We start from the raw sequence: 113878 nt of genomic DNA, 5'->3' as shown, positions 1-113878 counted from the left end.
GACGCCGCCAAGGACGAGGACGACCGGCGGAAGCAGGCGAAGGCGTGGGACGCCCGCAAGCGTGAACGCGAGGAGAACTTCTTCGTCGGCGCCGGACACGAGATCTCGACGTGGTTCGGCGGCGGTGACGACCCGAAGCCCCCGGAGCCGGAACCGGAGCCGCGGCTGCAGGCGGACGAGGTCAGCGTCAAGGGGCGCGAGATCCCCGCGGGTGGTGGGACCAGCGGCGGGACGTCGTCGGCCGTCCCCGAAGACCTCCGCTCCTTCGAGGCGAACACCCGCACGCTCGACTCCGACTTGTCGGGTGCCGTCTCCACGTTCCGCAACGCCCTGAGCGACTACGAGGCCGAGTGCAACCCCTGCTGGGGCACGCTGAACGCCCAGTCGCTGCTGACCGCCGTCAACGACTGGCTCACCGCGAACGGGCAGGACGCCGACTGGGCGGGCACCGTCGCCGCGCAGTTCGAAGCCGCCGGTGGTGGTGCCGGGCCCGCGACGCTGTCGGACGCGGCGATCGCGGCGGCCCTGTCCGCGGCGGGCATCGACGCCGGACGTGACGACTTCACCATCGGACCGTTCTCGGCGATGGGGACGCCCCCGACGAACGGGTTCGCCGACGATCCCGTCAACACCGCCACGGGCAACTTCCTGGAGCCCGAGACCGACCTGTCGTTCGCCGGGCAGGCGGCGTCGCTCCGGCTCACCCGGATGTACAACTCGCTCGACGGCCGTGCCGGGGTGTTCGGGCTCGGGTGGTCCTCGATCCTCGACACCCGGCTGGAGATCACCTACGACGCCGCGTCGGTCGTGCTCGACGACGGCCGGCAGGTCGACTTCCCGCGGCAGGGCGACGGCTGGGACCGCGCGGTCGGCGAAGACCTGTGGCTCCGGGCCGAGCGAGACTCCCTCGTCGTCCAGGACAACGCCGGCAGTCGCTGGGAGTTCACGCCGTCCGGACTGTGGTTGCGAAGCGGCCGTGGAGCCGGCACCACCGTGACCGTTCGGCATGACGAGCAGGACCGCATCACCCGCCTGTCGCACGTGTTCGGACGGTTCATCGACGTCGAGTACGCGGGCGACCGTGTGGCGTCGACGACCGCCTCGGACGGACGCCGCATGGACTACCACTACGACGGTGCTCGTCGACTCGTCCGTGCGACGGACGCCGTCGGCAGCCGTCGGTACCGCTGGAACGACGACGGGCTGATCGACCGCGTGACCGCTGCCACGGGTGTGGTCGAGTGCGAGAACACCTACGACTCCCGGGGCCGCGTCGTCGAGCAGCGCACCCCGTTCGGACGGCGCGTGCGGTTCGCGTACCTGCCGGGCCGCGTCACCTCGGTCTCCGACGTCGACGGCGACCACACCAACACGTGGATCGCCGACCGCAAGGGCCGCGTCGTCGGGATCATCGACACCGACGGGCAGCGTCAGTCAATGTCGTACGACCCGCACGGCAACCTCGTCTCGGTGACCGAGCGCGACGGCCAGGTGACCGTCCACGGGTACGACGACCGCGGGCGCCGCGTGCGGACCGTGACCCCCGAGGGTGCCGACCTGACCTTCGGGTACGACGAGCAGGACCGACTGACCACCGTGGTCACCGCGAACAGTGGGGTCGTCGAGTACTCGTACGCGGGCGACGACCGGAACCCCTCGATGATCGTCGACCCCGTCGGTGGTCGCACCGTACTGGAGTGGCGGGACGGCCTGTTGGTCCGGACCACCGATCCGACGGGCGTCGTCGTCGTCCTCCACCACGACGCCTCCGGCGAGGTCGTCGGCGTCGAGAACGCCGTGGGTGACACCGCACGGCTGATGCGCGACGCGGGAGGCCGGATCGTCGAGGCCGTCACGCCGCTCGGCCACCGCACGCGGTACCGGTACGACGGCGCCGGCCTGCTCACCGCGCGTGAGGACCCGGACGGCGGACTGTGGCGGTTCGAGCACGGCGACGGCGGTCGGGTCACGGCGACGATCGATCCGACCGGTGCCCGCACCGAGGTCGCCTACGGCCAGCACGGCGAGATCGTGTCCATCACGGATCCCCTCGGTCGCGTCGTGACGAAGGACTTCGACGCCTTCGGCAACGTCTCGTCGATGACCCTGCCCGACGGTGCCGAGTGGGCGTTCGTGCACGACGCGCTCTCCCGACTCGAAGCCGTGGTCGACCCGGCCGGCGGCACCTGGACACGCGAGCACGACATGGTCGGAGCCCTCGGCGCGACGGTCGACCCCACCGGTGTCCGCACCGAGGTGGGGCGCTCGCGCGCTGACGGCGTCTCCACGGTCCGCGACGCCTTCGACGCCGTGTCCGTGACGACCGACGAGTTCGGCCGTCCGACCCGGCTCGAGCACACGGACGCCTCCGCCGAACTCACGACGTACGACGCCTGCGGCCGCCCGGTCGAGCTCGTCGACGCGGACGGGGGCCTCACCAGGATCGAGCGTGACCTGGCTGGACGCGTCGTCGGTGTGGCCACTCCGGCAGGCCGCACCACCCGGTACGAGTACGACGCGTGCGGCCGCCCGGTCAGCGCGATCGACCCCGCCGGCGCACGCACCACGCTGACCTACGACGCCGATTCACGGGCCGTCGCGCGCACCCTGCCGACCGGCGAGGTCGCCCGGACCGAGTACGACCGCCAGGGTCGGGTCGTCCACGCCGACGTGCCCGGGGTCGGCACCGCCCGGTACCGGTACGACCGGGTCGGTCGCGTGGTCTCGGCGCGGGACACCCGCTTCGGCCAGCGGACCTTCCGCTACGACGCCGCCGGGCAACTCGTCGCCGCGGTGAACGGGCTCGGCGGCACCACCCGGTACGAGTACGACCAGCGTGGGCGCCTCGTCCGCACCGTCGATCCGCTGGGTGGGGTGACTCTCCGCACGTACACGCAGCTCGACAAGGTGGCCTCGTCCACCGATCAGCTCGGTCGCACGACGACGGCGACCTACGATGCGGCCGGGCGCCAGCGCACCCAGACGGACCCGGACGGGAGCGTCCTTCGGTGGGAGTACGACGCGGCCGGTCGTGAATCCGCGCAGTACGCCGGTGACCGTTTGATCGGCCGCATCGACCGCGATGCGCGTGCTCGCACGGTGACGATCACCGACGAGACCCGTCCCGACTCCCCCGCCACCCACGTCCTCGAGTTCAGCCGACTGGGCCAGCTCGTCCGCCGTGCCACCGGCTCGCGCGAGACCCGGTGGACCCACGATGCCGACGGACTCCGCACCTCGGTGCAGTCCCCTGACGGGTCCACGACCAGGTACGAGCACGACGCCACCGGGCGGGTCGTCCGCGTCGACCACTCGGCCTTCGGCGAGGTCCGGTACGAGCACGACGCGGCAGGGCGGCTCCTGCAGGCCCGCGGCGGCGATCAGCTGCAGACCTGGGAGTACGCGAACGGACACGTGGTCCGGCACACGCGCATCGACGCGGACGGCACGCACGCCAGCACGATCGAACGCGACGCCGACGGGCGCATCACCCGGGTCGACGGACCCGGCGGCAGCACCACCTACGAGCACGACGATGCCGCGCAGCTGGTGGCGTCCGTCCAGGAAGCCCGTCGCACCGACTGGGTCTACGACGTCGCTGGTCGTCTGGCCGAGGAACGGACGGACTCCGGGGCCCGACGGTTCCGGCACGACGCCGCCGGTCAGCTGATCGGCGTCGACGCCGTGGACGGGTCGCCCGAGGTGGAGTACGCCTACGACGGCGCTGGTCGTCGGGTGCAGGCGCTCCGAGCCGACGGCGTGACGACCACGTACGGCTGGACCCCGCAGGGTCACCTCACCGGGGTGGCGGAGACCACCGCGGCAGGCAGCACCACGACCGAACTGCACGTCGACGCCCTCGGTGAACTCGCCGATGTCGACGGCGTCCAGATCGACTGGGACACCGCCGCGTTCGCGCCGACGCTCCTCGCTGTCGGCGACACACCGGTCGTCCGTGCTCCCGGTGGTCTCACCGGCGTGGACGACGGGTGGGCCACCAGCGGTCGACGCACGATCAGAGCAGCCGACGACGCCGACCCGTGGCAGACGCTCGTCGACCTCGGCGGCTCCGGCCTGCCCGGCGGCATCGCACTCGGCGCCGACGGTTCGCTGCAGGTCGCCGGCCTGGAGTGGATGGGCGCCCGAGCCTACGACCCGTCGTCGCGCGGCTTCCTGTCCGTCGACCCGGTCACCGCGCCCGCGGGAGCAGCCTGGGCCGGCAACCCGTACTCGTTCGCCGGCAATGATCCGCTGCACGCCATCGACCCGCTCGGACTCGCGCCCGTCACCGACGCCGAGCTCGAGGCCTACGCGGCGGCGCAGCAGGGACCGCTCGCACGTGCCGCAGCCGCGACCGGTGACTGGTTCGCCGACAACTGGGAGTACGTCGCCGGTGGTGCCATGGTCGTCGCCGGAGGGGTGCTCGTCGCCACCGGCGTCGGCGGTCCGGTCGGCGCGATGCTCATCAGCGCCGGTGCCGACACCATCATCCAGAAGGCCACGACCGGCGAGGTGAACTGGGGCCAGGTCGCCGTCAGCGGGGCATTCGGTGCGGTCGGCGGTGGTGCCGGTGCCCTGATCGGCAAGCAACTGGTCAAGAACGCAGCAGAAGGGGCGGCGGAGAACGTCGCGAACTACGCGGTGAGTGGCCAGCCGGTGACCCCGGGTGGTCTGCTCCGGAACGCTGCCGAGGGTGCCGCGACGTCGGCGGCCACCGGCGGCACGATGTCGAAGGTGCACCTGCCGACGTCCGTAGCGAAGCTCGGGGACGAAACGCCTCAGGTGAGGGTGGTTCCCGACGGCCAGTGGTTCCCACGGCGCCCCCTCCCACGGGATGGTGTGGGCAACGACCTCCCTGACTCTGAGTTTCCCCATACCCAACTGGGGTGGCGCAAGAGCCGCAAGGAGCCCTACCCACAAGCGAGAGAGTTCGCCGATAATGGGGAGGTTGTGCGCACCATTGACTTCACCGACCATAATAAGCCTGATCTGCACACCAATCCACACCAACATAGGGCAGTACCTAATCCTACCGGCGGCACCGCCCAACGGGGCGATCCTGAGCCCCTACCGGAGCTCGAATGATTCTTTTTCAACGTCCAATTTATTCCGCACCCGTGGGGACAATAACGTTCCCGAATGTGTACAACGCGATCAATCCGCCACCTTTGCGTTGGTTACTGACCGACCTATGGATGACAGCGATACCCGGGTCGAGATTGAATGTCCTTGAGTTGGAGAGCAAGGTCACTCAAAGCGACGAACCGGGGCTGTGGGTGACGCATGGCCACATGCTGGAAATCGTTCGGTGGTGTGACCAGATGATCGACGGTGAGTTCCTGGGCCACCTAACGACCGGCAATCCAGAAGCCTTCGCCCCGGTCGTTCGCATCGATTTCTTCGATAGCACGACTGCGACCGTGGTCATCGACGAAACAATAATCAACCCGTCGAAGGAATTGGCAATTCTTCTGGGATCCGGTGTCGCACAATCGCACATGATGACGCGTGACACCCTGATCTGACTGCAGCCGAAGACGGTCGAAAGTTGTTTCAGCAGCTCGAATCCATCTTCGGCCCGTCGGTCTTGCGGACCGTGCTACCCAATCTTCTGGCCGTGAGTGAAGCACGAGTATGCGATGCAGCGAGAGCAGCTCCTGAACATCAATCCGTACGAGGGGACGATCATGGTCGCTGTCACCGCGATGCCCGGTGGCGCTCTGGCGACAGTCGAGGGCGCGGTCACGCTCGACTTCATCGGCGTCGACTTCCGGCTCGACCTGCGCTTCACCGACGGCGCAAGCGTGCAGCTCGAATCTGCGTTCACCGTCAGGGACCGATCCGGGGGCAGCGTGGTCGTCGATCCGGAGCGCAAGGACTCCCTGCTCCCCATTCTGCGGCTGTTCGGCACAGAAATCGATCGGCGATCGGTCGAGGGCGCCACGCTCACGCTCGTCTTCGCTGACGGAGAGACCCTCGTCGCCGGTCCGGACGGCGAGTTCGAGTCCTGGCACGGCTCTGGGTCGAAGGGGCACCCGGTTCGTGTCGATCCGCCAGAGGGCAGTACGAGCCCCGGTGCGGAAGAAGCCCTGAGGGTGCGGGTTCCGGGTCCACCCTTCGCGCTGGACATCGCCGGCGACACCGTCGACTTCATCGGCATCGACTCCGACGTGACGATCCGCTTCTCGAGCGGGGCGTCGCTCCGGTTCGAGACCGACTTCGCGCTGACCGGCTCTGACGGGGAGCACGCGTTCCTCGATCCCGGCGACAAACCGTCCCTGCTCGACCTCCTTGCCCTGCACAACAAGGTCGTCTCGGACGGTGCAGTCACGGGCGCGCGGATCTCCGTCCGGTTCGCCTCGGGTGAGTTGCTCGAGGGCTGGTCGAACCGACGAGGTCCGTCCTGGCACTACAGCGAACCGGGCCGCGCACGGGTGGACATCGACGCCCTGCCCGACGGTGACATGCAGTACCGATACAGCCCGTCGTCCGTGGGTGTCCGACGGTGACGCGCGCACCCTCGGACGTCTCGGTCACGCACCTCCGAGCGGTCACCAACGGAACGGCTGTGGACCTGCCAGACCGTGTCGTCGACGTCCTCGCCGCAGTGGGATCGGTCGCGCAAGTGCTCGTCTCCGACGTGTCCGCACGCTCGTTCGCAGCGGTCATCCGGCAGTCCTACTCGAAGCAGGAGCCGAACCTCGTACCGTTCATCGACCCACTCGAAGCCCTCGGAGACGAGCTCGTCCTGATCTGTCAGGTCGAGCACGGCGATGAACTCGTGACGGTCGTGTTGCGCGCGACGGACCGGACGCTCGTGGCTGCCACGGCGGTCGACCGCTCCGTCGGACTCGTCCACATCACCGTCCAGGAGCTGTGCAGGCGCCTGCGCGCATCAGACGCCCCGGGGGCGGAACTCGCGCTCGAGGTGGCATCGCAGTGTCCGGCCGAGGTCCGGGTCCGCATCTTCGAACAGGGAGCCCTTTCGACGGCACGGACCTTCCTGACGAAGTACACGATGGCCGCCGACAGTGGCTCGGACGTTCGCGGGCTCGACGAGTTCGCCCGTGTGCTCGCACCGCTCGGCGACGAGCAGCCGGGGCTCTCCACCGTGCAGGCTGACACCGCAGTCGCGATCATCGCGTTCACGCCGGGCAGGACCGACGTCCTCGCTGCCATGAGCGTGGGCGGCTTCTCGCCACAGGTCGAGACAACAGAGGAGACCGGATGACCACGAAGTTGCCGAAGGACCTCGAGATGGTCACGTACACGATCCCCGCTGATCACATCGTGCTGCCCGATCTGGTCCAGTTCTTCTCAGAGCTCGATTCACCCGGGCTCGTCTGGGTCCTCACGACGCTGTACGCCATCACGTCCCCTGCTCAACCAGGTCCACCTGCCGGCAGCGGTGAACAAGCTCGGCGACGAGCTCCCGACGCCCTTCGAAGGTCAGAAGATCTACCGTGTCTACGGCGAAGATGCTCAGGCGACCGGTGCCTCATGGTCGCCGTCCCACCCTGGTTCTGTTGCCAACTATCGCGACGTCGCGGGACTGCCGGCAGGGAAGACCGAGCCCGATCACAGCGTGAACTCGGGGCAGTTCCTGCTCGAAGCAACGTTGTACGACTCCCTCCCCAACGGCAGCGGCATCGATCCGGAGATCTGACATGCACGAAGTCTTCTTTCTCTCGTCCATGGACAGCAAGCGGTTCTCGTCTGTCTTCCGGTGCGAAGTGGAACGACCGATCGAGCTACCGAACGGTCACCATGCGCTGATGGTCAGCTGCGATCCCCCGCTGAACGGTCAGGAGCTCGGCCAACCGCTGGGCGTCGGGGAGCTGTTGCTCTGGAGTCGCTTCGAAGACGAAGACCTCTGGACCTTCCCCGCCTTCCCGCACTTCGTGCAGATCTGTCTCCCTGACGTCGATCTGCCTGTCCATTCCATGCCTCCGAGCATCGCATGGGGCGAGATCTACAAGACCGAGGCAGACGCGCACGCCCACGAGATGAGCGCTCGCCCGCGCTCCTCGACGAAGTGATCGATATGGGAACATAGATCCTTACATTGACCAATCCAAGTCGTTGGATCGATACGAAATCCGCCAAGAGGCCGCGGCGTGATCCTCAGCACAGATCTCGAGCCGTACCGGAGCAGGGTAGTTCTCGGGCCTGACGAGTTCGGTGAGTCGGAAGTCCTCATCCGCGGAGTCGTCCGTGGCGCAAAGGTGGAGAGGTACGAGAGTTGAGCGAAGTCATGACTGTCGAGGTGCTCGAAGGGATGATCGAGCGCTCGGGATTGAACGTTCCAGCAGATGCGCTGACCCTGTTGACAGAACTGCCACCTGAACAGGAATTGTTTGTAGACCAGTTCGAGGCAGCCGAATTCGAGAGAATGGTGCGGGACAATTACCTGGTTCGATCTCCGAACTTAGTTGAACTTCTAGCGCCACTGCATGATCTTGGCAATGGACCGATCCTGTTCTGCCAGGCCGAGGCGGGCGAGCGGATCGCGTCCTTCGTCGTAGACGCCGAACACCAAGTTCCGCTCGCAGCGACATACCTCGATCGCGCACCGACGCAAAAAACAATCTCCGTAGGAGCACTTCGTCATCTCTTGAAGGAATTGACAACCCCGGCCGCTTTGAAGGCGTCCGCGGCGCTTCTGCCTCAAGCCTGTGAAAAAGATCTCCGACTCAGCGTACAGGACGCCTCGAGCATCGCGCGGACACTTTGGACGAAGTACAACTTGGCCAGGGAGAAAGGTGTCGTAGTGATTGGGTTGGAAGAATTCACGACGAATCTCGCTCGCCTCGGTTCTACCGAGGTTCGCCTGTGTTTCGTGTGGCTTGAGGACTCCCTCGTGACTGTCGCACTCGAAAAGGAAAGGGACCAGGTGATGGGCGCGCTGTTCGTCACCAACTTCATCGGGAAACCAGGCGAACGTTGAGAACCAGTCTGGTCGCGGCCGATGACGACACCGCGTATCACCCGCGACGGCGGATCCAGTTGTGCGCATCGATTCTGTCGACAGCACCACGGTGATAGTCGTCTTCGACGAGGCAGTAGTCAACCCGACGATGAGATTGGACGACTTCCTGGGGCGGTGTTCCGCAACCTTGACGAATCGATGTACGCTTTCCGGAGCGGTAAGTACGTCGTTTGGCCAAAAGAAACGGAGATGACATGCGCCTGTCCGTTGTGAGAGAAACCGTCAATTTCATCGGGATCGACCACATGGTCACGTTGCGCTTCTCCAACGGTGCGAGCACGGCTTTCGAATCCACATTCACGGTGGGTGAGCCGAGCGGAGCCATTTCCCAAGTTGCCCCGGACGGCGACAAGTCTTCGCTCGTTCCAGCTTTGCGTCTGCACACCCAGACGGTAATCGAGGCCCGGATCGACGAAAGCTCTCTGGAGCTGACCTTCTCCAGCGGAGTCGTGCTGAGAGCCGATCCTGACGCGCAGTACGAGTCTTGGCACTACACCGGCCCGGAGAGACCGCCGGTGCGGGTGATCGCTCTCGGGGGCGGAGATCTGTTCACCTCGATCCCAGACGACGAAGATGACCGGGCTGAACAACGCTGAGGACTGACGATGACCAGAACACAGCCAGACCTCTCGATCGCACACCTTCGAGCGGTCACCTGCAGGACGACCATCGAACCACCCGGCGGTATCGTCTCGATGATCGCCGCGATTCCGGCCGACGCTGAGGTGCGCTGCGACGCTGTCCCCTCGGACTTCACCGGTGCAGTCCGACGGCACTCCACGAAGAAGGAAGACCCTCTCCGACCGTTCATCGGTCCACTCGACGCCTTCGCGGACGCGCTCGGTGACTACGCACCCTCGTCTCGCTCGGTCAGACCCCGATCGTCAGCGGGATCAATGAAACGCCTCACGAGAAGGCTGCGGATCATCGTCATGCCGAGCGAGGGGCCCGCGATCTGGCTCACCAACACCTGATGACCGGCCGACGAGAGGCCGCTCAGCGGTTCTGGTTCTTCCGGAGGGGCCCCTCACACGAGGGGCCGCTGCCTGGCTTCCGGGACGTGTTCGAATCGTTGAACCTCACGCCCCTGCACTGGCTCGTCACGGAGCTCGACATGGTCATGCAACCGAGCTCGACTGTCGACGTGCACGAGTGGGACCGGCGACTCATGGCAGCGTCGGGACCCGGGCTGTGGTTCTCGCACGACGAGATGCTGACGCTCGTCCAGGAGAACCACCAGATGATCGACTGCGAGTTCTTCGGCGTTCCGGTCGCCGCCGGACCCGATCCGGCGCAGGCAGTGCTCCGCATCGACTTCTTCGACAGCACTGAAGTCACCGTGTGCATCGACGGATCAGTCATCGAGATCTCGAACGCGATCGAGCGGGCTCTCGGACCCGCGGTGGCTTCGCACGTGGTCGGCAGTCGGGAGGGCGACACCACGGCACACCACATCGCGGCGATCCTGCGGACGTGCTTTGACGCGTCGCAGGACCCCAGGGCCGCCTTGCTGCGCGACCAGGTCGAGGCAGTGCGGACCGTCGACGAGTCGGTCCCGCGGATCTTCGACATCGTGCTCGCCGCGGCACCTCGGTCCGACTACGCCGACGGTCCTCTCCGATGGGCCGTGTACTACTGCTCCGACGAGGCCCCCCTCGCGGGCGAGGTACTCATCTGGATGCTCGAGGGTCGCATCAACTTCGTCGAGTTCCCGTGGTTCACCACCGACATGCCGGCCGAGCTGCCTCGACCGGACCAGCTCATCCTCACATCCACCGACGAAGACAGAGTCCGCGATGTTCGGTAGACGGAGCAAGCCCGATCGGTCGACGCAGCAGTTTCACCAGGCCGACAGCGGCGCACAACTGTTCGCGCAGCTCCTGACCGAGACGCGCGCTGACCCCGAAACGTTGTTCACAATCGAAGTCGTCGACCACGGATGGCCGGGTCGGGACCTCGACGAGCGCGCACGCCAGCTCCGGCGCACCAGGGTGCCACGGACACCACTCGCGGCACCGGATCCAAGGGGACCCAGCACCCCCTCCGGGACAGCCAGTGTGTTTTACCCATGTAGCCGTGCGCCGTTCGCGGCCGCCGCTGGCGACGTCTTCCTCATATCGGACGGAGCGGGCGGTGTTTTGCTCGGGCACGTGATATCGGAACATTTCGATGCCGTCTACGTCGCCGTCTTCCAACGTCCCGAAGAAGTACCGCCGCCGGCGGATCCGCTCGTGGTGCTCGCGACGCAGCCCGTCATCGCCGGACTGACCCTGCCGGCGCGGTTCCAGCCAGGCATGTGGGAGGTCGTCGGCACCACGACGCCCGACTCTGACCGGCTCCTCCCCGCGTACTCCTGGGGCACCGCCACCGACGTCGAACACGTCACGGATTTCTCCGGCAAGAGGTCGCGGCCGGCGAGCGAGGTCGAGGCAGAGACCGTCCCCCATCGGATGGTCGTATCCCCGTTCTTCGTCGACATCGCCGTCCGTGCGGTGGTGGGCCTGGTCGACTGGCACCCGGACTTCGAACACCTGCGATACCGGGCTACGCCACGGTCAGTCGATCTCTTCCCACGGACCTGACGTGCGGGCGTGCGGCGCAAGCATCGCCGTCCTCCCAGCCTTCTTCCCACACCGTGCCGAGTGCCGGCCCATGTCCTTTTACCGTTCTGCGCGCTCGGCGGACCAGGGGCCACCGAAGTGGCGACGACGTGAGCAGATGACGGACGGGAGGCGCGGTGCCAGCTGACACCGCGCCTCCCGTCCGCCCTTCGGTCGCGTCTACCGCGCGCTGGCCGCCCCGCGCCGCTGGACGACCTCGGTGAGCCACGCGAGGATCCGGGCGTCGAACCAGTCGGCGTCGTGGTTCCAGAGCTTGGTGTGCCGGGCCGTGGTCTGGATCTCGAGGCGCACCAGGTCGGGCCGTGCGCGGGCCAGGTCGTGCGAGGCCGAGGACGGCACGAACCCGTCGTCGTCGCTGTGCAGCAGCAGGATCGGCACCGTGAGCTCGTCGGAGCGCGTGACCATGTCGAGCTCGCGCAGGTCCACAGGGGCCTGGAGCCCGGCGAGCCGGTGCAGCACCGGCGTGCGGAGCAGGCGCTGCGCGACCTTGCGGACCGGACGCGGCAGACGCAGGAGCTGGCTCTGCGACTTCAGCACCGCGTGCCAGTCGACCACCGGGGACTCCAGAACCACCCCGTCGACCAGGCCGGCGAAGCGCGAGCGGAGCAGGGTCTGCAACACGACGGCGCCACCCATCGACCAGCCCATCAGCACGACGCTCTGGGCGTCCTGCGCGGCGAGCCAGCGGAGGACGGAGTCGACGTCCTCCCACTCGGTGCTGCCGAGGCCGTAGCGGCCGTCGACGCTCGGCGGGGCGACGCCGTCGTTCCGCCACGAGGCGAGCACCACCGAGTACCCGGCGGCGCGGAAGACGGGGACGGCGCGGATCGTCTCGGCACGCGTGACGCCACGGCCGTGCACCAGGACGGCCCACGGCGCTGCCGGGTCGTCGGCGCGGACGACCCAGGCGGGGGCGGGGCCGTTCGGGGTGGGGATGTCGACGTCCTCGACGGGCACGTCGAGTTCGCCGGGGGTCAGGTAGAACCAGCCGCCCCAGCGACCGCGACGTGCGGCGGTCGGGTCGCCGGCGTCGATCGCGATGATGCGGCGCGTGACGGTGGTGTCGGTCGTGCCGAGGACCTCGCCGACGCGCATGTGGCCGGTGCCGCCGCCGAACCAGAGCGAGTAGCGGCCCTGCAGCTCGGTGTCGGCCGTGCGCTCGATCGTGACGGTCTTCCGGACGGGGTCGACGGCGTGGATCGGGACGCGCTCGTTGCGCTTGCGGTCGGGGGTGACCACGGCGCGGGCGACGGCGGCGACGAAGCCACCGATGACGGCCGTCCCCACCGCGGCAGCTGCCAGACCGGCGCCGAGTGCGATGAACCCGGCCGATCGAGCGGTCTCCTGGACGACGTCCTCGGCGGGTCGCGCGGATCGGGACATGGCCCGGAGCCTAGTCTGCATGTGTGTCCGAAACCCGAGAGCCCGACGCCTTCGCGCGGCTCCGCGCGTTCGTGTCCGGCGGCAGCGGCCGTGCCGAGACCACCGTCACCGAGATCCCCTCGCCGACCCGGATCGCACCGTTCTCGATCGCCCTGGCGGCGGACGTGTCCGGCACCGCGCACGGGGTCGAGTCGGACCTGGGCACCGGCCGGTTCATCGCCCTGTACGACCCGGAAGAACCCGAGGGCTGGGGCGGCGCGTTCCGTGTCGTCTCGTTCGCCCAGGCACCGCTCGAGCCGGAGATCGGCGTCGACGAGTTCGTCGCCGACGTGACCTGGAGCTGGCTCGTCGACGCGCTCGAGTCGCACGGTGCGACGTACGACCACGCCTCGGGCACGGCCACCAAGATCATCTCGCGCGGGTACGGCGACCTCGCCGCACAGGGCGACGGCGCCCAACTGGAACTCCGCGCGTCGTGGACACCACGCGGCGACGACCTCACCGCACACGTCCGGGCCTGGCAGGACATCGTCGCCATGCTCGCCGGTCTGCCGCCCGCATCGGACGGCGTGACCCTGCTGGCCCCGAGGAGGCTCGCCAAGTGACCGACCCCGCTCCCCAGGACGCCGCTGGATCGACCGGCCCGGCTGCGTCCGCAGCCAGGGCTGCCGGCTCGACTGCTCCCGCTGCCAGCCCTGCCTTCGAGGCATCGCACGACGCCGTCAAGGTCATCGACACGCGCGAGGACTACCTCGAGGCGGTCGCCGCCATCGCCGCCGGCCACGGCCCCGTCGCGGTCGACGCCGAGCGCGCCAGCGGCTACCGCTACTCGCAGCGCGCCTACCTGATCCAGGTGTTCCGCCGCGGTGCCGGTGCGTTCCTGTTCGACCCGATCCCGATCGGCGACTTCTCGGAGCTGCAGGCCGCCATCGTCGACGAGGAGTGGCTGTTCCACGCCGCCTCGCAGGACCTGCCGTGCCTGCAGGAGGTCGGCCTCGTCCCGACGCGCATCTTCGACACCGAACTCGGCGCCCGCATCGCCGGGTTCCCCCGTGTCGGCCTCGGCGCCGTCGTCGAGCAGCTGCTCGGCATCACCCTGGCGAAGGCGCACTCGGCCGCCGACTGGTCGACCCGTCCCCTGCCGCAGTCGTGGCTCGTCTACGCGTCGCTCGACGTCGAGCTGCTGCCCGACCTCCGCGACGCCCTCGCCGAGAAGCTCGACGAGGCGGGCAAGACCCGGATCGCCCAGGAGGAGTTCGACGCGGTCCTGCACCGCGCCCCGAAGCCCGCCCGTGCCGAGCCCTGGCGTCGGCTGTCCGGCATGCACGCGCTCCGTGGTGCTCGAGCACTGGCGATCGCCCGGTCGCTCTGGCTCGCCCGCGACGAGTACGCCCGACAGGCGGACATCGCCCCCGGACGCACGATCCCCGACTCGGCGATCGTCGCCGCCGCGGCAGCCGCACCCGAGTCCCGCGCCGAACTCGGTGCGCTGAAGACCTTCACGGGCCGCGCCAGCCGTTCCGAGCTCGACCGCTGGTGGGCCGCCGTCGAGGAAGGCCGCACCACCGAGGACCTCCCCCGACTCCGCGGTGCCGGCGAGGCCACCCTGCCCCCGCCCCGCGCCTGGGCGGACCGCAACCCGGCCGCCGACCGCCGGTACAAGGCCGCGCGCGCCGCGGTCACGAAGCGTGCCGAGGAGCTCGACATCCCGCTCGAGAACCTGCTCACGCCGGAGACGCTCCGGCTCGTGTCGTGGGCCCCGCCGTCGCCTGTGTCGACCGAGCTGGTCGGCGCCGCCCTCGCCGAGCACGACGCCCGCCCGTGGCAGGTCGAGGAACTCGCGTCGATCATCGCGTCGGCCTTTGTGGCTGCTGCACAGCGGCCCGCGGCGACGGACGACGACGAGTCGTAGGAACTGCCCAACCGGCATGCGGCCGCCCAGGCTGGGGGCATAGCGTCGGGAGGGTCGCCGGGCGAGGCCCGGCCAGGCCGGAGCGACCTGCGTTCCGGCCCGATCGATGAGGATCTGGGAGGCCCGGATTGCCAAAGGCATCAGACGTCGTGTTCGTGGACGGCGTTCGCACACCGTTCGGACGAGCCGGCGAGAAGGGGGTGTTCTGGAAGACCCGGTCCGACGACCTCGCGGTGCACGCGATGCGCGGACTGCTCGACCGGAACGCCTTCGACACCGCAGCCGTGGACGACGTCGCCGTCGCGGCGACCACGCAGCAGGGTGACCAGGGGCTGACGCTCGGCCGAACGGTCGGCATGCTCGCGGGTCTGCCGAAGTCGGTGCCCGGCTACGCCATCGACCGCATGTGCGCCGGTGCCATGACGAGCGTCACGACGCTCGCGGGTGCCATCGCCTTCGGCGCCGCCGACATCGCGATCGCCGGTGGTGTCGAGCACATGGGCCGGCACCCGATGGGCTTCAACGCCGACCCGAACCCGCGCTTCGTCGCGGAGCGCATGGTCTCGAGCGACGCCCTCGTCATGGGCGCCACCGCCGAGCGCCTGCACGACCGCTTCCCCGCGATCACGAAGGACCGCACGGACGCCTACGCCGTCCAGTCCCAGCAGCGCTACGCCGCCGCCTGGGCGAACGGCAAGCTCCAGCCGGACGTGATCCCGGTCGAGGTCAACAAGGGCGACGGCTGGGACGTCGTCAGCACCGACGAGCCGCCGCGGCCGGGGACGACCCTGGAGGCGCTGGCCGCGTTGAAGACGCCGTTCCGGCCCCACGGACGGGTCACCGCCGGCAACGCCGCCGGTCTGAACGACGGCGCCACCATGAGCCTGCTCGCGTCCGAGGACGGCGCGAAGCAGCACGGACTGTCGACGAAGATGCGCATGGTCTCGTTCGCCTTCGCCGGCGTCGAGCCCGAGGTCATGGGCGTCGGCCCGGTCCCCGCGACCGACAAGGCCCTGTCGAAGGCCGGCCTGTCGATCGACGACATCGGCCTGTTCGAGATCAACGAGGCGTTCGCCGTCCAGGTGCTCGCGTTCCTCGACAACTACGGCATCGCCCAGGACTCCCCGAACGTGAACGCCTGGGGCGGCGCGATCGCCGTGGGCCACCCGCTCGCGTCGAGTGGTGTCCGGCTGATGAACCAGCTCGCCGCACAGTTCGCCGAGCGACCGGACGTCAAGTACGGCATCACCACGATGTGCATCGGGCTCGGCCAGGGCGGCACCGTCATCTGGGAGAACCCGAACCACAGCAAGTCGGCCGAGCGTTCGGCTCGGAAGGGGGCGTGACCATGACCATCGTCGACAACGACCGACTGGCCGAACTCAGCGAGGACGAGGTCGTCACGCACTCGTTCGTCAAGCACGTCACGATGCCCTCGGGTGGCACGCTGGCGCTCATCACGCTCGACAACGGCAAGGACTACAAGCGGCCGAACACCCTCGGGCCCCGCACGCTCCGTGAACTCGCCGGCGTGCTCGACACCCTGAAGACCGAGGCCGCCGCCGGCACGATCCAGGGCGTCGCCATCACCGGCAAGGAGTACTGCTTCGCCGCCGGGGCCGACCTGTCCCAGGCAGCGGCGGTCCCGTCGCGCGAGGCCGCCCACGACCTGGCCGCCCTCGGGCACGCCACGCTCAGGAAGTTCGCTGACCTCGGGGTGCCGTCGTTCGCGTTCGTGAACACCCTGGCGCTCGGCGGTGGGCTCGAGATCGCCCTGCACTGCACCTACCGGGCGTTCTCGTCGGCGGCGCAGGGCATCGGCCTGCCCGAGGTGTTCCTCGGCATCATCCCCGGCTGGGGCGGCGCGACGCTGCTCCCCCGCCTGATCGGGCCGGAGCGCGCACTCCGCGTCATCGTGGAGAACCCGCTCAAGAACAACCGTCTGATGGACGGCCCGGCCGCGGTCGAGATCGGCATCGGTGACGTGCTCGTCCCGTCCGTCACGTTCCTGCCCTCGGCCGTGGCGTGGGCGGACGGCGTCATCAGCGGAACGACCAAGGTGGTTCGGAAGAACGAGCCGGGCATGCTCGAGAAGGCCGCATGGGGCACCGTCGTCAAGGTCGCCCGCGGACAGGTCGCGTCGAAGATCGGCACCGTGCCGAAGTCGCCGTTCCGGGCGCTCGACCTCGTCGCCGCCGCCAAGTCGGGTTCGCTCGACGAACGCTTCGCCGACGAGGACGAGGCCCTCGCCGACCTCATCTCGGGCGACCAGTTCGCCGCGTCGATGTACGCCTTCGACCTCGTGCAGAAGCGTGCGAAGAAGCCCGTCGGCGCTCCCGAGGGCGTCGACGCGAAGAAGATCACGAAGGTCGGCGTCCTCGGCGCCGGGCTGATGGCGTCGCAGTTCGCGCTGCTGTTCGCCCGACGCCTGGGCGTCCCCGTCGTCATCACCGACGTCGACCAGTCCCGTGTGGACGCCGGCGTCGAGCGGATCCGCGGCGAGGTCGCGAAGCTGCTCGACAAGGGCCGGATCTCCCCCGACGACGCGAACCGCACCACCGCACTCGTCAGCGGGTCGGTGTCCTACGACGCCTTCGCCGACGCCGACTGGGTGATCGAGGCCGTCTTCGAGGAGATGACCGTCAAGCAGGAGGTCCTCCGGAAGATCGAGCAGGTCATCGCACCGGACGCCATCCTCGCCACGAACACGTCGTCGCTCTCCGTCGACGAGATGGCGTCGGTCCTGACGAACCCCGAGCGACTCGTCGGCTTCCACTTCTTCAACCCGGTCGCGGTCATGCCGCTGCTCGAGGTGGTTCGCGCTGCGAAGACCTCGGACGAGGCCCTCGTCACCGCCCTCGCCGTCGCGAAGACCCTGAAGAAGACCGCGATCATCACCGCGGACCAGCCGGGCTTCGTCGTCAACCGGGTGCTCGCACGGGTCCTCGGTGAGGCGATGCGCGGCGTGGAAGAGGGCACCTCGTTCGACACCGTCGCCCAGGGTGCCGCACCACTCGGCCTGCCGATGTCACCGTTCGAGCTGCTCGAGCTCGTCGGGCTGCCGGTCGGCGCGCACGTGCTCGACTCGCACCACGCGGCCTGGCCCGAGCGCTTCTACCCCGGCGACGGCCTGAAGAAGATCGCCGAGCACGGGACGATCCTGACCCGCGACAAGAAGGGCAACGCGACCGGGTACGACCCCGCCGCCGTGAAGCTCATCGCGCCGTCCAAGAAGGACGCGAAGCCGGTCGACGCCGCCGAGATGCAGCGCCGGTTCGAGGACGCCCTGGCCGACGAGCTGCACCGCATGCTCGAGGACCGGGTGGTCGAGCACGTCGAGGAGATCGACCTCGGGCTCATCCTCGGTGCGGGTTACCCGTTCCAGGCCGGTGGGATCAGCCCGTACCTCGACCGCTCCGGCGCGTCCGAGCGAGTCTTCGGCGGCACGTTCCACAAGCCGCGGATCGTCGGCCCCGCTTCCCGCTAGAGCCCAGTACGCAAAACACCGGTGTTCGCGCACCGAACACCCGCAAAACGCGGCGTGGAGCGCGAACACCGGTGTTTTGCTGAACGGACCGAACCGGTGCTGAACGGACCGAACCGCGCGGTCAGCGGTCGGACGCCGCGGACTCGCGGGACCGCGCGGGCTTCGCCTGCGGCAGCTTCGTCCCCACGACCTGGTCGATGACGTCGCGGGCGATGGCCTGCGCCGTCAGCCCCGCGTCGGTGAGGATCTGCGACCGGGTCGCGTGGTCGATGAACGCATCGGGCAGCCCGAGCTCGTTCACCCCGGTGTCGACCCCGGCAGCGCGCAGGTCCTGCCGCAGCCGGGTCCCGACGCCGCCGACCCGCACGCCGTCCTCGATGGTGATCACGAGCCGGTGCGTCCGTGACAGCTCGATCAGCGACACCGGGATCGGCACCACCCAGCGCGGGTCGACGACGGTGACGCCGATGCCCTGCGCCTCGAGCAGCGCCGCGGCCTCGAGTGCCACCGGCACCATCGACCCGACGGCGACGAAGAGCACGTCCTCGACGTCGTCCGCGGCAGCGTGCAGGACGTCCACACCATCGTCGAGACGACGGATCGCGGGGATGTCCGGTCCGACCTGCCCCTTCGACCACCGCAGCACGGTGGGGGCGTCGTCGACGGCGATCGCCTCGCGGAACTCCTCGCGCAGGGTCGGAGCATCGCGGGGCGCGGCGATCCGGATACCCGGCACGACCTGCAGCAGCGCGAGGTCCCACATGCCGTGGTGCGAGGGGCCGTCCGGGCCGGTGATCCCGGCACGGTCGAGCACGAACGTCACACCGGCCCTGTGCAGGGCGACGTCCATCAGCACCTGGTCGAACGCGCGGTTCAGGAACGTCGCGTAGAGCGCCACGACCGGGTGAAGCCCGCCGTACGCGAGGCCCGCGGCGGTCGTCACGGCGTGCTGCTCGGCGATGCCGACGTCGTACACCCGGTCGGGGTGCTGCTCCTGGAACAGGTGGAGCCCCGTCGGCCGGAGCATGGCCGCCGTGATGGCGACGATCCGAGGATCCGAGGCGCCCGCTTCGGCCAGGGAGGAAGCGAACACCGAGGTCCACGACGGGCCCGATGCGGCGTCGAGCGACTCCCCGGTCTCCGGGTCGATGTGCCCGACGGCGTGGAACTGGTCGGCCTGGTCGCGCAGGGCGGGCTCGAAGCCGTGGCCCTTCTCCGTGATCGCGTGCACGATCACGGGAGCACCGTACTCCTTGGCCTGCCGGAGCGCTGCCTCCATCGCCTGCTGGTCGTGGCCGTTCACCGGGCCGATGTACTTGATGTCGAGGTTCGAGTACAGCGCCTCGTTGTTCGTCAACCGCGACAGGAAGCCGTGCAGGCCCCCGCGCATGCCTCGGTACACCGCACGACCCGGAGCGCCGAACCGGGCCGCCACGGCCTGCGTGCCCTCGTACAGGGCCCGGTACTCGCGGCGGGTGCGCACGGAGCTCAGGAACCGCGCCATGCCACCGATCGTCGGGGCGTACGAGCGGCCGTTGTCGTTGACGACGATGACCAGGCGCCGATCGTTGTCGTCGGAGATGTTGTTGAGCGCCTCCCACGTCATGCCGCCGGTGAGCGCACCGTCCCCCACCACCGCGACGACGGTGCGGTCGGTCTGCCCGGTCTGCCCGAACGCGCGGGAGATGCCGTCGGCCCACGACAGCGACGACGACGCGTGCGAGGACTCGACGATGTCGTGCTCGGACTCGCTCCGCTGCGGGTAGCCGGCGATGCCACCGCGTTCGCGCAGCTTCGAGAAGTCCTGGCGTCCGGTGACGAGCTTGTGCACGTACGACTGGTGCCCGGTGTCGAAGACGAACGGGTCGTTCGGCGAGTCGAACACGCGGTGCATCGCGAGCGTCAGCTCCACGACGCCCAGGTTCGGCCCGAGGTGCCCACCGGTCTTCGCGACCTCGGCGACCAGGAAGCGCCGGATCTCGGCGGCGAGGTCGGTCATCTGCGCGTCGGAGAGACGCTTCAGGTCGCGCGGCGACGTGATGCTGGCGAGCAGGCTCACGGGCGCTCCTTTCGTGGGTACCAAGCCATCACCCTATTCCCGCTACCAGGTGACGGACTGGAGGCCCGTGGCGGTGTCGCCACGGGCCTCCGGTCCGATCTGTGGTCGCGTCAGCGACCCGTGCGCACGACGCTCCTGTCGTTCAACGGGCTCAGACGAGCGAGCGGAGCACGTACTGCAGGATGCCGCCGTTGCGGTAGTAGTCGGCCTCGCCGGGGGTGTCGATGCGGACGACCGCGTCGAACTCGATCGGCTGCTTGCCGGCCGGCGAGTGCTCACTCGGCGTCGCGGTGACGTGCACCGTCTTCGGGGTGCGGCCCTCGTTCAGCTCGGTCAGCCCGGAGATCGACACGACCTCGGTGCCGTCGAGCCCGAGGGACTCGACCGTCTCGCCCGCCGGGAACTGCAGCGGGACGACGCCCATACCGATGAGGTTCGAGCGGTGGATCCGCTCGAAGCTCTCGGTGATGACCGCACGGACACCGAGCAGGTTCGTGCCCTTGGCCGCCCAGTCACGGGACGAGCCGGAGCCGTACTCCTTGCCACCGAAGATGACGAGCGGGATGCCCTGCTCCTGGTAGTGCTGCGAGGCGTCGTAGATGAACGACTGCGCACCGTCCGGCGTCGTGAAGTCACGGGTGTAGCCGCCCTCCACGCCGTCGAGCAGCTGGTTGCGCAGACGGATGTTCGCGAACGTGCCGCGGATCATGACCTCGTGGTTGCCGCGACGCGAGCCGTAGGAGTTGAAGTCCTTGCGGTCGACGCCGTGCTCGGCGAGGTACTGGCCGGCGGGGCTGTCGGCCTTGATCGAACCGGCCGGCGAGATGTGGTCGGTCGTGACCGAGTCGCCGAGCTTCGCGAGCACCCGGGCGCCGGAGATGTCCGACACCGCGTCGGGCTGCATCGTCATGCCCTCGAAGTACGGGGGCTTCCGGACGTAGGTCGACTCCTGGTCCCACTCGAAGGTGTCGCCGGTCGGGGTCGGCAGGTTCTTCCAGCGGTCGTCGCCCTCGAACACGGAGCCGTACTCGTGGGTGAACATCTCGGTGTCGATCGACTCGTCGATGACCTGCTGCACCTCGGCCGCGTCGGGCCAGATGTCGGTCAGGTAGACGTCGTTGCCGTCCTGGTCGGTGCCGAGGGCGTCCTTGTCGAAGTCGAAGTGCATCGACCCGGCGAGGGCGTAGGCGATGACCAGCGGCGGGGACGCCAGGTAGTTCATCTTGACGTCGGGGTTGATCCGGCCCTCGAAGTTGCGGTTGCCCGAGAGCACCGCGGTGACGGCGAGGTCGTTGTCCTGCACGGCCTGCGAGATCTCCTCGGGCAGCGGGCCCGAGTTGCCGATGCAGGTGGTGCAGCCGTAGCCGACCGTGTAGAAGCCGAGCTGCTCGAGGTAGGTGGTGAGACCGGCCTTCTCGTAGTAGTCGGTGACGACCTTCGACCCGGGTGCGAGGGTGGTCTTCACCCAGGGCTTCGCGGTGAGGCCCTTCTTCGCGGCGTTCCGGGCGAGGATGCCGGCGGCCATCATGACCGACGGGTTCGACGTGTTCGTGCACGAGGTGATCGCGGCGATCGCGACGGCACCGTGGTCGATGGTGAACGGGTCGGCCCCGTCCATCGCGACCTTCGTCGGCGCCGAGGCGGTCGACGGCGCGCTCGACACGTGCACGTGCTCGTGCAGCGCGGTGTCCTCGTTGGTCGAACCGGCGGCGATCGGGTCCGAGGCCGGGAACGTCTCCTCGACCGCGTCGTCGAGGTCGGTCTGCTCGGACGGCGTCGTGTAGTTGTTCAGGTCGAGCTCGAACTGGCTCTTCGCGTTCGTGAGCTCGATGCGGTCCTGCGGACGCTTCGGGCCCGAGATGGAGGGCACGACCGTGGAGAGGTCGAGCTCCATGTACTCGGAGTAGTTCGGCTCGACCGAGGCGTCGTGCCACAGCCCCTGGGCCTTGGAGTACGCCTCGACCAGGGCGATCTGCGCCTCGTCGCGACCGGTCAGGCGCAGGTAGTCCAGCGTGACGTCGTCGACCGGGAAGATCGCCGCCGTCGAACCGAACTCGGGCGACATGTTGCCGATGGTGGCGCGGTTGGCGAGCGGGACGGCGCCGACGCCCTCGCCGTAGAACTCGACGAACTTGCCGACGACGCCGTGCTTGCGGAGCTCCTGCGTGATGGTGAGCACCACGTCGGTCGCGGTCACGCCGGCCGGGATCTCACCGGAGAGCTTGAAGCCGACGACCTTCGGGATGAGCATCGACACGGGCTGGCCGAGCATCGCGGCCTCGGCCTCGATGCCGCCGACGCCCCAGCCGAGCACGCCGAGGCCGTTCACCATCGTGGTGTGCGAGTCGGTGCCGACCAGGGTGTCCGGGTACGCGTAGGTCTCGCCGTCGAAGTCACGCGTGTAGGTGACCTTCGCCAGGTACTCGATGTTCACCTGGTGGACGATGCCGGTGCCCGGCGGGACGACCTTGAAGTCCTCGAACGCGGTCTGGCCCCAGCGGAGGAACTGGTAACGCTCACCGTTCCGCTCGTACTCGAGGTCCGTGTTGCGCTGCAGGGCGTCCGTGCTGCCGAACAGGTCGGCGATGACGGAGTGGTCGATGACCATCTCGGCCGGGGACAGCGGGTTGATCTTGTTCGGGTCGCCGCCGATGTCCGCCATGGCCTCGCGCATGGTGGCGAGGTCGACGATGCACGGCACACCCGTGAAGTCCTGCATGACGACGCGCGCCGGCGAGAACTGGATCTCGGTGTCGGGCTCCGCGTCGGGCCGCCAGGAGCCGAGCGCCCGGATCTGTCCCTCGGTGACGTTCTTGCCGTCCTCGGTGCGGAGGAGGTTCTCGAGCAGCACCTTCAGGCTGTAGGGCAACTTCTCGTGCCCGGGAACCGAGTCGATCCGGTGGATCGCGTAGTCGACACCCCCAACCGACAGTGTGTCCTTCGAGCCGAAGCTATTGACTGCAGCCACCGTGCCGCCTCCCTACTGATCGGTTTGCCCTCATCCTCGCGGGCCGTGGACCGTCCCACCAGCAAGGCAAACCTAATCCCGAGAACGCGTGCGCGCCCTGCGAGAACTATCTTGATGTCGAGAGAACTCTACACCGGGGCGACGTCGTCGCGTCGGACGAACACGGTGCGGACCAGCAGCCACGTCACCCAGAGCACCGCCGCGTACAGCGGCACGCCGAGGATGAGCTTCAGCCCGGCGAGCAGTTCGACCTGCGCCGTCAGGTACAGCGGGACCTCCACCGCGAGCCGGACCGCGAACAGCCCGACCCAGATCCAGGTGGCGACCGTCAGCACGCGGCGCTTCACCGGGTCGGCGCGCCAGTCGACGTGCGAGCCGTCCTCGTTCGCCGGCAGCAGGAAGCCGACGACGAGCCCGATGAGCGGCCAGCGGATCGCCAGCGTGATCAGCAGCCCGACGAGCCAGACGGCGTTGATGACGATCCCGGGGATGAAGTTGCTCTCCGCACGGCCGGTGATGAGCGCGAGGCCGGCCGAGACCGCGACGCCGAGGATGCCCGCGAACGACATCGTCACCGACTGCCGCTGCAGCAGCCGGAGCACCACGAACACCAGGCCGACCGCCACCGGGATCACGACGCTCGGCACGAGCTCCTTCGTGATCGCGTAGACGACCAGGAACGCGAACCCGGGCAGCACCGACTCGGCGAGGCCGCGCACCCCGCCGACCGCGCCGAGCAGCGCCCGGCCGGACGGCGCCTCACCGGGCGCGACGCGGGCGATGCCGGCGTTCTGCACGGCGTCGCGGAACTGCGCGGAGAAGGACGGTGCCACCGACGGCTCGGCCGCCGGCGCCACCTTCGGCACCACCGACGGCTCGACTGCCCGTGCAGCGGGGTCGGAGCCAGCCGTCTCGGGTCGTGGGGTGTCGTCGTGGTCCGGCACCGTGCCTCCAGGCGGGGTTGGTCGTCAGTCGGTCAGATCGCGGTCTGCGTCGACTTGGGCATGTGCAGCGGGATGAGGTCGCGCGGCGGCATCGGAGTCGTGCCGCGCACGACGACGACGCTGCGGAACAGCTCCTCGATCTCGCTCGCGTCGTCGGGCTGCTCGGCGGCCTTGCCGGCGATCACGCCGCGCAGGAACCAGCGCGGGCCGTCGACGCCGACGAAGCGGGCCGGACGGGAGCCGGCGGTGCCCCCGTCGCCGTCCACGGCGACCGGGACGGACGCGCGGAGCTCGGGGCCGAACGGGCCGTCGACCTCGGTCACGACACCGCCCTGGCGCTCGATCTGCTCGGCGATCTGGGCGCGGATCTCGTGCCACAGGCCGGTGGACCGGGGCGCCGCGAACGGCTGGACCTGCAGCGTGGACTCGTCGTAGTCGAGCCCGACCGCGACGACGCGCTGCGAGCCCTCTTCGACCTCGAGACGCAGGTGCAGGCCCTCGCGCGGGAGCACCTTCACCCCACCCAGGTCGACGTAGGGGCGGACCAGGTTCGCCTCGGTCTCGTCGTGCGGGCCGTTCTCGGCCCGGTCCTCCGGAGCGGACTTGTCCGTCGGGGCGACCGCGTCGACCTCGTCGAGGTCCGCGTCGGCATCCGTCGCGATGTCGACCTCGGGGGACGTGTCCGCGACCTCGATGTCGTCGGTGACGGCGTCCGCCACCTCGACCTCGTCCCGCTTGCGTCGGCCGAACTTCATGCGCGCGTTCCTTCCTGAGCGTCTGCGGCGGCACCGGTCACGGCGTCGCTCCGGTCACCGTAGCCCGACGAGCCGAACCCGCCCTGTCCGCGGACGCTGTCCGGCAGGTCGTCGACCCGGGTGTAGGTCACCTGCGGCACCGGCATCACGATCAACTGGGCGATGCGGTCGCCGACGTGCACCTCGTACGGTTCCGTCTGGTCGGTGTTGAGCAGGGCGACCTTGATCTCCCCGCGGTAGCCGGAGTCGACGGTTCCGGGGCTGTTCACGATCGTGATGCCGTGCTTCGCAGCCATGCCGCTCCGCGGGACCACGAACGCGGCGTACCCATCGGGCAGCGCGATGCGCAGACCCGTGGCGGCCAGGTGTCGTGCCCCCGGCTGCAGCACGAAGGCCTCGGTGGAGACGAGATCGGCACCCGCGTCGCCGGGGTGGGCGTGGCCGGGAGCGTGCTCCCCGGTCCAGAGGACGTCGACTGGTTCGGTCACGTGACGAGGGTAGTGCAGCCGTGACCGTTCCGTGACCTCGCTCGCTCGTGATCGAATGGACCCGTGACCCTGTACCGCGAACGACTCTGGGCCCCGCCCGCCCTCTACCTGGCGACGGCGCTCGTCATCCCCGCCACCCTGCTCGTCTTCCTCCCCATCAGCGTCCTGGCCGGCGTCCTCGTGGCGATCGGGATGGAGCTCGGGGTCCTGGTCCTCCTGTGGGCACTCGCACCCACCATCGAGGTCACCGACACCGAGTTCCGCGCGGGCAAGGCACACCTCCCCCGCACGCTCGTCGGCACGACCGAGGCGTTCGAGGGCGCAGCGGCCACCGAGCAGCGCGGGCCGGCACTCGACGCCCGCGCGTGGACGCTCTTCCGCGGCTACGTGCGCGGGGTCGTCAAGGTCGAGGTGCGCGACGACGCGGACCCGACGCCCTACTGGCTGGTCAGCGTCCGGCACCCGGGCAAGGTCGTCGAGGCGCTGCGGTCCTGACGGACCGCAGTCCACGGCCTGGAGGCGCGGCTCGGCCCCGCCTCGCAGCGCACGACGAAGGCCCCGCATCCCTGGAGGATGCGGGGCCTTCGCTGATCGTTGCGTCGAGGACGACGCGGCTGTGTTCGCTAGAGCGACGCGCACTCCGCGCAGACCGGTCCGAGCTTCGACTCGTGGTCGAGCTGGGAGCGGTGCTTCACGAGGAAGCACTCGACGCAGGTGAACTCATCGACCTGCGGGGGCAGCACCACGACGTCGAGGTCGACGTCGCTGAGGTCCTGCCCGGCGAGTTCGAAACTGCCGGGGTTGTCGGAATCATCGTCGACGACCCCCGACATCTTGTCGGGAACGCGCTCCTTGAGGGCCTCGATCGACTCCGAGTCGGAGTTGTCGTCGGTCTTCCGGGGGGCGTCGTAATCGGTGGCCATGCCCATCCATTTCTCGTATCGAGAGGTCGTCGCCGGGTGATCGGCGGCGACAGTTTGCACCACGCCCCGCCAGAGCGCAAACCGAGTGCTGCGGCGGGTCGTGCTGGCTGTGCAACCCACGACCGGAACCGGACATTCCCGACACCCGTTGCCGGAGCGCCGCGTGCCCGGGATCGGCCGTGCGGATGTCCGCGGCACGCCCGTGCGCCTCCCCGGAAACCGCTCGTCGTCCCTGCATACTCACGGGGTACGACAGCAGGACCGTACGCGACGCTGGGAAGGCGGAACCATGCAAGACGTGAGAGTCATCGGAGTCGAGTCCGGCGCACTCCTCCTGGCGACCGACGGCGGCACCGAGTTCCGGTTGCCCGTCACGTCGTCGCTGGCAGGCCAGGTGCGCCAGGCGAACCCCGACGCCGGTCCGCAGAAGCGGGTCTCCCCCAAGGACGTCCAGGCACGCATCCGTGGCGGCGCCGACGCCGCCGACGTGGCCGCCGCGCTCGACGTCGACGTCGAGTACGTCCGCCGCTTCGAGGGCCCGGTCCTCGCCGAGCGTGCCTTCATCCTCGACGCCTCGCACCGCGTGCCGGTCACCCCGGTCGACGGCGAGTCCCCCGACACCTTCGGCCCCGCGATCACCGCGAAGCTCGAGGCCGGTGAGGCCACCGCGATCACCTGGGGCTCGTGGAAGCACCCGGAGAGCGGGTGGCAGGTCCGCGTCCGCTACACCGCGGGCGAGGTCGAGCACGACGCCCAGTGGCACTTCGACCCGAAGACCTCGACCCTCGCGCCGGACAACGGTGACGCCCACCGGCTGTCGCACACCGACGACGAGGGCATCGCCCCGCGCCTGCGCGCGGTCGAGTTCGAGCAGCAGGACGACGACGGCACCCGCTTCGACTCCGGCGCCTTCCGCGTCGACGAGCCGGAGCAGCCGGCCGCCGAGCCCGAGCCGTCCCAGCACGCCCCACTCCGCGCACCGCTGCCCCGTATCGGCCAGGCCGCCGTGGAAGAGCGCGCTCCCGGCAACGAGACCGCCGACCTGCTCGAGGCGCTCCGCCGTCGTCGCGGGGAGCGCGAAGCAGCGTCCTTCGGCGAACAGCGCGACGAGCCCGCCCGCGGGACCTCCATCAGCGTCGTCGACATCCCGCTGCAGGGCTTCGAGGACGGCGGCGCGCACGACACCGCACCGCAGTCCTCCGACGTCCGTCCCGCCTCGGCGCCGGAGTCCGAGAGCCGTGGCGAACGCAAGAAGCGCAACCGTCGCTCGATGCCGAGCTGGGACGAGATCGTCTTCGGCACCCGTCCGGACGACGACCCCGCCTGATCAGCACGTGCACCGACCGTCGGCGCCGACGTCCTAGTGGGCGAACGCGCCGGCGAGCCGGAGCGGCACGATCGTCTCCTCGTCGGTCATGGCACCGTGCTGGCCGATCATGCGCTTCGGCGTCTCGTCCTCGCGCAGGGCACGGTCGTCGTTGAACGCCCACGAGCCGCGCGCCACGACGAGCACGTCACCGATGCGCGGCACCACCTGGTCGGACACGTGCCCGAACCACCCGGCCTCGATCGCCTCGGCACGGCTGGCGACGTACACCTTCTTGCCGTAGCGGGCCCGGAACGCGCCGACGAGGGCGCGCACGTCGGTGCCCGGTGCGACGGTGAGCTGGCGGCAGCGCGGGTCACCCGCGACGCCGACCACGTCGGTGAGCAGCAGCGGGTCGATGGCGATGTTCGCGTGGTCCGGCACGTCGAGCACGCCGTGGTCCGCCGTCACCAGGACCCCCACGTCGTCGGCGCTGCGGGCGTCGAGGCGGGCGAGTTCGCCGTCGAGCAGCTCGAGGGCGGCCGTCCACCGGTCGGACTGCCAGCCGTACTTGTGCCCGATCGAGTCGAGCTCCGGCACGTACAGGTAGACGAGCGAGCGGCCGCTGGTGGTCTCGGCCAGTGCGGCGTCGACGCGCTGGGCAACGGTGTCCGCCGACACGTACCGGGCTCCGCCGAGCACGTTCGCGGTCATCCCGGACGAGCGGTAGCGGTCCGGCCCGACGACGACGGGGTCGAGTCCGAGCTCCGCGGCCCGGGTGAACAGGGTCCGGGTCAGGAACCAGTCCGCGGGCACCTCGGTGTCCCAGCCGCCCAGCAGGTTCATCACGGCACCGGTGTCCGGGTTCCAGCCGCTGTACCCGACGACGCCGTGGGTGCCGGGCGACCGGCCGGTGGTCAGGGTGCTCAGGGCGGCCGCGGTCGTCGTCGGGAACCCGCTCCGCAGCTTCTTCGCGGTGCCGGTGCCCTTCGCGCCGGTCAACCAGCGGGCGTGCCCGGCGCGCGCCGCCAGCGCGGCGGAACCGAGGCCGTCGACCAGCACGACGATCGCCGAGCGGGCGGGGCGGAGGGTGATCCGGGCCTCCAGGCCGTCGTTCCGCAACCACGCGTCGTCCGCAGCGCCGAGCGCCACGAGGCAACTCGGGAAGACGTCGGCGAGGTTCGCGACGGCGTCGGGGGCCGTCGGTACGCTTGTTCCCATCCCACGAGTCTTCCAGACGACTCCGGTTCTCCAGAAAGGTGCCATGGCACGCACGGACGTAGTCGGCCTGCCCGACGGTGAGCGCATCGAGGACGTCGACGTCTCCGAGGAGATGCAGGGCTCCTTCCTCGAGTACGCGTACTCCGTCATCTACTCGCGGGCGCTGCCCGACGCCCGCGACGGCCTGAAGCCGGTGCAGCGTCGCATCCTGTACCAGATGGCCGAGATGGGGCTGCGACCCGACCGCGGACACGTCAAGAGCGCCCGCGTCACGGGCGAGGTGATGGGCAAGCTGCACCCGCACGGTGACGGCGCGATCTACGACGCGCTGGTCCGCATGGCCCAGCCGTTCACGATGCGCGTGCCGCTCGTCGACGGCCACGGCAACTTCGGCTCCCTCGACGACGGCCCCGCTGCCGCCCGGTACACCGAGGCGCGGCTCGCCGAACCGTCGATGGCGATGACCGAGGGCCTGGGCGAGGACGTCGTCGACTTCGTCCCGAACTACGACAACCAGATCATGCAGCCGGGCGTGCTCCCGGCGGCGTTCCCGAACCTGCTCGTCAACGGCGCCTCCGGCATCGCGGTCGGCATGGCGACGAACATGGCGCCGCACAACCTCGGCGAGGTGGTCGAGGCGGCGAAGCACCTGCTCATGAACCCGCAGGCCACCCTCGAAGAACTCATGGAGTTCGTGCCCGGCCCCGACCTGCCGTCCGGCGGCACGATCGTCGGGCTCTCCGGTGTCCGCGACGCCTACGCGACCGGCCGTGGTTCGTTCCGCACCCGCGCGAAGGTGAGCGTCGAGAACCTCACCCCGCGCAAGGTCGGGCTCGTCGTCACCGAGCTGCCCTACCTGGTCGGCCCCGAGCGTGTGATCGAGAAGATCAAGGACGGCGTCCAGTCCAAGAAGCTCGTCGGCATCTCCGACGTCAACGACCTGACCGACCGCAACCACGGGCTCCGGCTCGTCATCGGCATCAAGAGCGGCTTCAACCCCACCGCCGTGCTCGAGCAGCTCTACAAGCACACCCCGCTCGAGGACGGCTTCGGCATCAACAACGTCGCGCTGGTCGGCGGGTCACCGCGCACCCTCGGGCTCCGCGAGCTGCTCGACGTCTACGTGCAGCACCGGCTCGACGTCGTCACCCGCCGGTCGCAGTACCGGCTGGCACGACGCAAGGAACGGCTGCACCTGGTCGAGGGCCTGCTCATCGCGATCCTCGACATCGACGAGGTCATCCAGGTCATCCGCACCTCCGACGACTCCGAGGCGGCCCGAAACCGCCTGCGCGACGTCTTCGACCTGTCCGAGGTGCAGGCCGAGTACATCCTCGAGCTGCGCCTGCGCCGCCTGACGAAGTTCTCGCGGATGGAGCTCGAGGCCGAGCGCGACCAGCTGCTCGCCGACATCGCTGCCCTCGAAGAACTGCTGGCATCCGACGAACGACTCCGCGCGCAGGTCGCCCTCGAGCTGACCGAGGTGTCCGACAGGTTCGCCACCCCGCGCCGCACGCTGCTCACCGAGGCCGACGCCCCGGTGAAGGGCGGTCGGAAGGCCGCGGTCGACCCGGAGTCCCTGCAGATCGCCGACTCCCCCTGCCGCGTGCTGCTCTCGACCACCGGACGGCTCATCCGCGTCGACATCCCGACGTCGGAGCTCGGCATCGTCCGCGTGCCGAAGCGCTCGAAGCACGACGCCGTCCGCTCCGCCGTGGTGAGCACGGTGCGGGGACAGATCGGCGCGATCACCTCGACCGGGCGGGTCCTCCGGCTCTCCCCCGTCGACGTCCCCGCCGTGCCGCCAGCCGCGGTCCGGCTCGACGCCGGCGTCCGGGTCACCGACTTCCTGGCGCTCACCAAGGGCGAGACCGTCGTCGCGATCGTCGACCTGTCCGGCGCGTCGTCGGACTCGCTGGCGATCGGCACCGCACACGGCGTGGTGAAGCGCGTCGTCGCGGGTGCATGGCCCGACAAGCCCGAGTTCGTCGCGATCGGCCTGAAACCCGGCGACCACGTGGTCGGTGCTGCGCAGGCGCCCGAGTCCGACGACCTGGTGTTCATCAGCTCGAACGCGCAACTGCTGCGGTTCCCGGCGTCCGTCGTCCGCGCGCAGGGGCTGCCCGCCGGTGGTGTGGCCGGCATGGCCCTCGCCGACGGCGCCTCGGTGATCTGGTTCGGCTCGGTCGCACGCTCCGACGATGCCGTGGTCGCCACGGTGTCCACCACCTCCACCGCGCTGCCCGGCACCGACGCCGGTCGCGCCAAGGTCTCCGCGCTGTCGGAGTTCCCGGCAAAGGGCCGTGCCACGCAGGGTGTCCGGGCGCACGCGTTCCTGAAGGGCGAGGACGGGCTCACGGTGGGCTGGGCGGGCATCGCGCCGCCACACGCCGTCGGCACGGACGGCGCCGCACGGACCCTGCCCGACTGGCTGTCGAAGCGCGACGGTTCCGGCGCCCCGCTCGAGGCGGTCATCGGCTCGATCGGTGGCAGCGCAGCGACGCTCGACGGCACCGCCGGCGAGGCCTAGGCGCGCGCTGGCGTCCGCCGCGTTTCGCGCCTGGCGACACCTCACGGCCTGCGACACCCGTGAGGTGTCGCCCAGCGCGTGAGAACGCAGGGCGCACGGTCTGGAGGCGCGGGGCGGCGCCGTCACGGGCCTCCCGTCCGCAATCGCCGTGTCGCGGACGCGGCGCGCTACGCGTCGATGCGGTCGCGGTCCAGGCCCTCGCCGGCCAGGATGAACTCCTTGCGCGGCGCCACGTCGTTGCCCATGAGCAGCTCGAACACCTTCGCTGCACCCTCGGCATGGGTCACGTTCACCCGACGCAGGGTGCGGTGCGCGCGGTCCATCGTGGTCTCCGCGAGCTGGTCGGCGTCCATCTCGCCGAGGCCCTTGTACCGCTGGATCGGCTCCTGGTACTTCTTGCCCGTCTTCTCGAGCTTCTTCAGCACCGTCTGCAGCTCCTGTTCGGAGTACGTGTACAGCGTGTCGTTCGGCTTGCCGCGGTTCACCACGACGACCCGGTGCAGCGGCGGCACGGCGGCGAAGACCCGGCCCTGCTCGATCATCGGCCGCATGTACCGGAAGAACAGCGTCAGCAGCAGCGTGCGGATGTGGGCGCCGTCGACGTCGGCGTCCGACATGATGATGATCTTGCCGTAGCGCGCCTGGTCGATGTCGAACGTACGGCCCGAACCGGCGCCGATGACCTGGATGATCGACGCGCACTCGACGTTCGAGAGCATGTCCGACACGGACGCCTTCTGCACGTTGAGGATCTTGCCGCGGATCGGCAGCAGCGCCTGGTACTCGCTGTTGCGGGCGAGCTTCGCGGTGCCCAGCGCCGAGTCGCCCTCGACGATGAAGAGCTCCGTGCCCTCGGTCTCCTGCGAGCGGCAGTCGGCGAGCTTCGTCGGCAGCGAGGAGTTCTCGAGCGCGTTCTTGCGGCGCTGCGTCTCCTTGTGCGCCCGCGCCGAGATGCGGGTCTTCATCTCGGACACGACCTTCTCGAGCAGAGCGGCCGACTGTGCCTTCTCGGTGCGCTGCGTCGAGGTGAGGATCTCGGTGATGCGCTTCGACACGACCTGGTCGACGATCTTCCGGACCGCCGGGGTGCCGAGGATCTCCTTCGTCTGCCCCTCGAACTGCGGCTCGGGCAACCGCACGGTCAGCACGGCGGTCATGCCGGCGAGGACGTCGTCCTTGTCGAGCTTGTCCTGCCCGACCTTGAGCTTGCGCGCGTTCGCCTCGACCTGGGCACGGACGGCCTTGACGACGCCCGACTCGAACCCGGCCTGGTGGGTGCCGCCCTTCGGCGTCGCGATGATGTTGACGAAGCTGCGGAACACGGTCTCGTAGCCACTGCCCCAGCGGAGCGCCAGGTCGACCTCGCACTCGCGCTCGACCGAGGTGGAGACCATGTGACCCTTGTCGTCGAGCATCGGCACGGTCTCGGTGAAGGTGCCGGTCCCTTGCACGCGCCAGACGTCGGTGAGGGGGCTGTCGACGGCGAGGTGCTCGACGAACTCGCCGATCCCGCCCTCGTACCGGAAGCGCTCGACCACCGGCCCGGCGGCCACGGTGGTGCCCGTCGCCTCGGCCCGGGCGGCCGCGGCGTCGATCGACGCCGCGCGCTCGTCGGTGATGGTGATGCCGAGCCCGGGCACGAGGAACGCGGTCTGCCGTGCACGGGTGACCAGGTCGTCGGTGCTGAACCGGGCGTCGGCGGTGAAGATCTGACGGTCCGCCCAGTAACGGATCCGGGAGCCGGTGACACCCTTCTTGACCTTGCCCACCACACGCAGCTCGCTGCCCGAGGTGAAGGGCGCGAACGGAGCGTCCGGGCCGATGCCCTTGCTGTCGTCGAAGATGCCCGGCTCGCCGCGGTGGAACGACATGGCGTAGGTCTTGCCGCCCCGGTCGACCTCGACGTCGAGGCGCTCCGACAGCGCGTTCACGACCGAGGCGCCGACGCCGTGCAAGCCACCCGAGGCCGCGTACGACCCCGAGCCGAACTTGCCGCCGGCGTGCAGCTTGGTGAACACGACCTCGACCCCGGTCAGGCCGGTCTTCGGTTCGACGTCGACGGGGATGCCCCGGGCGGTGTCCCGGACCTCGACCGAGCCGTCGGCGTGCAGCACGACACCGATCTCGTCGCCGTGCCCCGCGAGGGCTTCGTCGACCGAGTTGTCGATGATCTCCCACAGGCAGTGCATGAGGCCCCGGGAGTCCGTCGAGCCGATGTACATGCCCGGACGCTTCCGGACCGCCTCGAGCCCTTCGAGGACGGAGAGATGGCGTGCGGAGTAGTCGGAGCTCACCGTCGGAGTTTACCGAGCGGCACCGACAGCACCGTGTGGACACTCGCACTGGGGCCAAGCGATCCGCGCTGAGCGAAACAGGGCCCGACAATGCGTCGCTCTCAGGCATCACGTGTTGAAATGGTGCAACCACCCGGCACCACCTGCGATCCGTGAGGAGCACAGCAATGACCCAGACCGTGCAGGACCCCTCCATCGACGAAGTCAGCAACCACCAGCTGACCGCCGCCGACCGTTGCGACAGCTGCGGGGCGCAGGCCTACATCCGAGCCACCATGTCGAGCGGCGAGCTCTACTTCTGCGCCCACCACGGCGCCGAGTTCAAGGACAAGCTCGCGGCGACCGCCATCGAGTGGCACGACGAGAGCAGCCGACTCTACGAGTCGAAGTAGTCGCGACCGACACACGGACAGGAGGCGCGGTGCCAGCTGGCACCGCGCCTCCTGTTTGTCTGCAGCCCGGTTCAGAACGAGCGGTTGAGCATCCAAGCGACGCCGCGGTAACTGTTCGGCCCCCACACTCCGTCGATCGGACCGCTGTACCGGCCGTGAGCGGCCGCCCAGTGCTGGAGCGCTGCGACCGTGTCTGGGCTCTCCCAGTTGGGGATGCTGTTCCCGTAGAAGTGGCCGCGCACGATGAGCTGAATCGCCACACTCTGCCACGAGTTCGGCCCCATCACGCCGTCGATGGGCCCCGCGTACCCGGACCCGGCCATGCTGCCGAAGCACTGGAGTCGCTTGTAGAAGATCGTGCCGGGTACCCCGTCCGACTCGGTCGTCGTCGTCGGCACTGAAGTGCACGCGGAGCTGATCCGCGTCGTCGCGGCCTCCGCCGGAGCCGTCTGGGCGACCGTGCCGGCAGTGGTCAGGGTCACGATGAGTCCACCGACCAGGGCGAGGACGAGTTTGTTATGGTGCATGGAGCCTCCTTTGTCGACGTTCAACATGTCAGATGTTGAATCCGAGAGGACGCTCTTGGCAACTGTTGCCATTCGTGCGCATGCAGAAGGCCGGGCCCCGTCGGGACCCGGCCTTCTGCTTCGTTCGTCAGGCGATGCGCTTGAACGCCTTGTCGACGTAACGGTCGACCGTGGCGCGCGCTTCACGTGCGTAGCGGTCGATGGTCGCCGTCTGCTCCGCGTCCGGCGCGTACTCGCGGCCCAGCCGTGCGGTGGCCGCGGCGAGGACACCGTCGGTCAGCTGCGGGTTGAGCGGCAGGATCGGACCCTGCGTGTGCGTGCCGAACGACGTGCCGACGATCGCACCCTCGACCGGGGCTCCCGCCTGGTTGCCACCACCGGACACGACGTCGGCGAACGGGCTGACCCCGGCCGCGAGCTCGATCGTGGTGGCGTGGTCCTCGAAGCCGGCGAGTCGCTTCGGTGCTCCGGAGAGCAGCGGGTACCGGGTCTCGAGCACGAAGTAGTTCACCCGGCGCTCGGCACCGCGGACGGCACGGGCGTCGAACACGCCGAACCCGGCGAGCGGCGCACCCTCGGTCGGCACGACCTCGTTCGTCGCCAGGTCGAACCCACCGCCGACCGCGATGACCGGTACACCATCGGTCGCGAACGCACGGAGCGCACCGCCGATGCGGGTGACGTCGTCGCCCAGGGAACGCATCGCACTGAGCGGTCCGTTGCCGATCACGACGACGTCCGCCGCGGCCGGGAGCTCGTCACCCGGCGCGTACTCGAGGACCTGTGTCTCGATGCCCGCAGCGGCCGCACGGCGCACCAGGGCCGCGACGTTGCCACGGTCGCCCGAGACGCCCATCTGCCGGGGGTAGACGTGCAGGATGGTCAGCCGGTCGGCCGTCATGCGGTCTTCTCCATGTCCGGGTGGCCCAGGGCCTTGCGGGCGATCATCATGATCTCGTAGTTGACGATGAAGTTCTTCGTCCCGCGGGTCGTCGAGCCGAGCTGCTCCATGTGCTTGATGGCTGCTTCGACGTCGGGCTCGACCCGGCCGATGCGGACACCGGCGTGCTCGAGCGCGATCGCGATCTGCCACGCCTTGTCACCGGAGACGACGTCCACGTGGTCGAGCTTCGAGAAGTCGATGTCGTAGATCCAGGAGATGTCGGGCGTGCCCTCGTCGATCGCCATGAGGACCTGCTCGGGCTGGTCCGGCAGGGCGTCGAGGTTGAGCTGCAGGCTCGCGGCGTTCTTGAACATCGTGAACTCGGCGGACTCGCCCGCGATGGGGAGTCGCTCGCCCCGGCCGTACGCGGGCTTCATCGTGCCGAAGGCCTTGGTCACGGCGTCAGCGCGGAACTGCGCACCGAGCGCCGCACTCGCCGTCGCGGTGGCCGCAGCGGCGTCGACCGCGTAGTGCAGACCGCGGGCGGGCAGGCGGACCGGGATCTCGGCGCCGTCGAAGCGGATCGTCGCGCCGTCACCCGTGTGGGCCACGACCTCGGCGTCGGCGGTGTGCTGGGCACGGTCACCGGCGTCGAACGAGTCGGCGTTCTGCAGACCGTTCGGTGCCGCGGCGATGACCTCGTCGCTCGCACCGAACCGCAGGACGCGCTGCCCGGGGGTGCCGGAGTAGCCGTCGAGGAACTGGTCGTCGTGGTTCGTGATGACGTTCGCCGTCGACAGTGCGGCGGTGTCGAGCATCATCGTCGCCACGCGCTCGGTCTCGAAGAACCGGTACAGCTGGTCGACCTGCACGTTGAGCATCGTCACCGTCGAGGGCGACAGGATGCCGGCGAGCTCGACCGCGAAGGCCTCGTCGACCTCGAGGATGCCGATGTCGGCCTTGAGCCGGCCGGTCAGCGAGACCTCGGACAGCAGGGCCGACGCGATGCCCTGCGGCAGGTTCGCACCGGACGGGTTCGTGAAGACCCGAAGCGCGTGCGCCCGGACGATGTCCGAGATCATGTGCGTCGTCGTCGACTTGCCGTTCGACCCGAGCACGAAGACGACGCCGTTCGGGAACTGCTTCGTCACGTGCTGCAGGAAGTCCGGCACGAGCTTCAGGACGATGTACCCGGGGTAGGCGGACCCGCCGCCCCTCGCACGGGCGAGGGCACGGAGGATCCGCCCGATCAGGATCGGGATGAAGAAGCGCATGCCGGCTTACTCGAGGTAGTCGCGCAGCGACTGCGACCGTGACGGGTGGCGGAGCTTCGCCATCGTCTTGGACTCGATCTGACGGATGCGCTCGCGCGTCACGCCGAACGTGTCACCGATCTGGTCGAGGGTCTTCGGCTGGCCGTCACCGAGGCCGAAGCGCATGCGGATGACGCCCGCCTCGCGCTCGGACAGGGAGTCGAGCAGGCTCTCGAGCTGCTTCTGCAGCATCGTGAAGCCCACCGCGTCGGCTGGCACGACCGCCTCGGTGTCCTCGATGAGGTCACCGAACTCCGAGTCGCCGTCCTCGCCCAGGGGCGTGTGCAGCGAGATCGGCTCGCGGCCGTACTTCTGGACCTCGACGACCTTCTCCGGGGTCATGTCGAGCTCGCGGGCGAGCTCTTCCGGGGTGGGTTCGCGACCGAGGTCCTGCAGCATCTGCCGCTGCACGCGGGCGAGCTTGTTGATGACCTCGACCATGTGCACCGGGATGCGGATGGTGCGGGCCTGGTCGGCCATGGCACGGGTGATGGCCTGACGGATCCACCACGTCGCGTAGGTCGAGAACTTGAAGCCCTTGGTGTAGTCGAACTTCTCGACCGCACGGATCAGGCCCAGGTTGCCCTCCTGGATGAGGTCCAGGAACTGCATGCCACGACCGGTGTAGCGCTTCGCGAGCGAGACGACCAGGCGGAGGTTCGCGCCGAGCAGGTGCGACTTCGCACGCTGACCGTCACGGGCGACCCAGCGCAGTTCACGCTCGGCGGGCTTCGAGAGCCCCGTCGCGTGCTGCAGCTTGTCCTCGGCGAACAGGCCGGCCTCGATGCGCATCGCGAGCTCGACCTCCTGCTCGGCGTTGAGCAGGGCGACCTTGCCGATCTGCTTCAGGTAGTCCTTCACCGGGTCGGCGGTGGCACCCGTGATGGTCGTCGAGTAGACCGGTGCCTCGTCGTCGTCGGTCTGCGAGATGACGAGCGCACCGGCGGCGACCGCCGCAGCGGCGTCCGGCTTGGCCGTCTTGTCGTCGGTGTCGTCGGCCTCGTCGGCCGGCTCCTCGACGGGCTCGTCGGAGGCGATCGCCTCGTCGACGGCGTCGGTCTTCTTCGCCTTGGGCGCAGCCTTCTTGGCGGGCGCCTTCTTGGCGGGGGCCTTCGTGGCGCGCTTCTTCGGCGCTGCGGTGCCCTCGGTGTCCGTGGCGTCCTCTGCCACAGCGCCCTCGGGCTCGGTGTCCTTCGTGGGATCGATCGTCGTGCTCCGGGCAGCCATGCGATCACCTCTCTCGTCGTGCCACGTTCGTGGGGTCGTGGCCTCCCTCGCCGCCCAGGTCCCGCGCCGCAGTCCCCCGCGTCGTACGAGTCCTACCGTTCCGGGCAGCACTAGGACCCATGTCAAGTCCCCCGAGTTCACCGGCGCACCGAAGTGCTCCGACAGACAGGGGTCCCGAACGGGTCCGTGATCATTATTGCACGTGCCGCTTCCGCAGGCGTGCAACGAGTGCAACCCAGAGTGGCCCGACGCGTATTCCCTCTTCCGAGTGCAGCACGCGGCGGGTCCGACGGCGGGCGTGCAGGAGCATCCCGACGCCGAAACCGACCACGACGTACTGCACCGTGAGGGCGATCCGGAAGTTCTCCCAGGCGAACACCGTGGTACCGGTGGCCCGTGCCGCCGCGTCGAGGACGACGCCGATCAGGTACATCATCACGAAGGCCGCCAGGAACCCGCCGACGTTCACCACTCCGTTCGCCGAGCCGAGCGAGCCGACCGGGTTGAAGGTCCGGGCGAAGTCGAAGCCGATGAGCGAACCGGGCCCGCCGATCCCCATCGCGACGACGAGCAGCACGAGCAACCACGTCGGCGGGTGCCCGGGCCAGAGCAGGATCGCCGTCCAGAGCACCGCGAGCAGGACGACCACGCCGAGCACCAGGTTCGACCGGCGCATCGGGAACCGTGCGCAGAGCACACCGAGCACCGGGCCGGCGACGAACCCGACGACCACGATGATCGTGAGGAACCCCGCCGCCTCACCCGGGGAGTACCCGAGCCCCCGGAGCATCGGGACACCCCACAGCAGCGAGAACACCGTGCCCGAGGACTGCGTGACGTAGTGCGACCAGAACCCGAGCTGCGTGCCCGGGCGGCGGAGCGCGTGCCCGAACGTGCTGAAGGCGGCACCCCACGAGTGCGGCAGCGGGATCGTGTCCGTCCGCACCGGCACGGGACCGTTCCGCACGAAGACCGCGGCGAGCACGAGACCGACGGCACTGGCCGCGGCCGCGACGCCGAACGCCGGGGTCCAGCCGACGGTGTGCAGGAGCACCGCGAACGGGAACGCCGACAGGATCTGGCCGATCTGCCCGAGGTTGCCGGTCCACTGCGAGATCTGCGGCAGGATCCGGCCGCTGAACCACATCGGCACCAGGCGGATCACCGAGATGAAGGTCATCGCGTCACCGGCGCCGACGAGCACCCGCCCCGCGATGGCCGGTCCGATCGACGGGGACACGGCGACGATCGCCTGTCCGACGACCAGCAGCGCGGCGCCGAGGAGCACCAGCCGTCGGGGGCCGACGCGGTCGAGGGCGATCCCCACCGGGATCTGCAGCCCCGCGTAGACGGCGATCTGCACGACGGCGAGGGTCGACAGGACGGCGGCGGAGACGGCGAACCGGTCCTGCGCGTCGACACCGGAGACCCCGAGCGAGGACCGCTGCACCACGGCGAGGACGTACGCGAGGACCGCGACGCCCCAGATCAGGAAGGCACGACGGGAGTTCACCGGACCAGGCTACCGACGCGTCCCCGCCTCGATACGCGACGAGCGTCGTCGAGGTGCGTCACGTCGTGCGGGCGACCGGAGGACGGCCTGGAGGCGCGGTGCGGGGCCGCCACGGGCCTCCAGGCCGTCTTTTCGGGGCGTCCGGATCCCGCGACGGTCAGTCGGTCGCGTCGCCCTGGGTGCGCCTGTCGGCCAGGAAGCGCTCGAGCTCGGCCGCGATCGCGTCCGCGGTCGGCACCTCGCCGTCGACGCCGGTCAGAGGCGACCCAACGGGGTTGCCCTCCATGTACGTGTCGTGCCGCTCCTCGAGCACGGAGACCAGGCGCTGCAGCTCGGGGTTGCCGGCCACCTGCTCCTCGACCCGGGTCAGGAACTCGCGACCCGACTCGCGCAGGGCGTCGGTCGGGAAGATGAGCCCGGTCGCGGCGGCGATGCCGGACAGTGCTGCGACGGCGGCATCGGGGAACTCGGTGTCGGACAGGTAGTGGGGCACGAGCAGCACGAGCCCCGTGACCTGCGCGCCCGTCTCGGCGAGGCGGTGCTCGACCAGGTGCAGGACGTTCGCCGGCGCCTGGGTCTCGGGCTTCCAGACGCTCATCTGCTCGACGAGGTCGGCCCGGGTGCCGGAGACGGTGAGGCTGATCGGACGGGTGTGCGGGACCGGCATCGGGATGGACTGCACCCACGTGGTGTCGGCCACCTGCAGGTCGGCGGCGAGCCCGGTGACGGCGCGGACGAAGCGGTTCCACTGGAAGTCCGGCTCGTAGCCCGACAGGAACAGGAACGGCTGGCCGATCTCGTCGCGCACCAGGTGCAGGGCCAGACGGGGCGGCTCGACGGCGCTGATGTGGTCGTGCTCGAAGGTGATGACCGGGCGACGGGCACGCCAGTCGAGCAGCACGTCGGGGTCGAACTCGGCGACGAGCTCGGTGTCGAGGTCCTCGAGGATCGAGTTCGTCACCTGCGCGACGGCCGATCCAGCATCGGCGAAACCGGTCAGGCCGGCGATCAGGTGCAACCCTGCTGGCACGGTCGGGGCGTCCGCGTCGAACGTGTAGAGCTCCTCGGGGTGGTTCACCGTCCCCATGCTAGGCGGGGCCTCCGACCTCCCCGGTGCGCGACGACCACGCCGACAGCGAACAGGCCGTCGGTAGGGTTGGAGCATGGTCCGACCGACGCTCTCCACCACCAGTTCACCCCCCGAGACCACCACCGCCGACGTGCTCGTCGTCGGGGTCCGTCCGGGCTCGTCCGGCGAGGCCGACAACACCGCGGTGCTCGCCCCGACCGCCCTGGGCACGCTCGACGCCCTCGCCGGCCTCGACCTCGCCGCGATCGGGGTCACCGGGGCGAAGGACCAGCTCGTCCGCCTGCCCGCCACCGGCGTCGGTGCGAAGTCGGTCGCGCTGATCGGGCTCGGGTCCGCCACGGGTGCCGCGGCGATCCGCGCAGCGGCCGGCAGCGCCGTCCGCCAGCTCCCCCGCGTCGACTCGATCACCCTCGCCCTGCCGACCGACTCGGCCGAGCTCGTCGACGCCGCCCTCGAGGGCGCGGCGCTCGGCGCGTACGCCTTCACCCGGCACAAGGGCTCCGGCACCAAGGCCCCGGCCCGCGGCGACCAGCGCATCGAGGTCGTCGCCCCCGCCGAGGTCGCCGCCGACGCCGCCGTGCGCCCCGCGATCGTCGCCGACGCCGCGTCGCTCGTGCGCGACCTCGTGAACACCGCCGCGGGCGACCTCGGGCCGCAGGACGTCGCCGACGTCGCGACCGGGTTCGCCTCGGACCTGCCGCTCACCGTCGAGGTCCTCGACGAGCAGGCGCTCGAGGAGCAGGGCTTCGGCGGCATCCTCGGCGTCGGCCGCGGTTCGGCGCGTCCGCCGCGACTGGTCGTCGTCCGGTACGCACCCGAGTCCGCCACGAAGCACCTCGCCCTCGTGGGCAAGGGCATCACCTTCGACTCGGGCGGCCTCTCGCTCAAGCCCGCGGCGTCCATGCTCGGCATGAAGACCGACATGACCGGTGCCGCCACGGTGCTCGCCGCGACCGTCGCCGCCGCTCGCCTCGGACTCGACGTGCGCGTGACCGCGTGGCTCGCCCTCGCCGAGAACATGCCCTCCGGCACCGCGACCCGCCCGGGCGACGTCCTGACGCTGAAGAACGGCACCACGGTCGAGGTCACGAACACCGACGCCGAGGGCCGCCTGGTGCTCGGCGACGGGATGGCCGCCGCGTCGCTCGAGCAGCCCGACGCGCTCGTCGACGTCGCCACGCTGACCGGCGCCCAGGTCGTCGCGCTCGGCGACCGCACCACCGGACTGATGGGCAGCGACGACCTCGTCGCGAAGGTCCGTGCCGTCGCCGAGGGCGTCTCGGAGCCGATCTGGCCGATGCCGCTGCCCGAGGAGCTCGAGGCCCGGCTGTCCAGCGACGTCGCCGACATCGTCAACGCCACGGTCGGCAACCCGGCCGGCGGCATGCTGCTCGCGGGCAAGTTCCTCGAGCGCTTCGCCGGTGAGGGTGTCCCCTGGGCGCACCTCGACATCGCGGGTCCGTCGGAGAACAAGGGCGGCGGGTACGCCTGGTTGGGCAAGGGGGCGACGGGCGTGATGGTCCGGACGCTCATCGCTCTCGCAGAAGACCTCCAGTCCGAGTAGTAGGTTTGGTACCGGTGGGAACGGCGCACCGACGCGCCTCCCACCGGTACTGCACGGGACGGGACCGGAACCACGCGGTCCGACCGTCGGACGCCGCCCTCCGCGGTGTCCACGTAGGGCCCGATCGGCCCGACACGCACGAGGGAGTTGCACCAGGTGACGGAACAGACTTACGACGTCGTTGTCCTCGGTGGCGGGAGTGGTGGGTACGCCGCTGCGCTCCGGGCCGCCGAACTCGGCATGAGCGTCGCGCTCATCGAGGGCGACAAGCTCGGAGGGACGTGCCTGCACCGCGGCTGCATCCCGACCAAGGCGCTGCTGCACGCCGCCGAGATCGCCGACGGCACGCGTGACGCCGAGAAGTACGGCGTGATCGCGGAGTTCGCCGGCGTCGACGTGCCCAAGGTGATCGACTACCAGCAGGGCGTCATCAACTCCAAGTACAAGGGCCTGCAGGGCCTGGTCAAGGCTCGCGGCATCACCGTGGTCGAGGGCTGGGGTCGTCTGACCTCGCAGAACACCGTGCAGGTCGGCGACCAGACCGTCACCGGCAAGAACATCGTGCTCGCGACCGGCTCCTACTCGAAGTCCCTTCCAGGGCTCGAGATCGGCGGTCGCGTGATCACCTCCGAGACCGCGCTCCGCATGGACTACGTCCCGAACAAGGTCGTCATCCTGGGCGGCGGCGTCATCGGCGTCGAGTTCGCCAGCGTCTGGAAGTCCTTCGGCGCCGAGGTCACCATCGTCGAAGGGCTGCCGCACCTGGTCCCCGCCGAGGACGAGTCGATGTCGAAGCAGCTCGAGCGTGCGTTCCGCAAGCGCGGCATCGAGTTCTCGCTCGGTGTCCGGTTCCAGGGCGTCGAGCAGCACGAGAACGGCGTCGTCGTCACGCTGGAGGACGGCAAGACCTTCGACGGTGACGTCCTGCTCGTCGCCGTCGGCCGTGGCCCCGTCACGCAGAACGTCGGCTACGACGAGGTCGGCGTGGCGATGGACCGCGGGTTCGTCACCACGAACGAGCGTCTCGCCACGAACATCCCGAACGTCTACGCCGTCGGCGACATCGTCCCCGGTCTGCAGCTCGCGCACCGCGGCTTCCAGCAGGGCATCTTCGTCGCCGAGGAGATCGCCGGCCTCAACCCGGTGGTCATCGAGGACAAGAACATCCCGAAGATCACCTACTCCGACCCCGAGGTCGCGTCGGTCGGGCTCTCGCAGGCCAAGGCCGAAGAGCAGTACGGCGCCGACAAGGTCGACTCGTACGAGTACAACCTGGCCGGCAACGGCAAGAGCCACATCATCGGGACCTCCGGCTCCGTCAAGGTCGTGCGCGTCGTGGACGGCCCCGTCGTCGGGGTCAGCATGATCGGTGCCCGCGTCGGCGAGCTCATCGGCGAAGCACAGCTCGCCGTGAACTGGGAGGCCTACCCGGAGGACATCGCTCCCCTGGTGCACGGTCACCCGACCCAGAACGAAGCCCTCGGCGAGGCGTTCCTGCACCTCGCGGGCAAGCCGCTGCACGCGCTGTGACCGGCACCGGTCCGCGCACTGTGACAATGACACCAACAACCACTGCAATCCCCCGCGAAGAGGAGTCCACCCGATGAGCGAATCCGTCAACCTCCCGGCGCTCGGCGAGAGCGTCACCGAGGGCACGGTGACCCGATGGCTGAAGAACGTCGGTGACCGGGTCGAGGTCGACGAGCCGCTGCTCGAGGTCTCGACCGACAAGGTCGACACCGAGATCCCGTCGCCGATCGCCGGCGTGGTCGAGGAGATCCTGGTGCAAGAGGACGAGACCGTCGAGGTCGGCACCGCCCTGGTGAAGATCGGTGACGGCTCCGGCTCGTCCGACGGCGGTTCGGACTCGTCCGACTCCGGCGCCGACGACGCGAACGCCGCCGCTGCCGACGCCGAGGAGCCCGAGGCCGCTCCCAGCACGGAGCAGGAGGCCGAGACCCCCGCCCCCGAGCCCACCGAGCCCGAGCCCGCCCCCGCCGGTCAGACGCAGCCCGCCGCCCCGCAGGCACCGTCCGCCCCGCCCGCGGCCGCGCCGGTCCCGGCCGCCGCGCCGGTCCCGCCGCCCGCAGCCGCACCGCCGGCAGCCGTGCCGGCCCAGGCCGCTCCTGCTGCCGCACCGGCTCCGGCGTCCGCGCCGAGCGCCACAGCCGCCGCCGCGGTGCCGAACCCCACGCAGGACGGCGCAGCCTCCGGCTACGTCACCCCGCTGGTGCGCAAGCTCGCCAACGAGCAGGGTGTCGACCTGTCCACGGTCACGGGTTCCGGTGTCGGGGGGCGCATCCGCAAGGAGGACGTCCTCGCCGCCGCCGCGAAGGCCCCGGCCGCCTCGGCTGCAGCAGCACCCGCCGCCGCTTCCGGCCCGTTCGTCGCCGAGGTCTCGCCGCTGCGCGGAACCCGCGAGAAGATGACCCGCCTGCGCAAGGTCGTCGCCGAGCGTGCCGTGCAGTCGATGACCTCGACCGCACAGCTCACGAGCGTCGTCGAGGTCGACGTCACGAAGGTGGCGCAGTTCCGCGACGCCCACAAGGCGGAGTTCCTCGAGAAGACCGGCTCGAAGCTCTCCTTCATGCCGTTCTTCGCCCTCGCGGCGTCCGAGGCGCTGAAGGCCCACCCGAAGATCAACTCCACGGTCGAGGGTGACGAGATCGTCTACCCGGAGACCGAGAACGTCTCGATCGCGGTGGACACCGAGCGTGGCCTGCTGACCCCGGTCATCAAGGACGCGGCCTCGCTGGACCTGGCGCAGTTCTCGAAGTCCATCGCGGACCTCGCCGAGCGCACCCGGAACAACCAGCTGAAGCCCGACGAGCTGGCCGGCGGCACGTTCACGCTGACCAACACCGGTTCGCGTGGCGCGCTGTTCGACACCCCCGTGGTGTTCCTGCCGCAGTCGGCGATCCTCGGCACCGGCATCGTCACGAAGCGCCCGGCGGTCGTGAAGGTCGACGGCCAGGAGGCCATCGCCATCCGCTCGTTCGTCTACCTGGCGCTGTCGTACGACCACCGGATCATCGACGGTGCGGACGCCTCGCGGTACCTCGTCGCGGTGAAGAACCGTCTCGAAGAGGGCAACTTCGCCCCGAACCTCGGGTACTGATCACCAGCAGCACGGCCGACGGCCCCGGTTCCCCTCGTGGGAGCCGGGGCCGTTCCCGTTCCGCGGCGGGTTCGGCGTCACCCGCCGCCGAGCAGGGTCAGGGCGGCGACCACCGACCCGACGGTGACGACGAGCCCCACGAGGACACGGCGGAGCGGGAGTCGTCGTCCGGCTCCGAGTGGGACACCGTGCTCGACCACGTCCCGCAGGCGATCGAGCAGTGCGTCCTGCCCGTTCGGTGTCGGCGGTTCGGCGAACACGAGGTCGCTCGGCACGGGGGTCCACCGGAACGGGCGGGGCGCGGCGGTGGCACGGACGATGTCGAGTGCTGCTCGTGCGCTCGGCCCGTCCCCGTCGAGGGCGTCCTGCAGTGCCCCGAGCACCGGGGCCTGGGCGGGGTCGGCCGGGTCGACGCGGTCCCACACGCTCCGGGCTGCGAGCACGAGGGTCCGGGTCGCATCGGTGGGGTGCGCGGTGCGCGTCGGGGTCGTCGCGTTGGTGTGGTTGGTTCGGTTGGTCGGGTTCGTGGCGTTGGTTGGGTTCGTCGGGTTCGTCGCGTTCGCCGGGCGGTCGCAGAGGACGACGGCTCCGGAGTCGTCCACCAGCACGTCGTCGATGCCGGCGGCACCGAGCAGGACCGCGCCGTCGTGCACCGCCACCAGGAGCTCCAGGAGCGGGACCGTCAGGGTCACCGCGACGCCGGTGGTCGGGGTGCCGAGCCGGTCGAGCGCCGGCACGAGCGGCGTGCCCGTGGGCCGGTCGAGGTCGACCACGAGGCGCCCCGTCGGGGTCCGACCGACCGCGGCCACCGGGACGAGGTGGCGCTGGGCGGCCGCGGAGCGGTCGGCGACCCACGTGAGCACGTCGCGCTCGTCGTGCTCGTCGTGCTCGTCGTGCTCGTTGCCGGTCACGATCCAGCGGTCCGGGTGGTGGTCGGTGCTCGTCTCCATGGTGACCAGCGTGGCGGCGGCGCGGTGGGCCTCCAGGCTCTCCCGCACCACCTGTGGACAAGACGTGTTCGCGCACAGCCGGACACGTGACGGTCTCCCCCGGCGCACGGAGGCCGTATCCTGTTCGCATGGCACGCAGCTCTTCCACAGACAAGAAGGCGAAGGAGCCGGGGCGTCTCAAGCAGATGTTCCAGGTCTTCCAGATGACCCGAAAGGCCGACCCGTCGTCGGTCTGGTGGTTCGCCCTCGCCTTCGTCGGTCCGGTCGTCCTCGGTGTCCTGCTGGCGCTGCTCCTGCCGGGGCAGAACTGGCTCGCGATCGTCCTCTGGATCGTCGCCGGTGTGCTGCTCGGTGTGCTGCTCTTCCTCATCGTGCTCGGTCGTCTTGCAGAACGCGCCGCGTACTCGCAGATCGAAGGCCAGCCCGGCGCCGTCGGTGCCGTGCTGTCGAACTCGCTCCGTCGCCAGTGGCGCTCGAGCGAGATGCCGGTCGCGGTGCACGGTCGCTCGCAGGCAGCGGTCTACCGCGCCGTGGGTCGCCCCGGTGTCGTCCTGATCACCGAGGGCCAGCGTGGCAACCTCAACCGCCAGGTCGACGAGGAGCGCCGCAAGGTCCAGCGCATCGTCCCGAACGTCGCCGTGCACGTGCTGCACGTGGGTGACGGCACCGGTGAGAGCCTGACGCTGCACAAGCTGCCCCGTGCCATGAACAAGCTCAAGAAGTCGCTCAACCGCAACGAGGTCCTGGCGGTCGCGAACCGTCTCGACTCGCTGACGCAGAGCCCCGCGGCCTCGATCCCGAAGGGCATGGACCCGATGCGGGCCCGCGCCGGACGGCCGCGCTGACCGAACCCCCACACACGAGAACGCCCCCGACCAGATGGTCGGGGGCGTTCTCGTGCGTGCGGGGTGTGTGCCTCGCTCGAAGCCGGTCTTGCACGGTGCGAGGTTCCGTACACGGTGCGGGAAGCGCAGGCGGGCACCGATTACGGAACCTCGCACCACACAGCCCGGCTCAGCGCCGGACGAGCACCGTCCCGGCGATGCGGTCGTGCGCACCCCGGCTGTCGCGGTCGATGATGAGCGCCGGGACCACCAGGCAGAGCAGCACCGTCCGGAGGATCGGCCGCCACACCCCCACGTAGCCGCCGCGCATCGGGACGACCCGCAGTCCGACGCAGATGTGTCCGAACGACCCGGACAGCAGGCAGATGAACACGATCTGCAGCACGGCGAAGATGGCGATCTGCACCCAGGAGTGCGCGATGTCGCCCGAACCGTTCACCGGCGACCACACACCGGTGACGTAGGCGACCAGGTCGGCCAGCGCGCCGTCGATCAGCAGCGCCACGACCCGCCGGCCGATGCGCCCGACACTCCGGGGTCCGGACTCCGGCAGACCGAGGTCCTTGCCCGGCCACCCGTCCGGGTGCTCGGAGGGCGCGGACGGACTGGGAGTGCTGCGGGCCATGGTCCCCAGCGTAGGCGACGGCCCGGGCGTAACACGCCCGAAACAAACCAGTCATGTCCGGGAAACCCCGTGTCAATAGCCTCGTCGGAGGTGCCTTGACCGGTGCCTCCGACATCACCCAACCCATTGGAGATCGGCCCCATGTTCAGCGATTCCTCCGAGGTCCTGGCCTTCATCAAGGACACCGACGTCAAGTTCCTCGACATCCGCTTCACGGACCTGCCCGGTGTGCAGCAGCACTTCAACATCCCGGCATCCACCGTCGACGAGGACTTCTTCTCGGTCGGCCAGCTGTTCGACGGCTCCTCGATCCGTGGGTTCGCGTCGATCCACGAGTCCGACATGCAGCTGATCCCCGATGTCACCACGGCGTACGTCGACCAGTTCCGCGCCGAGCGCACGCTCATCATGATCTTCGACATCTACAACCCGCGGAACGGCGAGATCTACGGCCGTGACCCGCGCCAGGTGGCGAAGAAGGCCGAGAAGTACCTCGCGTCGACGGGCATCGCGGACACCGCGTTCTTCGCCCCCGAGGCCGAGTTCTACATCTTCGACGACGTCCGCTACTCGGTCACGCAGAACGAGTCCTTCTACGCGGTCGACTCCGAAGAGGGCGCCTGGAACACCGGTCGCGACGAAGAGGGCGGCAACCTCGCCAACAAGACCCCGTACAAGGGCGGCTACTTCCCCGTGTCGCCGGTCGACAAGACCGCTGACCTGCGCGACGACATCACCCTCAAGCTGATCGACGCCGGCTTCGAGCTCGAGCGTTCGCACCACGAGGTGGGCACGGGCGGCCAGCAGGAGATCAACTACAAGTTCGACACGATGGTCCACGCCGCGGACGACATCCTGAAGTTCAAGTACATCGTCAAGAACACCGCTGACCAGTGGGGCAAGGTCGCCACGTTCATGCCGAAGCCGCTCTTCGGCGACAACGGCTCGGGCATGCACACCCACCAGTCGCTCTGGTCGGACGGCAAGCCGCTCTTCTACGACGAGAACGGCTACGGCGGGCTGTCGGACCTCGCCCGCTGGTACATCGGCGGCATCCTGAAGCACGCCTCGGCGCTGCTCGCCTTCACCAACCCGTCGATCAACTCGTACCACCGTCTGGTCAAGGGCTTCGAGGCCCCGGTCAACCTGGTCTACTCGGCCGGCAACCGCTCGGCGGCGATCCGCATCCCGATCACGGGCACCAACCCGAAGGCCAAGCGCATCGAGTTCCGCGCGCCCGACGCCTCCGGCAACCCGTACCTGGCCTTCGCCGCGCAGCTGATGGCGGGCCTCGACGGCATCCAGAACCGCATCGAGCCGCACGAGCCGGTCGACAAGGACCTCTACGAGCTCCCGCCGGAGGAGGCGAAGGGCATCCCCCAGGTCCCCGGCTCCCTCGACGAGGCGCTCGACGCGCTCGAGGCGGACCACGAGTTCCTCACGAAGGGCAACGTCTTCACCGAGGACCTCATCCAGACCTGGATCGACTACAAGCGCGAGAACGAGATCCTCCCGCTGGCCCAGCGCCCGCACCCGTTCGAGTACGAGCTGTACTTCGGCGTCTGAGTTCCGCTGACACCACACGAAGGGCCCCGCACCGTCAGGTGCGGGGCCCTTCGTCGTACCGGCAACGTTTCGGGCTGGGCGACACCTCACGGGCTGCGCCGCCCGTGAGATGTCGCCCAGCGCGAGAGGACGCGGCCACCGTCAGCGCGGGGTGCGGACGCGACAGCCTGGAGGCCCGGTGCCTGTCCGCCGGGCGGGTGCCGGGGCTCCAGGCGGTCGCGACGCACGTTCCTTCCCATCGCAGCTGGACTGGAAAGCGGAATCGGGCGTACCTGGTCAGAACTTTCCACCAGGTACGCCCGGTTCGACCAGGTACGCCCGATTCGACCAGGCACGCCCGGTTCGACTCCGTACGGCCCCGGGCACACGGGAACGGGGCCCGCGCCGCCCGGCACGGACCCCGTCTCGCGAACGGTGACTAGCGGCTCGTGGCCAACGCGTCGTTCGTCCCCGCTGCGACGCTCACGGGTGCACCCGTGACCGGCGTGGGACGTCCCAGGGAACGGACGGTCCACCCCGCTTTCACCCAGTCGGAGACCGGGAGGCAGTTGCGCGCGTCGATGACGACGCGGCGCCCGACGAGGTCACCGAGGGCGACCGGGTCGGCGGTGATGATGTCGTCCCACTCGGTGAGCACGAGGACGACGTCGGCGCCCTCGATCGCGTCCGTCATCGAGGCGGCGTAGCTCAGCGTCGGGAACGAGCGCTTCGCGGGCTCCATCGCCTCGGGGTCCCAGAGCGTCACCTGTGCGCCGCGGAGGTGCAGCGCAGCGGCGACGTTGAGCGCCGGGGAGTCCCGGACGTCGTCGGTCAGCGGCTTGAACGCGGCACCGATGACGGCCACGCGGCGGTTGAGCACCGATCCCCCGGCCGAGTCGATCGCCATGTCGATGACCCGCTGGCGCTGCCCCATGTTGATCTCGTCGACCTGCTGCATGAGGCCGACGACCTGGCCCGCGCCGATCTCGTTCGCGCGGTACATGAGCGCCCGGATGTCCTTCGGCAGGCAGCCTCCGCCGAAGCCGAGTCCGGCGTTCAGGAACTTCCGGCCGATGCGGGCGTCGTGGCCGAGGGCGTCGGCGAGCGTGGAGACGTCGGCACCGGTGATCGCGCACATCTCGGAGATCGCGTTGATGAACGAGATCTTCGTGGCGAGGAACGCGTTGGCGCTCACCTTGACGAGCTCCGCGGTCGCGAGGTCGGTGGTGATGACCGGCGTGCCCTCGCTGATCGGTGCGGCGTAGACCTCGCGGATCACGGCGTCGGCGGCCTCGGAGGCTCCGCCCCAGACCAGACGGTCCGGGTGCAGCGTGTCCTCGACGGCCTTGCCCTCACGCAGGAACTCGGGGTTCCAGATGAGCTCCGCGTCGATGCCGGCGGGGGTGAACTCGCGGACGATGCCGCGGAGTCGCGATGCCGTGCCCACCGGGACCGTCGACTTGCCGACGATGAGGCCCGGGTGGGTGAGGTTCTCGGCGACACCACGGGTGGCGCTCTCCACGTAGGCGAGGTTCGCGGCGTGCGATCCGGCCTTCTGCGGGGTGCCGACGCAGACGAAGTGGACGTCCGCAGCGGCCACGGCCGAGGCGATGTCGGAGGTGAAGCGGAGCTTGCCGCTGGCGACGTGCTTCGTGATGAGCTCGGGCAGCCCGGGCTCGAAGAACGGGACCTCACCGGCGGACAGCGCCGCGAGCTTCGACGGGTCGATGTCGACACCGATGGTCTCGAAGCCCATCTCGGCCATGGCGGCCGCGTGGGTGGCGCCGAGGTAGCCGGTGCCGATGACGCTGATGACGGGTGCGGGACGGGTGTCGGCCGATGCGGTCGACTTCTTGGACTCGCTCATTGCGTGACCTCCTGCAGGTCGTAGTCGATGTCGTTGCGCTTGATGCCCTCGGCGAAGGCCTTGAGGGAATCGGCGCGGGAGTTGAGACGCCAGTCGTTCGTGGTGCGCTTGCCGTCGATGATGGTGGTCGCGGTCTCGCTGAAGTACGCGAAGCCGACGATGTCCTTGTTGGCGGGGTCCGCCAGCGCATCGAAGAGCGAGTTGATCCACTGCGTCTTCTGCGGGTTCGCGACACTCGTGCCGGTCTCGGTCGCACCGATCTCGTTGAGCATGATGCCCTTGCCCGGCGCGATCTGCCGGAGCTGCGCGAGCGTCGCTCCGAAGGTCGTGGCGAACGTCGGCTGCTCGGTGGCGTCACGGTAGTAGCCGCTCATGCCGACCCAGTCCACGTACTCCGCACCCGGGTAGTACTGCTGCATGTACTCGAGCGTCTGGTACTTCGTGTTGCCGAGCTTGTCGATGCGGCTCGGGGACCAGTCCCAGATGACGTACTTGTTCGCGCCGTTCGCCTGGAAGACGTCGTGCACGTGCTTCCACATCTTCTTGTAGGAGCCGACGGGGTTCTTCTGGGCGTCACCCTCGGACCAGTTGTACCAGGAGCCGTTCATCTCGTGGTCGAGACGGATGACCATCGGCTGCCCGTTGGCCGCAAGCGCCTTGGCGTACTTCGTCAGGTAGGCGTCGAACGACCCACCGGAGATGTCGTCGTTGGTGTACCCGGGGACGTACTTCTGGTCGTTGCCGGTCTGCGCCGGCACGGTCTCCCACGTCATGAGGGGGACGCGGCCGTTGGCCCAGGAGCGCTGCACCGCGCTGGCGTTGAACTCCTGGTCGAAGCCCTGGAAGAAGCCGGTCATGTTCGACGCGGTGCCGACCTGACGGGAGACCTCGTCGTACTCGGCCCAGTTGAACGGGGACTGCGCGGTGTACAGGCCGTACCAGCGCGACTGCTGGCCGAGGATCTCGGCCTTCGTCGGCGTGACGACCGGGGTGGCACCCGGGTCGGTCGAGGGGCCGGGGTTCGGCTTCGACCCACCGCCGTTGCCCGAACCCGAACCGCTGCCCGACCCGTTGTCCGACGAACCTGAACCGGACCCGCCGGCGGAACCGGCACCGGCCCCGCCGGAACCCGAGCCACCGCTGCCGGAGCCGGCGGCGTTGACGTTGGACGAGCCTCCCGAGCTCTTCGCGGCACCGAGCTGGGACTGCAGGGACGCGATCTGCGCCTTGAGTTCCGAGATCTGGTCGCCGCGCGACCCGGCCTGGGCCGTGCGGGAGTCGAGCTTGCCCTCGAGCGACCAGATGCGCTCCTGGGCGGCGTCGAGCTGCGTCTGCAGCTCGGCGGCGGACACCTTCTTGGCCTTCGGCGCCTCGACGCCGAGCGCCTGGTGCACGGCGGTCGAGACGGGGCCGGTGGGCGAGATCCACACCGACCAGGTGATGAGGCCGAGCGCCAGCACGATGGCCGTCGTGCCGATGGCCGTCCGGCGGGCGTGCTTGCTGGACTGGGCCCACCAAGCACTCGAGGAACGGATGATGTCAGACAATGAGGAACGCCTCCAGGGCGAAGATCGCGATGCCGATCACGTACGGGATCGCTGCGTACGGGTTGTACCGGCGGGCTCGGGCGGGGGCCGGCGCGGCTGCTCGCTGGGCCTCCTGCTGCGCGACCGCGGCTGCGGCCTCGCGGCGGGTGGCGAGGACGGTGGTGGTGGAGTTGGTCGCCGCGTCGGCGCCGAAGAGCTCGTCGAACGCGCGGTCGACGGCCACCTGGTCGACGGTGTCGAGCGGAGCGGACGAGCCCGAACCCGAGCCCGCCGCACCCGCCGATCCTGCGTCCGCACCGGTCATCCGGGCACGTTCGGCGTCGATCGGGCTGACCGGGATCTGGGCCGTGGAGGACAGCGGCTGGACGGCGTCCGCCGGGTCCTCCTGCATCGGACCGCCGGCGTAGGCGCCGGCTCGGGTCCCCCAGCCGGACGCGTGCGCCAGGCGGAAGAAGCCGATGAGCCGGATCGGCATCAGGAAGAACGTCGACACGATGATGAACATCGGCAGGCGGAAGAAGTCGCTCGGCTTCTCCGACAGGTGCCGCATCTGGCGGATCGCCATGCTCAGCACGCTCGAGATCACCATGAGCGCCGCGACGTAGACGAAGCCGGTCGAGAAGCCGTACTGCGACAGGATGCCCTGGTACAGGTTCTCGCCCTGACCGGTGAAGGCGCGGTAGATCCAGCCGGCGATCACGCCGAAGAGCATGAACGGCAGGATGATGTCGGTGATGAAGAACGCCGCCAGGATCGGGGCGTGGCCGAGCATCCACGGCAGCATCCGCAGCGTGTTGTACTGCGAGCCGCGGGCCCAGCGGAGCTGCTGCTTGAACAGCTTCTTCACCTGCAGCGGGGCATCCGTGTAGACCAGCGACGTGTACTGGTAGACGGTCCGGTACCCCTCCTTGAGCGTGAGGTTCGTCAGCGTCCGGTCGTCGGAGACCTCGAGGAACACACCCATGAACTTCTCGTGCATGAACCGGTCCATCACCCGCATGAGGATGCTCCGGCGGAACGCGATGGTGCGCCCGGGCAGGCAGCCGATCTGCCCGAGGACACTCTGTGCCGGCATCGAGTAGAGCGCCCGCGAGTTCTCGAGCCAGTCGGCCCAGCGGGTGATCCAGCTGCGCTCCGGCTCGAGGATGCGCTGCCGGGTCGTGACGCCACCGACGGACTCGTCGGCGAACGGCCGGAGGAGTTCCTCGAGCGCGCCGGGGGTCCAGACGGTGTCGGAGTCGACCAGCACGGTGATGTCGCCGTTGGACATCTCGGTGCCGACCTTGACGGCGTTGCGCTTGCCCGGGATGGGCGTGTGGGTCCAGCGGACGAGCGGGGCGAACTCGTCGCAGACCTCTTCGAGCGCCTCGTTGCGAGCACCGTTGATGACGACGATGATCTCGCCGGGCCGCTGCTCGACCATGCGGCCGATGACGTCGCGGAACAGGTCGAGCGGTTCGTCCACGACGGGGACGACGACGCTGGTGGTACCGACGAAGGTGCCGGTGAAGGGGCGGTAGCGGGCGGAGATGACGACCTTGAGCAACCAGAGCAACCAGATCACCGCGGAGTACACGGCGAACAGGTAGAACTCGGGGTGCCCTTCGACCATCTGCCTGATCTGCAGAATGAAGGTGAACACTGATCCCTGCTTCAACGTTCGAGGTGGAGATTCCGCTTCATCGGGGAATCAGGGCCGGTTCGGGTGATGCCATTGATGCAGAACCTGAACGCGCGCGCAACGCGGCCCCCGTCCGGGGGCGTTACGGGCGCGTTACGGGGTACACACTGGTCCCCCTCTCGGCCGGTCGGAGCGGTCCCCCGTCGTGCTGACAGCACTCCTGCGGACCACACGGCGGCGAGGGGTCGCCCCGATGGGCGACAGGTGCGGCCTGGAGGCTCGGGTCGGGTCAGGGGGAAAGCCCAGGTCAGCAGGCGGTCACGTGGCGTGTCGGGGGGCACCGGAAATGGTCCCCTGGCGGTTCGGTGAGAGTTCGGTCACGGCGCGGTAACGAGCCGGGCTCCGTTTCGAACAGGGGTACGAACGGGGCGCCGCCGGGGGACGTCGCGCGACACGGGGAATTAACCTTCGACGGCTGCTCAGGTCAGGCCCGTCCGGAGACGTCCGGGCGTGTCGCAGGCGACGCAGCGTCCCGTCGCGGGCGACGCAGCGTCCCATCGCGGGCGGGTCAGGCGCCGTAGAACTCGCGCTCGAACACCTGTCGGGCGCGCCGCGTGACGCCGAGGTAGTCGTCCTCGAGGCGGCTCGCGGAGCCCGGCGGGTACTCCATCAGGCGGGCGACACCCTCGAGCTGGACGCGGTCGACGGGCAGGACGTCGGTGGTCTTCCCCGACCACAGCACGAGGGCACTCCGGGTGCGCGATGCGAAGCGCCAGGCGGCCCCGAGCCGCTCGCCGTCCTCGGCGCCGACGAGTCCGGCGTCGACCGCGGCGTCGAGCGCCTCGAGCGTCGACGTGGTGCGGAGCGACGGGATCTCGAGCGCGTGCTGCAGCTGCAGGAGCTGCACGAACCACTCGACGTCGCTGAGCGATCCCCGGCCGAGCTTGAGGTGCCGGGCGGGGTCGGCGCCGCGGGGCAGCCGTTCCGACTCCACGCGGGCCTTGATGCGGCGGACTTCACGCACCTGGTGGTCGTCGATCCGCTCGGGGTACCGGGTGCGGTCGGCGAGGTGCTCGAAGTCGCGCAGGAGCTGTGCGTCGCCGACGGCCCCGCGCGCGCGGAGGAGCGCCTGCGCCTCCCACGTGAGGGACCAGCGGGCGTAGTAGGCGCCGTAGGACTCGAGTGTCCGCACGACGGGACCGTTCTTGCCCTCGGGGCGCAGGTCGATGTCGAGGTCGAGCGGGTGGATCGTGTCCTCGGTGAGCCGGTTGAGCTCGCGCACGATGGTCTGGGCGGTGCGGGACGCGACCTCCGGAGCCAGGTCGGGTGCGCGGTAGACGTACAGCACGTCGGCGTCCGAGCCGAAGCCGAGCTCCCGCCCGCCGTACCGGCCCATCGCGATGATCCCGAACTCGAAGCCCTCGGGGGCGTCACGGCGGGCGAGCGCGAGGGCTCCGGCAAGGGTGGCCTCGGTGACGTCGCTCAGGGCCGGGCCGAGGCCGTCGACGTCGAGCGAGCCGAGCACCGCGGCCATGCCGAGCCGCAGGGTCTCCCGACGTCGGGCCGACCGGAGCAGGGCCGCGGAGCCGTCGACGTCGTTGCCGTGCCGCGCGGTGGTCGCGGTCATCTCGGCGAGCAGGGCGTCGATGGGCCGCGGACGCAGCAGGGCCTCGGGTTCGTCGAGCCAGGCGACCGCCTCGGGGAACCGCTCGAGCAGCCCGGACAGGAACGCCGACTCGGACAGCACCGTGGTGAGCGAGTGCGCGGCACCGGACGAGTCGCGCAGCATGCGGAGGAACCAGCTCGACTCCCCCAGGCCGTCGCTCAGCCGCCGGAAGGCCAGCAGCGCACGGTCCGGTGCCGGCCCCTCGGCCATCCAGCGCAGGAGCACGGGGAGCAGGTTCCGCTGGATCGCCGCACGCCGGCTCGTGCCCTGCGTCAGGGCGCGGATGTGTCCGACGGCTCCGGCGGGGTCGACGAACCCGACGCCGGCGAGCCGGTCGACGACCTGGTCGTTGGTCAGGACGATCTCGTCCTCGGTCGAGGCCACGGCGGACAGCAGCGGCCGGTAGAACAGGCGCTCGTGCAGCCCGCGGACCTCGAGCTTCACGGCACGCCAGCGGGCCTCGAGCGCCGGGGCCGACGCGGCGACACCGCTCGACCGGGCGAGCACCCGCAGTTCCTCTTCGTCGGCGGGCATCAGGTGCGTCCGCTGCAGGCGCCGGAGCTGGATGCGGTGCTCGAGCACCCGGAGCAGGGCGTAGTCCGGCCCGAACCGAGCGGCCTCGGCACGGCCGACGTACCCGGCGTCGGTCAGGGCGTCCATCGCTTCGAGCGTCGACCGCACCCGCACCGAGGGGTCGTCGCGGCCGTGCACGAGCTGCAGGAGCTGCACGGTGAACTCGACGTCCCGCAGGCCGCCGGGGCCGAGCTTGAGCTGCCGGTCGACGTCGGCGTCAGGGATGTGCTCGGTCACCCGCTCGCGCATTCGCTGCACCGACTCGACGAACCCCGGCCGGGTGGAGGAGTTCCACACGAACGACGCGACGGCCTCGGCGTACCGGGCACCGAGGTCGGCGGATCCGGCGATCGGTCGGGCCTTGAGCAGCGCCTGGAACTCCCACCCCTTCGCCCAGCGCTCGTAGTACGCCACGTGCGAGTCGAGGGTGCGGACGAGTGCGCCGTCCTTGCCCTCGGGCCGGAGGTTCGCGTCGACCTCCCACAGGGCGGGCTCGGCGGCGAGGTCGGTGATCGCGTGCATGGCGGCGATCGCGATGCGGGTGGAGACGAGCACTGCCCGGTCGGTGGGGACGTCGTCGGTGGGCTCGGTGACGAAGATGACGTCGACGTCGCTGACGTAGTTGAGCTCGCGGGCACCGGCCTTGCCCATCGCGATCACGGCGAGCGGGGTCGCCGCGACGTCGGCCGCGGGGAACGGCACCTCGCGCCGGGCGATGTCGACCGCGGCGTCGAGGGTGGCTCCCGCCAGGTCGGCGAGTCCGGCGGCCACGGCCGGGAACGCGTCCGTGGGCACGGGGTGCAGCACGTCGAACAGGGCGATCTGGGCCAGGTGCCGGCGGTAGCGCACGCGCAGGCGCATCCGGGCGTCCTCACCCGTGGCGCCGTCGACGGCCTCGGTCAGCGACGCCGTGTACCGCTCCTGCGACCACGGTTCGCCGACCGGTTCGAGCAGCAGGGCGAGCTCCGCCGGACGTCGGTGCAGGAACTCCCCGAGACCGATCGAGGCGCCGAGCAGGCGGACCAGGCGCTCGGTCGCCGCGTCGTCCGTCAGGACGGGGCGGAGCTCGTCCGGCGCGCGCTCGAGCAGCCGCTCGAGCATCCGCAGGGCGCCGTCCGGATCAGCGGTGCCGCCCCAGAGCGCGGCAGACCCGGCGACCGGCAGCGGCACGTCGGGGCCGAACCGGGCCTCCAGGTCGGCAGCCCGCTCGAGGCTCTCCGACAGCTCCGCGAACCCCAGTCGGGCCAGCTCCGAACGTGACGTCGTCGTCCGACCGGTCATGTGGAACGTGCTCCCGAGTGGTCAGGGCGCTCGGCTCTAGAGCGCGCCGAGGTTGGTGTCGAGCTCGAACGGGGTGACCTGGTCGCGGTAGCGCTTCCACTCCTGCCGCTTGTTGAGCAGCACGAAGTTGAACACCTGCTCGCCGAGGGTCTCGGCCACCAGCTCGGAGTCCTCCATGAGGCTCAGGGCGTGGTCGAGGCTCGCGGGCAACTGGCTGTAGCCCAGGGCCCGGCGCTCCGAGTCGCTGAGGCTCCAGACGTTGTCCTCGGCCTCGGCGGGGAGCTCGTACTCTTCCTCGATGCCCTTGAGGCCGGCGGCGAGCAGCAGCGAGTACGCCAGGTACGGGTTCGCCGCCGAGTCGATGCCGCGGTACTCGATTCGCGAGGACTGGCCCTTGTTCGGCTTGTAGAGCGGCACCCGCACCAGGGCCGAGCGGTTGTTGTGGCCCCAGGTTACGAAGGACGGGGCCTCGTCGCCGCCCCAGAGCCGCTTGTACGAGTTGACGAACTGGTTCGTCACCGCGGTGATCTCCGGCGCGTGCTTGAGCACGCCGGCGATGAAGTGCTTGGCCGTCTGCGACAGCTGGTACTGGCCACCGGCCTCGTAGAAGGCGTTCTGGTCGCCCTCGAACAGGGACACGTGGGTGTGCATGCCGGAACCGGGCTGGCCGGAGATCGGCTTCGGCATGAACGTCGCGTAGACGCCCTGCTCGATCGCGACTTCCTTCACCACGGTGCGGAAGGTCATGATGTTGTCCGCCATCGTCAGTGCGTCGGCGTAGCGGAGGTCGATCTCGTTCTGCCCGGGGCCGGCCTCGTGGTGCGAGAACTCGACCGAGATGCCGAGGTCCTCGAGCATCCGGACCGACCGGCGACGGAAGTCGTGCGCGCTGCCGCCGGGGACGTTGTCGAAGTAGCCGGCCTGGTCGACGGGCTGCGGGCCGCCGTCCTTCCACTCGCGGCTCTTCAGCAGGTAGAACTCGATCTCGGGGTGCGTGTAGAACGTGAACCCGCGGTCGCTCGCCCGCGCCAGGGTGCGCTTCAGCACGTTGCGGGGGTCGGCCACGGCGGGCTGCCCGTCCGGCGTCGTGATGTCGCAGAACATCCGCGCGGTGGGGTCGATCTCGCCGCGCCACGGCAGGATCTGGAAGGTCGAGGGGTCCGGGTGCGCCAGGACGTCGGCCTCGTACGAACGGGTGAGGCCCTCGATCGCGGAGCCGTCGAACCCGATGCCCTCGGCGAATGCACCCTCGACCTCGGCCGGGGCGATCGCCACCGACTTCAGCGTCCCGATGACGTCCGTGAACCAGAGTCGGATGAACTTGATGCCGCGCTCCTCGATGGTGCGGAGCACGAAGTCCGTCTGCTTGTCCATGCACGACCTTTCCGTGTATCGGGTGGCCGCTGGCGGGCCTCGTCCCAGGCTAGTGGTCCGGCGGTGTGCGCGGGGCCGTGCGACGCGCCGTCACCGGGGCGCCGCCCGCGGTGCTCAGCGGTCCTCGGCGTCCCACTTCTCGTTGTTCGCGGCGATGCGGTCGAGCGCGTGCTGCGCCTCTTCTCGCGTCGCGAACGGGCCGATCCGGTCGCGCTGCGGCGACTGCGGGCCCTGCTCGACCTGGCCGGTCTTGTCGTTGAACCACCACTGGGACTCGATGCGGTCTTCGCTCATGCCGCCCACCGTACCCACGCAACCGTCTGGAGGCCCGGTGCCGGTCCGTCGGACCGGCACCGGGCCTCCAGGCAGTCACGCCCACCGGCGTCGGACCGCACCGTGGGGCGGTTGCGTTCGGCGCGTCGCGCCGCGGCTAGAGTGGTCCGCATGCCCCGGGACGAACACGGACACCTGACCGCCGGCCGCATCTCCCCGCACCGCGCCGTCCCGAAGGACATCGAGCGTCCGGAGTACGTCGGGAAGGTCGAGCCCTACGAGCACGGTCTCGGTGACACCTACACGCCGGACGAGGTCGAGCGCATCCGCGTCGCGGGACGCATCGCGTCGCAGGCCATCGACGCCGTCGGCGAAGCCATCCGCCCCGGTGTGACCACCGACGAGCTGGACCGGATCGGGCACGAGTTCGTCGTCGCACACGGCGCCTACCCCTCCACGCTCGGGTACCGCGGCTACCCGAAGTCGCTCTGCTCGAGCCTCAACGAGGTCATCTGCCACGGCATCCCCGACGACACCGTCCTGCAGGAGGGCGACCTCGTCAACATCGACATCACCGCCTACAAGGACGGCATGCACGGCGACACGAACCGCACGTTCGTCGTCGGGCAAGCAGCACCCGAGGTGTCGGACCTGGTCACCCGCACCGAGGAAGCACTGCGTCGCGGCATCAGGGCCGTCGCCCCGGGCCGGCAGGTCAACGTCATCGGTCGCGCCATCGAGGCGTACGCGAAGCGCTTCGGCTACGGCGTCGTCCGCGACTACACCGGACACGGCGTCGGTCGGGCGTTCCACTCCGGCCTGATCATCCCCCACTACGACGCACCGCAGTACGACACGGTGATCGAACCCGGCATGGTGTTCACCATCGAACCCATGCTCACGCTCGGCGGCATCGAGGCCGACATCTGGTCCGACGACTGGACGGTCTCGACCCGTGACAAGTCGTGGACCGCGCAGTTCGAGCACACCCTCGTCGTCACCGAACGCGGCGCGGAGCTCCTCACCGTCTCCTGACCGGACACCTCCGGCAGGCAACCGAAAGGCACGACAACCTCATGACCTCCCTCGCAGTCGGCGTCGACATCGGTGGTACGGGCATCAAGGGCGCGATCGTCGACGTCGCGTCCGGCGCCCTCACCACCGACCGCATCAAGAAGGCCACGCCCGAGGGCGGGAAGCCCCAGGACATCACGGCGGTGGTCAAGGAGATCATCGGCGAACTCGCCCCCGGTGACGACGTCCCCGTCGGCGTCTGCTTCCCGGCGATCGTGCGGGACGGCAAGACGATGTCCGCCGCGAACGTGTCGAAGAAGTGGATCGGCTTCGAGGCCGAGGCACTGTTCGAGAAGGAACTCGGCCGCTCCATCCACTTCGTCAACGACGCCGACGCCGCCGGGTTCGCCGAGCAGCAGTTCGGCGCGGCCAAGGGCAAGGACGGCCTGGTCATCGTGACGACGCTCGGCACCGGCATCGGCACCGCGCTCATCAACGACGGCGTGCTCATCGTCAACTCGGAGCTCGGGCACCTGGAGATCGAGGGGCACGACGCCGAGTCGCGCGCCTCGTTCGCCGCCAAGGAACGCGACGACCTGTCGTGGAAGCACTGGGCGAAGCGTCTGCAGAAGTACTACTCGACGCTCGAGGCCCTGCTCTCCCCCGAGCTCTTCGTCGTCGGCGGCGGGGTCTCGAAGCAGTACGAGGAGTTCCTCCCGCTGCTCGACCTGCAGGCCGACATCATCCCCGCGACGCTCCGCAACAACGCCGGCATCATCGGCGCCGCGACCCTGGCGGCGCGCAGCGTCTAATCGGGTCGCGGGCGTGCCTGGTCGCGGGCGTACCTGGTCGAATCGGGCGTACCTGGTCGGAACTTCCGACCAGGTACGCCCGTTCTCATCAGGTACGTGTGTGCGTGGGGCTCTCCTCGCATCGGGCACCGCGGAGCCGGGTAGACTCGCCCCAGCGAATGGGTCGGTGAGACGGTCGCGTCGCTCCCCCGGGAGCGCCGAGGAACGTCCGGGCTCCACAGAGCAGGGCGGTGGGTAACACCCACCCGGAGCAATCCGCGAGACAGTGCCACAGAAAGCAGACCGCCGGCGGAGACGTCGGTAAGGGTGAAACGGTGGTGTAAGAGACCACCAGGGGTCCGGGTGACCGGATCCGCTCGGTAAACCTCGCCCGGAGCAAGGTCAGACAGAGGACGTTGAGGCTGCTCGCCGAGTCCTCGGGTAGACCGCTGGAGGCCGACGGCAACGTCGGTCCGAGAGAGATGGCCGTCACCGCCGTGCAAGCGGCGGGACAGAACCCGGCGTACGGCCGGCCCATTCGCCCCTTCTCCGTGCCGCGTTAGGCGGCGCGCGCGGTCACGACTCCCCGCTCAGGTCCGCCGAGTGGTCACCAACGGTCGGCCGGCAGGACCGCAACCGACAGTTCGTGACCTCCCGGCGGCACGCACGCGACGCGTTGCGACCAGCCCACGACGGACAGGAGCCGCAGTGCAGCGCCGCCACGGGCCTCCCCTCAGGCGGCGCGCGCGGTCACGACCCCCGCTCAGGTCCGCCCAGTGGTCACCAATGGTCGGCCGGCAGGACCGCAGCCGACGGTTCGTGACCTCCCGGCGGCACGCACGCGACGCGTTGCGACCAGCCCACGACGGACAGGAGCCGCGGTGCAGCGCCGCCACGGGCCTCCCGTCAGGCGGCGCGCGCGGTCACGACTCCCCGCTCAGCTCCGCCGAGTGGTCACCAACGGTCGGCCGGCAGGACCGCAGCCGACAGTTCGTGACCTCCCGGCGGCACGCACGCGACGCGTTGCGACCAGCCCACGACGGACAGGAGCCGCGGTCCAGCGCCGCCACGGGCCTCCCGTCAGGCGGCGCGTGCGGTCACGACTCCCCGCTCAGCTCCGCCGAGCGGTCACCAACTGTCGGTTGGCACGGCCGCAGCCGACGGTTCGTGACCTCCCGGCGGCACGCACGCGACGCGTTGCGACCAGCCCACGACGGACAGGAGCCGCGGTCCAGCGCCGCCACGGGCCTCCCGTCAGGCGACGCGCGCGGTCACGACTCCCCGCTCAGGTCCGCCGAGCGGTCACCAACGGTCGGTCGGCAGGACCGCAGCCGACAGTTCGTGACCTCCCGGCGACACGCACGCGACACGTTGCGACCAGCCCACGACGGACAGGAGGCGCAGTGCAGCGCCGCCACGGGCCTCCCCTCAGGCGGCGCGCTCGGTCACGACCCCCCGCTCACGTCCGCCCAGTGGTCACCAACGGTCGGCCGGCGCGGCCGCAACCGACAGTTCGTGACCTCCCGGCGGCACGCACGAGACGCGTTGCGACCAGCCCACGACGGACAGGAGGCGGACGTCGCTCGCGACTACAGCCCGGACTCGGCCGTCCGCACCAGGATCGCGTCGCTGTCGGGGCACAGCACCACGTCGTCGGGCGCAGCCCGGCGGATGGTCTGCAGATCGGAGTTGTTGAGCGCCACGCCCGAGGCCGTCGACACGCCACCCTGCAGCAGCGAGGCGCCGAAGCCGTAGCGCGCACGCTGCCGGTCGTACAGGGCGAGCAGCTCGGCCGGCACCTTGGCGGCGACGTCGGCGCGCGCCTGCTCGGCGGACTCGCGGTCGGCCGTGAGCCGGGCGATCTCCGCGTCGCGCTCGGCGACCAGACCACCGCGGGCGGCCTCGACGTCGGCGAGCTTCGCCTCGATGTCGCCGACCCGGGCGCGGAGCCCGTCGAGGTTCTCCATGATCTCGAGCTCGGCGGTCTCGAGGCCGCCGATGCGCCGCTGCAGCGAGTCGAGCTCACTCTGCAGTCCGGCGGCGTCCTTCGCGTTCGCGACGTTCTGCAGCATCGTGGTGTCGCGTTCGACACGGGCCTGCGCAACTGCGGTGTCGGACTCCAGGCGGGCGAGGTCGCGCTCGGCGTCCTCGACCTCGCCGGTGGCGGCGACGAGTTCACTGCGGAGCGCCGCGGCCTGCTTGCTCAGCTCGGTCAGCTGGTCGCCCTTCTGCAACGACGTGATGCGGTGCGCGATGCGGGTGACGTCGTTGTCGAGACGCTGGACGTCGAGGAGGATGACCTGGTCCTCGGGTGCTGCCTTCATGGTCAGGCTCCTTCTGTGGGGGTGGTCGGTTCGGCGGCCGGCAGGACGGCGAAGTCCCACGGGTCGGTGCGGAGGTCGCTCACGGTGACGCGGACCCCGGCCCGGGTGCGCAGCTGCTCTGCGGCGACGTCGAGCCAGAGCCACTCGGTGGCCCAGTGCGAGGTGTCGATGAGCGCCGGCCCGCCGCCGAGCAGCGCCTGCTCGCGGAACTCCGAGGCCGGGTGGTGCCGCAGGTCGCTCGTGATGTAGACGTCGGCGTCGAGCACGGCGGGGTGGCCGAGCAGCGAGTCGCCCGCACCCGCGCACAGCGCCACGGTGCGGACGGGTTGGTCGAAGTCGCCGGAGACGCGGACCCCGGTGGCCGTGGGCGGCAGCAGGTCGACGAGCTTCCGGGCGAGGGCGCCGAGGGTCGTCCCCTCTGGCAGCACCCCGACTCTGCCGATGCCCGTGTCGGGGTCGGCTCCGGCGTCGAGCGGTCGCTGCTCGGTGAGCCCGAGTCGGTCGGCGAGGACGGCCGAGGTGCCGGTCGTCACGACGTCGGCGTTGGTGTGCGCCGCGAGCAGGGCGCTGCCGCCACGCACCAGGGTCGCGAGGACGCTGCCCTTGTAGGTCGACTCGGCGATCGTCGTCACCCCGCGCAGCAGCAGCGGGTGGTGCGTGAGCAGGAGCCCGGCACCGAGTTCGACGGCTTCACGGGCGGTGGCCGGGACAGCGTCGACGGCGAGGTGCACGTGCTCGACGGTGGCGGCGGGATCACCCGCGACGAGCCCGACGGAGTCCCACGACTCGGCACCGGCGGCGGGCCACAGGTCCTCGATCACGGCCTGGAGTTCGCGGAGCGTCGGCATCCCATCAGTGTACCGAGGCGACCGCCCCGCACGGGGCAGCCGGTCCGTGTGGGGTGATCCGGGCCTCCAGGCAGTGCAGCCGATGGCAGTGCAGCCGGAGGCAGTGCAGCCGACGGCAGTGCAGCCGACGGCGTCGTGGCCGCGAGCCGTCAGCGACGACCGAGCAGGCCGAGCAGCCGGTTGACGAGTCGCGACCACCAGCCGGTCGGGGCCGGCGCTGCCGCCGTGGCAGTGTCGGCTTCCGCGGCCTCCGCGACGGGGGCCGGGACCACGGGTGCGGCGACGGCGTCCGGCAGGACGACCGGCGTGCTGGCGGTGACGCCCTGGTGCGCGGTGAGCGCGGCGGCGAAGGCCGCGCGGTCGATGACCGTCGGCCCGGTGGCGGGCAGGACGAGCGGGGTCGGTCGCGTGGCCGCGGACACGGGGGACACTGCCGGGAGGCCCAGCACCGGTCGGACGGGTTCGTCGCGTTCCGGGGTGATGAGTTCCACCACCGGTGCGGCTTCCGGTGCGGGTGCCTGCTCTGCTGCGGGGACGCTCCGTGCTGCGCGGGTCGGCACGGGGGCCGCCCGGGTGACGAGCGCCACGGGCGCGGTCGCTGCGCGGCGGGCTGCGGCGCGGTCGCGGCGGTCCGCCTCGGCGGCGGCGTCGGACAGCAGGTCGGCGAAGACGGTGTGGGCGAAGGCGCGGGCGGCCGTCACCTCGGGGTCCTCGGAGCCGGCGACGGTGGCCTCCCACGCGGCGAGGCGAGCGAGGTCCTCGTCGCGGCGGCGGACCTCGTCCTCGAGCAGGACGATGCGCTCGATGCTGCTGCGGCCCGTGGACGACGAGACCTTGACCGCGAGGTCCTCGATGCGCAGGGCCAGACGCTCCGGCGGCTCCGGGAACGACGGGGCGCAGAGCGCGGCGTGGCGGGCGCGGTCGCGGCGGAACGCGGGGGCGGCGGGTGCAAGCGGGGTCGTCTCGTCCGCCGGGGCGGTCGTGGCGACGTGCGCCGGGGCGGTCGTCGGGTCGACGGTCGCTTCGTCGGCGGTCGTGGTGCTGATCGCGGCGTGTCCGGGGCGCTGCACGGGGCCGGTGACGGGCGGGACGACGAGGTCCGGCACGTACGGGGCGCGGGTCGCCGGTGCGTCGCGGAGCCACTCCTCGAGCTCGCGGCCGAACGGGTCCACGAGCGGGGTGCGTGCGCCGGACTGGGTCTCCATGCTCGAAGGATAAATATCGCGCGGGCCGAAATGCGGGACATCCGCGGAGTGTCGCTGCACCGCCTGCCATATCGGAGCGGAGTTGAGCGGCGTGTCGCGCCCGGTGGTCATCGGGGTGGGCGGAGGCCGTCCTCGAACGCCCGCAGCAGTTCCCGCCCCGCGGGCCAGGCACCGACACCACTGGCGACGTTCACGTGTCCGAGGGGACCGACACGGACGACGTCCGCGCCCATGACGTCGGCGAACACGACGCCCCGGTCAGCGCTGCAGTACGGGTCGTCGTCGCTCACGACGAGGCGCGTCGGGACCTGCTGGGCCGGGGGCACCGGGCGCGGTGCCACGAAGCCCGAGGCCTCGGCCGGGAACATGTCGCCGAGCGGGTCGGGCGGGGCGACGAGGAAGGCACCGGCGACGAGCGCGTGAGCGTCCGCCGTGGTGGCGAGCCAGTCGGCGACGGCCAGGACGCCGAGGCTGTGGGCGATGAGGACCGGGGGCTCCGTGCACGAGGCCACGGCCGTCGAGATCGCGTCGCGCCAGTCGTCGGGGTCCGGCTCGCTCCACGAGGTGGGGGCGATGCGGACGGCGGCGCGCTGGGGGTGGTGATCGCGGTGGTCGTGCTGGCCGTGCTGGCCGTGCTCGTCGTGCTGGTCGCGCTGGCCGTGCTCGTCGTGCTGGCCGTGCTCGTCGTGCTGGTCGCGCTCGTCCTGCCGCTCCCGCTCCCAGATGGACTGCCAGTGGTCCGGGTCCGAGTTCCAGATGCCGGGGACGATCACCCACGGTCGCGGTCTGCTCACCCGGGCAGCGTAGCGAACCGACGAGGTGCCGATCCGGAGTGTGACGTGCGTCAGGGCTGCAGGACAGCGCCCCGGGGCTGCTGCAGCGTGTCGCGCGGGTACTGCCCGAAGCGCGACGCGTAGGCCGCCGAGAACCGGCCGAGGTGCGCGAAGCCCCAGCGCAACGCCACGCTCGCCACCGTCAGTTCGCCCGCCGACGCACGCCGGAGTTCCTCGTGCACGCGGTCCAGGCGGATCCCCCGCAGCAACGCGTTCGGCGCTGTGCCGACCTGCCGCTGGAACGCCTGCTGCAGCCCCCGGACGCTCAGGCCGACGTGCTGGGCGACGTCGGTCGTGGTCACGGGCGTGTGGGCGAAGGCGTGCATGAACTCCACGGCTTCGCGGACGCGACCAGTAGCTCCCTGCGGCAGCGCGACGTCGGGGGCGATGGACTCGTGTGGGAACGTGTCGAGGAACGCCAGCGCGGTCTCGCGCACGGTCTCGGCCAGGGCCAGCGCGGTGAGCGGTGCCGGGCCGAGCACCATCGCTGCGGCTCGTTGCACCCGGGCGTTCCAGGCGCGGAGGTCCTCCGGCCGGGGCGCGGCGGTGTGGTCGAACACCAGGGGGCCGGGCCGGGTGCCGTGCACCTCGGCGGCGACGCCCTCCAGGTACGTGCGGTCGAACTGCACGAGGCTCTGGCGGACGTCCTGCAGGTCGAACACGAAGGGGCGCCGCGTCGGGAACACCCGTGGCGTCCCCGGTGCGAAGTCGACCTCCTGGCGACCGACGTCGACGCGGCCACCGCCGTCCGAGGTCCACATCACGACGTACTCGTCGGGGACCTCGACCTCGCCCTGCATCCGCCCGTCGAACCGGGTGGAGCGGAACGTCATCGATCCGTCGCCCACGACCTGGAACCGGTACGCGAACGGACGATCGGTCCGGGACGCCGAGAACCCCGTGCTCTCGTAGGCCTCTTCGTACAGTTGCACGGCCGCGTCGAGTCCGGCGCCGGACGTCTCGAACCGGATCCGGGGATCAGGCTCGACAGTCATCGCGCGAATCGTGACACGGTGTCCGGGAAACGCGACAATCGGCGATCCGTCATTGCGGTTTACGGCCCACGGAGTGCGCTGGGCGGACGACCGGTGCGGCTAAGTCGATGTGTGACGGCCGTGCTCCCGCTCAGTGCCGGGAGCGCAGCACCGTCCAGCGGTTCCGGTCGGCCACGCGCTCGTACCGCAGGTCGTCGACGACCATCCGGACGAGGGCGAGCCCGCGACCACCCTCGGCGAAGTCGTCGGGCAGCACGGCGGCGTCGGGATCCACCGTCGCGGCGACCCCGTCGTCGGACAGCAGCGCCTGGAAGCGCTCGTCGCCGATCTCGAGCCGGAGCTCGCACGAGACGCCGTCCGGCCGGGCGCCGTGCTCGATGACGTTCGAGGTGAGTTCGACCAGGGCGAGCTCGAGGGCCATCCGGTCCTCGGCGGCGACGGACGGCTCGTGCTGCCACACGCCCGCGAGGAAGTCGTGCACGGCGGACACGTCGTCCGGAGGGCACGCCAGTGCGAGCATGTGCTCGGCGACGGGGGCGGTCATCACCAGTCGGTCACCGCGGCGTCCCCGTCGGGGTACGTCCGCAGGATCTTGTCGATGTTCGAGAGCTTGAGCACCATCTGGACCTGTTCCGACGGTGCCGCGATGCGGAGGTCGCCGCCGGCCTGCCGCGCGGTCTTGAGGCTGCCGACCAGGGCGCCGAGGCCGGAGGAGTCCATGAACTCGACCCCGGAGAGCTCGACCACGAGCCGCGAACGCCCGTTGCCGACGATCTGGGCGACGGTCTCGCGGAACGTGGGCGCGGAGACCATGTTGAGCCGGCCGCTGCACTCCAGGACGGCGGTGTCGGTCTCCGCCTCGTGTACGACGATGTCCATCTCGGTGGGTCTCCTCAGATCGGTGCGCCTTGCAACCAGCAACCTACCGGCTCAGACCGTCACTTGTGGGACCGGTTTCGCCGCGTCGCCGTCACCTGGACCACCACGGCCGCGGCCATCAGCGCTGCCATCACCCCGCCCATCGCCAGTGCCGTGCCGCCGAGCGCGCCGGCGAGCGGGGTGCCGAGACCGCCGATGCCGAAGGTCAGCCCGCCCTGCAGGGCAGCCGCGGTGCCCGGGTGCGCCGCGCCGACGTGCTGGGTGCGGGTCATCGCCGCCGGCAGGACGAACCCCCACGCGGCCGTCACGACCGCGAGGGCGCACCACACCGGCACGGGCCCGAGTCCGAGGAGCGCCGACACGAGCACGGCCGTGGCCCCGACCGTCCCGACGACCAGGCCCAGGGTCAGCAGGGCGTCTTCGGTGAACCGTCCGACGAGCCGACCGAACAGCAGCGTCGTGACGATCATCATCGAGGCGTTCGTGGCGAAGACGAGCGTGTACAGCCCCTCGGAGAACCCGAACTCCGACTGGAACACGAACGAACTCGTCGCGATGTACGCGAAGAACCCCACCGTCGACAGCACCCCGCTCAACACGTAGGCCCGGAACCGCGGGATCGCCAGGAGCTCGCGGATGCGCCGCCCGTTCGCCGCGAACCCGACGCCACCGCGACGCTCCGGCGGCAGGGTCTCGCGGAACCGCAGCACCACCGCCACGAAGAACACGGCACCGAGGACGGCCAGCACGACGAACATGAGCCGCCACGTGCCGACCGTGAGCACCGCTCCCCCGGCCAGCGGCGCCACCACGGGGCCGATCGCGTTGATGGCCGCGAGCGTGCCGAACACCTTCGCCATCCGGGTGCCGCTCGTCACGTCGGACACCATCGCCCGACCGGCCACGGCGCCCGCGGCACCGGCGAGTCCCTGCGCGACGCGGGCCACCACCAGCGTCACGACGTCGGGCGCGAGCGCGCAGCCGACCGACGCGAGGGCGAACAGGGCGGTCCCGACGACGAGCATCGGCCGACGACCGATCCCGTCACTCACCGGTCCGACGAGCAGCTGGCCGACCGCGAAGGCCACGAGGAACGCCGTGAGCGACAGCTGCACGGCGCCCGGCGTGGTGCCGAGGTCGCGCGCGATGGCCGGGAGTGCGGGGATGTACATGTCCGTCGCGAACGGCGAGACCCCGACGATGAGCGCCAGCGGCACGATCGGGGGCAGCACGGTCGTCGTCGGTCCCAGGCTGCGCTCCGTCGTCACCTCGGACACGCTACGCGTCCCCGAATCGATTCGACGGGCACTTCGTGAGCAGCAACGGTCCGGTCGAGGTGCCGGACGCGACCGTTGCGGCGCACGGAACGCGGGCCTGCGACGTGGGCACGGACGGACGGGAGGCCCGGTGCGGCCCCGCCACGGGCCTCCCGTCCGGCGCCGCGAGCGGTCACGACCCCCCGCTCACGTCCGCCGAGCGGTCGCGTTCCGTCGCCTTCGTGACCACTCGGCCGGGGCAACCCGACGTGTCGCGACCTCTCGGGCCGACCGACGGCGCGAAGCGCGCTTGGTCACGACACCCCGCTCACGTCCGCCGAGCGGTCGCGTTCCGTCGCCTGGCGACGGCGCAGCCGACGCTTCGTGACCACTCGGCCGGGGCAACCCGACGAGTCCTGACCACTCGGGCCGACCGACGGCGCGAAGCGCGCTTGGTCACGACACCCCGCTCACGTCCGCCGAGCGGTCGCGTTCCGTCGCCCGGCGGCGGTACAGCCGACGCTTGGTGACCACTCGGCGGTGCGGCCCGGGACGTGCGCGCGGACGGACGGGAGGCCCGGTGCCAGCTGGCACCGGGCCTCCTGTCCGTCGGTCGGGGGCGTCAGCCCGTGTTCTGCAAGCCGGCCGCGATCCCGTTGACGGTGAGCAGCAGGAGCCGGTGGTCGGCGTCCGTCGGGTCCGTGCTGCCGGAGGTGCGGATGGCGCGCAGCGCACGGAGCTGCAGGTGCGACAGCGCGTCGACGTACGGGCTGCGGAGGCGCACGGCGCGGGCCAGGACGGGCCGGTCCTCGAGCACGTCGCTGCCGCCGGAGACGCGGAGCACCCAGTCGCGGGTGCGGACCATCTCGTCGAGCACCTTCGCGGCGAGGTCGTCCCGGTCGGCGAGCTCGAGGTACCGGCGGGCGATGTGCTCGTCGGTCTTCGCGAGCGACATCTCGACGTTCTTGATCATCGCGGCGAAGAGCGGCCACTCGGCGTAGGCGGCGCGGAGCACGTCGACGTCGCCGACGGCCTCGAGCGCGGAGCCGAGCCCGTACCAACCGGCGAGGTTGATGCGCGCCTGCGTCCACGAGAACACCCAGGGGATGGCGCGGAGGTCCTCCAGCGACTCCACCGACAGGCCACGACGGGCCGGGCGCGAGCCGAGGGGCAGCAGGCCGATCTCCTCCATCGGGGTGACCCGGGCGAACCAGGGCGCGAAGCCGTCGGCCTTGACCAGGTCGTAGAAGGCGACGCGCGAGACGTCGTCGAGTTGCTGGGCGAGCTCGGCGAACCGGGCGGCCGCGGCGGCGGTGCGCGCCTCGTTCGACGGCGACGACGCGAACAGCGTCGCCGAGGCCATCTGCTCGAGGTGGCGGGCAGCGATGTCCTGGTCGCCGTACTGGGCGAAGATGACCTCACCCTGCTCGGTGAGCTTCAGGCGACCGTCGATCGATCCCGGCGGCTGCGCGAGGACGGCCTCGTTGGCGGGACCGCCACCGCGGCCGAGCGAACCGCCCCGGCCGTGGAACAGGGTCAGCTCGATGTCGTTGTCGCGGGCCCAGTCGGCGATGCGGGCCTGCGCGTCGTACAGCGCCAGGTTCGCGGACACCGGGCCGACGTCCTTCGACGAGTCCGAGTAGCCGAGCATGACCTCGAGCCGACGGCCGGTCGCGGCGAGGCGTCGCTGGAACGCCTCGGTGCGGACGGCCTCGTCGAGGATGTCGACGCTGGCGTGCAGGTCGGCGAAGGTCTCGAAGAGCGGGATGACGTCGAGCACCGGCGCGGCCTCGGCGGACCCGAGCGCCGCGACCGCGAGTTCGTGCACGTTCGCCAGGTCCGCCGGGGACTGCGTGAAGGACACGATGTACCGGTTCGCCGCGCGGACACCGTAGCGCGACTGCAGCGCGGCGATCGTGCGGAACACGGCGAGGACCTCTTCCGTGGTCTCGCTCAGTTCGCCACCGGCGCGGATCTCGGCCAGGGCCGTTCGGTGCACCTGCGAGTGCTGCCGGACCTCGAGCTCGGCGAGGTGGAACCCGAAGGTCTCGACCTGCCAGATCAGGTTCTGCAGCTCGCCGTTCGCCGGGCGGATCGCACCGGCGGCGATGAGCGACGCCTGGATGGTGCGGAGGTCGGCCAGCAGCGCCTCGGGTCCCTCGTAGGCCAGCGGCGTGGTGCCGGTCCGGGTGGCGTCGATGCGCGCGGCGACGAAGAGGAGCGCACGTCGATGCGTCTCGTTCGGTGCGCGGACGCCGATGCGCTCGGCGATGCCCGGGTCGAGCGACTCCTGCGCGGCGACGAGGGCGGTGAGGCCGGCGTCGGCCGGGGTGTCGCTCGCGTCGAGGGTCAGGGCGCTGCCGATGCGGGTGGTCGCGCGGGCGAGGCCCAGCAGGATGTGCTCCGCCGCGATCTCGGCGGCCTGGCGGGTGACGTCGGCCGTCACGTGCGGGTTGCCGTCGCGGTCGCCGCCGATCCAGGTGCCGAACCGCACGAACGCGGGCGCGATCACGGGAGCGCGGCCGGCTTCGTCGCCCTGCAGCCGGTCGTCGAGCAGGCGGTAGACCTGCGGGACGATCTCGAACAGGGTCTGGTCGAACACGCTCATCGCGGTGCGGACCTCGTCGAGCGGGGTCGGCCGGGTGGTGCGGAGCGGGGAGGTGCGCAGGAGGGTCGTGATCTCCTCGAGCAGGCGGCGCTCGTTCTCGGCGCGGGCCGTCGCGTTGCGGGCGCGGTCGCGCTCGTCGATGAGGTCCGTGATGCGGCGGACACCCGTGGTGACCGCGCGGCGGCGGGCCTCGGTCGGGTGGGCCGTCAGCACCGGGTGGAACCGCAGGGTGCGGAGGCGCTCGGCGGCCTCGGCCTCGCCGACCTCGGCGACGAGCTCGGCGTAGGTGGCGGGGAACGAGTCGCCGGCCACGCCGCCGTCATCACCACGCTGACGGAGGACCCGCACGCGGTGGTGTTCCTCGGCCAGGTTGGTGAGGTGGAAGTAGGTGGTGAACGCCTGTGCCACGGCCTCGGCACGTTCGGCCGACATGCCAGAGACGATCGCCTGGGCACGCGCTGCACCCTCGGCGTGGTCGCCCTCGTAGGCATCGATCACGGCGGCGCGCAACGACTCCACGTCGTGGAGCAGTTCGTCGCCCCCGTTCTCCCGCAGCACCCGGCCGAGGAGGTTGCCGAGGTACCGCACGTCGGCGCGCAGGTCACTGTCGACCGCACCGCTGACGTCGTCCCGCGCGCGCTCGTGGCGTGCAGATCCGTCGATCGCCGTCATGGAGTCCTTTCCGGGTCGTCCGGGAGGCTGGTCCCGGGTCCCAGCAGCGTATCGGCACCCGGGGGCGCATGACGTCGACCGTCTGGACGGACGCGGGACCGGGCGGGAGTGCGCAGCCGCTGGGCGGTCAGGCGGGTCCGGACGGGCTGGGCCCGGGTACTGCCGCCGCGGTTCAGGCGGGCACGGAGGCGCTGCCCGGCTCCTGACGGAACGGCGCACGGCGGGCATCGAGGCCGGCGAGCAGCCCACGGTTCAGCTCGTAGGCGAGTTCGACCTCGGCGATCACCCGCTCCTGCTCGTCGGCCGTCCACGGCGCGGCGTCGAGCTGGGCCCGGTAGGTGTGCTCGAAGTCGCTCGGGTCGGCGACCTGGTCGAAGATGTAGAAGAGGACACCGTTCGTGTCGAACCCGAACCGCTCGGCCAGCACCTGGCCGATCACGTGCCCGCCGGACACGTCGCCGAGGTACCGCGTGTAGTGGTGTGCCACGAAGCCGCCGGGCCACTCGGCCGCGACCTCGTTGAGGCGTCGCACGTACGCGGTCGTCGCGGGCAGCGGGCACACCAGCTCGGACCAGTCCGGGCCGATCAGGTACTCGAGGTCGGCGCGGATCGCCGGCATCCGGGTGAGCTGCGCGGTGACGAACGGCGCCGCCACGGGGTGGTCGGCCATGCGTTCCGCCGCCCGCTCGAGCGCGTCGTACACGAAGGCGTACTGTCCGAGCAGGTCCGCGTAGTCGGCGACGTCGCAGTCGCCGCCGAGCAGGTCCTGCATGAAGCCGCTCGTGGCCGAGGCACCGTGCGAGCGCCGCGTGCGACGCCGCAGCAGCTCGGAGAACGGGATGACGGTCGAGTCCATGAGGTAAGGCTAACCTTAGTGATGCGCGCGTCAAGCAGGGATCACCCAGGTGGCGCCGAACCCGCGAGAGGAAGCTCCCCCACGATGAGCTCGAAACCCAAACGCCCCCAGCACGTCTTCGTCGTCGACCGCACCGAACGGCTCTCGCCCCACATGGTGCGCGTGCACCTGGGCGGCTCGGCCTTCGAGGACTTCGTCGCCCAGGCCGACCCCGACCGGCTCGGCTCGACCGACAAGTACGTCAAGCTCCTGCTCGCGAAGCCGTCGCTCGGACTGTTGCCGCCGTACGACCTCGAAGCCCTGCGCGAGACCCTGCCGAAGCACAACCGCCCCGCCCGCCGCACGTACACGGTGCGTGCGGTCGACCACACCACGCGGACCATCGCGATCGACTTCGTCGTGCACGGCGACGAGGGCCTCGCCGGTCCCTGGGCAGCGTCCGCGCAGCCGGGTGATCGGCTCGCCCTGTCCGGGCCCGGTGGCGGCTACGCGCCCACCACGGACCCGGCGGTCACGCACGTGCTGCTCGGTGACGACAGTGCCCTGCCCGCGATCGGCGCAGCACTCGAGTCGATGCCCGACTCCGCCACCGGGGTCGCCCTGGTCGAGGTGGCCGGGCCCGCCGACGAGCAGGACCTCCGGCACCCGGCCGGGGTCGACCTGCGATGGCTGCACCGGGACGCCACCGGCGCCCAGCCGGGCACGCTCCTGCTGGAGACGGCCCGCGGGCTGCCGCGTGCCTCCAGGCCGGTCCAGGTCTTCGCGCACGGCGAGCGGACCGCGATGAAGGCGATCCGTCGGCTGCTGCAGGACGACTGGGGGCTGGAGAAGCGCGAGATGTCGTTGTCGGCGTACTGGGCGCTCGGTCGCGGTGAGGACGAGTTCCAGGAGGAGAAGCGCGAGCCCGTCGGGGTGATCTTCACCGACTGACGGCGGTCTGCGTGCCCGTTCTTTCCCATGGCGGGCGCGATGGCTGGTGGGAATGGGCGTACTTGGTCGGACGAACGGACCAGGTACGCCCGTTTGGACCAGGTACGCCCGGTCTTGGTCCGTACGCCCGGTCTTGGTCGGTACGCCCGTTCTTGGTGGGTACGCGCGGCGGCCGGGGCGCCCGGATCCCGCACGTACGCCCGTTCCTTCCCAGAACGGGCGCGATGGCTGGTGAAATCGGGCGTACTTGGTCGGATGAACGGACCAGGTACGCCCGATTCGACCAGGTACGCCCGGTCTTGGTCCGTACGCCCGGTCTTGGTCCGTACGCCCGGCGGCACAGGCGGCCGGGGCGGCCGGATCCCGCACGTACGCCCGTTCCTTCCCAGAACGCGCGCGATGGCTGGTGTAAACGGGCGTACCTGGTCGGAAGAACACGCCAGGTACGCCCGATTCGACCAGGTACGCCCGGTTCGACCAGGGACGCCCGGTACGGCCCGGTACGCGCAGCGGCCGGGAGGCCCGGGGCACGTCGGTGGGTCGGGCTAGCGTTCCGCGCATGGTCACCTCGTCGTGCTGCGTGCCGGGTTGCGCGGGCGTACTCACGGACGGTCTCGCGGGAGTCCCCCTGTGCGGCGCGCACGTCGCGTTCGTCGCCGACCTCGCGGCCGAACACCCCGGCATCGAGGACGCCCTGCCCGGTCCGTGCCCGGCGTGCGGTTCGCGGGTCGGGGTGCGCTACCCCTCGGGGATGGTGTGCGGCCGGTGCGAGTGGCGCTGGGGGGAGGTACCGGACGGCGACCTCGCTCCCCCTCGGGTCGACGTCGTCTACTACCTGCGGATGCGCGACGACTTCGGCGACCGCATCAAGATCGGCACGACGATGAACCCCCGGCAACGGCTCGCGGCGATCCCGCACCAGGACCTGCTGGCGTTCGAGCGCGGTGACCGGACCCTCGAACGCCGACGGCACGCCGCGTTCGCCGCCGGCCGGTACCCGGGTACCGAGTGGTTCCGGGTGACGCCGGAACTCCTGGCCCACGTGGACACCGTCGCCGCCGGGGTCGACGACCCGTGGGACCTGCACGCCCGGTGGACGAGCGAGGCGCTCGCGCTGCAGGGCTGACGCACGACCGAGCAGGCGGAGCGCCTGCTCAGCCGTCGGGGCGCCTGCTCAGGCGGCCTGCAGCATGCGGTCGGCGGTGCGGAGCGAGAGCGCCATGATCGTCAGTGCCGGGTTCGCGATGACCGCGCTCGGGAACACCGAGTTGTCGGCGATCCACAGGTTCGGGACGTCCCACGAGCGGCCGTCCTGGTCAACGACGGAGGTCTCCCGGTCCGTGCCCATCCGCGCGGTGCCGATGGTGTGCGCCGTGCGTTCGAGCACCCGGACGTCCTGGCCACCGGCTGCCTCGACGATGGTCGTCATCGTGCGGACCGCGTGGCGGCGGATCGCCTCTTCGTTCGAGCCCGGGGTGAACGAGACCCGGGCACGCGGGACACCGTGCTCGTCGAGTTCGTCGGTCAGCTCGAGCCGGTTGTCGTCGTACGGCAGGCACTCGGCGTTGATGCCGACGCCAGCCGAGAACGGGTAGTCCTGCAGCGCCCGGACGAGCTCGGCACCGCGGAGTCCGCCACCCCGGACCAGCGAGGTCGCGAAGGTCTGCGGCTGCACGCCCAGGCTCTGGATGAGGTAGCCGCCGGCGAAGTCGGCATCCGCCGGTCGGACGAAGTCCTCGGTGATGATCGACGACGGGTACCCGCGGTACGAGCGCATCGACTCGTCGAACCGCGCCCACACCTGGGTGGCTCCGTGCGCGGTGAAGTTCCGGCCGACCTGTCCGCTGCCGTTCGCGACACCGGTGTGCAGCAGCAGCCGCGGCGTCTCGACACCGCCCGCGGCGAGGACGAGGGTCCGGCAGCGCTGGCGGTGCTCGCGCCCGTCGGCGGTGTACAGGACCGCCTCGACCCGTCCCGCCGCGTCGAGCTCGATGCCGTGCACGAAGGACTCCGGACGGATCTCCGCACCGAACGCCACGGCGGCGGGCAGGTAGGTCGTGTCCATCGACACCTTGGCGCCGTTGCGGCAGCCCTGGTGGCAGGAGCCGCAGGACACGCAGGCCTGGCGCAGCCCGTGGTGCTCCTGGTGCCGGTCCTCGGTGGTCAGGCCGACCGGGGCATCGGTCGCGGTGATCCCGGCCGCCGCGGTGCCGCGCATCATCATGTCCGACGAGGCGTTCCGGGCCGGCGGACGCATCCGGTAGCGACGGGATGGATCCCACGGGTAGTGCTCGGGGCCGGCGACACCGACGTCGTGCTCGACCTGCTCGATCCAGCCGGTGAGCTCGGCGTGGCTGATCGGCCAGTCCTGCCCCGCGCCGCTCTCGGTCCGCAGCCGCAGGTCGTGCTCGCTCGGCCGCGGGGTGAACGCGCCCCAGTGCAGCGTCGACCCGCCGACGCCCGTGCCGCTGTTGTTGGGGCCGAAGGCCGTGGGGGCTCCGCCGCCGCTCAGCCGCTCGTCCATCCAGTTGATGTCACCCGGGGCGGCGACCTCGTCCGGCACGTGGTCGCCCGGCTCGGTGTTGCGGCCGGCTTCGAGCGCGACGACCGTCAGGCCACGGCGGGCCAGCGAGGCGAGGAGTGGTGCTCCCCCGGCCCCGGTGCCGACCACCACCACGTCGACGACGTCGTCCGTGCCGTACGTGCGTTGTCCGTCGAGTCTCATCGTGCAGCTCCGGTCGTCGGTGCGGTGTCCGTCGTGGTGGCGGTGCCGGGGTCGGTGGGGGCCTCGGGTTCCCAGGCCTCGCGCTGGCCCGCCGCGAGCAGCTGGAAGCCCTGCTTGCGGACACCGTCGCCGCCGTTCGCGTAGCCGTCGAAGTCGATGGCGGCCATGGTGGCGGGGTGTGCGAGCCAGTGCTTGACGAGGTCGACGCTGGCGTCCTCGAACCACGCGCGCAGCTGCTCGGCGTCGAGATCGCCGTCGGCGCGGTACCGCCCGGCAGCCACGGACTCGAGGGCGTGGTCGAGCACGCCGTCGCGGGCGGGTGCGGCGAGCACGTCGAGCGCGGCACGGTAGGCCTCGGCGTCCACCGGCAGGCCGTCCGGCCGCCAGCCGTCGCCGAGCTCCGCGGCCAGCTGCGCGTCGACCCGCAGTGCCAGGTCGACCTGGTCGACGCCGGGTTGCGGGACGACGATCCGCGCGACCGCGCGCAGGGTGTCCAACTGCGTCGGCGTGAGGGCGTGGGGTGCGGCCGCCGGATCGTCGGGCAGTGCGCGCTCGGCGAGCAGGCCCCGGGTCCGGGCGCTGACCCGCGGCGAGGCGATCACTCGGGCGTGCTCCACGGGGACGACCGGCGACCCCGCGACCCGGCGCTGCCAGAAGCCGCGGATGCGCTCGGCCACGGCCTCGGGCTGTTCCCAGGGCAGCAGGTGGGCGGCGCCGTCGACGACGTGGAGCTCGCTGTTCGGCCAGTGCGGCAGGGTCAGGCGACGCTGGGCGTCGGCATCGAGGTCGCCGTCCTCGGCGCCGGCGAGCACCAGGGCGGGCACCGGGTTCGGAGCGGCGTCCGACCAGTCCTCGCGGCTGCCGCGGGAGAGCCAGTCCGTCCAGGCTGCGGGGTCGGTCCGCTCGACGTCCTGCACCGCCGCGCTGTGCCGCGCGGGGGCCAGGGGTGCCGCGGTGTTGGCGGCGACGAACTCCTCGGCGTCCTCGGTGCCGATCGGGCCACCGGCAGCCCACGAGAGCATCGTCCAGCGGCGGTCGTCGTCGATCGGCTCGGGAGCGAGCGGGGACGCGGCGAGGAGCACCACGGCCCGCAGCCCGAACAGGCCGTTCGCGCCGGAGATCGTGCGGTCGGCCACCACCGTCGCGACCTTGCCGCCCATCGAGTGCCCGAGGAGCAGCCACTCCGTCGAGCCGCTCGCCCCGATCGCGCGTTCCACCAGGACGGCCATCTCCTCGACGGTGGTGCCGGACGACGCCGGGCTGCGGCCGAAGCCGGGCAGGTCGATGCCGATCAGGTCGAGGTCGCCGAGGAGCTCGGCACGCAGCAGCGCGAACTCCTCGGAACTGGCGCCGAGGGCGTGGAGACAGAAGACGGTGGTCACCCTGTATACCTACCCGTCGCTCGCGAACGCTCCCAGCCGCGCCGTACCCCGTCGCGCCGCGCCTGTACCCCGATCGGCGGCGTCACCGGGCGTACGCGTCGACGAACAGCGCGCCCCGGAGCTCGCGCAGGGTGTCCGCCAACCGCTCGACGGTGCGGCCGGAGATGCCCGAGACCTGCAGGTCGTACGGGCCGAGCTCCGGCAGCCGTCCGGTACGGATGCGGACGACCTCCCACCCCACGGCGCGGATCGCTCGGTCCTTCCTGCGGTCGGTCTCCTGCCGCGGGCCGACGTGCTCGAGCCCGTGCCGACCGGTCGAGTCGTACTCGATGGCGACGCGGAGCTCGGGCAGGATGATGTCCGGCCAGGCCTCGACGTGGTCGAAGAACGGGCGGTCGAGTCGGATGGCGGAGTGGTCGTACGTGAACGCGAACCGCTCGGACAGCATGCCCCGGAGTTCCGCTTCGACCGCCGAGGCCGTCGCCGGGGCGCAGACGCTCGTGAACGACTCACCCGACGGCAGCCGCGGGGTCTTCGGGCAGATCGTGCGGGGAACGGACTGGGCGGCCCGACGGGGTGCGCCACCGGCCGACGCTGCCGAGCCGGCCGAGCCGGCGGACCCGGCGACGGGCCGACGAGAGCGGGCACGGCTCGACGCGACGGCTCCGGCCGGCACCCCGCGAACCGGAGCCGCGGGCAGGGTCTGTCGTCCGGCACTCCGGACGACCCGCTGCGGCACGGGCACCGTCTGGGGCCAGTCCGACGGCAGCACCGGCCACCGCTGGGGCTGGGCCTGCACCGCGCACTCGGGGCACCACACGGAGCGGCGGCGCTCACGGCCCGGACGGGACCGCTGTTCGGACGGGGTCGCGACGAAGACGTGCCCGACGTCGCACTCCCAGGTGAGCAGGACCTCGGCCGCCGGGGGGACCTGGGTCAGGACGACGCCGTGGTTCCAGTCGGGGTGGTACTGCCGGATGAGCACCGGGTACGGCGCCCAGTCGGCGCGGAACTGTCCGACGGCGTACGGCACCGCTTCGCCGCGCGACCACTGTCGGCGGCGCCACCACGCATCGACGGGTTCGGCCACCCCACCACGCTAGGAACGACCACCGACACCCGCCGCACCCACAGCGCGACCAACACCGGCCCGCGGCACCACGCGGCGAGCAGCGCGACCGACACCCACCACGGCACCGCACCGCACGACGGCTCAGGAGGCCAGCGCGTGCTGCACGTAGGCGACCAGGGCGTTCGCGTGCCCGTGCCCGAGGCCGTGCTCGGACTTCAGCCACCCGACGACCTCCATGTGCTGGTGGTCGTCGACCCGGTCCGCGACCAGGTCGAGCCACTCCTGCACCGGGCGCCCGTACGTCGCCTCGATGCTCGGGAAGTACGACGCCGGACCCTTCACCTTGGTGCCGTCCGCCGGGAGCACCGGGGCGGTCACACGATGCGCTGTCATGGCGCAACGGTAGCGCTCCGTCGGCCGTCACGGAACGTCACTCAGAACACCGTTCTGTGACGCCGCGTTGCGCCGGATGGCCGGGTGTTGCGTCGCGTGGCGGGGTGTTGCGCGAGGCGTTGTCGGCGCCGCCCGGGCCTCCTACGGTCGCGACATGACCGACACCACCAGGGCCCCGCAGCGGGAGGCGACCAGCGTCGACGACGCGGGCCGGACGCCCGAGCCGAGCCGCGCCTCCAGGCCGGAGACCGCGACCATCGACGCGGCCGGACACGCCGCACTCGACCGCCCCGTCGTGCCGCTGCGCCACCCGCTGCGGTGGATCGCCGCGGCCCTCGTGCTCGTGGTGCTGCTGAACTTCGTCGAGACGCTGTTCACCAACGAGCAGTGGGGCTGGCCCGCCGTCGGCAAGTGGCTGTTCAGCCCCGCCGTCCTGACCGGACTGCAGCTGACGCTGACGGCGACGGCGCTGAGTGCGGTGATCAGCTTCGCCGGCGGTGTGGTCGTCGCGATCGCACGGCTGTCGCGGAACCCGGTGCTGTCCGGGCTCGCGTGGGGGTACGTCTGGCTGTTCCGGTCGGTGCCGCTCATCCTGGTGCTCGTCTTCCTGTACAACCTCGGGTCGCTGTACCCGACCATCGGCATCGGGATCCCCTTCGGGCCGCAGCTCCAGGTGCCGACCGCCAACGTGCTCGGCGACCTGGCGATCGGTGTGATCGGGCTGAGCCTCAGCGAGATCGCCTACGCGTCGGAGATCGTCCGCGCCGGCGTGCTCGCCGTCGACCACGGCCAGCACGAGGCCGCGCAGGCGCTCGGGCTCCCCCGTCGCCGGCAGTTCGTGCGGGTGATCCTGCCGCAGGCGCTGCGGTCGATCGTGCCGGCGTTCGTCAACCAGGTCGTCGGACTGCTGAAAGCCTCGTCGCTGCTGTTCTACGTCTCGCTGCTCGACCTGTTCGGCGTGGTGCAGAATTTGTCGAGCACCTACCCGACGGACATCATCCCGCTGCTCGTCGTCGCCACGATCTGGTACCTCGTGCTCACCAGCGCGGTCTCGATCGTCCAGTACTACGTCGAGCGGTGGACCGCCCGAGGTTCGGTCCGGACGTTGCCGCCCACGCCGTTCCAGCGGGTGCGGGCCGCCGTGCGTCGCGGTTCCGGACGTGGGTCGGGACGGCATGGAGGCCCGGATGGCCCCCGGCAGTCCGCCTCCGCCGCGCGCGTGGTCGCGTCCGGCCCCGCTTCCACCGTCGACGACAGGACCATCTGATGAGCGCAGCGATCAGCATCCACGGAGCCGTCAAGGCGTTCGGCGACACGGTCGTCGTCGACGGCATCGACCTGTCGCTGCCGTCCGGCAGCGTGACCGTCGTCCTCGGCCCCTCCGGTTCCGGCAAGTCCACGCTGCTCCGGGCGATCAACCACCTCGAACCGCTCGACCGCGGCGTCGTCACCGTCGGCGGCGAGACGATCGGCGTCCGTCTCCGGACCGGGCGCGACGGGGTGCCGCGCTGGAAGGAGCTGCCCGAGCGGCACATCCTGCGGCAGCGGTCGCGGATCGGCTTCGTGTTCCAGCACTTCAACCTGTTCCCGCACCTGACCGCGCTCGAGAACGTGGCCGAGGGGCCGATCGCCGCCGGGGTCCCCCGTGCCGTGGCGCGCGACCGCGCGGCGGCCCTGCTCGAGCGCGTCGGACTCGGCGACCGTGGCGACACCCGGCCGCGGCAGCTCTCCGGCGGGCAGCAGCAGCGTGTGGCCATCGCGCGGGCGCTGGCGCTCGAGCCGTCGGTCGTCCTGCTCGACGAACCGACCTCGGCACTCGACCCGGAGCTCGTCGGCGAGGTGCTCGGGGTCATCCGGGGGTTGGCGGACACGGGCACCACGCTCGTCATCGTCACGCACGAGATCGCCTTCGCCCGCGAGGTCGCCGACCACGTCGTGTTCCTCGACCACGGGCGGGTCGTCGAGCAGGGGCCGCCGGCCCAGGTGCTCGACCACCCGCAGCACACCCGCACGCGCGACTTCCTGTCCCGCGTCCGCTGACCCCTGACCCGATCCCTGATCCCCGCACGCACCCCAAGGAGAACCATGTCCACGATCACCCCCGCCCGCTGGCGCAACCGCGCCGGCTTCCTCGTCCTCGCAGCCGGCGTCGTCGTCGCCCTCGCCGGGTGCTCGGCGGGCGCTTCCGCCGACACGAGCGGCGCACCCGACGGCTCCGTCACCATCGGCGCCGCCTCGAACGGTGCGGCGAAGGAGACGACCCTCGAGGTCACCGAGGACACGAAGCTGCACGACGCGCTCCCCGCCGCCGTCCGGAAGTCCGGCAAGTTGACGATCGGCGTGGGTGCCCTGCCCGCCGGGTTCCCGCCGCTCGCCTTCACCGGTGACGACCAGAAGACCATCACCGGATCGGAGCCCGACCTCGGACGGCTCGTCGCCGCGAAGCTCGGGCTGCGCGCGGACGTGCAGAACGCCACGTGGGACAACCTGTTCGTCGGCATCGACAGCGGCAAGTACGACGCCGGCTTCTCGAACGTCACGGTCACCGAGCAGCGCAAGGAGAAGTACGACTTCGCCTCGTACCGGCAGGACAACCTGGCGTTCCAGGTGCTGGCCTCGAGCTCGCTGCGGTTCGACGGCGACCCATCCGTGCTCGCCGGGAAGACCCTGTCCGTCAGTTCCGGCACGAACCAGGAGAACATCCTGCTCGAGTGGCAGAAGGAGCTCCGGTCCAAGGGCAAGGACTTCACGATCAAGTACTACCCGGACGGCAACGCGGTCAGGCTCGCACTCGACTCGGGCAAGATCGACGCATACTTCGGTCCGAACCCGACGATCGCCTACCAGAACACGCAGAGCAAGAGCACCGCGAAGCCGACGACGACCGCGGGCACGTACTCCGGCGCCGGCTCCTCGTTGCAGGGGCTCATCGCCGCGACGACGAAGCAGGACAGCGGCATCGCGAAGCCGGTCGCGGCGGCGATCAACGAGCTCATTGAGGACGGCACCTACGCGAAGTGGCTCGCGGCCTACAACCTGTCGAACGAGGCCGTGACGACGTCCGAGGTGAACCCCGAGGGTCTGCCGCTCGACAACAGCTGAGGCCGCGCGCGCCCGGTTCGGCGCATCGGGGCCTGGGGCTGATGCGGAGCGACACCGTCGAGGTCGTACGACCTCGGCGGTGTCGCTCGTTGCGTGCGCGGGCTTCCGCGGACGAGCAGGAACGACGAAGTCGAAGTCGTACGACTGCGACGATGTCGCTCGGGACGCACCGTTCGAGCTGTGGGCGACCCCGGAACGCGGGACAGGTCCGCGACGCCACCACGGTGCGGACGGGAGGCCCGTGGCGGCCTGGCACCGTGCCTCCAGGCCGTACCGTGCCCGGTTCCGCACCCCGTGCCCGGTTCCGCACCCCGTGCCCGGCCCGCACCGTGCGCTGCGCGCACGAACGACTCCGTCGCTGTCGGACGACAGCGACGGAGTCGTTCCGCGTCGGTCAGCGCGCGGCGGCCGCCGGCTCCCGCAGGTCGGCGCGCGCCGCCCACTCCGCGGCGAGCAGCTCGTAGGAGCACACCCGGGCGTCGTGGTCGTGCGCGATCGTCGTGACGAGCAACTCGTCCGCTCCCGTGACCCGCCGGAGCGTCTCGAGCCGTTCCGCGACGTGTGCCGGGTCGCCGACGAACCGGGTCGCGAGCCGGTCCGCCACCGACGCGGCGGCCTCGTCCGGCAGCCGCGTCGCTCGAGCCTGGTCCGGGGTGGGGTACTCGATCGCCCCGACGCCGGAGCGGATCGAGTGCACCCACTGGGCGTACCCGAGCCCGAGCTGGTCCGCCTCGGCCGCGGTCGGCGCCACGAGCACGTCGGCCGAGACGATGACGTGCGGGGCGTCGAGCACGCCCGGGCGGAATGCGTCGCGGTAGGCCTGCACCGACGCCAGGACCGTGCCGGGCGACGTGTGGTAGTTCGCGCCGTACGGCAGCCCGAGCGCGCCGGCGATCCGGGCGCTCTCGCCGCCGGTGGAGCCGTGGATCCACAGCTCGACGGCGGCACCCCCGGCTGGCGGCGCCCCGATCAGCGCACCGTCTCGTGACCACGTGCCGGCGAACAGGCCGCGGATCAGGTCGAGTTCGCCCGCGAACCGGTCGACGTCGCCCGGCACCCGGCCGAGCAGCTCCCCCTGCAGGGCGAACCGGCTGCCCGGCGCGATGCGGAACTCGAACGGCGCGGGGACGAGCAGGCCGTCGACGACCTGGTCGGTCCGCGGGGCGAGCGACGGCGGCTTCGGGGTGCCGGGTGCTGGTGCTCCTGAGCGGCCGAGCCCGAGATCGATGCGCGGCCCGTACAGCGCGGCGAGCGTGCCGAAGGTCTCGGCGATCTGCAGCCCGCGGACGTTGCCGACCAGGGTCGCGGCGCTGCCGACCCGGATGGTCGAGGTGGCGGCGGCGACCGCACCGATGACGATCGTCGGGGCGCTGCCGGCGACCCCGGGGTTCAGGTGGTGCTCGGCCAGCCAGTACCGGGCGTACCCGGCACGTTCGGCACGCTGTGCGAGGTCGACCGTGTTCGCAAGGGCCTCGGCGGGGGTCGACCCGCTGCTCACCGGCACGAGGTCGAGGACGGAGAGCGGGACCGGGCTCATGCGAGCACCCGCTGCCGGTCGAGGACCCGTCCGGGCAGGTCGAGCGTCTGGCGGAGCGTGGCGCCCTCGTCGTACGACTGCCGGTACACGCCGCGCTCCTGCAGCAGTGGGACGACCCTGTCGACGAACTCGTCGAGCCCGTACGGGTTCGTGTGCGGCACGACGACGAAGCCGTCGGTGGCGCGCTCCTGTACGTACCGGTCGATCTCGGCGGCGATGTGCGCGGGCGTACCGACGAAGCCGCCACGGGTGGAGGCGCGGATGACCAGGTCACGGATCGACAGGTGTTCGGCCGCGGCGAGGTCGCGCCACGACTGCACCAGTGCGGGCACGTCGCGGGTGTGACGGACGCGGCCACGGGTGATGTCGGCGCTCTCCAGGTCCGGCTCGATCGAGGGCAACGGCCCGTCGACGTCGTACGACGACAGGTCACGGTTCCACACCTGTTCGAGGAACGCGATCGCGGTCGCCGGGCTGACCTGGGCACGGCGGATGGCCCGGGAACGTTCCTCGGCCTCGTCCGCCGTGTCGCCGAGCACGAAGGTCGCGCCGGGCAGGATCAGCAGCTCGTCCTTCGACCGCCCCACCCGCTCCAGGCGCTCGGTGACGTCGCCATAGAACGACCGTGCGTCGTCGAACTCGGTGTGCAGCGAGAAGATGACCTCGGCGTTCGTGGCGGCGAGGTCGCGCCCCTCGTCGGAGTCGCCGGCCTGCACGATCACGGGGTGCCGCTGGGGACTGCGCGGCACCGGGAACGTGCCGGTCACGTCGAACTGCGGGCCGTGGTGGTCGACGTCGTGGATGCGGGAGCGGTCGGCGAAGGCCCCTGCGGTCAGGGTCCCGGCGGCGCCCGATCCGTTCGCCACGATCGCGTCCGACTCCCACGAGTCCCAGAGTTCGCGCGACAGCTCCACGAACTCGGCGGCCCGCGTGTACCGGTCGGCGTGGTCGAGGAATCCCCCACGGCGGAAGTTCGCACCGTGGAACGCGTCCGAGCTCGTCACGACGTTCCAGCCGGCGCGGCCGTCCGTCAGGTGGTCGAGCGTGGCGAGCTGCTTCGCGAGTTCGACAGGCTCGTTGAAGGTGGTCTGCAGCGTGCCGACGAGCCCGATGTGCTCGGTGACCCCGGCCAGCGCCGCGAGGATCGCGAGCGTGTTCGGGCGCCCGACGACGTCGAGGTCGTGGATGCGTCCCTTCTGCTCGCGCAACCGCAGCCCCTCGGCGAGGAACAGGAAGTCGAAGAACCCGCGCTCAGCGTTCCGGGCGAAGTGCTCGAACGACGAGAACGCGATCTGGCTCTCGGCGCGGTCGTCGCTCCAGACGGTGGTGTTGTTGACGCCCGGGAAGTGGGCGGCGAGGTGGACCTGACGCTTGGCGCTCATGCTGAGACCCCCGAGGAGACGGAACCGACACCGGAACCGACACCGGCACCGGTGACGGCAGGACGCGCGTACCGGCTGACCGCCGGCGCGATGCCGAGCCGCGTGCGCAGGTCGGCGGTGGGACGGGACGCCACGTCGGCGCGGAACCCCGCGGTGACGAGCGCCGGGACGAGCTGCCGCGCGATGGCGGTCGAGTCGATCGGGATGCGCAGCGGACGGAGCCGGACACCGGCGTACCCGAGGGCCCGCAGGTCCCCGATCCGTGTCACCAGGTCCGGCACCGTCGTCGCGAGGACGGACGTGTCCGACCCGGAGCCGACGGCGTACGGGCCCCCGGCGGCCCCGTCGAGCACGGCGAGCTCGTCGGCGGCGGCTGCCGGCGACGACCCGATGAGCACCGCGAGGTCCGCGAGGACCGGACGACGGAGGTCGGACCCGGCCGCCTGCTCGGCGTCACGGACGAGTGCCAGCGCGTCCCGCGCCTCCCGGCCGTCGAATCCTGGCGTGACCAGCACGACGTCCGCGGCATCCACCGCGAACGCCGCCGCGTCGGCGCGGTGTGCCAGCGCGAACACCGGCGGCCGCCCCTGCGGCGACCGCGGCACGATCGACGCGCCGTGCACCGAGACGAACGAACCGGAGAACGCCGCGTTGTGGATGCGGTCGCGGTCGATGAAGCGCCCGGTCGTGACGTCGCGGATGATCGCATCGTCGTCCCAGCTGTCCCAGAGTCGGGAGACGACCTCGGCGGCCTCGCGGGCCTCGTCGAACAGCGTGGCCGCGTCGTCGCCGCCGGGACGGCGGCCGAACAGCGCAGCCTCGCGGGTCGTCGGGCTCACCTGGATCCGCCACCCGGCTCGCCCCAGCGAGACGTGGTCGAGGGTCTGGAGGCCCGTGGCGACGTGGAACGGTTCGGTGTGCGTGACCGAGACGGTCGGCACCAGACCGATCGCGCGGGTCGCGGGGGCGACCGCGTTCGCGACGAGGAGAGCGTCGAGGCGGCCGACGACGGTCGACGTGTCGAGGTCGCCGTCGGGGTCGGTGGGGCCGGCGGTGAACGAGTCCTCGAGGGTGACGGCGTCGACTCCGAGCCGGTCCTGCTCGACGACGACGTCGCGCCAGTGCCGGAGGCTCGTGAGGCGCTGTGCTGCCGAGCCGGCGGCGCGCCAGGCGGCGGGATGCCACCCGGCGCCCTGCAGCGCGGTGACGAGGGTGATGCGGTCGGGCACGGTCATGGGGCGACGCTAGGACGGTTCGGCCGGACGGCGAAGCGGTGTTGCGGAACGTGACCGACGGTGTCGCCGTGTGACGCGCGGCGGGCGGGCGGCGCGAGGCGGGGCGTCGCTCGGTGCGAGGTTGTCCACTCGGTGCGTCGGAACAGACCGGGCACGGAGTGGGCAACCTCGCACCGGACGGGGCCGGGGCGCACCTCGCACCGTGCGAGGATCGCCGGATGGTCTCGTCGTTCCTGACCCACGCTGAAGTGGTGGTCGACCCCGCGGTCCCGATCAAGTCGTGGGGGCTGTCGCCCGAGGGACGCGTCCGGGCCGCCGCCGCACACCGGCTCGCCTGGACACCGGGCTCCCGGCGGATCGTCTCGAGCACCGAGCGCAAGGCCGTCGAGACCGCCGACCTGCTCGCCAGCGCCGTCGGGCTGTCGGTCGAGCACGACCCGCTGCTGGGCGAGATCGACCGGAGCGCGACCGGGTACCTGCCGCCGTCCGAGTTCGAGGCCGTCGTCGACGCGTTCTTCGCCCGACCCGAGCAGTCGGTCCGCGGCTGGGAGCGGGCGATCGACGCCCAGGAGCGCATCGCCGCAGCCGTCCGCCGGCACTGCGCCACCGGCGACCTCACGATCGTGTCGCACGGTGCGGTCGGCGCGCTGCTCCTGGCCCACCTGCGGGGCGTCCCGATCACGCGCGCCCTCGACCAGCCCGGCATGGGCAGCGTCTTCCGCTTCGAGGCGCCCGCCTGGCGGGCGACCAGCGGCTGGAGACGCGTCCCCGCGACCTGACGGGAGGCGCGGGGCGGGGCCGCCACGGGCCTCCCGTCCACCGCCTGTGCAGCCCGACCGCCCCGCTCGTCAGACCACGCGGGTCGCGCCCGTCACCGGGCCGGGGGCGGCGTCCTCGTCGTCGGCGTCGTGCAGGGTCCGCTCGGCCTGCCCGAGCAGGTGGTGCACGGCGAGGCCGATCGAGCGGGCACCGACGACCGCGACGAGCACGCTCAGCAGCGCCAGCAACACGGCGGTGGGGATCCAGGCGGACGGCAGCGCGAGTGCCCGGAACCACTCCACTGCGGCGGTGGCGACCGCGGCGGCCGGGAACACGAACGACCAGAACCCGAGCGAGAACGCCAGGCGGACGTACCGCGGCAGCAGGGCCAGCTGCACGAGGACCATCAGGACGCCGAGCCCCGCGATGGCCTGCACGGGCAGGGTGACCGCTCCGTCGGTGAGGGCGAACACCGACAGGGTGGCGACCGCCGGCGGCGCGACCAGGATCGCCATCGTCGGCACGAGCGGCCCCGGCAGCGCCGGTCGGAACGCCAGCCGGATGAGCAGCAGGCCGGTCATGACGCCCCAGAAGAACACGCCGACGCCGAGGGCCGGCCAGGACAGCCAGCCGACGCCGACCTCGTGCGTGGCGACCGAGGCGACCAGGGCCGCGGCGACGGTCGGCAGCAGGTAGCCGCCGTGCACGGACTCCAGGGCGAGCCGGCCCTCGAACCAGGTGCTCAGCAGCCAGGCGGCGAACCCGGCCGCGGTGGCCACGGCGGCGAGCACCACGACCTGCCCGGCGACGGGGGCGAACCGCGCGAGGTCGACGCCGAGCAGCATCGCGGTCGCGGGCACGAGCGCGGCGATCGGCCCCTGCGCCGGGTGGCGGAGCTGGTCGACGAGCCGTTCGCTGACGCGTGCGCCCCGGACGGCGTGCGCACCGAGCAGCCACACCCACGCGACGGCGGCGATCGCCCAGAACACCTGCGGCACCACGGTGGGCAGGTGCAGCACGGGGGCGGCGTACGACCACGTCTCGGCGAAGCCGGCGAGGCCGAACGGGACGGCGAGGGTGTTGAGCGGGATGCGGGAAGTGGGTCGTGGCATGGCTCCCCCATTCTCGTGGACGGGTCGGCTGCGTCGGTGCGCGCCCGGCGGCCGCGCGTGCTCCGCGGTCAGGCTGCGGGTAGTTGCTCGCCCGCCTCGATCGCCACGTCGAGCCGGTTCTCGGCGGGCGGCAGCGGACAGGTCGCGTGCGGGGTGTACGCGCACGGCAGGTTCGTCGACCGGTTGAAGTCGATGCGGGTGGCACCGTCGGCATCCGGTGCGGCGATGTCGAGACTCCGGTTCGCCGCGTACGTCGTGACCCCGCTCGTGCGGTCGGTGAACAGCACGTGCAGGCCGCCGGCGTGCCCGTTGAACGCCAGGAGCGACCGCGGCCCGTCGAGGTCGAACGTCAGGACGCCGGGGGCCTCGTACACGTGCAGCAAGCCGTCGACGACGCTGCCCACCGTGACCTCGCGCGGGCTGTCGAACGGCTCGAAGTGCGCGTCCACGACGAAGCGCTCAGCGGGGGCGTACGCCGGGGTGCCGTGGTAGCCGACGCGGGTGGGGTTCGACGGGTGCCGCGGGCGCAGCAGGTCGCTGCCGCCGCGCCGGGCGACCTCGATCACCACGGTCTCGTCGCCGTCGCGCCACACCACGTTCGTGCTCGAGCGCTCCGGCAGCGGGCCGAACCGGTGCGTCCCGCTGACGTGCTGCCCGTCGACCTCGATCGTCTCGTCCTCGGCCAGTGCGACCACCGGGCCGTCCTCGTCCGTCGACCAGCTGCCCGGTGCGTCCTCGAAGCGTTCCGGCGTGGCGGTGAGCCAACGGATGCTGGTGATCGCGAGGAACCCGTGCTCGCTCGCCCGGGCCTGCTCGTGGTCGTCGTGCCACGTGGTCCACGACTCGGCGAAGGTCGGTGCGGTCGTGGTGGTCGCGGTCGTGGCGTTCGCCGGGTTCGTCGTGCTCATGGGTCGACCGTACGACGCGTGGCCCGGCGGCGCGTCGCGGAACGTAACGGGCCCGACCCCTCGTGGCAGAGTGGCACTGCAGCGCACCGCGAAGCCTCGCGCGCGGCCCCCGACTCCCGACAGTCCGCACTCATCGAGAGGAAGCCAGCGCATGCCCTTCGAGAACACCGACCGCATCCAGGCCACCACCGCCGGATCGCTCCCCCGCACCCCGGAGCTCATCGCCGCGAACGCCGCACGGCCCGTGGCCGCCGACGGCTTCACGCTCGAGACCACCGACGAGGTCCGCGCCCTGACGAGCGCGGCCGTCGACGACGTCGTCGCCCGGCAGACCGCGCTCGGCATCACGCAGCCCGGCGACGGCGAGTTCGGCAAGGCGATGTCGAACAGGGTCGACTACGGCGCCTGGTGGGGCTACTCGTTCCAGCGCGTCAGCGGCCTGAGCCTGACCGACGAGAACATCTTCTCGCAGCAGCCGGTCCGGTCCACGCCGGGGAACATCCGGCTCACGAGCTTCCCGGACCGCCGCGACTGGACGATCTTCCACGACGCCTACACCGACCCCGAGTCGGGCATCGGCAGGGGCAAGAACGCCACCGCGTTCCCGACCACCACCGGCCCGATCACCTACACCGGCCACGAGGCCGCGGCCACCGACGCCGCGAACCTCAAGCACGCGGTCGAAGCCGCCGGCGCGGACAACGGCTTCATCACGGCGCTCTCCCCCGGCTCCGCCGCCCGCATCGCGAACGAGCACTACGCGACGGAGGAAGAACACATCTGGGCATGGGCCGACGCCCTGCGCGAGGAGTACACGACGATCCTCGACGCCGGCCTCGTGCTGCAGATCGACGACCCCTCGATCGCCGAGAACTGGGACCAGATCAACCCCGAGCCGAGCATCGAGGACTACCGCGCCTTCACCCGCATCCGTGTCGAGGCGCTCAACCACGCGCTGCGGGGCCTCGACACCAGCCGCGTGCGCTTCCACCTGTGCTGGGGTTCCTGGCACGGCCCGCACACCACCGACATCGAGCTCCGCCACATCGTCGACCTGATGCTCGACATCGACGCCGGCGCGTACTCGTTCGAGGCCGCCAACGCCCGCCACGAGCACGAGTGGACCGTCTGGCAGGACGTCACCCTGCCCGAGGGCAAGGTCATCGTCCCCGGTGTCGTCGGCCACGCCACGAACGTCGTCGAGCACCCCGACCTCGTCGCGCAGCGCATCGAGCGGTTCGCCTCGGTGGTCGGGCGTGAGCGCGTCATCGCCGGCACGGACTGCGGCCTCGGCGGCCGCGTGCACCCGCAGATCGCCGCGGCGAAGCTCGAGTCCCTCGGCGAGGGTGCTCGGCGCGCGAGCGCGAAGCTCTTCTAGCCGCCCGTTCCTTCCCAGAACGGCTGCGATACCTGGCGAGATCGGGCGTACCTGCCGAGAAGAACACGGCAGGTACGCCCGGTTCCGCCAGGTACGCCCGGTTCCGCAAGGTACGCCCGTTTCGTGCAGGTACGCCCGGCTGTGCACGCACGCACGGGCGGACGGGAGGCGCGGTGCGGGCTGGCACCGTGCCTCCAGGCCGTCAGCGGCGTCGGCGCAGGGCGACGGCCGCGACCGCGACGAGCGCTCCGGCCCACAGCACCGGGCGCGTGACGCGGCGTCGCTTCGCGACCCAGCCGCCGTTCGTCGCGTTCGCGGCGTCGGCGGGGGCGTAGAGGTTCCCGTCGGTCGGGGCGCCCTTGCCACGGAGGGCGAACGTCTCCACCATCGGCTTCGTGATCTTGTGGAACAGGCCCGGGAACATGTACTGCAGCGGCACGAGCGACGCCTGGATCCGTCCGACGAAGCGGTACCGCTTGGGGTGCGTGGCGGCCTGCACGACGGCACGGCCGGCCCGCTCGACGGAGACGGTGGGCGGCAGCGGGTGCGAGGTCTTGCCGGTGTAGTTGGCACCGTTCTGGTAGATCGGGGTGTCGATCGTGGACGGCAGCAGTGCGGTGAACCGGATGCCGGTGCCCGCGAACTCGTCGCCGAGCACGTCGACCAGGCCGAGGGCCGCGTGCTTGCTCGTGACGTACGCCGACTGGTACGGCGCCGAGAGCAGCGACTGGATCGAGCCGACGAGCACGTAGGTGCCCTTCCCGCGCTGCTTCCAGTGCGGCAGCAGGTGCGTGATGGCGTTGAGGTGCCCGTACAGGTTCGTGTCGACGACGCGCTTGAACGCCTCGGTGGGGGTCTGCTCGAACAGGCCGTAGACGAACAGGGCCGCGTTGCCGACGAAGACGTCGATGCGACCGAAGCGGGTCGTCACCGTGCCGATGAGGTCCTTGACCTGGTGCTCGTCGGCGACGTCCGTCGGGATCGCGATCGCCTCGGCGCCGAGCTTCCGGCACTCGGCGGCTGCGGCCTCGAGCGAGTCGTGCCCGCGTGCGGCGAGCACGAGCGTGGCGCCCTGCCGGGCGAACTCGTGTGCGGCGGCCCTCCCGATGCCGCTCGATGCTCCGGTGATGACGACGATCTTCCCGCGGTACCGATGTCCCATGTGTCCTTGGTACCCGGCCGTGGTCCGTTCCCGCACAGCCGGGTCGTACCCCTGCACGCGGTGCGAAGATGGAGCATGCGCAAGGACGACCTGACCGTCGACGAAGCCGCGGTCATCGCCGAGCACGCCCGCTCCGGTGTCCTCGACGTCGACGACCCCGAGGTGCGGAAGGTCGTCGAGCAGGCGAACCGGGTGCTGGTCCGTGCACAGATGTGGGGCGAGGAGCGGAGCCCGAAGCTTCGGCGTCGCCGACGGCTCATCGCGGTCGGCGCCCTCGTCATGGTGCTCGTCTGGGTCGCGGGCCTGCTCGTGCCGCTGGCGATGCGCTTCGGCTGACGGGTCCGTCGGCGCCGGCTGCGGTCTGCGCGGGGCGGATCAACCACGGTACGGCCCTGGCCTGACTCGTCCGGATGGTGCATGATCCGACGACCACACCACCATCGCGCTGCAGGGAGCACGACATGGACCAGCACATCGATCGACGGCGCTTCATGACGCTCGGACTCGCCGGAGCCGCGACGACGGCCCTCGGCGCGACGGCGATCGGCGCGGACGGGTCGGCGCAGGCAGCGACCACGTCGGCTGCCGCCCCAGTGTTGCTCGCCGCCGACGAGTTCGACGGCCCGGCCGGCAGCGCGCCGAACCCGGGGATCTGGCGGTACGACCTGGGTGCCGGCGGCTGGGGCAACGCCGAGCTGCAGACCTACACGGACTCGCGGCGGAACGCGGCGCTCGACGGTGCCGGCAACCTCGTCATCACCGCACACCGCGAGGCCGACGGCTCGTACTCGTCGGCTCGACTGAAGTCCGAGAGCACCTACACCGCGCGGTACGGCCGCATCGAGGCGCGGATCCGGATCCCCCGCGGTCAGGGCATCTGGCCGGCGTTCTGGATGCTCGGCGCGGACATCGGGCAGGTCGGGTGGCCGGCGTGCGGGGAGATCGACGTCATGGAGAACGTCGGGTACGAGCCGGGGATCGTGCACGGCACGGTGCACGGGCCCGGGTACTCCGGCGCTCAGGGCATCTCGGCGGCGTACACGGCTCCGTCCGGAGCAGCGTTCGCCGACGACTTCCACGTGTACGGGGTCGACTGGCGCCCCGGCTCGATCACCTGGACGGTCGACGGTGTCGCGTACCGGACGGTCACCCGGGCCGACGTCGGCTCGGCCCAGTGGGTGTTCGACAAGCCGTTCTTCGTGATCCTCAACGTCGCGGTCGGCGGGAACTGGCCGGGTTCGCCGGACGCCTCGACGCGGTTCCCGCAGCAGATGACGATCGACTGGCTGCGGGTCCACCAGAACGCCTAGCCGCGATCGCCGACGCGGGAGAGCGTCAGGGACGGCGGTTCGCCCGGGCGACGAGCCACAGGTAGGTGCTGTGCCCGACCAGGGCGAGGCCGAAGAACACCGCGGCGACCGCGTACACCCGGTCGAGCTTGCCCTGCCCGATCACGAGCATCACGACGCAGAACGCGACGGCGATCGCGAGGACACCGACCTGCACGGTCGACCAGATCCGTCGGAAGCGCGGCATGCCCGTCTCGTTCACGCCACCCATTCTGCCCGATGCCGTCAGTGCTTCTCCGGGTCGTGGCCCCAGTTCATGAGCGAGTACCGCCAGGGGGTGTCGTGCACGTCGCCGTCGGGACGCTGCTCCGAGTGCCGGGCGACGTAGCCGACGACCTTCCGCATGTGCGCCAGGTCGTCGTCGGTGCGGTCGGCCTTGTGCTTCTCGAGGATGCGGATGATGTGCCGACCGCTCTCGTGGCCGGTCGACTCGCCGCCGCCGGAGGGCTTTTGCCCGACGGACTTCGACTCGTCGGTGTCGAGCCACTTCCGCAGCTCGGTGGCGGTCATGTTCACCGCGTCGTCGAAGTCGGCTCGGGTCTGCTCGTCGTCGTGCTCGCTCATGCCGTCGAGACAACCCGACGGTGCTGGACGACTGCGCAGGGCGGATCGCGTCTGATGGCACGTCTGATGGGAATGGAACGGCCTCGCCCGGTGTCGAACTCTCCACCGACCACGAAGGAGCCCACCATGAGCCTCGACCTCCACAAGAGCACCGGCACCGGAACCGTCACCGACGAGCGCACCTGCCTGCCGAAGCCCGTCCTGCCCAGCCTGCACGACGAGCGCACCCCGTCCTTCGGCCGTTGGCTCGGACAGATCAACCACACCGACTGACCCACCAGCGGGAGCGCGCCCACGGCCCGGGCCCTCGCCGCGCACTGCTACCGTGCACCCATGTCCTGGGGCCGGCGGTACTACGCGCTGCAAGCCGTCGGCGGAGCGGCCTGGTGGATCGCCGTCGCGACGCTGCCGTGGATCCGCACGGCGACGCTCGGCTCGCTCGACCCGGTGCTCGTCGCCGTGTTCGACGTCCCGCTGTTCGTCGTCGGCTCGGTGCTCGCCGCGGCCGGGGTCCGGGCCGCCACGGTGGTCACGACGGTGTGGACCGCCCTGGTGCTCGTCGCCCTGAGCGTCTGGGCCACCGTGACCGGCGAGGCCGGCTGGGGCGTGCTCGTCATGCTGGCCGCCACGATCGGTTCGACGGTCGCCCTCGCCCTCGTCCTGCTCGGACGGGTCCCGACGGAGTGGGTGACGAGCGGTCCGCTGCGGATCCGGACGGCTGATGCCGCGGCCCCACGTTCCCGGCACGTCACCGCGACCGTGCTGCAGATCGTCGTCTTCTGGGGCCTGTTCCTCGGGGTGTTCCCCCTGGTCATCGCGTTCGCCGAGCACCGCTGGGGCCTGCACCCGCTCCTGCCGTCACCTTTCGTCACCGCCCTCACCGTCGTCGGTGTGGTCGTGCTCCTGCTGGCCAGCGCGCTCGGCATCGCGTCGGCAGCGGCGATGTCGACGAAGGGCGAGGGCACGCCGCTGCCCTCGGCCACCGCGAACCGCCTGGTGGTCGCCGGGCCGTACCGGTCGGTGCGGAACCCGATGGCACTGGCCGGCATCACCCAGGGCGTCGCCGTCGGCCTGCTGCTGTCGTCGTGGCTGGTCGTCGTCTACGCGATCGCCGGTTCCGTGGTCTGGAACTGCATCGTCCGCCCGCTCGAGGAATCCGACCTGGCGGAACGGTTCGGCGACGACTTCCGCCGCTACGCCGAGCAGGTCCGCTGCTGGGTGCCGCGGTGGCCGGTGCCGGCGCGTGTGGGTACGGTGCCGCTCAGCTCGTCGCGCCGCTGATGTTGACCAGCCACGACACCCCGTGGCGGTCGGTCAGCATGCCGAAGGTGTCGCCCCAGGGCGCGGTGGTGAGCGGTTCGACGATCGTGGCGCCCTGGGCGAGGCCGTTCCACCACCGGGTCAGCACTTCGTGGTCGTCGCCGCTGAGCGAGAGCGAGATGCTGCTCTCGGCCGGCGTGGGCATGCCGGACGGCGCGTCCGAGGCCATCAGGAGCAGGCCCTGGTCGCCGTCGAGCTGGCCATGCATCACCTTGTCGGCGTCGGCGGGGTCCTGGCTCATGCCGGCTTCACCGAACGTGCCGATGGTGAGCGTGCCGCCGAAGACCGAGTGGTAGAACTCGAGCGCTTCGCGGGCACCGCTCCGGAACCCGAGGTAGGGGTTGAGGCGAACGGTCATGACGGTCTCCCTCGTCCTGCGCGGGCGCCGTCGCCCGCGTCGTGATCATGCTGGCAGAGTGCGCGTCCCCGCGGAAGGAGACGCCGTCGTCTTCGTCCGGCGCCGCCAGGTCGTCGAGACGCCTCCACATTCGGCGGCGTCTCGACGGCGGGGCGGCGTCGCAGCAGCACGCCGGCGTCTTCGAAGCAGCACCAACGCCGGACGGGAGGCACGTGGCGGCGCCGCCACGCGCCTCCAGGTCGTCAGGCGGTGGGGTCCACCAGCGGTGGTCGCGCGGACGGGGCGAGCTCACGGATCCGCTTGGCGGGGACGCCGGCGTAGACACCGTGCGCCGCCAGGCGGCCGACGACCACGGCGCCGGCGGCGACCACGACGTCGTGCTCGATGTGGGCGCCGGGCAGGATCGTGGCGCGGCCGCCGATCCAGACGTGCTCCTCGACGACCACCGGACGGCCGGTCGCGACGTCGCTCCAGCGGCCCTCGGCGTCGATCTCGTGGTGGCTCGTCATGATGAGCACCTGCATCCCGATCGCGGTGTTCGCACCGATCGTCACGGGGGCGACGGCCTCGACGGTCACGTTCCGGTTGCAGAAGACGCCCCGGCCGATCGTGAGGTGCTTCGGGTCGCCCGTCAGCGAGAACCCGGTGCCCACACCGGACTCGGTGTGTGCCCCGGCGGCACGGAGCAGCAGCCGACGGACGATCCGGGGCAGCAGCGGGGACCCGAGCAGTGCGGTGAAGACGAAGTGCTCACGGGCGTAGGAAGCGTCCTCGATGAGCCGTCGGCCGAACGTCGACGGATCGGTCGTCGGCGGGACTGCCACAGTCGGGACGGGTGGTGCTGCTGAGCCGGCCATGGGGTCTCCAGTCGTCGTGGTTGCGTGTCCGTGCAGCGCAAACGTAGGGCGACGATCGTCGGCGATCGGCCGGACGGCGGGCGGTTGCGGGATTCTTGCGGGGCCGCGCGGCTGCTCGGCTACGCGCGGGCGCCGTCGCGCGCGGTGGACGCCGTCTGCCGGGGCAGCTCGCCGAACTCCTCGCGGTAGCTCCCCGCGAACCGACCGAGGTGGGCGAACCCGGTGGCCCGGGCGATCTCGGCGATGCTCCGCCCGTCGCCCGACTCGAGCTGTTCGCGGGCGAGCAGCAGCCGGATGCGGCGCAGGTACATGGTCGGGGTGATGCCGTGGTGCCGCTGGAACGCCGCCTGCACGCCGCGCACGCTCAGGCCGGCGGCCTCGGCGACGTCGTCGACGGTGATCGGCTCGGTGGCGTGCTCGAGCAGGAAGGTCTCGGCACGGGCGAAGCGGGCGGTGGAGGCCATCACCGGCTCGTGCTGCCCGACCGGCCAGTGCGGGATCGCGGTGAGCAGACCACCGGCGGCGAACCGGGCGAGCTCCCGCTCGCGTTCGATCGGCACGGCGTCCGGTCCGGCCAGCACCTCTTGTGCGACGGACCGCACCATGAGCCACCAGGCAGCGAGCGGGGCTCCCTCGGGGACGTGCCGCGGACGGAACTCGATGGGACCGGGGGCCCAGTCCCCGCGCTCGGCGGCGACCTGCTCGACGATCGAGCGGTCGATGCGCAGGACGTCCTTGTTGCAGGCGATCCAGCGGAAGCGCTGGGGACCCTGACGGAAGAGCGTCGGGCGGCCGGTCTTCACGGTGTTCTCGTCGAGCTGGGCGACCCCGGACTTCATCCAGAAGATCATCATCGCGTCGCCCGGCTCGATCGTGCCGCTCAGGACCCCGGTGCAGCGGGTCGACTCGAGCGACAGCAGTGCCGTCCCGCGCACGCGCTCCTCGAACACGAACTCGGCGTCCGTCGGTTCGACCGACAGCCCGTGGGTGATGTGTGTCCGGGCCATCGCCTCGGCCGCGACCGACGGCTCGGCGGTCTGGATCTCCCGCAGCAGGCGGTGCATGGTCTCGGGCACGTGATGATCCTGACGACAAGTCGGCGTCGGCGCAACGAGCGACGCGCCGTGTTCCTGTACGACGGCCAGCCGACGGCCTGTTGGCTGTGCTGATGGAGGCCCGGACATGAAGCAGATCCAGTACGACCGCTCGACGATCCTGACGAGCGACGACGTGGCCGACGCCGTGATCGAGTACGCCGCAGCCCTGGCAGGCGGCAACCGGGCGGACACCGTCGCGATCCCCGCTGTGGCCGCCGACGGCACCATGACGACGACCAAGGTGCTGATCGGTCCGTCGAGCCAGCTCGTCGTCGAGGATGCCGAAGAGGACGAGCTCGAGCGCGAGGACGCGGGTTTCGTGGAACGGCTGCGGGCAGCCGCGCTGACCTTCGAGCACGACGAGGTGATCCACGCGGACACCCGGTCGGACCTGACCGACGGGCCGGTGGCGTAGGGGCGCCCGCTCAGCGCCCGAAGTCCGGCGGCGACGCGTTGGTGTCGACGGCGAGCGCGGCCTCGGTGCGCCGGCCGAGCTCGAGCAGGAACGCCTCGCCCTCGGGTTCGAGGTCGTCATCCGGAGCCGGCTCGAGGGCGACCGGGATCGCCGGGGCCAGGAGCACCTCGATCGTGCTCGCCACCCCGAAGTCGTCGGCCGTCGGGATCGACACGACGTCGCTCAGCCGACTCTGGTGCAGGGCGGCGGCGTACCGGATCACCGCATCGGCGATCGTGTCGCTCGTCAGGACACGGACGGTACCCGCGTAGTTCACGTACTTCAACGTTGCTCCCTGGTGAAGAGGAGCATCCGTCGCGGTGACGGTTCCCTGATCCGCTGCCACGGTAGGCCGCCGTCGTGCCGGGTACACATCTTCGAGCGCGGAACGGGGTACGCCGTGACCCTGGACGGGCGTTCAGTGGCGCCCGCCCAGCATCGGGGACGTCCAGGGAAATCGACCACAGGGAGAGACGTGACCGAGCAGCAGCAGCCCCCGGGGAGCGACCAGGAACTCACGCCGAAGGCCGACCACGGCGAGGAGTCGTACCGCGGCTCCGGCAAGCTCACCGGCAAGCGTGCCGTCATCACCGGCGGGGACAGCGGCATCGGGAAGGCCGTCGCGATCGCGTTCGCGCGCGAGGGTGCTGACGTCCTGATCAGCTACCTGCCGGAGGAAGAGGACGACGCCCAGGACACGAAGCGCTGGATCGAGGAAGCCGGTCGGAAGGCCGTGCTGTTCCCGGGCGACGTGAGCGACCCGGCGTACTGCCGATCGGTCATCGACCAGGCGGTCTCGGAGCTCGGCGGGCTCGACGTCCTCGTGAACAACGCCGCCTACCAGATGACCCACGAGACGATCGAGGAGATCAGCGACGAGGAGTGGGACCACACCCTCGCGACGAACCTCAGCGCCTACTTCCACCTCGTCAAGGCCGCGCTGCCGCACCTCGGCCCGGGGTCGTCGATCATCGGCTCCAGCTCGGTGAACTCCGACAACCCGAAGCCGAACCTGGCGCCCTACGACGTCACCAAGGCCGGCGTCGCGAACCTGTCCGCCGCGCTCGCGCAGCTGCTCGGCGACCGCGGCATCCGCGTGAACAGCGTCGCACCCGGTCCGATCTGGACGCCGCTGATCCCGTCGACGATGCCGCCGGAGCAGGTCGAGCAGTTCGGCAAGCAGTCGCCGCTCGGCCGTCCCGGCCAGCCGGCCGAGCTCGCACCCGTCTACGTGCTGCTCGCCAGCGAGGACGGCAGCTACGTCTCCGGCGCGCGGGTCGCCGTCACCGGCGGCACCCCGATCCTGTGACGGGACGCCGGTCCGGCAACGGGACCAGGTGACGGACGGGAGGCCCGGGGCACGACGTGCGCCGGGCCTCCCGTCCGTCGTCGGGGGACGCTCCTGGCTGGGTCGCCGCCCACCGGGGTCGGCCTACGTTCAGCGCCATGTCCACGCGAGCGAAGACCGTCACGGCGCTGTTCGGCGCCGCCACCGTAGCCCTCCTGCTCACCGCCTGCGACCCCGGCGGAGCGCAGAACATCAACCCCGTCGGCAAGGTCCCCGGCTCCGAGGAGAAGTCCCAGTCGGCCCAGTGCGACGTGGCCGCCAGCGCCGCCGTCGACATGATCGACAAGGCGGTCGGGTCGCACGACACCACCGAGTTCGCGAACATCCAGAAGGGTGACGGCGGCTGGTACCTCGGCGCCGCGATCGTCCCCGCGGACAGCAACGACTCGAACGACGACGAGGTCACCATCTGGGCGACCACCGCCGACCCCACGGCCGACGACTTCGACGGCCCGCTGTACGCCGTGAACGACGTCGCCAAGCAGGCCGTCGCCGACGAGACGACCACGACCTCGGACGCGCCGACGCCGTTCGCCGACGCCTCGAAGGCCGCCCAGCAGGTCGAGAGCTGCGTCGTCGAGGCGTCCGACCGCTAGTCGTCGGACACCGTGTCGTGGCCGATCAGTCCTTGGGCTGGTCGGCCACTTCCACGTCCACGTGGTAGTCGTCGCCGCCGTCGGTGCTGATCGTCGACACCGAGTCGTAGACCACGTCGTAGCCGGCCGTGTTCACGTCGCAGTGCACCTCGGCGCCGTCCTCGATCGCGATGTCGTCCGCACCGCAGTCGACCTCGGGCGTCGCGTCCGAGACGTCGGCCAACGCGTCGACGACGACGCGTTCGAAGGCGTCCGGTGTGACGGTCCGTGACGCCGACGACGATGCGGTGCACCCGCTGAGCGTCACCGCCAGGGCGATCGTCGCGGTGAGCGTCGAGAGTGCGGTGATGGCGCGCTGGTGCTGCATGGTGTCCCCCGTGGTCCCCTGGCCGCTGCTCGCCCCGAGATCGGGGACCGGCGGTCCCTCGACGATAGCGGGATGGTGCGAGGACGTCTGCCACGAGTTCGGGTCAGGAGCAGACGTCCTCGCGCTACGACGCCGTCGGGTTCGACGCGGTGGTCATGACGAGGCCAGCCCGGGAACAGGGGGCTCGGGCACCCGCCGGTAGGGTCCGGCGGGGTAGCTTCCCGAGACTGTACGACGACCACGGCTCAGACGTGTACAGCATCCGCCGGAACCGGACAGTCTCGTCCGTCCGCCGCCTTCGCCCGGACTGAACGTCCACTCGACGAGTCGTGAAGGCCCGCTCAGCAGCACGTCGTTTCACTAGACGATCGTCTTCTGAACGCCTACGGTTCCCAGCACCCCGTCCCGCTCCCGAACCGTGAGAGACCGCATGCGCAGCCCCCGCCAGACCACCCTGCTCGAGACCGGCCGCTGACGTGGCGCCGGCGAAGGCGACCGTCCTGCTCGTGAGCGACTTCCCCCTGTCGGCGATGCGGGGTGAACGCGCCGCGCTGGTCGAGCAGGCGAAGGCCTTCGCCGAGTCCGGTCACGTCGTCTGGGTGGCGACTCCGCGGTCGAGCGAGACCGCGGAGCTGCGGAGGCACGGCGTCCGCCTGTTCGAGGTCGAACCGTCGATCAGCGCCCCGGAGAGCGACCTGCCGGTGGTCCGCAACTCGGTCCGTGTCCGCCGGTGCCTCGGTACGCTGATGCTCGAGGAACGGATCGACCTCGTCGTCACCCACTCGGACTTCGGCCTCGCCGCGGCGGCGCTGACCACGGCGCGGTCCCTCGAGCTGCCGACGATCCACACCGTGCACGGTTCGGCGCCGGTCCGGGGCCCGACCGCGGCGGCGATGGCGCCCCTCGCACGGCACGCGCACCGTGTGGTGACCGGCATCCGGCCCACACGGCACCGCTTCACGGGGCACCCCATGGACGACGCGCGCCGCAACATGGCCGTGGCCGTCTGCGGGGCGGCCGACGTCGTCGTCACCCCGACGACACGACAGGCACGTGCGCTGCGCGAGGCCGGCGTCGGCCCGGTCCACGTCGTGCCCAACGCCCTCGGTCGCCGGGCGGTCGAACCGCCACCGGCGCCGGAACTCGGCCCGCTCCGGCTCGTCTGGGCGTCGCGGTTCACCCCGGACAAGCGCCTCGACGTCCTCCTCAACGCGATCCGGCTGGTGGAGATCCGACTCGGGGCACACGCGGTGCGGGTCGACGTCGCCGGCGGGACCGTCCCCCCGACCCGCACGCCGGTGTCGGTCCGCGTCCACGGCCGCCTGTCGTCGCAGGCTGTCCACGACCTGCTGCTGTGCGGGCACGCGGCGGTGGTCTGCTCGCTCGAGCACGACGGCCAGCCGATGACCGCGCTCGAGGCGTTCCGCGACCACCGTCCGGTCATCGTGTCCGACATCCGCCTGGCGAGCGAGTTCGGCTCCGCCGCCGTCCTGACCGACGACGAGACCGCGTTCGGGCTCGCCACGACGATCATCGAACTCGCCTCGGACCGGACGCTGCTGCAACCGCACACCGCCGCCGCGGTCGAGCACGCACGGCTCGCGACCGCGGAGCGCCACACCGATCAGGTCCTCCGGTTGGTCGCCGGCAGCCGCCGGTCCTGAGTGACGGCTCCCCCGGGAGCGCACACAGCCCTGGGCGCACCACGCGACGGAAGGGAGGCACGGTGCGGGCCCGCCCCGTGCCTCCAGTCCGCAGGCGGTCGAGCAAGGAGAACGCCCCGATGAGGAGGGGGGATCTCATCGGGACGTTCCGTTCGTGGGGCCGCGTCAGGCGGCGAGGCGCGCAGCGAGCGCGGTGGCGCGGGCCCGGAGGTCCGCAAAGGTGGCCTCGTACGCGTCCGGCGTACCGACGCGCGAGGGGTTCGGCAGCGACCAGTGCAGGCTGTCGCCGTCGTCGATCGACTCGTGCGCGCGGTCGCAGACCGTGACGACCAGGTCGCCGTCGGCGACGAGGTCGCGGAAGGCACGCGGGACGTGGCGGCCGAGGTCCAGGCCGTGGCGTTCCCCGACGGCGACCGCCCCGGGGGCGATGGCGGCTGCGGGACGCGTCCCGCCCGACAGCGAGCCGATCTCGCTGACCTGCGCCCAGACGCCCGCGGCCAGCGGGGAGCGCGCGGAGTTGCCGGTGCAGACGAACAGCACGCGGGACACCGGGCCCGGCACCGCTGCCGAACCGTGCGGGACGCCGCTCGGTTCGAGGTGCAGGTAGCTGCGGCGACCGTCGCCGTCGGAGCGGCGTCGTGTGACCAGACCGGCCTGCTCGAGGACGCGCAGGTGGTGCGCCAGGAGCGGCCCGGAGATCCCGAGGGCGGCCCGCACCTCGCTCGGGCTGGCGTCGGACGCGGCGAGCAGGTCGACGATCGCCAGGCGGGCGACGTCGCCGAGGGCCGCGTGCTGCCCCGCACGCCGCTCGAGGTCCTGCCGCCGGGTGTTCATCGGTTCAATGTTGACTGAACCATCTGCCGTCGTCAAGATGAGCGGGTGACGACGAGCCCCGAGCCCCTGCGGTCGTCCGCGGTGCTGCTCGTCGCCTTCGCCCTGCTGGTGTCGGGCACGCCCGACATGGCCCGCGCCGGGCACCCGCTGGTCCACTCCCCCGTGGGCCGTCGTCATCGGAGCCGGCCTGCTCGGCGTCGCCGTCCTCTGATCGGAGCACCCCGCATGCCCACCGTCCTGTTCGTCTGCGTCCACAACGCCGGCCGTTCCCAGATGGCCGCCGGCTTCCTGCAGCACCTGGCGGGTGGCCGCGTCGACGTCCGGAGCGCCGGCTCCGAACCCGCCGACCAGCTGAACCCCGTGGTCGTCGCGGCGATGCTCGAGGAGGGCATCGACATCCGGAACGAGCAGCCCGCCCTGCTCAGCACCGATGCCGTCCGCGCCGCCGACGTCGTCATCACGATGGGGTGCGGGGACGCCTGCGCGGTGTTCCCGGGCAAGCGCTACGAGGACTGGGAACTCACCGACCCCGCCGGGCTCGACCTGGACGCCGTCCGGCCGATCCGCGACGACGTGCGCGCGCGGGTGCAGGACCTCATCGCCCGGACCGCTCCCTGACGCGGTCGAGCAGGCGGCCGACGAGCTGCTCGCGCCACGGGACCGACGACCAGGCGTGGTCCGCACCGTCGACCGCGGTGAACGTCGCCCCGCTGAGCAGTTCGCCGTAGCGCCGGCCGTACTCGACCGGGACGATCTCGTCGGCGGTGCCGTGCAGGACGTCGACGGGTCCGTCGTACCCGCGGGCCTGGGCGTACACGTCGAGTCCGTCCCGGACCTCGTCGATGAACCCACGCCCGAGGGCTGTGCCGCCGAAGTCGAACCAGCCACGGTCACGGACGGGTGCGAGCGGCTGGCCCTGGATGGTGTCGTGCACGGCGATGTCGTCGACCACGACCCCGGCCGGCGACCACAGGGTCAGGCTCCGGACCAGTTCGGGGACCCGGGCCGCCGCCATCGCTGACTCGACGGCACCCAGGCTGTGGGCGACGACGTCGATCGGTGCCCCCTGGTCGACCGAGAACGCCCGGATCATCGTGACGACCTGCTCGACCTCGTCGCCGATCGAGATGTCCGCGAACCGTCCGTCGCTCGTGCCGTGCCCGAGACGGTCGTAGGAGCGGACCGTCAGACCGGTGTCGGTCAGGGCCGTCGCTGCCTGCACGAAGAGCTGGCGCGGACCGATCGACGAGTCACCGAACCCGTGCACGAACAGCACCGCGCCGCCGGCAGACGCGGGCGCCGACGCCGGGCGGTACTCCCACCCCCGGAGCGCCCCGCCCCGGTGCTCGAGCCGGATGCTCGTCAGGGCACGCTCCAGCGGACGTTCCGCGGTCATGCTCAGTTGCTCCGGTCGGCGAACCCGGCCGGCAGGTCGGCGGGCGCAGTGTCGACGACGGTCTCGTCGTCCTGGCCGACGAACTCGAACAGGGTGATGTGGGCGAACTCGGGGACGACGTAGATCGGGTAGGTGGGGCCGGCGTCGCGGTACTCGCGCATCCGGTCCAGGTGGTCGTTCTGGAACAGCACGGTCTTGCTGCCGTCCTCCTCGACCCAGTGCGGGAAGAAGATCGTGCCGTGCAGCACGCGCTCCCCCGGCACCACGGTCACGACGACGCTCGTGCCGGTCGGCTCGTTCCACGACACCTTGTAGACGCCGGCGGTGAGCACCACGAGGTCGACCTGCTGGTCCTTGACCCAGCGCCCGCCGACCATGCCGGAGTGGATGCGGTAGTCGATGGTGGTGGCGTTCTTGACGTACATCTCGTACTGCCAGCCGTTGGCGTACGTGTAGATGAACCGGTGTCCGACGATGCCGGAGAGGTCCTGCGGCGGGACGGGCTGTGCGACTGAGGTGGTGATCGTCATGCACCCATCCTGCGCCAAACATAGTTTTGTTGCAAACCTTTTTCGAAGACCTAAGCTGAGGACATGGGCAGCGAGCACGACACCGCAGGACTCCGGGACATCGCCCGGCGGCTCAGCGACCAGGTCGGCCCGTTCCGCCGCACCCTGCTGAACGCATCACGCCGTGACGGTGCGCTGCCGGAACTGCCCGACGCCCAGATCGAGGTCCTGCGACGCCTCGACGAGGCCGGGTGGCTCACGCCGACGGCGCTCGGCCGGTCCCTCGGCCTCGCCCGCTCCACGGTCAGCAACCTCGTCACCGCGATGGAACGCGGCGGGCTCGTCCACCGGCGGCTCGCCACCGGTGACGGCCGCAGCACCGAGATCGCCCTGACCGAGCTCGCGTCCGAGCGGCTCCGGGTCTACGACGCCTCGGCCGAGCACGTCCTGGTCGGCGCGCTCGAACGCCTGGGCCCGGACGGGGTCGACGCGCTGCGCGCCGCGTTGCCCGTGCTCGCCGAGCTGCGTCTGGCCATCGACGAGTCCGGCGCGTAGGGATCGGCTGACAGTGTGCGTGAGCCGTCCCACAGGTCCGGCTCGTCGATCACCAGCGGGAACGGGTCACCCTGGCAGCGCGCGCACAGCCCACCCTGGAGGCGCGCACCGCGACTGAGAAGCCGGTCACGGTCGCAGCGCGTGGCGGCTCCACGGCGCGCGCCGGCCCCCAGGGTCCGGTTCCATCGTTCTGCCGTGCAGACGACATCACTTCTCCCCATCATCGCCAAGGCGTGTGCGGTGGCAGCTCCGGTCGCCATCGCCGTGTCGCTCGTGGCCGGTCCGGCCGTGGCGGCACCCCTCCACACCTCCACCTCCGACACCACCGCGACCGCCGCGCACCACACCGTGGCCCGTGCTGCGCGGACGACCTCGGGCGGCACGGCCGTGTCTCGGCTCGATCGTCGCGCCGAGCAGCGCAACGAGGCCACGGTCCGGCACCTGTTCCGGTGCGCGTTCCGGTCCCCCGGGTCCGCGACGGCCCGTGCGGCTGCCCGGACCGCCGTCGCGACCGGTGCCGTCGCCCACGGTGCGACGAGCGCCTCGGGTCCGTCCGCGTTGCTCGCCGAGTTCACCGCGGACCGCTCCCGGGTGCCCGGCGCCCACGCCGTGATCAAGCACGTCGCCGGGGACGCGGACCTGGTGGCCGTGCACTGGCAGATCACCGCGAAGCCGACGGACGAACGCACCGGTGACGCCGCCGTCGACCTGTTCCGCATGCGCGACGGGCGCATCAGCGAGTGGTGGGCACTCCGTCAGACGGTGCCGACGGGGACCCCGGCCAGCGGCAACACGAACAGCATGTTCAGCGACCTGTACCCGGCCGCGAAGCGTGACCGTCACCTGACCGAACAGCAGGAGGAGCACAACCGGGTGCTCGCCGTGACCGCGTACGACCGACTGTTCCGCGACCACGACGTGTCCGTGCTGGACGAGGAGTTCGACCCGGCGTACCTGCAGCACAACTCGGTCGCCGCGAACGGCACGGCCGCGCTCAAGCAGTTCTTCGCCGGCAGCGCCGCGCAGAGCCTGCCGAAGCAGGAGTCCGTCATCTCGCTGGCCGACGGCGACCTGGTGTGGACGTTCTCGAAGCCGGTCGGGGCGAAGGCCGACGCACCGTTCGGCGCGGCCGACCTGTTCCGGGTCGACGGCAACCTGATCCGCGAGCACTGGGACGTCGTCCCGACGAGCTGAGGCTCGGCAGCGGGAACCGGAGCCGCGCGTCTCAGGACGCGCGGCTCCGTCGTGCCCGCTCCTTGATCGCGGTGATGACGGCCGTCTTCGCCTCGGCGTAGGCGTTCATGTCGTCCCAGCTCCGGTCGAGCAACTCCCGCTTCGTCCGTTCGTACAGCGCGCGGTCACGGGCGTCGGCACGCAGGTGGTCTCGGAGGAGCAGGTACTCGTCGACCGCCGTCGCGCCCCGCTCGTAGACGTGCACGTGGACGTCGCGGGCCGGCGTCCGGACCAGGCGGTGGCCCGGCTCCCGCACACGGAGCTCGTACCCGGCGGCGAGGAGCTGGTCGAGGTAGGTGGCCTCGGCGGTGACGTCCGGGACGGCGACCACGATGTCGACGATCGGTTTCGCGGCCAGGCCGGGGACGGCCGTGGAGCCGATGTGCTCGACGACCGGGGCGTCCGTGCCGGAGCCGGGGAGGGCCTCCAGGATGCGTCGCCGGTGGTCCGCGAAGACCGCAGCCCACCCGCTGTCGGCGGGCTGCAGGGGCACGGTGACCGGTTCCGGCCCGCCGATGATCTCGATGGTCGTGACGTCCGGGCGGGTGGGGTCCTCGTCGTGGTGCTGCACCCGGACATGATCGCAGCCGGCGGTGGCGGTGGCTTTCGCGGTCGCGGTCGCGGTCGCCTCAGAGCTTCGCGGGGAACGCCGAACCGCGACCGATGACGGTGAGGATCGCCGCGACCGCCCCGAACACGATCATCACCACGGCGAGCACCAACCCGTCGAAAGCAGTCAGCAGGGCGGCGCCGAACAGGCCGGCCGCGAAGATCGCGATGTTGAACGCGACCGGAAGGAACGCGCTCGCGACGTCGGCGTCCTCGCCGCCGGCGGTCGTCAGGGCGGCCTGCAGCTGCGTCGACGAACCGCCGAAGCCGACGCCCCACAGGCCCGCGGCCAGCAGGACCGCGACCGGCGACGTGTGGCCGACGAGCAGCACCACGCCGGCCAGGACGAACAGGCCGACGCTGCCGTGCAGCAGGGGTCGTGGGCGCCGGTCGAGCAGGGCACCGGTCACGACGACGCCGAGGATCGCGGCGATCCCGTAGACCAGCAGCACCAGCCCGGCGCTCAGTTCGGTGCCGGTCGCCCGCAGGTACGGCGAGATGTACGTGTAGATCGTGTTGTGCGCCACCATCCACGTCGCGATCACGGCGAGGATGACCGCGATGCCGCGGATCCGGAACACCTTCACGACGGACAGCTTCGCGGCGCTCGTCTGCCCCGGAGCGTCCGGCACGAACAACGCGATCAGCGCCAGGACCACCACGCCGACCACGCTCAGCCCGATGAACGACGACCGCCAGCCCAGGGCGTCGCCGATGAAGGACCCGAGCGGGGTGCCCAGCGCGAACCCCACCGGCGCGCCCGTCGAGACGATCGCGAGCGACACCCCGGCGAAGCGGGCCGGGCTGATCCGCCGGGCGTAGGTGGCGAACATCCCCCAGATCGTCCCCGACATCACGCCGGCGACGAACCGCGTGACCAGGGCGACCGCGACGTTCGGCGCGAACGCGGTCAGGGTGTTCGCAACGAGGAGCACGGCGATGGCGGCGACGATGAGCGGCTTGCGGCGGAAGCCGCGGGTCAGGGCGATCGCCGGGACCGTGGCGATGACCGTCCCCATGGCGTACGCGCTGACGAACAGGCCGACCGTGCCCTCGCTCGTGCCCATCCCGTCGGCGATCGCAGGCAACAGCCCGGCCGGCATCGTCTCCATGGCGACGAGGAGGAACCCGATCGCGGCGAGCAGGGCGAGCGGGAACCAGGGCAGTCGACCGTCGGTGGCCCGGTCGGTCGTGGGGAGGTCGGAGGTCATCGTGGTCACGGACCGACGGTAGGGGCATCGTCCGGCGGACAGGGAGGTTCTGCAGGACCCCGTTTCGCCGGAGCCTCACTGGGCGGGCGGCGGTGGGACTTCGATGGTGGTGTCCACGAACGAAGGGAACACCATGACCGGAACCAGCACCTTCCTCATCACCGGCACGAGCCGCGGGATGGGCACCGACTTCGCCCGGGCGGCCCTCGACGCCGGGCACCGAGTCGTGGCGACCGGACGCGACCCCGAGCGGGTCCGCGCCGTCCTCGGCGACCACGAGCACCTGCTCGCCGTCGCGCTCGACGTGACCGACCCGGAGTCCGTCCGGGCCGCCGTCGACGCCGCGACCGACCGCTTCGGCGGCGTCGACGTCCTGGTGAACAACGCCGGGAGCTTCCAGGCCGGGTACTTCGAGGAGATCTCGGCCGAGCAGTTCCGCGCGCAGATGGAGACGAACTTCTTCGGAGCGCTCGCCGTGACGCGCGCCGTGCTCCCGGTCATGCGACGGCAGCGCTCCGGGCACGTCATCAGCATCAGCTCCACCGCGGGCATCGTCGCCGGCGCCGGTGGGAGCGCCTACTCGGCGTCGAAGTTCGCGCTCGAGGGCTGGATGGAGGCCCTGCACGACGAGGTGGCACCCTTCGGCATCCACACCACCGTGGTCGAGCCCGGCTTCTTCCGCACCGACCTGCTGGCCGAGGGCGACTCGACCTTCTGGGGCGACGTCGCGATCGACGACTACGCCCCGCTCTCCGCCGGGTCGAAGGAGTTCTTCCGCGGCATGCGGGGCAACCAGTCCGGCGACCCCGCGAAGCTCGCGCAGGTGCTGCTGACGCTGATCGCGATGCCCGAGCCGCCGCTGCGGTTCGCCGCCGGCGCGGACAGCGTGGCGGGGATCGTGCAGAAGGGACAGCAGCTCGTCGAGCAGGCGCAGGCGTTCCCCGAGCTGTCGACGACGCTCGACCTGGATGCGTGACACCTGCCCCTTGCCAACGTCGGCTACGGGTATTAGCCTTCGAGTTACTACCCGTAGCCGAAGGAGCCACGACATGCTCGAACACCTGGACACCGAGGGCGGCATGATCGCCTACGACCTCTCCGGAACAGGGCCGCTCGTGGTCCTCGCCCACGGCATGGGCGACAGCCGGCACGCCTACCGATTCGTCGTGCCGGAGCTCGTCGCGGCCGGCTACCGGGTGGCGAACGTCGACCTCCGCGGCTGCGGCGACTCGAGCACCGGGTGGGCCGGCTACGAGCGCGCCGACATCGCACGCGACCTCGTCGCCGTGGCCCGCCACCTCGGTGGCCCGGCCGTGGTCGTCGGGCAGTCCATCAGCGGCGGTGCGGCGACGATCGCCGCGGCGACCGCCCCGGACCTGGTCGCGGGCATCGTCGAACTGGCGCCGTTCACGCGCAAGCAGTCCGTCGACCTGGGCGGACTGCTGCGCAACCGCCGACACCGCGCCGGCACCGTCCAGCTCGCGCGGGTCATGACGAGCGGCAGCCTGCCCGGCTGGCTCGCGTACCTCGACATCGCGGTGCCCACCAAGCCCGCCGACTGGGCGACGGAACGCAGCCGCATCGAGACGACCCTGCGGCAACCGGAGCGGATGGCGGTCCTCCGCGCCATGACCCGCACGTCACCCGCCGACGCCGGCGAGCAGCTGGGTGCCGTCCGGTGCCCCGTGCTGGTCGTCGAGGGCAGTGCCGATCCGGACTGGGCCGAGCCCCGCGCCGAGGGCGAGCGGATCCTCGCCGACCTGCCGGACGGCCTCGGCGAACTCGCCGTGATCGACGGTGCCGGTCACTACCCCCACACCGAGACGCCGTCGGCGCTCCTCGCCCTGCTGCTGCCGTTCCTCGCCCGCACGCTGCCCGTCGCAGGTCCCGTTGCCTAGGGCGGGGCTCGACCCGGCGACCGTCACCGAGGCCGCGGCGACGCTGGCCGACGAGATCGGCCTCGCCCAGCTGAGCATGAGCGTCGTCGCCGATCGCCTCGGGGTGAAAGCGCCGTCGCTGTACAAGCACGTCGACGGGCTCGGCGACCTCACCCGCAGGATCGCGATCCTCGGCGCGAACGAGCTCGGTGACGCGCTCCGCGACGCCATGCAGGGGCGCAGCGGTCGGAGTGCGCTCGAGGCGGCGGTGCAGACCGTGCGCCGGAGCGTCCAGGAGCACCCGGCGCGGTACCAGGCGGCCGTCAGCATCCGTCCGACCGGCGCCGAGGACCCCCTGGCGATCGCTCTCGGCCGCACCCTGGCGTCCTTCGCCGCGGCGCTCCGCGACTACCCGCTCGACCCGGCCGACGAGGTCCACGCGCTCCGGGTGCTCCGCAGCGTCCTGCACGGGTTCGCGACGATCGAGGCGTCCGGTGGGTTCCAGATGGACACGGACGTGGATGCGAGTGCCGCGTGGATGGTCGACTTCCTGGATCGTGGCTTCCGTGCCGCGACGACACGGTGACCGCATCCACGGCGGCGCACCCGTCGAGGCCCGTCGGTCACGACCCGCTCCGTGGCGGCCTGCGGTTCCTGGCGGAGCTCGTCGCGTGGGTGGCCGTTCCCTGGGCACTGTGGCCCCACTCGCCGGTGCTCGCGATCGCCGCCGTCCTGGTCCTCGTCGTGCCGCCGGCGGTGTTCGGGACCCCCGGTGACCGACCCGGCGGTGACCCGCCGGTCGCGGCGCCGGGAGCGGTCACGATCGCGTCCGTCCTCGCGCACCTCGTGGGGGCGGTCGCTGCGGCCTGGATCCTGTGGCCGACGGCGGTCGCGATCGTCGTCACCGTCCTGTGCGTCGCCGTCGTCGTCTCGGAACAGCCGCGGTGGCGCGCGCTGGTCGGACACGGGCACTGAGTCGTTCGTAGGCTGACGCCATGGCAGCAGCAGACGAGACCGGTCCGTTCTGGCACGGCACCGTGGCGGTCCTGCGACCCGGGGATTTCCTCTCCCCCGGTTTCCGCTCGAACTACCGCCCCGACGTCGTGATGAACCACGTGTACTTCACGGCGACCCGCGACGGAGCCGGGCTCGCGGCCGAACTCGCGGCCGAGCTCGTACCCGGCGACCGTGAGCCGCGCGTGTACCGTGTCGAGCCGACCGGTCCCTTCGAGGACGACCCGAACGTGACCGACAAGAAGTTCCCCGGCAACCCGACCCGGTCGTACCGCAGTGCCCTCCCGCTCCGCGTGGTCGGCGAGGAGACCGGGTGGACACGGCTCACCCCGGAGGCGTTGCGCCGGTGGCGGCAACGGCTCGTCGCGCTCCCGCCCGAGGAACGCGGCGAGATCGTCAACTGACCGGCGTCAGGCCGCGATGAGGTTCGGGGCGAACCGGCACCAGTAGTCCGTGATCGGCCCGTCGGACTCGCGGATGCCGACCCCGAAGGACTCGCCGCCCACGATCCACGACCCGAGCACCGGGTGGTTGTGCCCGTTCGACCCCGGGAAGTCCGGGAGCTCGTGGTACTGCTGCCACACGCGTTCCGCGCCGGTGCCGGCACGCCGGTACTCGCGACCGTTCGTCGTGACCGAACCGTCGGCTCGGTGCACCGCGATGCCGTCGCCCTCGCGCCCGAACACGGGCTTCACGACGAAGTCGCGCATGCCGTTCGGACCGTCCGCGAAGGCCGGCAGCAGGTTCGGGTGGCCCGGGAACAAGCGCCAGAGCGCGACCAGCAGCAGCTTGTTCGACAGGAACATCTTCCACGCCGGCTCGTACCAGCGGCCGAGCCGCCCGCGGTCGCTGACCAGGAAGGCGCCGAACTCCTCGTCGCCCTGCGCCCGGTCGTCCCCGGAGACGAGGTCCTCCCACGGGTACAGCTTGAAGAGGTTGCGGATCACCGGGTACTGGGTCCCCGGCTCGTCCCCGGGCAGCGTGAACACGCTCCGCGACGAACCGACCGGCTCCTGGTCGCCGACGAACTGGCGGGCCGTCGCGTGCCAGCCGATGTCCTTCATCTCGATGCCGGTGTGCTCCCACCCGGCCTCCCCCGCCAGGTCGCGCATGTAGGCCACGGTGTCCCAGTCCTCGCCCGCCGTGTCGAGGTCGGAGTGCGCCACGAACAGTCGACCACCGTCCTCGGCGCGCAGGGACTCGTGCAGCAGTGTCCGCCAGCGCGCCACCATCGCCTCGTGGATGCCGTTCCACTGGTCGGTCTCGGCGGACAGTTCACCGGTGGCGAGCCGGTCCTGCATCCAGTGCCACTGCGTGACCGATGCCTCGATCAACCCGGTCGGGGTGTCCCCGTTGTACTCGAGCATCTTGGCGGGTGAGCCGTCTCCGGCGGAGGCCAGGTCGAACCGCGCGTACAGGTCGGGCTCATCGTGCTCGAGCGACCAGGCGGCGAGGTCGAACCCTGCTCGCGTCAGGCCCAGCGTGCCGAGGGCACCGGTGGCGAGGTACCGCGCGGCTTCGAGGCACATCCGGTGCAGTTCCTCGGTCTGCCGCTCGAGCGCCTCGACCTCCGGCAGCGTGAAGACGTACGCGGCGGTGTCGTTCCAGTACTCGACGGGCGTGCCGTCGTCGCG

General features: G+C 71.0%; 105 protein-coding genes and 1 other RNA gene (2 of these 106 running past the window's edge). 50 read left to right on the top strand and 56 right to left on the bottom strand.

Annotated elements, in window-relative coordinates; all coding sequences use genetic code 11:
* From FFG40_RS11375 to FFG40_RS11325, 11 genes are all read left to right on the top strand, one after another.
* Positions 1-5085 carry the 3' portion of a DUF6531 domain-containing protein gene (locus tag FFG40_RS11375; RefSeq protein ID WP_185974167.1) on the top strand. 258 nt of this gene lie to the left of the window's left edge, so 5085 of the gene's 5343 nt are visible here — the last part of the coding sequence; its start codon lies off the left edge, out of view; its stop codon occupies positions 5083-5085.
* A 56-nt stretch (positions 5086-5141) separates the two neighbouring features.
* The gene (locus tag FFG40_RS11370; protein ID WP_138803250.1) at positions 5142-5525 is read left to right on the top strand and encodes a hypothetical protein; all 384 of its coding nucleotides are present in this window, start codon (positions 5142-5144) and stop codon (positions 5523-5525) included.
* 114 nt (positions 5526-5639) lie between these two features.
* Complete coding sequence (locus tag FFG40_RS11365; RefSeq protein ID WP_138803249.1) at positions 5640-6509, top strand: DUF6188 family protein; 870 nt, start codon at positions 5640-5642, stop codon at positions 6507-6509.
* A 59-nt stretch (positions 6510-6568) separates the two neighbouring features.
* Positions 6569-7231 (top strand): hypothetical protein, encoded by a 663-nt coding sequence (locus tag FFG40_RS11360; RefSeq protein WP_138803248.1) that lies wholly within the window; start codon positions 6569-6571, stop codon positions 7229-7231.
* Positions 7232-7408: 177 nt separating this feature from the next.
* Positions 7409-7666 carry a hypothetical protein gene (locus FFG40_RS11355; protein WP_138803247.1) on the top strand — a complete coding sequence of 86 codons (258 nt, stop codon included), beginning with the start codon at positions 7409-7411 and terminating at the stop codon, positions 7664-7666.
* A 1-nt stretch (position 7667) separates the two neighbouring features.
* Entirely contained in the window at positions 7668-8039 is a 372-nt protein-coding gene (locus FFG40_RS11350; RefSeq protein WP_138803246.1) for a hypothetical protein, read from the top strand.
* A 203-nt stretch (positions 8040-8242) separates the two neighbouring features.
* Positions 8243-8947 (top strand): hypothetical protein, encoded by a 705-nt coding sequence (locus FFG40_RS11345; protein ID WP_138803245.1) that lies wholly within the window; start codon positions 8243-8245, stop codon positions 8945-8947.
* Positions 8948-9183: 236 nt separating this feature from the next.
* Positions 9184-9585, top strand: coding sequence for a DUF6188 family protein (locus FFG40_RS11340; RefSeq protein ID WP_027465481.1), 402 nt, complete (start codon positions 9184-9186; stop codon positions 9583-9585).
* A gap of 9 nt (positions 9586-9594) precedes the next feature.
* On the top strand, positions 9595-9963 hold the full coding sequence (locus FFG40_RS11335) for a hypothetical protein (protein ID WP_138803244.1): 369 nt from the start codon (positions 9595-9597) through the stop codon (positions 9961-9963).
* Between the two features lie 86 nt (positions 9964-10049).
* A complete protein-coding gene (locus tag FFG40_RS11330) occupies positions 10050-10796 on the top strand; it encodes a hypothetical protein (protein ID WP_138803243.1) in 747 nt (248 codons plus the stop codon).
* Entirely contained in the window at positions 10786-11571 is a 786-nt protein-coding gene (locus FFG40_RS11325; protein WP_027465479.1) for a hypothetical protein, read from the top strand. Before FFG40_RS11330 ends, FFG40_RS11325 begins: the two co-directional genes overlap by 11 nt.
* Positions 11572-11769: 198 nt before the next feature.
* Here FFG40_RS11325 and FFG40_RS11320 read toward each other — a convergent pair whose 3' ends face one another.
* Positions 11770-12993: an alpha/beta fold hydrolase gene (locus tag FFG40_RS11320; protein ID WP_138803242.1), complete on the bottom strand. Its 1224-nt coding sequence runs from the start codon at positions 12991-12993 to the stop codon at positions 11770-11772.
* Between the two features lie 23 nt (positions 12994-13016).
* Between FFG40_RS11320 and FFG40_RS11315 the strand changes: the two genes are divergently transcribed.
* The 4 genes from FFG40_RS11315 (at position 13017) to FFG40_RS11300 (ending at position 18392) form a co-directional block, all read left to right on the top strand.
* On the top strand, positions 13017-13598 hold the full coding sequence (locus FFG40_RS11315; protein WP_017886108.1) for a DUF3000 domain-containing protein: 582 nt from the start codon (positions 13017-13019) through the stop codon (positions 13596-13598).
* Entirely contained in the window at positions 13595-14905 is a 1311-nt protein-coding gene (locus tag FFG40_RS11310) for an HRDC domain-containing protein (protein ID WP_395876342.1), read from the top strand. The genes FFG40_RS11315 and FFG40_RS11310 overlap by 4 nt, the downstream gene beginning before the upstream one ends.
* Before the next feature lie 128 nt (positions 14906-15033).
* Positions 15034-16251: a thiolase family protein gene (locus FFG40_RS11305; RefSeq protein WP_027465475.1), complete on the top strand. Its 1218-nt coding sequence runs from the start codon at positions 15034-15036 to the stop codon at positions 16249-16251.
* 2 nt (positions 16252-16253) lie between these two features.
* Entirely contained in the window at positions 16254-18392 is a 2139-nt protein-coding gene (locus FFG40_RS11300; RefSeq protein WP_138803517.1) for a 3-hydroxyacyl-CoA dehydrogenase NAD-binding domain-containing protein, read from the top strand.
* A 121-nt stretch (positions 18393-18513) separates the two neighbouring features.
* Here FFG40_RS11300 and dxs read toward each other — a convergent pair whose 3' ends face one another.
* The 5 genes from dxs to dut all read right to left on the bottom strand — a co-directional run bounded on the left by dxs (position 18514) and on the right by dut (position 25606).
* A complete protein-coding gene (gene dxs, locus FFG40_RS11295; protein ID WP_138803241.1) occupies positions 18514-20451 on the bottom strand; it encodes a 1-deoxy-D-xylulose-5-phosphate synthase in 1938 nt (645 codons plus the stop codon).
* 151 nt (positions 20452-20602) lie between these two features.
* Entirely contained in the window at positions 20603-23419 is a 2817-nt protein-coding gene (gene acnA, locus FFG40_RS11290) for an aconitate hydratase AcnA (RefSeq protein WP_027465472.1), read from the bottom strand.
* A 128-nt stretch (positions 23420-23547) separates the two neighbouring features.
* A complete protein-coding gene (locus tag FFG40_RS11285) occupies positions 23548-24363 on the bottom strand; it encodes a DUF3159 domain-containing protein (protein ID WP_138803240.1) in 816 nt (271 codons plus the stop codon).
* 32 nt (positions 24364-24395) lie between these two features.
* On the bottom strand, positions 24396-25118 hold the full coding sequence (locus FFG40_RS11280; protein WP_232536646.1) for a DUF3710 domain-containing protein: 723 nt from the start codon (positions 25116-25118) through the stop codon (positions 24396-24398).
* Complete coding sequence (gene dut / locus FFG40_RS11275) at positions 25115-25606, bottom strand: dUTP diphosphatase (protein WP_138803239.1); 492 nt, start codon at positions 25604-25606, stop codon at positions 25115-25117. The genes FFG40_RS11280 and dut overlap by 4 nt, the downstream gene beginning before the upstream one ends.
* Before the next feature lie 63 nt (positions 25607-25669).
* Between dut and FFG40_RS11270 the strand changes: the two genes are divergently transcribed.
* Positions 25670-26101 (top strand): DUF3093 domain-containing protein, encoded by a 432-nt coding sequence (locus FFG40_RS11270; RefSeq protein WP_110859581.1) that lies wholly within the window; start codon positions 25670-25672, stop codon positions 26099-26101.
* Between the two features lie 128 nt (positions 26102-26229).
* On the opposite strand, the gene FFG40_RS11265 is transcribed toward FFG40_RS11270, so the two are convergent.
* Positions 26230-26529: a DUF4193 domain-containing protein gene (locus FFG40_RS11265; protein ID WP_017886098.1), complete on the bottom strand. Its 300-nt coding sequence runs from the start codon at positions 26527-26529 to the stop codon at positions 26230-26232.
* A 298-nt stretch (positions 26530-26827) separates the two neighbouring features.
* On the opposite strand from FFG40_RS11265, the gene sepH reads away from it, so the two are divergent.
* The gene (gene sepH, locus FFG40_RS11260; protein WP_185974166.1) at positions 26828-27856 is read left to right on the top strand and encodes a septation protein SepH; all 1029 of its coding nucleotides are present in this window, start codon (positions 26828-26830) and stop codon (positions 27854-27856) included.
* Between the two features lie 33 nt (positions 27857-27889).
* On the opposite strand, the gene FFG40_RS11255 is transcribed toward sepH, so the two are convergent.
* Positions 27890-29056: an alkaline phosphatase family protein gene (locus FFG40_RS11255; protein ID WP_185974165.1), complete on the bottom strand. Its 1167-nt coding sequence runs from the start codon at positions 29054-29056 to the stop codon at positions 27890-27892.
* 43 nt (positions 29057-29099) lie between these two features.
* Here FFG40_RS11255 and FFG40_RS11250 point away from each other — a divergent pair, with 43 nt between their 5' ends.
* Entirely contained in the window at positions 29100-31586 is a 2487-nt protein-coding gene (locus FFG40_RS11250; RefSeq protein ID WP_138803236.1) for a DNA topoisomerase (ATP-hydrolyzing) subunit A, read from the top strand.
* 167 nt (positions 31587-31753) lie between these two features.
* On the opposite strand, the gene FFG40_RS11245 is transcribed toward FFG40_RS11250, so the two are convergent.
* Positions 31754-33880 (bottom strand): type IIA DNA topoisomerase subunit B, encoded by a 2127-nt coding sequence (locus FFG40_RS11245; protein ID WP_071244557.1) that lies wholly within the window; start codon positions 33878-33880, stop codon positions 31754-31756.
* Positions 33881-34047: 167 nt separating this feature from the next.
* Between FFG40_RS11245 and FFG40_RS11240 the strand changes: the two genes are divergently transcribed.
* Entirely contained in the window at positions 34048-34272 is a 225-nt protein-coding gene (locus FFG40_RS11240) for a hypothetical protein (RefSeq protein WP_017886093.1), read from the top strand.
* Positions 34273-34343: 71 nt separating this feature from the next.
* On the opposite strand, the gene FFG40_RS11235 is transcribed toward FFG40_RS11240, so the two are convergent.
* The 6 genes from FFG40_RS11235 to FFG40_RS11210 form a co-directional block, all read right to left on the bottom strand.
* Positions 34344-34799, bottom strand: a complete 456-nt coding sequence (locus FFG40_RS11235) for a hypothetical protein (RefSeq protein WP_138803235.1) — start codon at positions 34797-34799, stop codon at positions 34344-34346.
* Positions 34800-34926: 127 nt separating this feature from the next.
* Positions 34927-35700: a type 1 glutamine amidotransferase gene (locus FFG40_RS11230; protein WP_138803234.1), complete on the bottom strand. Its 774-nt coding sequence runs from the start codon at positions 35698-35700 to the stop codon at positions 34927-34929.
* The gene (locus tag FFG40_RS11225; RefSeq protein WP_138803233.1) at positions 35697-36956 is read right to left on the bottom strand and encodes a MurT ligase domain-containing protein; all 1260 of its coding nucleotides are present in this window, start codon (positions 36954-36956) and stop codon (positions 35697-35699) included. The genes FFG40_RS11230 and FFG40_RS11225 overlap by 4 nt, the downstream gene beginning before the upstream one ends.
* Before the next feature lie 6 nt (positions 36957-36962).
* Positions 36963-38222, bottom strand: a complete 1260-nt coding sequence (locus tag FFG40_RS11220; protein WP_138803232.1) for an RNA polymerase sigma factor — start codon at positions 38220-38222, stop codon at positions 36963-36965.
* Positions 38223-38415: 193 nt separating this feature from the next.
* A complete protein-coding gene (locus tag FFG40_RS11215) occupies positions 38416-39735 on the bottom strand; it encodes a nitrate/nitrite transporter (RefSeq protein WP_111057239.1) in 1320 nt (439 codons plus the stop codon).
* Positions 39736-39892: 157 nt separating this feature from the next.
* Positions 39893-40822, bottom strand: coding sequence for a proteasome assembly chaperone family protein (locus FFG40_RS11210; RefSeq protein WP_138803231.1), 930 nt, complete (start codon positions 40820-40822; stop codon positions 39893-39895).
* A gap of 76 nt (positions 40823-40898) precedes the next feature.
* Here FFG40_RS11210 and FFG40_RS11205 point away from each other — a divergent pair, with 76 nt between their 5' ends.
* The 3 genes from FFG40_RS11205 (at position 40899) to sucB (ending at position 45507) form a co-directional block, all read left to right on the top strand.
* Positions 40899-42389 carry a leucyl aminopeptidase gene (locus tag FFG40_RS11205; protein WP_138803230.1) on the top strand — a complete coding sequence of 497 codons (1491 nt, stop codon included), beginning with the start codon at positions 40899-40901 and terminating at the stop codon, positions 42387-42389.
* Between the two features lie 156 nt (positions 42390-42545).
* Complete coding sequence (gene lpdA / locus FFG40_RS11200; protein WP_138803229.1) at positions 42546-43919, top strand: dihydrolipoyl dehydrogenase; 1374 nt, start codon at positions 42546-42548, stop codon at positions 43917-43919.
* 73 nt (positions 43920-43992) lie between these two features.
* The gene (gene sucB / locus FFG40_RS11195) at positions 43993-45507 is read left to right on the top strand and encodes a 2-oxoglutarate dehydrogenase, E2 component, dihydrolipoamide succinyltransferase (RefSeq protein ID WP_138803228.1); all 1515 of its coding nucleotides are present in this window, start codon (positions 43993-43995) and stop codon (positions 45505-45507) included.
* Positions 45508-45584: 77 nt separating this feature from the next.
* On the opposite strand, the gene FFG40_RS11190 is transcribed toward sucB, so the two are convergent.
* Positions 45585-46457, bottom strand: coding sequence for a hypothetical protein (locus FFG40_RS11190; protein ID WP_138803227.1), 873 nt, complete (start codon positions 46455-46457; stop codon positions 45585-45587).
* Between the two features lie 128 nt (positions 46458-46585).
* Here FFG40_RS11190 and FFG40_RS11185 point away from each other — a divergent pair, with 128 nt between their 5' ends.
* On the top strand, positions 46586-47302 hold the full coding sequence (locus FFG40_RS11185; RefSeq protein ID WP_027465455.1) for a DUF4191 domain-containing protein: 717 nt from the start codon (positions 46586-46588) through the stop codon (positions 47300-47302).
* 169 nt (positions 47303-47471) lie between these two features.
* Here FFG40_RS11185 and FFG40_RS11180 read toward each other — a convergent pair whose 3' ends face one another.
* Complete coding sequence (locus FFG40_RS11180) at positions 47472-47927, bottom strand: RDD family protein (RefSeq protein WP_071244549.1); 456 nt, start codon at positions 47925-47927, stop codon at positions 47472-47474.
* Between the two features lie 141 nt (positions 47928-48068).
* Between FFG40_RS11180 and glnA (FFG40_RS11175) the strand changes: the two genes are divergently transcribed.
* Positions 48069-49493: a type I glutamate--ammonia ligase gene (glnA, locus tag FFG40_RS11175; RefSeq protein WP_027465453.1), complete on the top strand. Its 1425-nt coding sequence runs from the start codon at positions 48069-48071 to the stop codon at positions 49491-49493.
* A gap of 418 nt (positions 49494-49911) precedes the next feature.
* Here the strand turns inward: glnA (FFG40_RS11175) and FFG40_RS11170 are convergent, their stop codons facing one another.
* The 6 genes from FFG40_RS11170 to FFG40_RS11145 form a co-directional block, all read right to left on the bottom strand.
* Positions 49912-51339 (bottom strand): UDP-glucose/GDP-mannose dehydrogenase family protein, encoded by a 1428-nt coding sequence (locus FFG40_RS11170; RefSeq protein WP_051596711.1) that lies wholly within the window; start codon positions 51337-51339, stop codon positions 49912-49914.
* Positions 51336-52886, bottom strand: a complete 1551-nt coding sequence (locus FFG40_RS11165; protein ID WP_138803226.1) for a glycosyl hydrolase — start codon at positions 52884-52886, stop codon at positions 51336-51338. Before FFG40_RS11165 ends, FFG40_RS11170 begins: the two co-directional genes overlap by 4 nt.
* The gene (locus tag FFG40_RS11160; RefSeq protein WP_138803225.1) at positions 52879-54528 is read right to left on the bottom strand and encodes a glycosyltransferase family 2 protein; all 1650 of its coding nucleotides are present in this window, start codon (positions 54526-54528) and stop codon (positions 52879-52881) included. The genes FFG40_RS11165 and FFG40_RS11160 overlap by 8 nt, the downstream gene beginning before the upstream one ends.
* A 547-nt stretch (positions 54529-55075) precedes the next feature.
* Positions 55076-58027 (bottom strand): bifunctional [glutamine synthetase] adenylyltransferase/[glutamine synthetase]-adenylyl-L-tyrosine phosphorylase, encoded by a 2952-nt coding sequence (locus FFG40_RS11155; RefSeq protein ID WP_138803224.1) that lies wholly within the window; start codon positions 58025-58027, stop codon positions 55076-55078.
* Between the two features lie 36 nt (positions 58028-58063).
* On the bottom strand, positions 58064-59401 hold the full coding sequence (gene glnA, locus FFG40_RS11150) for a type I glutamate--ammonia ligase (RefSeq protein ID WP_027465449.1): 1338 nt from the start codon (positions 59399-59401) through the stop codon (positions 58064-58066).
* Between the two features lie 114 nt (positions 59402-59515).
* Positions 59516-59695, bottom strand: a complete 180-nt coding sequence (locus FFG40_RS11145) for an SPOR domain-containing protein (RefSeq protein WP_027465448.1) — start codon at positions 59693-59695, stop codon at positions 59516-59518.
* 150 nt (positions 59696-59845) lie between these two features.
* Here FFG40_RS11145 and map point away from each other — a divergent pair, with 150 nt between their 5' ends.
* The 3 genes from map to rnpB all read left to right on the top strand — a co-directional run bounded on the left by map (position 59846) and on the right by rnpB (position 62020).
* A complete protein-coding gene (gene map / locus FFG40_RS11140) occupies positions 59846-60709 on the top strand; it encodes a type I methionyl aminopeptidase (RefSeq protein WP_138803223.1) in 864 nt (287 codons plus the stop codon).
* 41 nt (positions 60710-60750) lie between these two features.
* Positions 60751-61500 (top strand): polyphosphate--glucose phosphotransferase, encoded by a 750-nt coding sequence (ppgK, locus tag FFG40_RS11135; protein ID WP_027465446.1) that lies wholly within the window; start codon positions 60751-60753, stop codon positions 61498-61500.
* A 159-nt stretch (positions 61501-61659) separates the two neighbouring features.
* An RNA gene (gene rnpB / locus FFG40_RS11130) (RNase P RNA component class A) lies at positions 61660-62020 on the top strand.
* Positions 62021-63068: 1048 nt separating this feature from the next.
* Here rnpB and FFG40_RS11125 read toward each other — a convergent pair.
* From FFG40_RS11125 to FFG40_RS11080, 10 genes are all read right to left on the bottom strand, one after another.
* Positions 63069-63803 carry a zinc ribbon domain-containing protein gene (locus FFG40_RS11125; RefSeq protein ID WP_027465445.1) on the bottom strand — a complete coding sequence of 245 codons (735 nt, stop codon included), beginning with the start codon at positions 63801-63803 and terminating at the stop codon, positions 63069-63071.
* 2 nt (positions 63804-63805) lie between these two features.
* Positions 63806-64651, bottom strand: coding sequence for a Nif3-like dinuclear metal center hexameric protein (locus FFG40_RS11120; RefSeq protein WP_071244543.1), 846 nt, complete (start codon positions 64649-64651; stop codon positions 63806-63808).
* A gap of 149 nt (positions 64652-64800) precedes the next feature.
* Positions 64801-65856 carry a hypothetical protein gene (locus tag FFG40_RS11115; RefSeq protein WP_138803222.1) on the bottom strand — a complete coding sequence of 352 codons (1056 nt, stop codon included), beginning with the start codon at positions 65854-65856 and terminating at the stop codon, positions 64801-64803.
* Between the two features lie 107 nt (positions 65857-65963).
* Positions 65964-66650: an alpha/beta hydrolase gene (locus FFG40_RS11110; protein WP_185974164.1), complete on the bottom strand. Its 687-nt coding sequence runs from the start codon at positions 66648-66650 to the stop codon at positions 65964-65966.
* A gap of 50 nt (positions 66651-66700) precedes the next feature.
* The gene (locus FFG40_RS11105; protein ID WP_138803221.1) at positions 66701-67684 is read right to left on the bottom strand and encodes an AraC family transcriptional regulator; all 984 of its coding nucleotides are present in this window, start codon (positions 67682-67684) and stop codon (positions 66701-66703) included.
* 130 nt (positions 67685-67814) lie between these two features.
* Positions 67815-68228 (bottom strand): ATP-binding protein, encoded by a 414-nt coding sequence (locus tag FFG40_RS11100; RefSeq protein WP_035808261.1) that lies wholly within the window; start codon positions 68226-68228, stop codon positions 67815-67817.
* Positions 68228-68563 (bottom strand): STAS domain-containing protein, encoded by a 336-nt coding sequence (locus FFG40_RS11095; RefSeq protein WP_017886068.1) that lies wholly within the window; start codon positions 68561-68563, stop codon positions 68228-68230. Before FFG40_RS11095 ends, FFG40_RS11100 begins: the two co-directional genes overlap by 1 nt.
* A 59-nt stretch (positions 68564-68622) precedes the next feature.
* Positions 68623-69831, bottom strand: a complete 1209-nt coding sequence (locus FFG40_RS11090) for a multidrug effflux MFS transporter (RefSeq protein WP_260678863.1) — start codon at positions 69829-69831, stop codon at positions 68623-68625.
* Positions 69832-70441: 610 nt separating this feature from the next.
* A complete protein-coding gene (locus tag FFG40_RS11085; protein ID WP_138803219.1) occupies positions 70442-73099 on the bottom strand; it encodes a phosphoenolpyruvate carboxylase in 2658 nt (885 codons plus the stop codon).
* 172 nt (positions 73100-73271) lie between these two features.
* Entirely contained in the window at positions 73272-73955 is a 684-nt protein-coding gene (locus FFG40_RS11080) for a heme oxygenase (biliverdin-producing) (protein WP_138803218.1), read from the bottom strand.
* 84 nt (positions 73956-74039) lie between these two features.
* Here FFG40_RS11080 and FFG40_RS11075 point away from each other — a divergent pair, with 84 nt between their 5' ends.
* A complete protein-coding gene (locus tag FFG40_RS11075; protein ID WP_138803217.1) occupies positions 74040-74885 on the top strand; it encodes a siderophore-interacting protein in 846 nt (281 codons plus the stop codon).
* Positions 74886-75444: 559 nt separating this feature from the next.
* Positions 75445-76011, top strand: coding sequence for a GIY-YIG nuclease family protein (locus tag FFG40_RS11070; protein ID WP_138803216.1), 567 nt, complete (start codon positions 75445-75447; stop codon positions 76009-76011).
* A gap of 48 nt (positions 76012-76059) precedes the next feature.
* Here FFG40_RS11070 and FFG40_RS11065 read toward each other — a convergent pair whose 3' ends face one another.
* From FFG40_RS11065 to FFG40_RS11050, 4 genes are all read right to left on the bottom strand, one after another.
* Positions 76060-77610: a GMC family oxidoreductase gene (locus FFG40_RS11065; RefSeq protein ID WP_138803215.1), complete on the bottom strand. Its 1551-nt coding sequence runs from the start codon at positions 77608-77610 to the stop codon at positions 76060-76062.
* On the bottom strand, positions 77607-78992 hold the full coding sequence (locus tag FFG40_RS11060) for an alpha/beta fold hydrolase (protein WP_138803214.1): 1386 nt from the start codon (positions 78990-78992) through the stop codon (positions 77607-77609). Before FFG40_RS11060 ends, FFG40_RS11065 begins: the two co-directional genes overlap by 4 nt.
* Before the next feature lie 82 nt (positions 78993-79074).
* Positions 79075-80082 carry a hypothetical protein gene (locus FFG40_RS11055; protein WP_138803213.1) on the bottom strand — a complete coding sequence of 336 codons (1008 nt, stop codon included), beginning with the start codon at positions 80080-80082 and terminating at the stop codon, positions 79075-79077.
* A gap of 123 nt (positions 80083-80205) precedes the next feature.
* Positions 80206-80457, bottom strand: a complete 252-nt coding sequence (locus FFG40_RS11050; RefSeq protein ID WP_138803212.1) for a DUF4287 domain-containing protein — start codon at positions 80455-80457, stop codon at positions 80206-80208.
* A gap of 154 nt (positions 80458-80611) precedes the next feature.
* Here FFG40_RS11050 and FFG40_RS11045 point away from each other — a divergent pair, with 154 nt between their 5' ends.
* The 3 genes from FFG40_RS11045 to FFG40_RS11035 are packed head-to-tail and all read left to right on the top strand — an operon-like array spanning position 80612 to position 83559.
* Positions 80612-81724, top strand: a complete 1113-nt coding sequence (locus tag FFG40_RS11045) for an amino acid ABC transporter permease (RefSeq protein ID WP_138803211.1) — start codon at positions 80612-80614, stop codon at positions 81722-81724.
* Complete coding sequence (locus FFG40_RS11040; RefSeq protein ID WP_138803210.1) at positions 81724-82497, top strand: amino acid ABC transporter ATP-binding protein; 774 nt, start codon at positions 81724-81726, stop codon at positions 82495-82497. Before FFG40_RS11045 ends, FFG40_RS11040 begins: the two co-directional genes overlap by 1 nt.
* A 45-nt stretch (positions 82498-82542) precedes the next feature.
* Complete coding sequence (locus FFG40_RS11035; protein WP_138803209.1) at positions 82543-83559, top strand: transporter substrate-binding domain-containing protein; 1017 nt, start codon at positions 82543-82545, stop codon at positions 83557-83559.
* Positions 83560-83953: 394 nt separating this feature from the next.
* Here FFG40_RS11035 and FFG40_RS11030 read toward each other — a convergent pair whose 3' ends face one another.
* From FFG40_RS11030 to FFG40_RS11020, 3 genes are read right to left on the bottom strand one after another with little or no spacing between them, the layout of a single operon-like run.
* Complete coding sequence (locus FFG40_RS11030; protein WP_138803208.1) at positions 83954-85096, bottom strand: LLM class flavin-dependent oxidoreductase; 1143 nt, start codon at positions 85094-85096, stop codon at positions 83954-83956.
* Complete coding sequence (locus FFG40_RS11025; protein ID WP_138803207.1) at positions 85093-86478, bottom strand: NtaA/DmoA family FMN-dependent monooxygenase; 1386 nt, start codon at positions 86476-86478, stop codon at positions 85093-85095. Before FFG40_RS11025 ends, FFG40_RS11030 begins: the two co-directional genes overlap by 4 nt.
* The gene (locus FFG40_RS11020; RefSeq protein WP_138803206.1) at positions 86475-87713 is read right to left on the bottom strand and encodes an LLM class flavin-dependent oxidoreductase; all 1239 of its coding nucleotides are present in this window, start codon (positions 87711-87713) and stop codon (positions 86475-86477) included. The genes FFG40_RS11025 and FFG40_RS11020 overlap by 4 nt, the downstream gene beginning before the upstream one ends.
* Positions 87714-87931: 218 nt before the next feature.
* Between FFG40_RS11020 and FFG40_RS11015 the strand changes: the two genes are divergently transcribed.
* On the top strand, positions 87932-88492 hold the full coding sequence (locus FFG40_RS11015) for a histidine phosphatase family protein (RefSeq protein WP_138803205.1): 561 nt from the start codon (positions 87932-87934) through the stop codon (positions 88490-88492).
* A 69-nt stretch (positions 88493-88561) separates the two neighbouring features.
* Here FFG40_RS11015 and FFG40_RS11010 read toward each other — a convergent pair whose 3' ends face one another.
* Together FFG40_RS11010 and FFG40_RS11005 are read right to left on the bottom strand one after the other, a co-directional pair.
* Positions 88562-89584, bottom strand: a complete 1023-nt coding sequence (locus FFG40_RS11010; protein WP_138803204.1) for a transporter — start codon at positions 89582-89584, stop codon at positions 88562-88564.
* Between the two features lie 68 nt (positions 89585-89652).
* Complete coding sequence (locus FFG40_RS11005; protein ID WP_138803203.1) at positions 89653-90492, bottom strand: DUF1684 domain-containing protein; 840 nt, start codon at positions 90490-90492, stop codon at positions 89653-89655.
* A gap of 151 nt (positions 90493-90643) precedes the next feature.
* On the opposite strand from FFG40_RS11005, the gene FFG40_RS11000 reads away from it, so the two are divergent.
* A complete protein-coding gene (locus FFG40_RS11000; protein WP_138803202.1) occupies positions 90644-91870 on the top strand; it encodes a cobalamin-independent methionine synthase II family protein in 1227 nt (408 codons plus the stop codon).
* 202 nt (positions 91871-92072) lie between these two features.
* On the opposite strand, the gene FFG40_RS10995 is transcribed toward FFG40_RS11000, so the two are convergent.
* Positions 92073-93032, bottom strand: coding sequence for an SDR family oxidoreductase (locus FFG40_RS10995; RefSeq protein ID WP_138803201.1), 960 nt, complete (start codon positions 93030-93032; stop codon positions 92073-92075).
* A gap of 75 nt (positions 93033-93107) precedes the next feature.
* On the opposite strand from FFG40_RS10995, the gene FFG40_RS10990 reads away from it, so the two are divergent.
* Positions 93108-93368 (top strand): hypothetical protein, encoded by a 261-nt coding sequence (locus FFG40_RS10990; RefSeq protein ID WP_027465422.1) that lies wholly within the window; start codon positions 93108-93110, stop codon positions 93366-93368.
* A gap of 125 nt (positions 93369-93493) precedes the next feature.
* Positions 93494-94342 carry a family 16 glycosylhydrolase gene (locus tag FFG40_RS10985; RefSeq protein WP_138803200.1) on the top strand — a complete coding sequence of 283 codons (849 nt, stop codon included), beginning with the start codon at positions 93494-93496 and terminating at the stop codon, positions 94340-94342.
* A gap of 25 nt (positions 94343-94367) precedes the next feature.
* Here the strand turns inward: FFG40_RS10985 and FFG40_RS10980 are convergent, their stop codons facing one another.
* Both FFG40_RS10980 and FFG40_RS10975 read right to left on the bottom strand, forming a co-directional pair.
* Positions 94368-94583 carry a hypothetical protein gene (locus tag FFG40_RS10980; protein ID WP_138803199.1) on the bottom strand — a complete coding sequence of 72 codons (216 nt, stop codon included), beginning with the start codon at positions 94581-94583 and terminating at the stop codon, positions 94368-94370.
* A gap of 23 nt (positions 94584-94606) precedes the next feature.
* Complete coding sequence (locus tag FFG40_RS10975; RefSeq protein ID WP_071244508.1) at positions 94607-94945, bottom strand: DUF3140 domain-containing protein; 339 nt, start codon at positions 94943-94945, stop codon at positions 94607-94609.
* Positions 94946-95071: 126 nt separating this feature from the next.
* On the opposite strand from FFG40_RS10975, the gene FFG40_RS17135 reads away from it, so the two are divergent.
* Complete coding sequence (locus FFG40_RS17135; RefSeq protein WP_155896806.1) at positions 95072-95218, top strand: hypothetical protein; 147 nt, start codon at positions 95072-95074, stop codon at positions 95216-95218.
* 60 nt (positions 95219-95278) lie between these two features.
* Positions 95279-96226, top strand: a complete 948-nt coding sequence (locus FFG40_RS10970; RefSeq protein WP_138803198.1) for an isoprenylcysteine carboxylmethyltransferase family protein — start codon at positions 95279-95281, stop codon at positions 96224-96226.
* Here FFG40_RS10970 and FFG40_RS10965 read toward each other — a convergent pair.
* The 3 genes from FFG40_RS10965 to FFG40_RS10955 form a co-directional block, all read right to left on the bottom strand.
* Positions 96207-96623 carry a VOC family protein gene (locus FFG40_RS10965; RefSeq protein WP_138803197.1) on the bottom strand — a complete coding sequence of 139 codons (417 nt, stop codon included), beginning with the start codon at positions 96621-96623 and terminating at the stop codon, positions 96207-96209. The genes FFG40_RS10970 and FFG40_RS10965 overlap by 20 nt on opposite strands.
* Positions 96624-96865: 242 nt before the next feature.
* Entirely contained in the window at positions 96866-97447 is a 582-nt protein-coding gene (locus tag FFG40_RS10960) for a DapH/DapD/GlmU-related protein (RefSeq protein ID WP_185974163.1), read from the bottom strand.
* 152 nt (positions 97448-97599) lie between these two features.
* Entirely contained in the window at positions 97600-98556 is a 957-nt protein-coding gene (locus FFG40_RS10955; RefSeq protein ID WP_185974162.1) for an AraC family transcriptional regulator, read from the bottom strand.
* Between the two features lie 106 nt (positions 98557-98662).
* Here FFG40_RS10955 and FFG40_RS10950 point away from each other — a divergent pair, with 106 nt between their 5' ends.
* Positions 98663-98992 (top strand): hypothetical protein, encoded by a 330-nt coding sequence (locus tag FFG40_RS10950; protein ID WP_051596706.1) that lies wholly within the window; start codon positions 98663-98665, stop codon positions 98990-98992.
* 10 nt (positions 98993-99002) lie between these two features.
* Here the strand turns inward: FFG40_RS10950 and FFG40_RS10945 are convergent, their stop codons facing one another.
* Positions 99003-99317: a hypothetical protein gene (locus FFG40_RS10945; RefSeq protein WP_035808256.1), complete on the bottom strand. Its 315-nt coding sequence runs from the start codon at positions 99315-99317 to the stop codon at positions 99003-99005.
* A gap of 189 nt (positions 99318-99506) precedes the next feature.
* Between FFG40_RS10945 and FFG40_RS10940 the strand changes: the two genes are divergently transcribed.
* Together FFG40_RS10940 and FFG40_RS10935 are read left to right on the top strand one after the other, a co-directional pair.
* Positions 99507-100340, top strand: coding sequence for an SDR family oxidoreductase (locus FFG40_RS10940; RefSeq protein ID WP_138803194.1), 834 nt, complete (start codon positions 99507-99509; stop codon positions 100338-100340).
* 137 nt (positions 100341-100477) lie between these two features.
* Positions 100478-100975, top strand: a complete 498-nt coding sequence (locus FFG40_RS10935; RefSeq protein ID WP_138803193.1) for a hypothetical protein — start codon at positions 100478-100480, stop codon at positions 100973-100975.
* Between the two features lie 25 nt (positions 100976-101000).
* Here FFG40_RS10935 and FFG40_RS10930 read toward each other — a convergent pair whose 3' ends face one another.
* A complete protein-coding gene (locus tag FFG40_RS10930; RefSeq protein ID WP_138803192.1) occupies positions 101001-101342 on the bottom strand; it encodes a hypothetical protein in 342 nt (113 codons plus the stop codon).
* Between the two features lie 506 nt (positions 101343-101848).
* Here FFG40_RS10930 and FFG40_RS10925 point away from each other — a divergent pair.
* Positions 101849-103006: a glycosyltransferase family 4 protein gene (locus tag FFG40_RS10925; protein ID WP_138803191.1), complete on the top strand. Its 1158-nt coding sequence runs from the start codon at positions 101849-101851 to the stop codon at positions 103004-103006.
* A 165-nt stretch (positions 103007-103171) separates the two neighbouring features.
* Here FFG40_RS10925 and FFG40_RS10920 read toward each other — a convergent pair whose 3' ends face one another.
* Complete coding sequence (locus tag FFG40_RS10920; protein ID WP_138803190.1) at positions 103172-103840, bottom strand: ArsR family transcriptional regulator; 669 nt, start codon at positions 103838-103840, stop codon at positions 103172-103174.
* 225 nt (positions 103841-104065) lie between these two features.
* Between FFG40_RS10920 and FFG40_RS10915 the strand changes: the two genes are divergently transcribed.
* Complete coding sequence (locus FFG40_RS10915; RefSeq protein ID WP_138803515.1) at positions 104066-104458, top strand: arsenate reductase ArsC; 393 nt, start codon at positions 104066-104068, stop codon at positions 104456-104458.
* Here the strand turns inward: FFG40_RS10915 and FFG40_RS10910 are convergent.
* The gene (locus FFG40_RS10910; protein WP_138803189.1) at positions 104436-105236 is read right to left on the bottom strand and encodes an alpha/beta hydrolase; all 801 of its coding nucleotides are present in this window, start codon (positions 105234-105236) and stop codon (positions 104436-104438) included. The two genes, FFG40_RS10915 and FFG40_RS10910, sit on opposite strands and share 23 nt — an antisense overlap.
* Positions 105237-105238: 2 nt before the next feature.
* A complete protein-coding gene (locus FFG40_RS10905; RefSeq protein WP_138803188.1) occupies positions 105239-105766 on the bottom strand; it encodes a phenolic acid decarboxylase in 528 nt (175 codons plus the stop codon).
* 63 nt (positions 105767-105829) lie between these two features.
* Between FFG40_RS10905 and FFG40_RS10900 the strand changes: the two genes are divergently transcribed.
* A complete protein-coding gene (locus FFG40_RS10900) occupies positions 105830-106300 on the top strand; it encodes a MarR family winged helix-turn-helix transcriptional regulator (RefSeq protein ID WP_111022953.1) in 471 nt (156 codons plus the stop codon).
* Between the two features lie 240 nt (positions 106301-106540).
* Positions 106541-107494: a nuclear transport factor 2 family protein gene (locus FFG40_RS10895; protein WP_138803187.1), complete on the top strand. Its 954-nt coding sequence runs from the start codon at positions 106541-106543 to the stop codon at positions 107492-107494.
* A 31-nt stretch (positions 107495-107525) separates the two neighbouring features.
* Here FFG40_RS10895 and FFG40_RS10890 read toward each other — a convergent pair whose 3' ends face one another.
* Positions 107526-108104, bottom strand: a complete 579-nt coding sequence (locus FFG40_RS10890) for a GrpB family protein (RefSeq protein WP_138803186.1) — start codon at positions 108102-108104, stop codon at positions 107526-107528.
* Between the two features lie 58 nt (positions 108105-108162).
* Entirely contained in the window at positions 108163-109353 is a 1191-nt protein-coding gene (locus tag FFG40_RS10885) for an MFS transporter (RefSeq protein ID WP_138803514.1), read from the bottom strand.
* 133 nt (positions 109354-109486) lie between these two features.
* Between FFG40_RS10885 and FFG40_RS10880 the strand changes: the two genes are divergently transcribed.
* From FFG40_RS10880 to arr, 5 genes are all read left to right on the top strand, one after another.
* Positions 109487-110329, top strand: coding sequence for an SDR family NAD(P)-dependent oxidoreductase (locus FFG40_RS10880; protein WP_138803185.1), 843 nt, complete (start codon positions 109487-109489; stop codon positions 110327-110329).
* 73 nt (positions 110330-110402) lie between these two features.
* Positions 110403-111251 (top strand): alpha/beta fold hydrolase, encoded by an 849-nt coding sequence (locus FFG40_RS10875; protein WP_138803184.1) that lies wholly within the window; start codon positions 110403-110405, stop codon positions 111249-111251.
* A complete protein-coding gene (locus tag FFG40_RS10870; RefSeq protein WP_138803183.1) occupies positions 111244-111816 on the top strand; it encodes a TetR/AcrR family transcriptional regulator in 573 nt (190 codons plus the stop codon). Before FFG40_RS10875 ends, FFG40_RS10870 begins: the two co-directional genes overlap by 8 nt.
* The gene (locus tag FFG40_RS10865; RefSeq protein WP_138803182.1) at positions 111813-112205 is read left to right on the top strand and encodes a hypothetical protein; all 393 of its coding nucleotides are present in this window, start codon (positions 111813-111815) and stop codon (positions 112203-112205) included. The genes FFG40_RS10870 and FFG40_RS10865 overlap by 4 nt, the downstream gene beginning before the upstream one ends.
* Before the next feature lie 20 nt (positions 112206-112225).
* The gene (arr, locus tag FFG40_RS10860) at positions 112226-112648 is read left to right on the top strand and encodes an NAD(+)--rifampin ADP-ribosyltransferase (protein WP_138803181.1); all 423 of its coding nucleotides are present in this window, start codon (positions 112226-112228) and stop codon (positions 112646-112648) included.
* A gap of 6 nt (positions 112649-112654) precedes the next feature.
* On the opposite strand, the gene FFG40_RS10855 is transcribed toward arr, so the two are convergent.
* Positions 112655-113878, bottom strand: partial view of a glutathionylspermidine synthase family protein gene (locus FFG40_RS10855; RefSeq protein WP_138803180.1) — the 3' portion only. 81 nt of this gene lie beyond the right edge of the window; only the last 1224 of its 1305 coding nucleotides appear in the window; its start codon lies off the right edge, out of view; its stop codon occupies positions 112655-112657.

It is taken from the genome of Curtobacterium sp. KBS0715 (assembly GCF_005938005.2).
Lineage (GTDB): Bacteria > Actinomycetota > Actinomycetes > Actinomycetales > Microbacteriaceae > Curtobacterium > Curtobacterium flaccumfaciens.
The sequence above is the reverse complement of the archived record's forward strand: the minus strand, read 5'-3'. Positions and strand labels throughout refer to the sequence as shown.

Bases quoted from the DNA above. Each gene is read 5' to 3' on its own strand.
- FFG40_RS11045 (WP_138803211.1), top strand. From the start codon at position 80,612: ATGACCGACACCACCAGGGCCCCGCAGCGGGAGGCGACCAGCGTCGAC.
- FFG40_RS10975 (WP_071244508.1), bottom strand. From the start codon at position 94,945: ATGAGCGAGCACGACGACGAGCAGACCCGAGCCGACTTCGACGACGCG.
- FFG40_RS11300 (WP_138803517.1), top strand. From the start codon at position 16,254: ATGACCATCGTCGACAACGACCGACTGGCCGAACTCAGCGAGGACGAG.
- FFG40_RS10935 (WP_138803193.1), top strand. From the start codon at position 100,478: ATGTCCACGCGAGCGAAGACCGTCACGGCGCTGTTCGGCGCCGCCACC.
- FFG40_RS10930 (WP_138803192.1), bottom strand. From the start codon at position 101,342: ATGCAGCACCAGCGCGCCATCACCGCACTCTCGACGCTCACCGCGACG.
- FFG40_RS11255 (WP_185974165.1), bottom strand. From the start codon at position 29,056: ATGGGAACAAGCGTACCGACGGCCCCCGACGCCGTCGCGAACCTCGCC.
- FFG40_RS11265 (WP_017886098.1), bottom strand. From the start codon at position 26,529: ATGGCCACCGATTACGACGCCCCCCGGAAGACCGACGACAACTCCGAC.
- FFG40_RS11120 (WP_071244543.1), bottom strand. From the start codon at position 64,651: ATGCCGACGCTCCGCGAACTCCAGGCCGTGATCGAGGACCTGTGGCCC.
- FFG40_RS11075 (WP_138803217.1), top strand. From the start codon at position 74,040: ATGAGCTCGAAACCCAAACGCCCCCAGCACGTCTTCGTCGTCGACCGC.
- FFG40_RS11095 (WP_017886068.1), bottom strand. From the start codon at position 68,563: ATGGACATCGTCGTACACGAGGCGGAGACCGACACCGCCGTCCTGGAG.
- map (WP_138803223.1), top strand. From the start codon at position 59,846: ATGCCCCGGGACGAACACGGACACCTGACCGCCGGCCGCATCTCCCCG.
- FFG40_RS11125 (WP_027465445.1), bottom strand. From the start codon at position 63,803: ATGAAGGCAGCACCCGAGGACCAGGTCATCCTCCTCGACGTCCAGCGT.
- FFG40_RS10970 (WP_138803198.1), top strand. From the start codon at position 95,279: ATGTCCTGGGGCCGGCGGTACTACGCGCTGCAAGCCGTCGGCGGAGCG.
- FFG40_RS11325 (WP_027465479.1), top strand. From the start codon at position 10,786: ATGTTCGGTAGACGGAGCAAGCCCGATCGGTCGACGCAGCAGTTTCAC.
- FFG40_RS11230 (WP_138803234.1), bottom strand. From the start codon at position 35,700: ATGACGGCCGACCGGCTGACCATCCTGCACGTCTACCCCCGGCAGATG.
- ppgK (WP_027465446.1), top strand. From the start codon at position 60,751: ATGACCTCCCTCGCAGTCGGCGTCGACATCGGTGGTACGGGCATCAAG.
- FFG40_RS11035 (WP_138803209.1), top strand. From the start codon at position 82,543: ATGTCCACGATCACCCCCGCCCGCTGGCGCAACCGCGCCGGCTTCCTC.
- FFG40_RS11235 (WP_138803235.1), bottom strand. From the start codon at position 34,799: ATGCACCATAACAAACTCGTCCTCGCCCTGGTCGGTGGACTCATCGTG.
- FFG40_RS11020 (WP_138803206.1), bottom strand. From the start codon at position 87,713: ATGACCGTGCCCGACCGCATCACCCTCGTCACCGCGCTGCAGGGCGCC.
- arr (WP_138803181.1), top strand. From the start codon at position 112,226: ATGGCAGCAGCAGACGAGACCGGTCCGTTCTGGCACGGCACCGTGGCG.
- FFG40_RS10915 (WP_138803515.1), top strand. From the start codon at position 104,066: ATGCCCACCGTCCTGTTCGTCTGCGTCCACAACGCCGGCCGTTCCCAG.
- FFG40_RS11100 (WP_035808261.1), bottom strand. From the start codon at position 68,228: ATGACCGCCCCCGTCGCCGAGCACATGCTCGCACTGGCGTGCCCTCCG.
- FFG40_RS10990 (WP_027465422.1), top strand. From the start codon at position 93,108: ATGCGCAAGGACGACCTGACCGTCGACGAAGCCGCGGTCATCGCCGAG.
- FFG40_RS11115 (WP_138803222.1), bottom strand. From the start codon at position 65,856: ATGGAGACCCAGTCCGGCGCACGCACCCCGCTCGTGGACCCGTTCGGC.
- FFG40_RS10900 (WP_111022953.1), top strand. From the start codon at position 105,830: ATGGGCAGCGAGCACGACACCGCAGGACTCCGGGACATCGCCCGGCGG.
- FFG40_RS11280 (WP_232536646.1), bottom strand. From the start codon at position 25,118: ATGAAGTTCGGCCGACGCAAGCGGGACGAGGTCGAGGTGGCGGACGCC.
- FFG40_RS11180 (WP_071244549.1), bottom strand. From the start codon at position 47,927: ATGGCCCGCAGCACTCCCAGTCCGTCCGCGCCCTCCGAGCACCCGGAC.
- FFG40_RS11220 (WP_138803232.1), bottom strand. From the start codon at position 38,222: ATGGCTGCCCGGAGCACGACGATCGATCCCACGAAGGACACCGAGCCC.
- FFG40_RS11085 (WP_138803219.1), bottom strand. From the start codon at position 73,099: ATGACGGCGATCGACGGATCTGCACGCCACGAGCGCGCGCGGGACGAC.
- FFG40_RS10910 (WP_138803189.1), bottom strand. From the start codon at position 105,236: ATGACCGCGGAACGTCCGCTGGAGCGTGCCCTGACGAGCATCCGGCTC.
- FFG40_RS11240 (WP_017886093.1), top strand. From the start codon at position 34,048: ATGACCCAGACCGTGCAGGACCCCTCCATCGACGAAGTCAGCAACCAC.
- sucB (WP_138803228.1), top strand. From the start codon at position 43,993: ATGAGCGAATCCGTCAACCTCCCGGCGCTCGGCGAGAGCGTCACCGAG.
- FFG40_RS10880 (WP_138803185.1), top strand. From the start codon at position 109,487: ATGACCGGAACCAGCACCTTCCTCATCACCGGCACGAGCCGCGGGATG.
- glnA (WP_027465453.1), top strand. From the start codon at position 48,069: ATGTTCAGCGATTCCTCCGAGGTCCTGGCCTTCATCAAGGACACCGAC.
- FFG40_RS10985 (WP_138803200.1), top strand. From the start codon at position 93,494: ATGGACCAGCACATCGATCGACGGCGCTTCATGACGCTCGGACTCGCC.
- FFG40_RS10920 (WP_138803190.1), bottom strand. From the start codon at position 103,840: ATGAACACCCGGCGGCAGGACCTCGAGCGGCGTGCGGGGCAGCACGCG.
- FFG40_RS11320 (WP_138803242.1), bottom strand. From the start codon at position 12,993: ATGTCCCGATCCGCGCGACCCGCCGAGGACGTCGTCCAGGAGACCGCT.
- FFG40_RS11015 (WP_138803205.1), top strand. From the start codon at position 87,932: ATGGTCTCGTCGTTCCTGACCCACGCTGAAGTGGTGGTCGACCCCGCG.
- FFG40_RS10950 (WP_051596706.1), top strand. From the start codon at position 98,663: ATGAAGCAGATCCAGTACGACCGCTCGACGATCCTGACGAGCGACGAC.
- FFG40_RS11025 (WP_138803207.1), bottom strand. From the start codon at position 86,478: ATGAGCGCCAAGCGTCAGGTCCACCTCGCCGCCCACTTCCCGGGCGTC.
- FFG40_RS11250 (WP_138803236.1), top strand. From the start codon at position 29,100: ATGGCACGCACGGACGTAGTCGGCCTGCCCGACGGTGAGCGCATCGAG.
- FFG40_RS11050 (WP_138803212.1), bottom strand. From the start codon at position 80,457: ATGACAGCGCATCGTGTGACCGCCCCGGTGCTCCCGGCGGACGGCACC.
- FFG40_RS10885 (WP_138803514.1), bottom strand. From the start codon at position 109,353: ATGACCTCCGACCTCCCCACGACCGACCGGGCCACCGACGGTCGACTG.
- FFG40_RS11205 (WP_138803230.1), top strand. From the start codon at position 40,899: ATGGTCCGACCGACGCTCTCCACCACCAGTTCACCCCCCGAGACCACC.
- FFG40_RS10905 (WP_138803188.1), bottom strand. From the start codon at position 105,766: ATGACGATCACCACCTCAGTCGCACAGCCCGTCCCGCCGCAGGACCTC.
- FFG40_RS11365 (WP_138803249.1), top strand. From the start codon at position 5,640: ATGCAGCGAGAGCAGCTCCTGAACATCAATCCGTACGAGGGGACGATC.
- FFG40_RS11170 (WP_051596711.1), bottom strand. From the start codon at position 51,339: ATGAGCGAGTCCAAGAAGTCGACCGCATCGGCCGACACCCGTCCCGCA.
- FFG40_RS11005 (WP_138803203.1), bottom strand. From the start codon at position 90,492: ATGAGCACGACGAACCCGGCGAACGCCACGACCGCGACCACCACGACC.
- FFG40_RS11000 (WP_138803202.1), top strand. From the start codon at position 90,644: ATGCCCTTCGAGAACACCGACCGCATCCAGGCCACCACCGCCGGATCG.
- FFG40_RS17135 (WP_155896806.1), top strand. From the start codon at position 95,072: ATGAGCCTCGACCTCCACAAGAGCACCGGCACCGGAACCGTCACCGAC.
- FFG40_RS11155 (WP_138803224.1), bottom strand. From the start codon at position 58,027: ATGACCGGTCGGACGACGACGTCACGTTCGGAGCTGGCCCGACTGGGG.
- FFG40_RS11190 (WP_138803227.1), bottom strand. From the start codon at position 46,457: ATGGAGACGAGCACCGACCACCACCCGGACCGCTGGATCGTGACCGGC.
- FFG40_RS11340 (WP_027465481.1), top strand. From the start codon at position 9,184: ATGCGCCTGTCCGTTGTGAGAGAAACCGTCAATTTCATCGGGATCGAC.
- FFG40_RS10875 (WP_138803184.1), top strand. From the start codon at position 110,403: ATGCTCGAACACCTGGACACCGAGGGCGGCATGATCGCCTACGACCTC.
- FFG40_RS11145 (WP_027465448.1), bottom strand. From the start codon at position 59,695: ATGAGCGAAGACCGCATCGAGTCCCAGTGGTGGTTCAACGACAAGACC.
- FFG40_RS11335 (WP_138803244.1), top strand. From the start codon at position 9,595: ATGACCAGAACACAGCCAGACCTCTCGATCGCACACCTTCGAGCGGTC.
- FFG40_RS11010 (WP_138803204.1), bottom strand. From the start codon at position 89,584: ATGCCACGACCCACTTCCCGCATCCCGCTCAACACCCTCGCCGTCCCG.
- FFG40_RS10995 (WP_138803201.1), bottom strand. From the start codon at position 93,032: ATGGGACATCGGTACCGCGGGAAGATCGTCGTCATCACCGGAGCATCG.
- FFG40_RS11350 (WP_138803246.1), top strand. From the start codon at position 7,668: ATGCACGAAGTCTTCTTTCTCTCGTCCATGGACAGCAAGCGGTTCTCG.
- FFG40_RS11030 (WP_138803208.1), bottom strand. From the start codon at position 85,096: ATGAGCCCGGTCCCGCTCTCCGTCCTCGACCTCGTGCCGGTGAGCAGC.
- FFG40_RS11070 (WP_138803216.1), top strand. From the start codon at position 75,445: ATGGTCACCTCGTCGTGCTGCGTGCCGGGTTGCGCGGGCGTACTCACG.
- FFG40_RS11065 (WP_138803215.1), bottom strand. From the start codon at position 77,610: ATGAGACTCGACGGACAACGCACGTACGGCACGGACGACGTCGTCGAC.
- FFG40_RS11080 (WP_138803218.1), bottom strand. From the start codon at position 73,955: ATGGACTCGACCGTCATCCCGTTCTCCGAGCTGCTGCGGCGTCGCACG.
- glnA (WP_027465449.1), bottom strand. From the start codon at position 59,401: ATGGACAAGCAGACGGACTTCGTGCTCCGCACCATCGAGGAGCGCGGC.
- FFG40_RS11225 (WP_138803233.1), bottom strand. From the start codon at position 36,956: ATGCGCTTCTTCATCCCGATCCTGATCGGGCGGATCCTCCGTGCCCTC.
- FFG40_RS11105 (WP_138803221.1), bottom strand. From the start codon at position 67,684: ATGACTGTCGAGCCTGATCCCCGGATCCGGTTCGAGACGTCCGGCGCC.
- FFG40_RS11210 (WP_138803231.1), bottom strand. From the start codon at position 40,822: ATGGGGACGGTGAACCACCCCGAGGAGCTCTACACGTTCGACGCGGAC.
- FFG40_RS11185 (WP_027465455.1), top strand. From the start codon at position 46,586: ATGGCACGCAGCTCTTCCACAGACAAGAAGGCGAAGGAGCCGGGGCGT.
- FFG40_RS10965 (WP_138803197.1), bottom strand. From the start codon at position 96,623: ATGACCGTTCGCCTCAACCCCTACCTCGGGTTCCGGAGCGGTGCCCGC.
- FFG40_RS11040 (WP_138803210.1), top strand. From the start codon at position 81,724: ATGAGCGCAGCGATCAGCATCCACGGAGCCGTCAAGGCGTTCGGCGAC.